The organism is Serratia sp. (in: enterobacteria), from assembly GCF_051654945.1.
GTDB lineage: Bacteria > Pseudomonadota > Gammaproteobacteria > Enterobacterales > Enterobacteriaceae > Chania.
In genome coordinates this window covers 57,398-171,143 of record NZ_JBOFZA010000067.1, presented here as the reverse complement: position 1 = coordinate 171,143, position 113,746 = coordinate 57,398, and the positions used below count along the sequence as shown (strand labels likewise).

The window sequence follows — 113,746 nt, the reverse complement described above, 5'->3', positions numbered from 1 at the left end:
CCAGAGCGCCCAGCAGCTGTACCTCTTCGCCACGCATCACATTCGCCCGATCCTTGCGGCGCAATGCCAGGCCAGGCCTTAGCCACAGCTGGATCGGCAATGAGGTAGGCACGGGAATACAGCCCTGGGCAATCGCACTCACCTCCAGCGGCAAGGCCTGATAGCCGCTGTCCAACCAACCGCTATCGCTGCCAATCATCCCCGCCATCAATACCGGCACCTGCTCGGCCACCATCCATTGCCACCAGGGCGCTAACAACGTTCTCAATACCGCTTCATGCTGCCCGGAACCCACAAATTTGATCCCTTGCGGAGCGCTCTGCTGTGCCGTGCACTCTCCGCTTGCTATCCGCCAGGCTCGAAGCTGGCTGGAGCCCCAATCGACGGCGATATAATCGGCCTTCATGTCTTACCTCTGATGCTGGAATTACGGGTAACAATTGGGCGCAGCATGCTACGCCCCCTACGTAGCAAATCAGCAGTCTCGTGTCGCCGTAACCCCCGCTTTTTTACCCAATGGCACCTTGATGATCGGGCGGTTTTCCCGCTCACGGGTGATCATATCCAGCGCTTCCTCACGGCTCATCTGGTTGGCCGGTGTCAGCAGCGTGACCACCACGGCCGCCAGCAGGCTGAACATCACGGATGGGAAGCAAGGGTTGCCCCAGAAGGCCAGCCAGCTGCTGTTCATCAGCACCGCCATCGAGGTGGCCGCCCCGCCAATCAGCGCTGCGATGGCCCCCTGCCAGTTAAAGCGATGCCAGAAACGCCCGAGGATCGAGCAGATAAACAGGCCGGACATGATCATCGAGATCATCTTGGTGATATAGCCAATGATGTCGTTGGAGGTCAGGGCAAAGACCAGCGCCAGGGCGATCACCAGCACCAGGAAGATGCGCGAAAGGCGGATGGCGTGCTGCTCTTCCGGCATACGCCCGGTAAATAGCGTATAGAGGTCGCGCAGGATAATAGAAACGCCGGCAATAGCGTCGGAACTACCGGACGACATATTCGCCGACATGCCCGCCACCAGGATCGCCATGGCAATCACGTGAGGCAGTACCTGGGTACCAAACAGGAAGGCAAAGCCGCTGTTTTCCAGATTCGGGTTCATCGTCCAGACCGCCATACCAATGATGGCCGGCAGGAAGGAGAAGAACAGATACAGGATGCCGGTAATGGTAAATGACTGACGCACCGACGAAACGGTCTTGGCCGAGTAGATACGCTGACGATAGGAAGGCGTTGCTAACACGCCCACGCCGATCACCAGGGCCAGGGAGAATGCCGGCAGTATGCCCAGCTTATCGATGGCAAACAGGCTTTGTGCCGCCGGATCCACCGCTTGCTTGATATTTTCCCAACCGCCGACGTGCTGTACCGCCAACACGGCCATTAAAATAAAGCCGAGGAATAACACAATCGACTGTATGGTATCGATCCACACCACGGCAGAATAGCCACCAATCCCGACGTAAACCACAAAGGCCAGAGCAATAATCACTTTAGCGACGTTAATATCAATCCCGCTCGCCCAAGCCAAATATAACCCGCCCCCTAAAATATGTGCCCCGAGCCAACCGATGGAGGCAACAAATATCAGCAAAGCCACGACATTTTTAACGATCTTACTGCCGCCGGTATAATAAGAGATCTCTTCGCTCATGGTCATGAAACGCATTTTTCTGACCGGTGCAAACAGCCAGGCCACCAATAAAATGCCAATCGCACCACCAATGCCGTAGAGCATGCCGGCCCAACCATTCAGATAGCCAAAGCCTACCGCACCCACGCTTGAGCCGGTGCCAACCATGGTCCCGACCGTTGAGCCCAGCGTCAGGAACATCGGCAAAGAGCGGCCACCCAGCAGGAAATCATCACCATTCTTTTGATGACGTGAAACATACCAACCAAGAATTATCATGGCGAGGGCATATACGGCAAACCAGATAAGGAAAGATAAATTATTCATCGCTCACATCCTGTCAGTGTAGGATACTGGTGAAATAAAAGATAAAGAAATAGCGTGCCTCATCTGAAATAAATCAGATGATTATTTTTAAGGGTGGTAAAAACCACCCCTATATTTATATTTTAGAAATGTGCTTATTTATTAATGCGTGCAGCGTTATAACAGGTAATATCGACTTCAACTTTGCAATCCACTACCAAATCGGCGACGGCACAAATGCGTGCCGGTGGATGCTCGGTAAAGAATTCGCTGAAGACTTTATTAAACGACTGGAAATAACGTGCGTCGGTCAGGATCACTTTGACGTGCACCACGTCTTTCAGCTCGTAACCGGCTTCGCTCATAATATCCAGGCAGTTTTGGATCGCTAACCGCGACTGCTCGACAATGCCACCTTCAACCACTTCGCCGTTGGTCATCGGCGTCTGGCCGGAAATATACAGCCAACCACCGGCTTCTACCGCGCGGGAAAAGGGCAGATGTTGCCCGCCAGTGCCGGTAGCGCCTGCTGCGCCGTAGCGTTTAATCGTCATGTGTTCTCCTTATCCATTATTATGATAGAGCTAATCACTGGCGGCAGATAAACCGCCCGGCGCGCTGGCCCGTTACGGCCTGCTGCTGATAGCTTTTCACGCCGTTCACCCACACCGCCTCAATCCCCTCGGCGGGCTGCTGCGGTTGGCTGAACGTCGCGCTGTCTTTCACTGTCTCCGCATCAAACAACACCAGATCGGCGTAATACCCTTCCTTGATCAAGCCGCGTTGCGGCAATTGGTAACGCGCCGCCGACATGCCGCTCATCTTGTGCACCGCGACCGTTAACGGGAACAGCCCCTGCTCACGGCAGTAATACCCTAATACTCGTGGAAAAGCGCCCCACAGACGGGGATGCGGCATCGGATCGTTGGGTAAACCATCAGAGCCTACCATGGTCACCGGGTAGCTCAGTACCCGCCGCACGTCCTGCTCGTCCATGTTGTAGTAAATCGCTCCGGCTGGCATCAGGCGTTTACCCGCGCTGTGGATATCCGTCTGCCACAGTTGGGCGATCTCTTGTAACAACTTACCAGCCATTTCCGGATGCGGTTCTGACCAGGTGATATTGATCGCGAACTCATCGGTGATCTGTTTCATATCCAGAGTCGATGAGCTGGCCGAATAGGGATAGCAGTCGCAGGAAACATCCTGGCTCTGGCGCACCTGGTCAAACAGCTTCAGCGTTTCCTTGGTGCGGCCCCAGTTCTTGGCACCGGCACATTTGTGGTGCGAAATCACCACCGGCACTTTTCCGTGGCGGCCAATGCGGAAGGCTTCATCCATCGCCTCCAGAATAGGCTCAAACTCGGAACGTAGATGGGTGGTGTAAATCCCCTGCTCCGCGGCCAGTTCTTCCGCCAGCGCCATCACCTCTTCGGTCGGCGCGGCAAAGGCGGTGGCATAGGCCAAGCCGGTACTTAATCCCAACGCCCCCTGCTGCAATGCCGCACGCAGTTGAACACGCATGCCCTCGATCTCCTGCGGGCTGGCCGCTTGATACAGATCGCTCATCTGGTTATTACGCAGCATAGTGTGGCCCACCAGCGTCGCTACGTTCACCGCCGGGCATACCTCGGCCACTTTCTGCCGGTAGGCTTCCACGGTAGGGTAGACAAAGTGCTCTTTTTCACCCAGCAGGTTCATCGGATCTGGCACCCGTTCGCCGATCATTGCTCCTGCCGCACTGATGCCACAGTTGCCAACAATCACCGTAGTGACCCCCTGCGAGATTTTTGGCAGCATCTCCGGCATGCGGATCACGTTGGTGTCATCGTGGGTGTGCACATCGATAAACCCCGGCGACAGCACGCGGCCAGTGCCGTCGATCACCACTTCGGCCTGAGCGTTAATCGCTGGCGCTATGGCCACAATACGATCGCCCTGCACCGCCACGTCTGCCCGGTATTCTGGGCCGCCGCTGCCGTCTACCACGGTGACATTCTTGAACAAATACTGATACTGCATGCGTCTTAGCCCTTCTGGTTGTCGCAGGGGTGACCCGATCTAGTCACCTAATGGTTGCCGATTAGCCCCCCCGCGATGGCTGTCTAGCGCCAGTTTGATGCGCCGCAGCCGATCCCTGGATTGGCGTTTATTCGCCATTGCCAACTCTGTTGCCAGCACGTCCACCATCGCCAACATGGCATAGCGCGAGGTGCTGGGTTTATAAATGTAATCATTCTCCCGAACGACCAGGCCGAGCAGCACATCAGCTTGCTGGGCTAACGGTGTGTCCGGTGGGGCAATCGCCACCACTTTGGCACCGTATTGCCGGGCGATCGCCGCACTCTCCACGACCTCCTGGGTATACCCACCCAGCGAAAGCGCGATCACCACGTCATTCTTACTGACCGCAGCAGCCATCATGCGCACCAACAACCCATCGCTCTGGGCAATCACCGGCAGCCCCAGGCGGAACAGACGATGTTGCACCTCCGCAGCACAGATGGTGGAACCACCGCCCATGCCAATCGCCAGGATTTGGCGTGCGCCGCTTAGCCAGTCGACGGCTTTGGCCAACGCGGATTCATCGATGGCCCGGCGGTTGATGTTCAGCACATTGATGATGGTTTCATAAATGCCCTGAATGCCTTCCAGATCCGGCTCTTCGTGAATAAAACGCTGCCCCACCGCCAGCGACTGCGCCAGCTTCACCTTCAGGTCACGCACGTCTTTGCAGCCTACGGCCTTGGCAAAGCGGGTGATTGAAGCCTGGCTCACCCCGGCTTGCCGGGCAAACTCGGCAATCGGCAGGGCCGTTACCGCCGCTACGTCATCTAGGATGAACTGGGCAATGCGTTTTTCCGTGCCGCTCAGTTCGATAAATCGTTCGGTAATGCGCGAGATGATGTCGATCTCAATACTCATGACCCAACCTCATAGTGGTTAAATTCTGCCATTTACAAGCTGCCAAAACAGTGGAAGACTACACAAAAAGCAGATCTAAAACTGATACTTTGTACCCAAATACGCAATATTAATTTTTATAAAACATTTAAATCATATAGTTAAACATAGATACCTGTATCTAAAACAAGATAGAACAACCAAGGATAATGTTATGAAATACCAAAACGACGATTTAATCAGCCACAAAGCGGCCGTGATGTTCCAGGCCGCAGACGGTAGCGCCAACCTGCTGCATGAAGACGTCTGCCTACCGGCCGTAGCCATCAAACGTTCCAGCCTGGAAAACAACATTGCCTGGATGCAAAGCTATGCCGATGCGCGTGGCGTTTCCCTGGCCCCCCACGGTAAAACCACCATGACCCCCTGGATTTTCCAGCGTCAGCTGGCGCACGGTGCCTGGGCGATTGGTGTCGGGTCGGCCTGGCAGGCCAAAGTGGCGATGGAAGCCGGTTTGCCACGGGTGCTGATGGCCAACCAACTGGTGGGCAAAGCCAACATGCAGTTGATTAGCGAGCTCAAGGAACAGCACCCGTCCGCCACGTTTTATTGCTGCGTTGACAGCCTGAGCAATGCGCTGGCGCTGGACGAGTTCTTTAGTGGCCGTGGACAAACGCTGGATATCCTGCTGGAGCTGGGCGTACCCGGTGGCCGATGCGGTTGCCGCAGCGTGGCACAGGCACAACAGTTGGCACAGGAGATCGCTACGCTATCTGGCCTACGCCTGAGAGGGATTGAGCTGTATGAAGGCGTGATGCACGGCGATGATGCCCAACCGAAGATCGAGCAATTCCTGCGTGAGGCCGCCGGATTACTGCGTGAGTTACACCAACAGCAACGTTTCGCCGACCAAGAGATGATCCTGACCGGAGCCGGTTCTTCCTGGTATGACGTGGTATGCAACGTCTGGGGCAGCGAAAGCCTGCCGGACAACTGCCGGGTCGTGATCCGCCCAGGCTGCTATATCACCCACGACCAAGGCATCTACCAGGAAGCGCAGAACGCCATACTGGCTCGCGATAGCTATGCTTGCGATCTGGCAGGTGAATTAACCTCTGCGCTGGAACTGGTGGCGTTGGTGCAGTCCGTACCTGAACCGGGCCGTATCATCGTCAACTTTGGCAAGCGCGATGCCGCCTTTGACGCCGGTTTGCCGCAGCCGATCGCCCATTATCGTAACGGTTTGCCGCAAGAAGGCGACATTACGAGCCTCACCACCATCGGCATCATGGATCAGCACGCCATGCTGACTTGCCCACCAGATAGCGACGTACAGGTGGGCGATATTCTGGTGTTCGCCACCTCACATCCGTGCCTGACGTTTGATAAATGGAAGACGCTGTTTTTAATCGACGACGACTACAACGTGATCGAACAGTTGGACACCGCGTTCTAAGCATTGGCTAGCCCCTCACCCTAACCCTCTCCCACAGGGAGAGGGGACCGTATGTGCTACAAATTAGCCCCTGCGTCTGAGTACGACCCCGTGCCAGCCCCCCTCCTTTTTGGCAAAGATGAACCACTGGCACTGAACCAGCCAGCCAATCGATTGCTTAATCGCAAAAAGTGGTGTTTTTACGCTTGCAGAGAAAAAAAGCGCGAGTATAATGCGCGACAATTTGCCAGGAGAAAGCATGAAAATCGCGCATTGTTTTGTTTGCCACACTCGACAAAACCGCCAGCCAATCGGCGGGCAACTGCCGTTATTTCCCCTGTTGCAGCAATCATCATTTAAAGCCCCTCGTTGAGGGGCTTTTTTTTGTCCAAAGCATTGCTATTACATTGAAAAGCCCCGCGCCAAGGGCAAGTGTCGAGGAGAGTGAACATGGCCAATCCGCTGTATCGCAAGAACATCATCTCTATCAACGATCTCAGCCGTGAAGATCTGGAACTGGTGCTCAACACCGCTGCCAGCCTGAAAGCCCACCCGCAGCCGGAGCTGCTCAAGCACAAGGTGATCGCCAGTTGCTTCTTTGAAGCGTCCACGCGGACCCGTCTGTCGTTTGAGACCGCTATCCAGCGCCTGGGGGCATCGGTGGTCGGCTTTTCCGACAGCAGCAACACCTCCCTCGGCAAAAAAGGCGAAACGCTGGCCGATACCATCTCGGTGATCAGCACCTACGTCGATGCCATCGTGATGCGTCATCCGCAGGAAGGCGCCTCTCGTCTGGCCGCTGAATTCGCTGGCGGTATCCCGGTGTTGAACGCCGGTGACGGCTCGAACCAGCATCCAACCCAAACGCTGCTGGATCTGTTCACCATCCAGGAAACCCAGGGTCGCCTGAGCAATATCAATATCGCCATGGTCGGTGACCTGAAATATGGCCGTACCGTCCACTCGCTTACCCAGGCGCTGGCAAAATATGAAGGTAACCACTTCTTCTTCATCGCGCCGGAAGCGTTGGCAATGCCGGGCTATATCCTGAAGATGCTGGACGAGAAAGGTATCTCCTACAGCCGCCACAACAGCATCGAAGAAGTGGTGCCGGAGTTGGATATTCTGTACATGACCCGCGTGCAGAAAGAGCGCCTGGATCCGTCCGAATACGCCAACGTGAAGGCACAGTTCATCCTGCGTGCCTCGGATCTGGCCGGTGCCCGCGACAATATGAAAGTGCTGCACCCGCTGCCACGCATTGATGAGATCGCCATTGAAGTGGACAAGACGCCGTACGCCCACTATTTCCAGCAGGCGGGCAACGGTATTTACGCCCGCCAGGCGCTGTTGGCACTGGTTTTAAACGCAGAATTGGCTCTTTAAGGGGGAACCGTCATGACTCACGATAACAAACTCCAGGTTGAAGCGATCAAGTGCGGCACGGTGATCGACCATATCCCGGCGCAAATCGGCTTTAAGCTGCTTTCGCTGTTCAAACTGACCGCCACCGATCAGCGCATCACCATCGGCCTGAATCTGCCCTCCAAAGAGCTGGGCCGCAAGGATCTGATCAAGATCGAGAACACCTTCCTGACCGAACAGCAAGCCAACCAGTTGGCGATGTACGCCCCCAAGGCCACGGTCAACCGTATCGATAACTATGAAGTGGTGCGCAAGCTGACCCTCAGCCTGCCCGATCATATCGATGGCGTGCTGACCTGCCCGAACAGCAACTGCATCAGCCGCAGCGAACCGGTGGCTTCAAGTTTCAGCGTCAAATCCCATGCAGGGGAAGTGCATCTGAAGTGTCGTTACTGCGAGAAAGAGTTCGATCACCAAGTGGTGTTGCAAACCGACTAAAATCGTCCGTTTTGCCGGGAGTGGCGCTGTTAATCTGGCGGCCACTCCTTATAATGGAGTTTCTGAAAATAACTCTACTCCAAGGGTTTCAAACTCCCGTTTGAAATGCCAACGGAATATCAGGAGATTAAATGTCACGTAATATCAGCACTGAACTCGCGCCAGCCGCCATTGGTCCTTACGTGCAGGGCGTTGACCTGGGCAGCATGATCATCACCTCCGGCCAGATCCCGGTCGATCCAAAAACCGGTACCGTACCCGATGACGTAGCCGCTCAGGCGCGCCAGTCACTGGACAACGTGAAGGCGATCGTGGAAGCCGCAGGCCTGAAAGTGGGCGACATCGTGAAAACCACCGTGTTCGTCAAAGACCTGAACGACTTCGCTACCGTTAACGCGGCCTATGAAGCCTTCTTCACCGAGCACAACGCCTCCTTCCCAGCGCGTTCTTGCGTGGAAGTGGCGCGTTTGCCAAAAGACGTGAAAATCGAGATCGAAGCCATCGCCGTTCGCCGTTAATCGGCCGTCAGGCAAGATCGAATACGGCCAGCCTTTGCTGGCCGTTTTTTTATTCCGGGATTACTGGCCAACCATAATATCCTTGCCAGCGCATTCAGCGTCAGGCTGGGTGCTGACAGACTCCATCATAAAACCGCCAACGATCGGTTTAATCATAAAATAAGTCTGCTGCTCCACAAGCGCAGGTTTTGCGTGGGATGCATCGCGGGCGCTGAATAGCATCTCGACTTGATATCGTTCCGGCCTTCCCTTGCAGAGCCGCACCGCGCCGTAGTTGCCATAACGGTTTTTCAACAACTGGTGCTGTTCTGCCAGCGCGCCGACGGCTGGTGGTTGACTCCAGCGGCTCGCCGTCTCGTCGTCAACCTGTAGCCATTCATCCACAAAATCACGCCCGTTCATGGCCGCAGGCTGAATGCGCTCTACCCGCTCACCGTTGATGCGATAGCGGAAAATCCCCTGGCGCGTCAACACGTCAGAGTCCAGCATGCCTACGACTGCCCGCACTTCAAACCCCAGCGGCGTAGTTTTAACACGCAGGGCTGACGTGTCGTCATCCGTAAAGCGGATATAACTTTCCTGGGTATGAAATAGCGAGCGCTGTTCCGCGTTCTGTGTTGCCAGTTCGATCAGGTTTAGCTGAAACACGCTCCACCGGGAAGTACACCAGGGTGTGCCCTGCGCCACCACCAATCGAGGCGGGGCGGCTTGCTGTGACGATGGGATCAGGTGGTAGGTAACGTTGTCGCCAAAGGCTCCAGAAATCGTCTTGTAGTCGTCGCTTTGCCAGCGCAGGATGCGATTCCATTTCCCCTCACGCCGCTGATAAGCCAGCAGCACGTTGTCATCACCACAGGGAATGGCGAAACCACTGTGGATCAACACGATATCGGGGAATTCGGGCTGGCGGGTGACTTCGATACCTGGCTCAGCGCCGTAGAAGCCCGATTCTGGTGCTTGCGCTGGCAGTGTGATCATTGGCAACAGAGTTTGCTGGAGTGAGGCGTCATCGCTGTCTGTGGGGCTGCAACTGAGATGGCCGTCGATCCCCTTCACCAGGGCATCCTTGTACTTATGGAGTTGTTCGCTGGCAGCGGGGGAGACTGCGGTATCACCGCCCTCCTCTCCTTCTTCCTTGACGGCCTGTAACTCTGTCAGTGCGCTTCTGGTGGCCTGATTGAGGCGTTCAAGCGATTGCGGGGTGCAATCTGCCTGCGCCATGGCGCTTGCGGCTAACCCGAGGCACAGCAGCACGATTTTCTGCAACATGACGTATCCTTGTCATTGAAGCCATATTGATGGCCGGTGACGCTAGCCTACACTTGGAGCTTGCCCCTCTCAATAGAAATTCCTGCGGTCTGTATCTCATGGTCAATCGGTGGCACGTACAGTCCCCTCTCCCTGTGGGAGAGGGCTAGGGTGAGGGGTCATTTCAGGCGTGCGAAACCGGCTTCCAGATCGGCGATCAGGTCGTCAATATTCTCAAAACCGATATGAACGCGCACTAACGTACCGGTAAAGTCCACCTTGGCCGCCGGACGGATTTCGTTCAGCTCCTCCGGCTGGTTGGCCAGGATCAGCGACTCAAAGCCGCCCCACGAGTAGGCCATGCTGAAATGCTCAAAATGGTCCAGATAGTGGGCGACCTGCTCATTGGTCAGCCGAGCCTTCAGCACAAAAGAGAACAACCCGCAGCTGCCGCTGAAATCACGCTGGAAGAACTCATGCCCCTTACAAGAAGGCAGCGCCGGATGATTGACCCGCTCCACCTCTGGCCGCGCCGCCAGCCATTCGGCAATGGCGATGCTGCTGACCTCATGCTGCTTGAGGCGTACACCCAGCGTTCTCAGCCCACGGCTGCCGTTATAGGCGGTATCTGCGTCGGCCATTTGCCCCATCAGGTAGGAGTTTTCACGCAGTTGGTCCCAGCAACGAGCATTCGATACCGCGGTGCCCAGCATGGCATCGGAATGGCCGATGATGTATTTGGTACCCGCCTGAATAGAAATATCCACGTCAAAATCCAGCGCCTTGAACAGAATGCCCGCCGCCCAGGTGTTATCGATCATGATGACGATCTCAGGATTTATCGCCCGGGCTGCCTTCACCATCGCCGGTACATCCTGAACTTCCATAGTGATGGAGCTTGGGGATTCAAGGAACAGCACTTTGGTGTTGGGCTTAATCAGCTCGGCAATCCCGGCACCGATCAGCGGATCGTAATAGGTGGTTGCTACGCCCAGCTTGCTCAGGATCTTGTTGCAGAAATCCTGCGTCGGCTCATATGCGGCGCCGGTCATCAGGATATGGTCACCGTTGGCAACAAACGCCAGAATGGCATTGGTCACGGCAGCGGCCCCGCAAGGGTAAAGCGAACAGCCTACTCCGCCCTCCAACTCGGCCATCGCGTCCTGGAATGAGAAATGCGTCAGGGTGCCGCGACGCCCGTAGAATAACTCGCCTTTGGCGCGGTTGGCGGTGGCAAATTTCTTGGCCTTTACCGTATCAAACGTTAAGGAAGAGGCGCGCTGGATCACCGGGTTAACCGATCCTTGGGTAAATCGAGGCTTACGGCCAGCGGTGACCAGGGCGGTTTCTATTTTTTTAGCTGTCATAATAAGTTGCCTGCTTTTCTCGTTTATCAATGGTGTAGGGTTATGCTGCGACCCTTATGCGATTTTTTCTGCCATATCCGTAAGGCTGGCGTTATCAGCTGCGGGTTGCGGCTTTTTGCCCGCAAAGCGCTCAACAATTTGTGCGGCATTGAGATCGTGTATCACGTTGATCAGCGTGGCCGGAGCATCGGTGATGGTGCCCAGCACCACCAGCATCGGAATGGTTTCCAATGGTAGACCCAGCGTGGTGACGATAAAGATCTCACCGAGGAAAGCTCCCCCTGGCACACCACCGACGATAATCGCCGAAAGCACGGAAATCAGCATCGTCAGGAAGAAGGTCTCCATCGTGAAATCCAGCCCCAGCACCGAGAAGATAAACACGATCTTGAGCGCGGCAATCATCGCCACACCGCCCTTATTCAGGTTTACCAGCAGCGGTAGGGAGATGTCTACGATTTCCGGATTGATCCCCATCGCTTTGGCAGCACGAATATTGGCTGGCAAGGTGCCCAGAGAGGAACAGGTGCCCAGCGCGGTGGCCGAAGGCTCGATGGCATTACGCCAGAAGGCACGTATCGCCGGCATGCCGCCGCCAATCCAGGAGTAGAAGATGGAGCCAAAAACGTAGTACAGCAGCGTGGCGGCAAAGAACAGGCCGATGGCTCTGGCAAAGGTGACCAGCAGCTGCGAGTCCTGGCTGGCCATGGTAGAGGCAAAGTAGCAGCCCAGCCCGATAGGCGCGCCTTTCATGATGATCGACACAATCTTCATGATGATGACGTTGAGATCGTTGAGTGAGTTGGAAACCCGCTTGCCCTGCTCACCCGATTGGCCAATGGCGATGCCCGCAATCACGGACATGATAATCAGCGCCAGAATGTTGGATTTGGACAGCAGCCCGACAAAGTCGTTGGTGGTTACCATGCTGACAAAATCCATGCTCCCGCCACCGGCGTTAAACTTCTCCGCCAGTTCGATGGTGACGCCCTGCGCCGGGTTGAACAAGGTGGCCAGGCCGACGATACCGGCAGCGGGTATCAGCGCCATCACAATGGAAACGGCAAAGATCACCCCCATGATACGCCCGAGCTTTTTCAGGTCGGTCATGCTGGCGATGGAAGACATGACGCTAACGCTGACCAATGGCACGATAATCATAAACAGCAGGTTAAGGAATATCTTACCGATTGCCTGTAATTTCAACGCAATATCGGGCGCGTAAATACCCACAATCCCCCCGAGCGTTAAGGCAAATAGCAGAATGAATGATGACTTGTAGGGCTCTAAACGTTTCCACATATTCAATTCCTTATTTTTATTGTTCATGTGACTTAAGTCACTTTTTTATTTTCTCTACAATAGAATGTGACTTGTGTAAGACAGGCCACCCTGGGTGTTGGGTTGTGATCCAATCCGGTACAGCGTATTCTGTTATTAATAATGTCATTTTGTTCTAAGCGATGTAATAGCGCATTCGTACCGTTTAAAGAAATCACTCATGAACAAAAGGAAAAAATGAGCAGCCCAGCATCGTTAAAACAACTGGAAGTTTTGGTCAAAATTGTGGAATGTGGTGGGCTATCTGAGGCTGCCGCACATCTGAACGTCTCGCCTTCGGCGGTCAGCAAGAGCTTGGCACAGCTGGAAAGCCAACTGGGCACCACTTTACTGAAGAGAACCACACGCAGCTTTACGCTTACCGAACCCGGCCAATATTTATACAGCCGTGCAACTCAACTGTTGCTGGATTTTAATGAATCGCTCAACACTACCGCGGGTTACTATAATCATCCTAATGGGGAATTAAGGATAACCTGCTCAATGGCTTTTGGTTATTCCCATTTGGCAACGTTGGCAAGTCATTTTCGTGAGCGTTGTCCCGATGTTGATTTATATATTAACCTTAGCGACAATTTTGTTAATCTTAATGAAACCAATTTTGATATCGCATTGCGCGTTTCTTCAGAACCGCCGGTTAATTATGCCATGCGTAAATTGGCTACGATCAATTGGGCCTATTGCGCCAGCCCCAAATATCTCGAAAAATATGGTACGCCGCATTCCATTCAGGATTTAGCCCATCATCAATGCCTGATTTATCCTGGACTAACCCCGGTCTGGAAGACGACCGATGAGCATGGCGTCGCACACCACTTAAAGACCAGCACCCCGATCCAAGCCAACAGCAGCCTGGTGTTGCTGAAATCCGTTTTGGAAAATCAAGGCATTGCCTATCTCCCTACCTATCTTTTGGGCGATTTGATTGAGCAAAGTGCCCTGGTTCCGTTGGCACTGGACGGCAAACTGACCCATCCGACCCACGGCCTGTATGCCCTGTATTTCCCCAGCCGCTACAGCAACCCCAAGGTACGCGCCTTTATCGATTTTCTGCTGGAACAGCTACAACCAGTGCCCATCTGGGACAGCTGGCTGACGCAGTCTTAAACCAGGGGACAGCAACCGCGCCATCCCCTGCCACAATTACTGCACCGCGACTGCACGCAACAGCGTTTCCAGCGGATATACCGCGGCAATCACCACTTCATCCCGGATCTGTGCCGCCGCATCCAGCTGTTGCCGAGCCTGTTCCGCCTCGGCTTTGCTCAAGGGTTTACCCTGCTGATAGCGTTCCAGCAGCATCAATCCCAGATCGGCCAATGTACCGACATCTTGCGCCACCGGTGCCAAATCCTTCATCACCACGTTGCAGGCGTTCACGGATCGCCTCTGCCGCTGCGCGATGGTTCTTGTCTTTAAGCAGCAACGCCACCTGAGTATTAAGATCGCGTACCGCCGCACTTTCCGGTGGGATGGCATCGGCAAAGCGGTTCAGCGGCTCAAACTGGTGATAATTACCCGCTTTGAACTTCAGATGCTGACGCGTGTAATACTGCCCCGGCTCGACCGCTTCGGCCAGGATCTGCAATGGCGTAATATCCACGCTGTTAGCCAACCGGGTAAATTCGCGTGCCGTTTCAGCATGCTGTTGCAAGCCGACAGACACCACCGACCAGGCGTCTATTGCCGCCAGGCGTTGATACATATTATCCTCATTGGTCACATCCTTGGCCGACCACAGACGCTCCGCCACGGCAAAGGTTCTCGGCCACAGTTTGACGTCCAGGACCGGCGCACGAATGTTTTCCGCCCAGAAGGCGGCCTCGCCCCCCAGAATATTGGCCTGATGCTGCTCATCTGGCACCACCGGCATAATGCCAGCCGGGATCGCCGCCAGCTTATTGCCGTCGGTTGGGTAACGCACGTTGCCCACCAGGGTGTAACCGCTCAGTTGATCCTGCTGTAGGGTAAATACCGGGCGGGTGTCGCCCATCCAGGTATCAATGCGGAAGGTCACCTGCTCTGGCGTTCGCCATTCGATCTCCCGCAGCGCACGGCGCGATTTACCTTTGAAATCGACAAAGCCTCGCCACCCCTGCTTGCCTTCGATCAGCGTGAAGGTGCCTTCCACCGGGCTGCCTTTCAAACGCGGCATGCTGAACTGCCAGCTCTGCGCCTGCTCGCCAGCCTGTACTTCGGTATCAACTCCCAGCGGCTGAGGCAAGATTTCATTGCGATAGTGATAGGCGGTGCTGTGCGGCTGATCGAGATAGAAGCCGGTAGAGAGAATGCCTTGATAACCATCCTGAGCGCTGGCCCCCAGAGAGTCTGGCCCCTGCCAGGATTGGATCACAATGGTACGCGGTAAGGTCGGATGGTAGATCTCATCCCAACCCACCATGCGCCGCTGATGCTGTTCGAGGAACTTTTCCAGCTTCTGGTTGAAGAAGGCCTGTAACGCATGGGCATCCGCCAACTGGTTTTGCTGCATAAACGCCTGGATGGTTTTGGACTCTTTCCACTGGGTGGCATCCACCTCATCCCCACCGATATGCAAGTAGGGATCTGGGAAGATCGCCACCAACTCGCCGATGATACTGTCGACAAACTGATAAACTTTGTCGTTCGAAGGATCGAGCGTGGGCTTGTGAACGCCCCAATGGCGTTCCATTTGATACGGCCCCGGCGCACTGAGCAGTTCTGGGTAGGCAACCGCAATGGTAGAGGCGTGGCCCGGCAAATCGATTTCTGGCACCACACGGATGCCCCGTGCCGTGGCATAAGCGACCACTTGCTGCATCTGCTCACGGGTGTAGAAATGACCGTCGCTGGCCAGTTGCTGGAGCTTGGGATAGTGCTCGGACGCGAAGCGCCAGCCCTGATCGTCGGTGAGATGCCAATGGAAAACGTTGAGCTTGGCCGCCGCCATGCCATCGAGCTGGCGCAGGATATCCTCAACCGGCAGGAAATGACGTGCCGAATCCAACAGTACGCCACGCCAAGGGAAACGTGGAACGTCGGTAATATTGACCAACGGCATAAAGGTGTTTTCGCCATCGGTCTGCACCAGTTGCAGCAGCGTCTCCATACCGCGTAGCGCCCCGAAGCGGGTGTTGGCCGTCAGCGTCGCTCCCTGCGGCGTTACCTTGAGTTGGTAGCTTTCATCGCTGTCTGGCAGCGGCTGGGCCGCAACCTGATGTTTGATCATGATGTTGATCGTTGCGGCCTGGTTTTTCTCACCCTGTGGGGCCAGCGTCCAACCAGTTTGCCGTTCCAGGCGGTCGCGCCAACGTGCCTGCGCCTCCCCTAAATCGTCCCCCTGAACGTCGAACGATAAGCGGTAATCCAGCACCAGCTTGCCTTGCGGCTGCGCCAGTTCGACCTGCTGTGGCCAAGGCATCAGCGGCAAATCACCCGCCGGTTGGGCCAGCGCATTAAGGGAAAATAACAGCGAAGAAGCCAGTAGCGTATAACTGAAGGGTTTGTGCATCGGAAATTCCTCAGAGGAAAAAAATCAAGCTTGCCAATGAGGTAGATAAAGACTGAGCCGAAGAGAGATGTCCAACCGCGAAGGCAAAACAGTGCGATGGATCACAGATTGGTTTGGAGGTCCCCCTCACCCACAGGGAGAGGGAGCTAGCTCAGTGCCATAGTTGAGCTCAGTGATCGAATTAGAGAGCGCTGTTTTAATGCGGTGATCGGATAGATTTCTGCAACCAAATACGAACTCGATCGGTCCCCTCTCCCTGTGGGAGAGGGTTAGGGTGAGGGGCACGCAGCAAAGCTACTGCCAGCCATACCGGCGGACAAACCAGCCTTTCACACACTGGGTCAGCACCATGTAACCGACCAGGATCAGCACCAGCCACGGGAAGTAGCCCAGCGGCAACGCCTGTAGTTGCAGGAAGCCCGCCAGCGGTGAGAAGGTCAGGCCGATACCGATGGCAATCACCGCCAACGTCATCACACACAGCGGCCAGGAAGGGCGGCTCTGGATAAACGGAATTTTGCGCGTACGGATCATATGGACGATCAACGTCTGCGACAGCAGCCCTTCCACAAACCAGCCAGACTGGAACAGCGTCTGCATTTCCGGCGTATTGGCCTGGAACACGTACCACATCAGGGCGAAGGTCAGCACGTCAAAGATAGAACTGATCGGCCCAAAGAACACCATAAAGCGCCCCAGATCGCCAGAGTTCCACCGCTGTGGCTTGGTGATCTGATCGTCATCAACATTATCGAACGGGATGGCAATCTGTGAAATATCGTACAGCAGGTTCTGGATCAACAGATGCAGCGGCAGCATCGGCAGGAAAGGTAAAAAGGCGCTGGCAATCAGCACGCTGAAGACGTTACCAAAGTTGGAGCTGGCGGTCATCTTGATGTATTTCAGCATGTTGGCAAACGTACGGCGGCCTTCGAGCACTCCCTGCTCCAGCACCATCAGGCTTTTTTCCAGCAGGATGATATCCGCCGCTTCCTTGGCAATATCTACCGCCGAGTCTACCGAAATGCCGATATCCGCCGCACGCAGCGCCGGAGCATCGTTGATACCATCGCCCATAAAGCCCACCACATGCCCCTGCTTACGCAACAGTTGGACAATGCGTTCTTTGTGCAATGGCGTCAGCTTGGCAAACACCGTGGTACGCGCCGCGGCCGCTACCAGCGTGGCGTCGTCCATCAGTTCGATCTCGCTGCCACGCAGGATGTGGTCTGCATCCAGCCCGACGTCCTTACACACTTTGGTGGCGACCAGCTCATTGTCACCGGTGAGGATTTTGACGGTCACACCATTCTTTTTCAGCGCGGCCAAGGCCGGTGCGGTGCTCTCTTTCGGTGGATCGAGGAAGGCGATATAACCTTCGAGGATCAGATCCGATTCATCTGCCACGCCATACTCATGATCCGTCGCAGGCAGGATCTTGTTGGCCACCGCTACGACGCGCAGCCCTTGCTGGTTGAGATCGTCGGTCACACGGCGGATGCGCGCCAGCAGCGCTTCGCTCAACGGGATCACCTCTCCGTCCTGGCGCACGTGGCTACAGATAGCCAGCATCTCTTCCAGTGCGCCCTTGCAGATCAGCTCGTGGTATTGCGCCTCTTTCGCCACCACCACCGACATGCGGCGGCGTTCAAAATCGAACGGGATCTCGTCGACTTTGCGGTAATGCTGCAAGGCATCCGGCTGTTTACTTTCTTCGGCACAGTTCAACACCGCCACGTCCAGCAGGTTTTTCAGCCCGGTCTGGTAGAAGCTGTTCAGCCAGGCATAGCGCAGCACCCGCTCGCTGCTGGCACCAAACACATCGGTATGGCGTTCCAGCACGATTTTATCCTGGGTCAGCGTGCCGGTTTTATCGGTGCACAGAATATCCATCGCACCAAAGTTCTGGATCGCATCCAGGCGTTTGACGATCACCTTCTGGCGCGACAGCTTGACCGCCCCTTTCGCCAGAGTGGAGGTGACGATCATCGGCAACATTTCCGGCGTCAGCCCCACAGCGACCGAAAGCGCAAACAATGCCGCTTCCCACCAGTCACCTTTGGTGAAGCCGTTAATCAGCAGCACAATCGGCGTCATTACCAACATAAAGCGGATCAGCAGCCAGCTCACCTTGCTGATGCCGGCCTGGAAGGCGTTAGGTTGCTCATCCTGACTGGTGACGCGCTGTGCCAACTGGCCGAAGTAGGTTTCGCTACCGGTGCCAATCACCATGGCCAGCGCAGTGCCGCTCACAACGTTGGTGCCCATAAAACACAGGTTCTGACACTCCAGCGGATCGCTCACCTGACCACGGGGATCGGCCACTTTTTCTACCGGCAGTGATTCACCGGTCAGCGCCGCCTGGCTGATAAACAAGTCCTTGGCGGAAAGCAGGCGCAAATCAGCCGGGATCATATCCCCTGCGGCCAGCTTGATAATGTCGCCCGGCACCAGCTGCGAAATCGGCAGCTCGCTATGTTCGCTTTTACCGGTATGCGCATCGCTGCGGTAAACCGTTGCGGTGTTGCTGACCATTGCCTTCAGAGCATCCGCCGCCTTGTTGGAGCGGGCTTCCTGAATAAAATGCAGCAACGTGGAAATCAGCACCATCAGGCCAATCACCAGCGCCGCGATCAGATCCTCAGTGGCGTAGGAAATCAGCCCCAGCACGGTCAGCAGCAGGTTGAACGGGTTGCTGTAGCAATGCCACAGATGCCGCCACCAGCTTTCGGCCTGCTGATTTTCGATGGTGTTGCTGCCAAACCGGGCGCGGGCGGTTTCTGCCTCATGCTCGGTGATACCTTCCGGATGGCTGTTGAAGCGCTCGTACAGCTGCATCGCGCTGGCGGCAGCGCATTCCAGACGTTGTTGTGTCAGGCTTGCGGGCAATTCATGTGCCGTACCACTGACGCTTTCCAACAGTGCATCACGCCGTACCAGGCGGCGTGGCAAATTGCGGCTGAGCATACCCAGCAGCCGACGGGGAAGTTGTTTAATTTTCATCGTTCGCACCTTATCGCCCAACGCCTCACGGCAGTGGGGGGACGGCGGATCGGCCCGCTGGCTCGGTTTTCGGACACGCCAAAAAACCTCCGCCAGAGCAGATCGCTGATTTTCAATCACAACAGAGGCGAACTATCGAACAAGTGCCGCTGCTTACCTAAACCGGTAAAACAGCAACGCAGAGCGGAGAGGTTTTACCGGGGAACCGAATGAGTGGTGTTGGGGCTCGGATCGGGATCCATGCAGGAATTAACCTCAGATCAAAGAAAAGAAAAAGAACGGCAATCGCGGCCATTCCATTTTTGCGTCACTACGGCTATCTACCAAGATCCGCACGCTAAAATGCGCTATGGTAGCGAGCATAAGTGGGATGTTGTAAGTTTAAGCCTCATAACCTAAACGATAAGTAAACCATGCAAAACCGGCTGACAATCAAGGATATCGCCCGCCTGAGCGGGGTAGGCAAGTCTACCGTCTCACGCGTGATGAATAACGAAGGCAGCGTAAGCCCGCAAACCCGTGAACGGGTGGAGGCGGTGATCCGCAGCCAGGGTTTTACCCCATCAAAATCCGCGCGAGCCATGCGCGGCCAGAGCGACAAAGTCGTGGCGATCATCGTTTCCCGCCTGGATTCACCTTCGGAAAATCAGGCCGTGCGCACCATGCTGCCGCTGCTGTATCAGCAGGGCTTTGATCCGATCGTCATGGAAAGTCAGTTTGAAACCCGGCTGGTGGAGGAGCATCTCAACGTGCTGCGCCAGCGCCACGTCGACGGCGTGATCCTGTTCGGCTTCACCGGCCTGACTGCGGACATGCTCAAACCATGGCAGGAAAAGATGGTGGTAGTCGCCCGCGAATATCCAGGGATCTCCTCCGTCTGTTATGACGATGAAGGTGCCGTGAAACTGTTGATGCAGCGCTTACGCAAACAGGGCCACAACCATATCAGCTACCTGGGCGTGCAGGAGTCCGATGCCACCACCGGGATGCGCCGCCATCAGGCCTATCTGGATACCTGCCGCGCGCAGAAAATCCCGCCGGTGGTCGCACTGGGCGAGTTGAACTATCAGAGCGGTTTCCAACTGGCTGCCAACGTGATCGAACCGCAAACCACCGCGCTGGTGTGCGCCTCCGATACCATCGCTCTCGGTGCGATGAAATACCTGCAACAGCAACAGATAGCATCGCTCCAAGTGTGCGCTATCGGTAATACGCCGATGCTCAACTTCCTGTTCCCAGAGACGTTTTCGGTCGAATTGGGCTATGGCACCGCCGGGCAGCAGGCGGCACTTCAGCTGCTAGGCCAATTGAGCGGTGAACTCGACATCCGCCAAATCATTATCCCCTGCAAACTGGCCTGATAAATAAGGCCACGTCTCACCGGGCGCTGCATGCAGCGCCCCTACGTATTGAGCCGGCGTTCATTTTGACGCTATCTGAAGCTTTATTGTTCGTTTTGTGATCCTCACCGCAAGTTGGGAACGTTCCCATTTAATAAAAACGACTGAGTGACTAAGCTTAAAAACATCCATACCTCTGTGCCTCACTGATAATCAAGGTGCCATAATGAGCAAAGTTCAGCAGCAGGACATCGATCGCCTGATCGTGCTGGTAGGTGGCCGCGAGAATATCGCCACCGTCAGCCACTGCATTACCCGCCTGCGTTTCGTTCTTAACGATCCCGCCAAGGCCAAACCGAAAGAGATTGAACAGCTGCGGATGGTCAAAGGCTGCTTCACCAACGCCGGGCAGTTCCAGGTAGTGATCGGTCCCGAAGTGGGTGATTACTATCAGGCATTGATTGCCACCACTGGCATCAATGAAGCCGATAAAGAACAGGCCAAGCTGGCCGCCCGCCAGAATATGACCTGGTTCGAACGCGGTATCTCACACTTTGCCGAGATCTTCTTCCCGCTGCTGCCCGCGCTGATTAGCGGTGGTTTGATCCTGGGCTTCCGCAACGTGATCGGCGATATCCCGATGTCCGGCGGCCAAACGCTGGCCCAGATGCACCCGGCCTGGAAAACCATTTACGACTTCCTGTGGTTGCTGGGTGAAGCCATCTTTATGTTCCTGCCGGTGGCCATCTGCTGGTCAACGGTGAAAAAAATGGGCGGTACCCCGGTGCTCGGCATCGTCATGGGCATCACCCTGGTCTCTCCGCAGTTGATGAACTCCTACCTGCTCGGCCAGCAAATACCGGAAGTGTGGAACTTTGGCTGGTTCACCATTGAGAAAGTCGGCTATCAGGCACAGGTGATCCCCTCGATCCTCGCCGGTATGGCGCTAGGCTGGATCGAAACCCGCCTGAAAAAGATCGTGCCGGATTATCTGTATCTGGTGGTGGTGCCGGTGGTTTCCCTGCTGTTGGCGGTATTCCTGGCGCACACGCTGATCGGTCCGTTTGGCCGCATGATTGGTGATGGTGTAGCTTGGGCAGTGAAATGGGTGATGACCGGTAGCTTCGCCCCAATCGGTGCCGCGCTGTTTGGTTTCCTGTATGCGCCGTTGGTGATCACCGGGGTGCATCAGACCACGCTGGCGATCGATATGCAGATGATCCAAAGCATGGGTGGTACGCCAGTCTGGCCGCTGATTGCCCTGTCAAATATCGCACAGGCCTCGGCGGTGCTGGGCATCATCATCGTCAGCCGCAAGGCTAATGAACGTGAGATTTCCGTACCGGCCGCCATCTCCGCCTACCTCGGCGTTACCGAACCGGCCATGTATGGTATCAACCTGAAATACCGCTTCCCGATGCTGTGCGCGATGATCGGTTCCGCCTTCGCGGGCCTGATCTGCGGCCTGACCGGCGTGATGGCCAACGGCATCGGCGTAGGTGGCCTGCCCGGCATCCTGTCAATCCAACCGCAGTTCTGGCTGATTTACTCCTTCGCCATTCTGGTAGCCGTGGTGATCCCGCTGCTGTTGACCATGATGGTGTACAAACGCAAAGCCAGCCGCGGCGAATTACCGGTATAAACAACGAGAGTGATTATGAGCAATCCAATCCCCTGGTGGCAGAACGGCGTTATTTATCAAATCTATCCGAAGAGTTTCCAGGACAGCACCGGCAACGGCTATGGCGATCTGGCCGGGGTGACTCAACGGCTAGACTATTTGCAGGAACTGGGCGTCGATGCCATCTGGCTGACGCCAGTGTATGTCTCGCCTCAGGTCGATAATGGCTATGACGTGGCCGATTACTGCGCCATCGATCCGGCCTACGGCACCCTGGCCGACTTCGAGCACCTGGTGGCACAAGCCCACCAGCGCAGCATCCGCATCGTGATGGATATGGTGTTTAACCACACCTCCACCGAGCACCCGTGGTTCAAGGCCGCGCAGGATCCCACCAGCCCGCTGCGTCAGTTCTATATCTGGCGCGACGGCGAAGGCGATGCTCTGCCCAACAACTGGCGCTCCAAATTTGGCGGCAATGCCTGGCAATGGCACGCCGACAGCGGCCAATACTACCTGCACCTGTTTGCCACCGAGCAGGCCGATCTGAACTGGGAACATCCGCCAGTGCGCGAAGAGCTGAAGAAAGTGTGTCAGTTCTGGGCGGATAAAGGTGTCGATGGGTTGCGTCTTGACGTGATTAACCTGGTTTCCAAACAGCAGGACTTCCCGAACGATAGTCAGGGCGATGGCCGCCGTTTTTACACCGACGGCCCACGCATTCATGAGTTCTTGCAGGAGATGAGCCGCGAGGTGTTCCAGCCGCGTGGCTTGATGACCGTGGGCGAGATGTCCTCAACTTCCCTAGAACACTGCCAGCAGTATGCCGCACAAAGCGGTGCCGAGCTGTCGATGACCTTCAACTTCCACCACCTGAAAGTGGACTATGCCGATGGGCAAAAGTGGACATTGGCCGCACCGGATTATGTCGAGCTGAAGCAGATTTTCCACCACTGGCAGCAAGGCATGCATAACCGCGCCTGGAACGCGCTGTTCTGGTGTAACCACGACCAGCCGCGCATCGTTTCACGTTTTGGCGACGAAGACGAGCTGCGGGTGACCGCCGCCAAGATGCTGGCGATGGTGCTTCACGGCATGCAGGGCACACCGTACATCTATCAGGGCGAAGAGCTCGGCATGACCAACCCAGGTTTCCAGCAAATCGAGAGTTATCGCGACGTGGAAAGCCTGAATATGTACGCCGAGCTGCATGCTCGGGGAAGAAGCGATGAGGAGCTGTTGGCGATACTGGCAAGCAAATCACGGGACAATGGCCGCACGCCAATGCAATGGGATGCTACCGCCAATGCGGGCTTCACCGCCGGTACGCCGTGGATTGCCTGTGCGGAGAATTACCCGCAGATTAACGCCTCTGCGGCTTTGGCCGATTCGGATTCGGTGTTTTACGCCTATCGCCATCTGATCGCCCTGCGCAAGCAGTATCCCCTACTGACCCACGGTGATTATCAGGATCTGGCCCCGGCTCATCCGGCCTTGTGGTGCTACCAACGTAGCTGGAATGGGCAACGGTTGCTGGTAGTCGCCAACCTGAGCCGTGAGCTACTGGCGTGGGATGCCGCTGGCGTGGAGTCCTCAGAGCTGTGGCGACCGCTGATAAGCAACTATGCCGATGCAGCGGAACAGCCAAGGGCCAAGGTCTTGCGCCCGTTCGAGGCAAACTGGTGGCTGTTGGAGTCCTGATTGGCCAAAGCGGATTCGAGCACTCATACCGGGCGGCTATGTCCTGAGGTAGCCGCCCACCGAACTTAAAAACTTTGCATCAACTTCACCACGCCCGCCGCTTCCTGCGCCAGCGCCTCATCGCTCATATCAAACACGCCCTGCACCAGATGCGGCGGCAGATAATCCATGCCGGTCAGGTTAGCGACGGCGTTAAATGGCTTCAGCAGATCGGTAACCGGGTAACGGTTATAGCCTGCCGGTGAATAGGCCTGCGCATTACCGCCGGTGGTGACCACCAGCTGCAACGGCTTACCTTGGAGTTTGTTACCTTCGCTGCCATAGGCGAAACCATGGGTTAATACCGCATCCTGCCATTCGCTGAGGATCGCCGGAGAGCTGTACCAATAGAACGGGAACAGCATCACGACCACATCATGCGCCTGTAGCAGTTCCTGCTCGCGAGCGACGTCAATCTGGTAGTCCGGATATACGCGCATCAGTTCATGTACGGTGACGTTAGGTAACGGGCGCAGCGCCTCAATCAGCACCTTATTGACGCGGGAGTCGTCGGGGAAACGGTGGGCGGTCAGGACTAAAATACGCGACATGGGGAATTCCTCGTTTATCGTTGATGGCACATTTTTTCATTTCCCCGCGTTCCGGTGTAGTCTGTAAACAGTCACATTAACTTCAACCTAAAGTATCAACCACCATGCCGCTGCCGATGGATGTACATCGCCTGTTACCGGCGTTTCTCAGCGCCGCTCAGACACAGAACTTCTCCGCCGCTGCACGCCAACTGGGCGTCACTCCGGCGGCGATCAGCAAAAATATCCGCGTGCTGGAAGAGAAGCTGGCGCTGCGGCTGTTCCAACGCAACACCCACAGCGTGGTACTGACCGACGAGGGCAAAGCCTTGCTGGAGCAGGTGGCACCGCTGTGGCAAGCGCTGACCGCCACGTTGGAACTGGCCGGGGGAGCGCAACTTCCTCCTGCCGGCAGCGTGCGCGTCAGCATGATCCCCGGCTTTGGTCGTCAGGTGCTGATGCCGCTGATCCCTGAGTTTTTACAGCGCTACCCGATGATCGATCTGGATCTGTCGCTGGATGCTCGGGTGGTCAATCTGGTGGGTGAAGGTTTTGATGTGGGCATTGGTAGCCAGGTCGATCCCGACAGCCGATTGGTGGCACGCCCGCTCTACCCAATGCAGATGGTCTTGGTCGCCTCCCCCGCCTATCTTGCCCAATATGGCACACCACAGCTGCCGGAAGATCTGCTGCAACACAGTTGCCTGCTGCACCGCAACCCGGCTACCGGGCGCAATGTCAAATGGCCACTGCCGTATAAAACGTTGGATCTGCATGGCCGTCTGACCGCCAGCAGCCCGGAAATGTTATTAGACTCCGCGTTGGGCGGGCTAGGTATCGCTTGCCTATCGCGTTGGTATGTCGAACAGCATTTTGGCCAGGGAACGTTGCTGCCGGTGCTGCAAGATTACTGGCCAAAACCTACGCAAATCTGGCTCTATTATGCCTCGTCTGATCTGCCGCCACGGGTGCGCGTCTGGGTGGATTTTTTACTGGCGCATTTTCGCCTCGATTCGGCGTGATGCGATCGTAATCACGCTTTAACGATCTTTCGGATAATCGGCATTCTTCATTCAAGCCGCTGATAGCAAGGGTTACAAATATTTCTGAAACTGCTGGCTGTACAGCGTTCAAACTGCTCCCCAGATTCTTTGACCTGTGTCATAAAAACCGACACCACACCCATATATAGTGCCCATAGAAATTCAATCACCTATATATAGTAGTTATCCACAAAATAATCCACACCCTCCGCAGCCCTTGTGCCCTGCGGTTTTGCCCTGTGGATAAGCCGACGCTCCCCGATGGGGACAGGAGTAACAACGTGAAACCAGTAGTGATTAAACGGGACGGTTGCCAGGTATCTTTTAACGAAGAGCTGATCAGGCAGGCCATCGAGCGGGCCGCTTTAGCCGCTGAAGTTGTCGATGCCGACTACTGCGCTACCGTCGCCCGGGTGGTCGCTCAACAGATGGAAAACCAGCCGCGGGTGGACATCCATGAAATCCAGCAGGCGGTAGAAAACCAACTGATGGCTGGCCCGTATAAGCAGCTGGCACGTACCTACATCGAATATCGCCACGATCGTGATGTCTCACGCGAACTGCGCGGGCGTCTGAACCAGGAAATCCGTGGCCTGGTAGAGCAGAGCAACGTCGCGCTGCTCAATGAGAACGCCAATAAAGACAGCAAGGTGATCCCTACCCAGCGCGACCTGCTGGCCGGTATCGTCGCCAAACACTACGCCAAACAACATATCCTGCCGCGCGATGTGGTGCTGGCCCATGAGCGTGGCGAGATCCACTATCACGATCTCGACTATTCACCGTTCTTCCCGATGTTCAACTGTATGCTGATCGATCTTAAAGGCATGCTGACCAACGGCTTCAAGATGGGCAACGCCGAGATCGAACCACCGAAGTCGATCTCTACCGCCACCGCAGTGACTGCACAGATCATCGCTCAGGTTGCCAGCCATATTTATGGCGGCACCACCATTAACCGCATCGACGAGATCCTGGCCCCGTTCGTGACCGAGAGCTTCAACAAGCACCAGCAGGTAGCAGAGCAGTGGCAGATCCCGGACGTGGCAGGCTATGCGATGACCCGCACCGAGAAAGAGTGCTACGACGCCTTCCAGTCGCTGGAATACGAAGTGAACACCCTGCACACCGCCAACGGTCAGACGCCGTTTGTGACCTTCGGTTTCGGTTTGGGTACCAGCTGGGAATCGCGCATGATCCAGCAGTCGATCCTGAAAAATCGTATTGCCGGGCTGGGCAAAAACCGTAAAACCGCGGTGTTCCCGAAACTGGTGTTCGCGATCCGCGACGGCCTGAACCATAAATTTGGCGACGCCAACTACGACATCAAACAGTTGGCGCTGGAATGTGCCAGCAAACGCATGTATCCGGACATCCTCAATTACGATCAGGTGGTCAAGGTTACCGGTTCGTTTAAAACGCCGATGGGCTGCCGCAGCTTCCTCGGCACCTATGAAGAGAACGGCGAGCTGATCCACGATGGCCGTAACAATATCGGCGTCATCAGCCTGAACCTGCCGCGCATCGCCCTGGAAGCCCAAGGTGATGAAAACTGCTTCTGGGAACTGCTGGATGAGCGTCTGCTGCTGGCCAAGAAAGCCCTGATGACCCGCATTGCACGCCTGGAAGGCATCAAGGCCCGCGTGGCACCGATCCTGTATATGGAAGGCGCCTGCGGCGTACGGTTGAAGGCCGACGATAATATCGCGGAAATCTTTAAAAACGGCCGTGCCTCGATTTCGCTGGGCTACATCGGCGTGCATGAAACCATCAACGCGCTGTTTGGCGCGGAACAACACGTTTACGACGACGAGCAGCTGCGTGCCAAGGCCATCGCGATTGTGCAACGCCTGAAAGACGCCACCGAAAGCTGGAAGGAAGAAACCGGCTACGGCTTCAGCCTGTACAGTACGCCAAGTGAGAACCTGTGCGATCGCTTCTGCCGCCTGGATACCAACGAGTTTGGCGTCGTCGATGGGGTGACGGATAAAGGGTATTACACCAACAGTTTCCACCTCGATGTGGAGAAAAAGGTCAATCCCTACGACAAACTGGACTTCGAAGCGCCATACCCACCGTTGGCTAACGGCGGCTTCATCTGTTACGGCGAATACCCGAACCTGCAGCACAATCTGAAGGCGCTGGAAGACGTGTGGGATTACAGCTACACCCGCGTGCCTTATTACGGCACCAACACGCCGATCGATGAATGCTACGAGTGCGGCTATACCGGCGAGTTTTCCTGTACCAGCAAAGGCTTTACCTGCCCGAAATGTGGCAACCATGATTCGGCAAAAGTCTCGGTGACCCGCCGCGTGTGTGGCTATCTGGGCAGCCCGGATGCTCGTCCGTTCAACGCCGGCAAGCAGGAAGAAGTGAAGCGCCGGGTGAAACATCTGGGCAATGGGGAAATTGGTTAACTGATCCCTAACCCTCTCCCACAGGGAGAGGGGAACCATTGAGTTCGCTGATTTTTCTGCGTAATACCTTTACCCCACTTCCCAAAGCAGCACGGACCAACCAAGTGCTCCAGACAGTCCCTCTCCCGCTGGGAGAGGGTTGGGGTGAGGGCAACATAAAAGAAAATAATATTATGAATTTCCACCAGTATTATCCCATCGACGTGGTCAACGGCCCCGGCACCCGCTGCACGCTGTTTGTGGCCGGTTGTGTACACGAATGCCCGGGCTGCTATAACAAAAGCACCTGGCGGGTCAATTCCGGCCTGCCGTTTACCCAGCAGATGGAAGACCAGATCGTGGCCGATCTCAACGACACGCGCATTCCACGCCAAGGGCTATCGCTGTCCGGCGGCGATCCGCTGCATCCGGCCAACGTTGCCGCCGTGTTGCAGTTGATCAAGCGAGTCCATGCCGAATGCCCAGGCAAAGATATCTGGCTGTGGACCGGCTATAAGCTGGATGAACTGAATAGCGAACAGATGCAGATCGTCGATCGGATTAACGTATTGATAGACGGCAAGTTTGTGCAGGATTTAAAAGACCCGGCGCTGATTTGGCGCGGCAGCGCTAATCAAGTGGTGCATAAGCTGCGCTAGTTTTATCCCCGTTTGGTGCAGCGTAGGCTGCGCCCGCCTTGCATCGCAAAAAATCCATTTTCTCCACCATCCGCTATCCCGCACGGCATCATCTCCCTGTCCCAAATTGTTCATCAGTTCGCCACCTGCGCGTCACGTGATTGTCATCTGCCCTCGGCACCATGATGCCAACGTGACTACCGAGTGCCGAACATGGATCTCATCGCCGTTTTGCCGCTTTCTTCCCTAACCGAAGTGCCGAGGGTTTAGCTATGACGCACTTATCTAGACATCCGACCAGTTTTCCAACCCGCTATCAGCAGATTGCCGCCCAGCTGGAGCAAGAGCTGGGCAGCCAATACCGCTGTGGGGATTATCTTCCTTCAGAACAACAGCTTGCCGAACGCTATCAGGTCAATCGCCATACGCTGCGCCGTGCCGTCGATGAGCTGGTAGAGCGCGGCTGGCTGCAACGCCGCCACGGCATCGGCATTCTGGTATTGCTGCGCCCCTATAACTATCCGCTGCACGCCAATACCCGTTTCAGCCAGAACCTGCTCGAACAGGGAAGCCATCCCACCAGTGAGCGCTTACTTGCAGTATTACGCCCGTGTAATGGGCATATCGCCAGCGCCCTCAGCCGTGAAGAGGGAGAAACCATTATCCACCTGCGCACTCTGCGCCGGGTGAACGGCGTACCCCTGAGCGTGATCGACCACTATCTGCCCGATTTAGACTGGTGGCCCGCGCTGCAACAGTTCCACAGCGGTTCACTGCACGAGTTTATCCAACAGCAGATCCACCAGCCGCTGACCCGCCGCCAGACCCGCATCAGCGCCCGGCGTTCCCAGGCGAAAGAGAGCCGCCTGCTGGAGATCGCCACCCATGCGCCGTTGCTATGCGTGCGCACCCTGAACACCTGTAGCGGCAGCGATACGGTGGCGGAATACTCCGTCAGCCTGGCGCGTGCCGACATGATCGAACTGACGATGGAGCACTGAATGCAAGCCTTACAGCAGAGACAACGCTGGATGTCGGTACTGGCGCATAGCCAGCCCGCCCAGTTGCGCAGCCACTGGCAGGCGCTGAACCTCAACCCGAGCTACCAACGCCTGCGCGCCCCGGAGATTGGCTTGACGCAGCTGCTAGGGCGCATGGGGGCGACTGGCCGCCGCTTTGTGCTGGGCGACATGACCGTAACCCGCGCGGTGGTGCAGCTGGCAAACGGCGGCCAGGGCTACAGCTACATCAGCGGGCGTGACAAGGATCATGCCGAGCTATGTGCGCTGATCGACGCCCTGCTACAGCAACCCGCCAACCATGAATTGCTACAGCTTCAGTTGATCGAACCCTTGGCCGCACTGCAACAGGAGCAGCGCCAGCTGCGCGCCCGCGCCGTCGCCTCCAGCCGGGTGGATTTCTTTACGCTGGTGCGAGGGGATTAAGCCATGACGTTATTAGCCGGTTTTGACCAGCCGATTGAACAATCGCAGCAGGCTTTTCGTTTGATTTTAAAGGCGTTAAGTGAGCCTGGGGTGATTGTTGAGCTCCCAGATGTTCCGACATGGGGTGCGCTGAACACCGCCAGCACCGCCGTGTTGCTGACGCTGGCCGATCAGGAAACGCCGCTTCAGCTCTGTGCTGAGCTAAAAAGTGAGCAAGTGCTAACTAACATCCGTTTTCATACCGGGGCAGCGCTGGCTAACCGCCCGGAAGATATCCACCTGGCGGTATGGGATGACCAGTTACAACCTGCCGAATTAAGCGCTCTACCGCATGGTAGTGAAGTCTCGCCGGAGTTCGGTGCCACATTGGTGGTGCAGGTAGCGACATTGGAAGGCAGTGACGGGCTACAGCTCTCCGGCCCCGGCATTGAAAAACAACGGGAAATATCTCCGTCGTTGCCAACTGCATTACGGAATTATCTACTCGGACGACCTCAGCGCTTCCCGCTGGGTCTGGACATTATCTTGACCAGCGGCGGGCGTCTGATGGCACTGCCAAGAACCACCCGCGTGGAGGAGTACTGATGTACGTTGCGGTGAAAGGGGGCGAAAAGGCCATCGAGGCTGCCCATCAACTACAGGAAAATCTGCGTCGGGGCGACGAAACTGTCCCAGCGCTCAGCGCAGAGCAAATCGGCGAACAGCTGGGTTTGGCCGTTGACCGGGTGATGACGGAAGGCGGTATTTACGATCGTCAGCTAGCGGCGTTGGCCATCAAGCAGGCCAGCGGCGATCTGGTGGAGGCCATTTTCCTGCTGCGCGCCTATCGTACCACCTTGCCACGTCTGGCCGTCAGCGAACCGTTGGTGAGTGAGAACATGCGGTTAGAGCGGCGGATCTCGGCGGTTTACAAAGACTTGCCCGGTGGCCAGGTGCTTGGCCCCACTTATGACTATACCCATCGCCTGCTGGATTTTGCACTGCTGGCCAACGGTGAAACGCCTGCCGCCCCGCAGGCCGATGAGCCGCTGCCAGAGAGCTGTGCCCACGTGTTCGACCTGCTGAATCAGCAGCACCTGGCACTGGCGGAACAAGATGATGGCAGTATTCCAGACGATATAACCCGCAACCCGCCGGTTTATCCGTGCTCCCGCTCGGCGCGCTTACAACAGCTGGTGCGTGGCGATGAAGGCTTTCTGCTGGCATTAAGCTACTCCACCCAGCGCGGCTATGGCCGTAACCATCCGTTCGCCGGGGAGATCCGCAGCGGTTACGTTAGCGTGGAGATCGTGCCGGAAGAACTCGGTTTCGCCGTCGATATCGGCGAGATCCTGCTGACCGAATGCGAGATGGTGAACGGCTTTGTCGACCCGCAAGATCGTCCGCCGCACTTCACCCGTGGCTACGGGCTGGTGTTTGGCCGCTCGGAACGCAAAGCCATGGCGATGGCGCTGGTGGATCGCGCCTTGCAAACCGCCGAATACGGTGAGGACGTGGCAGGCCCGGCGCAGGACGAAGAGTTTGTCTTGGCCCACGCCGATAACGTGGAGGCCGCCGGTTTTGTTTCCCACCTCAAGCTACCGCACTACGTCGATTTCCAGGCCGAGCTGGAGCTGCTCAAACGCCTGCAACTGGAATTCGCCGCCCTTCAGGAGACTCGCCATGAGTGAAGTATTGACCGGCTATAACCTCGGTTACCTGGATGAACAAACCAAGCGCATGATCCGCCGCGCGATCCTCAAGGCGGTGGCGATCCCCGGTTATCAGGTGCCGTTCGGTGGCCGCGAGATGCCAATGCCTTATGGCTGGGGCACTGGCGGCATCCAGATCACCGCCAGCATCATTGGCCGCGCCGACGTGCTGAAAGTCATCGACCAAGGTGCCGACGACACCACCAACGCGGTCTCCATCCGTCGCTTCTTCCAACGCGTGGCCGGAGTCGCTACCACCGAGCGCACGCCAGAAGCGACGCTGATCCAGACCCGTCACCGCATACCGGAAACGCCATTGCAGGCTGACCAAGTCCTGATTTATCAGGTACCTATCCCGGAGCCACTGCGTTTTATCGAACCGCGCGAGACCGAAACGCGCAAGATGCACGCGCTGGAAGAATACGGCGTGATGCAGGTGAAGCTGTATGAGGATATCGCCCGCTACGGCCATATCGCTACGACCTATGCCTATCCGGTGAAGGTTAACGATCGCTATGTGATGGACCCGTCTCCAATCCCTAAATTTGATAACCCGAAGATGCACATGATGCCTGCATTGCAGCTGTTCGGTGCCGGCCGGGAAAAGCGCATCTACGCCCTGCCGCCGTTTACCAAGGTGGAAAGCCTGGACTTTGACGATCACCCGTTCAGCGTACAGCAGTGGGAAGAGCCTTGCGCCCTATGCGGCTCACGCCACAGCTATCTGGATGAGGTGGTGCTCGACGACCAGGGCAGCCGGATGTTCGTCTGCTCAGACACCGACTTCTGCCAGCAACAACTCAATCAAGAGGTACCGCACTGATGACTTCCGTTCCGTTGAGTGCCACGCCGTTGCTGACGGTCAATCAACTCACCCACCTTTACGCGCCGGGCAAAGGTTTCAGCAACGTGTCATTCGATATCTATCCCGGTGAAGTGCTGGGCATCGTCGGCGAATCCGGCTCGGGTAAAACCACGCTGCTCAAGTCGATCTCTGCCCGACTGGCACCGCAACAGGGCCAAATCCTCTACCGCCCGCAGCCAGGACAGCTGCAGGATCTGTATGCCATGGCGGAAAGCGATCGCCGCCGCCTGCTGCGCACCGACTGGGGCGTGGTGCATCAGCATCCACTCGACGGCCTGCGGCCACAGGTTTCTGCCGGCGGCAACATCGGTGAGCGCCTGATGGCCATCGGTCAGCGCCATTACGGTGATATTCGTCAGCAGGCCAAACAGTGGCTGGAGGACGTGGAGATCCCGGTCTCTCGCCTGGACGATCTGCCCACCACCTTCTCCGGCGGTATGCAGCAGCGCTTGCAGATCGCCCGCAATCTGGTGACCCATCCGAAGCTGGTGTTTATGGATGAGCCAACCGGCGGGCTGGACGTTTCCGTGCAGGCGCGGCTGCTGGATCTGCTGCGCAATCTGGTGGTGGAAATGCAGCTGGCAGCGGTGATTGTCACCCACGATCTGGGCGTGGCACGCCTGCTGGCCCACCGCTTGCTGGTGATGAAAGAAGGTGAGGTGGTGGAAAGCGGTCTGACCGACCGGGTGCTGGACGATCCGCACCACCCTTACACCCAGTTGCTGGTCTCTTCGGTACTGTCGTAAACAGGTGACATATGACGATTAAAATCCGGGTTGAACACCTGAGTAAAACCTTTGTGCTGCACCAACAGCACGGTACCCGCCTGCCGGTGCTGCACGATGCCAACCTGACCGTCAGCAGCGGCGAATGCGTGGTGCTGCACGGTCATTCCGGCAGTGGTAAATCCACCCTGCTGCGCTCGCTGTACGCCAACTATCTGCCAGACAGCGGCCATATCTGGATCCATCATCAGCATGACTGGCTGGAACTGGTACAGGCCGAGGCCCGACAAATCCTGGCGGTACGCCGCCACACCATCGGCTGGGTCAGTCAGTTTCTGCGCGTGATACCGCGCATCAGCGCGCTGGAAGTGGTGATGCAGCCGTTGCTGGAATCCGGCGTTGAACGTAGCGAATGCCGTGAGCGGGCCGCAACCCTGCTCAACCAGCTCAACGTACCGCAGCGCCTGTGGCCGTTGGCTCCTTCGACCTTCTCCGGCGGTGAGCAGCAGCGGGTGAATATCGCCCGTGGCTTTATCAAGGATTACCCCATTCTGCTGCTGGATGAGCCGACTGCCTCGCTCGACAGCCGCAACAGCGCAGCGGTGGTCAACCTGATCGAACAGGCCAAACAGCGCGGCGCGGCCATCGTCGGTATCTTCCATGATGCAGTCACCCGCGAGCAAGTGGCTGACCGTTTACATGCCATGCAGGCCCCACAGGTTCTGGAGACGCCATGATTATCAATAACGTCAAGCTGGTGCTGGAAGACCAGATGGTTGCGGGTTCACTGGAAATGACCGACGGCGTGATCCGTAACTTTGCCGAGACGCCGAGCCAGCTACCGCAAGCGCTGGATGGTGAAGGCGGCTGGCTGTTGCCGGGGTTGATTGAGCTGCATACCGACAATCTGGACAAGTTTTTCACCCCGCGTCCCAACGTGGACTGGCCCGCACATTCGGCCATGAGCAGCCACGACGCGCTGATGGTGGCCAACGGCATCACCACGGTGCTGGATGCGGTCGCGATTGGTGACGTACGCGACGGCGGGCATCGGCTGGAAAATCTGCAAAAAATGATCGACGCGGTGATCCACAGCCAGCGCGCCGGGGTGAACCGGGCCGAACATCGGCTGCACCTGCGCTGCGAGCTGCCCCATAGCAGCACCTTGCCCCTGTTCGAGCAGTTGATGGATAAGCCGGGCGTGTCTTTGGTATCGCTGATGGACCATTCGCCAGGCCAGCGCCAGTTCGCCTCACGGGAAAAATACCGTGAATACTATCAGGGCAAATATCACCTCAATGACCAGCAGATGAGCGAGTATGAGGTGGAGCAGATTGACCTGTCCGAACGTTGGGCCACGCCTAACCGCGAGGCGATCGCCGCCCACTGCCGGGCGCGGAATATCGCGCTGGCCAGCCACGACGACGCCACCGCCGATCACGTCAGCGAATCCAGCACGCTGGGCAGCGTGATTGCCGAATTCCCGACCACCGAAGCGGCAGCCCGGGCTTCACATCAACAAGGCTTGCAGGTGCTGATGGGCGCGCCCAATATCGTGCGCGGGGGTTCGCACTCCGGCAACGTGGCGGCGCACCATCTGGCGGCCCTGGGCGTGCTGGATATCCTCTCTTCCGATTATTACCCAGCCAGCCTGTTGGACGCCGCGTTTCGCCTGGCGGCCGACGATCGCAACGCTTTCAGCCTGCCGCAGGCCGTACAGTTGATCACCCGCAATCCGGCACGGGCCTTGGGCTTGCAGGATCGTGGTCTGATTGCCGAAGGGTTACGCGCGGATCTGGTGTTGGCAAAACCACACGGTGAGCATATCTACGTGCAAAACGTCTGGCGACAAGGCAAGCAGGTGTTCTGATGGCCCATCTCATCTATCTGATGGGCCCATCCGGGGCAGGCAAGGACAGCCTGCTCGAACGGCTGCGGGCAGCAACCCGCGCCGGACCGCTGGTGGCGCACCGCTACATCACCCGCCCGGCCAATGCTGGTTGCGAGAACCATATCGCCCTGAGCGAGCAGGAGTTTCTACGCCGCCGGGCCAAAGGGTTGTTTGCCTTGGACTGGCAAGCCCATGAACATCGTTATGCCTTCGGCATCGAGGTCGATCTGTGGTTATTACAAGGGATCGACGTGGTGGTCAACGGATCCCGCGCTCATCTGCCGCAGGCACTGCAACGCTACGGTACCCAACTGCTGCCGGTCTGTTTGCAGGTTTCCCCCTCCGTATTGCGCCAGAGGCTGGAACAGCGCGGACGGGAAACGGCGGTACAGATCGAGCAACGGCTGGCGCGGGCGGCCGACTACCAGCAAACCCTGCCGGCGGGTTGCCGCCTGCTGGATAACAACGGCGATCTCGCGCATACCCTCGACGCACTGCTGGCCTTAACCGAAAAACAACCACAGGACACCCTGCCATGAGCTTGCTGGCCCAACCCAAAATCGGCAACGATGTGACCCTCAACCGCTGCCAACTCGGCCAATACGTGCATCTGGCCGATGATGCGATCCTGGAAGAGGTCGAAATGGGGGATTACTCCTATACCGCCGGGCATAACCAGATCTTTTACGCCACCATCGGCAAGTTTGTCTCCATCGCTTCCTATGTGCGTATCAACCCCGGCAATCACCCCAGCTATCAGCGTATTGCTCAGCACCACTTCACCTATCGTGCTTCCGACTACGGCCTGGGGGAGGACGATGAGGCATTCTTTGACTGGCGGCGCGAGCAGCACGTGACCATCGGCCACGACGTGTGGATCGGCCACAATGCGATCGTGATGCCGGGCGTGACCATTGGCAATGGCGCGGTGATAGGCAGCGCGGCGGTAGTGACTAAAGACGTGGAGCCGTATTCGCTGGTTGCCGGAGTGGCGGCCAGGAAAATCGGTATGCGCTTTGACGATGCGTTGATCGAGCGTATTGAGCGCAGCCAGTGGTGGCACTGGGATCGCGAGGTGTTACAGGCTCGGCTGGCCGATTTTCGTGATATCGACAGCTTTGTGACCAAGTATTTGTGATTTTACCCCTCACCATCGGGCGCAGCATGCAGCGCACCTACGTGCTGGTCTGCAGCCACGTATGAGTGGGGTTAGCAGCGAGAAACCAAGCTTGTCACAGATTGACTCCTACCCCTTATTATTGCGCCGAGCTGGCTCCCTCTCCCTGTGGGAGAGGGTAGGGGTGAGGGGGAGGCCAAGTATAAAAATGAGGAAACCAGCATGCAACTGACCTTTCTTGGCACCGGCGGAGCACAACAGGTGCCCGCTTTTGGCTGCGACTGTCTGGTGTGCCAGCGGGCGCGACGTGAGCCGGCGTTCCGGCGGCGGCCGTGCAGTGCGATGATCACATTTCAGGGGGAAACGACGTTACTGGATGCGGGATTAAGCTCGTTGGAAAGGCGTTTTGCGGCGGGGGAAATTCAGCGTTTTTTACTGACACATTACCACATGGATCACGTTCAGGGGTTATTTCCTTTGCGTTGGGGGTGCGGAAAATCCATCCCGGTCTATGGCCCGGCAGATGAACAGGGCTGTGACGATCTGTTTAAACACCCTGGCATTCTGGCGTTCCAGCCTCCACTGCTCCCCTTCGAAACGGTGGAGTTGGGTGGGCTGCTCGTCACGCCGTTACCGTTAATTCATTCCAAGCTCACCCACGGCTATCTGATCCAGACGCAAGGCAAGGCCCTGGCCTATCTGACCGATACCGTCGGCCTGCCGCCGGAAACCACACGCTATCTGCAACAGATCACCCTCGATTTGCTGGTGCTGGATTGCAGCCTGCCGCCGCAGCCCCAGGCACCACGCAACCACAACGACCTGCCCCGCGCACAGGAGATCCAGCAACGCTTGCAGGCACGGCGTACGCTGCTGACGCACATCAGCCATCATCTCGATTTATGGTTAATGGCCAACGAGCTGCCGCCCGGCCTTGAGCTGGCGTTCGATAATCTCAGCATTGCGTTATAAGCGATGCGAGCAATGCAGTTGGTTGGATTCTAAAATCTTGACCCCGTTGCCAGGGCTAAAAGCCTGCGTCAGTAAGGTTTGCGCGACGTCCTTGGCGGCAACGCCCTTCCATTTGCCTGGTAGCAGGCTGAATAGCGGTTGACTGAGCCGTTCCAGCAAACGCGGCTCAGCACGGGAGCCGAACAGCATTGAAGGGCGCACCAACGTCAGGCGCAGCCAATGCTGGTCACGCAGCGTCTGCTCCATCTCCCCTTTGGTACGGTTATACAAAAATGGGGATTTGGCATTGGCCCCAATGGCGCTGACCACCAGACAATGCTGCGCGCCAAGACGCTGCCCAGCCTGGGCCGTTTCAACCACCAGCTGGTAGTCAACATGGCGGAATGCTTCCGCACTGCCAGCCTGCTTGCGCGTAGTGCCTAAACAGCAGAACACTACGTCGACCGGCTGAGCCAGTTGCGCTAACAGCTCGTGCAGCTCTCCCCCGACCGGATTATCTAATTTGGCCTGTGCCGGTAACGCCTTACGCGTTGGAGCAACCACCGAGGTGACCTGGATATCGGCCAACAGCAAACGTATCAGTTCGCCCCCTACCAGCCCGCTAGCGCCTGTGATCAGTACCCGTGCCATCGATTCCCCTTCCTGCTGCGCCATTTGCCCAAAGTATAACCATACTCAAAAGCTATACCCCGATATTTTTAAAGTCATTTCCCCCACGCGGCTTGCGCCAGACAATGGTGAAAATTTCATCTTTAACGCCAGGAGATCGCCATGCCCTATCCCGATTTACGCAGCTATCTGGCTGCGCTGGAGGAACAGCAGCAACTGTTGCACATTAAGGAGCAGGTCAAGCCCGAGCCGGATATCTCGGCGGCGGCCTGCGCTGCCAGCAAGCTTGGCGAAAACTCTCCGGCACTGCTGTTTGAGAACATTCATGGCTACCACGATGCCCGCATCGCCATGAACGTCCACGGCTCCTGGCCCAATCTGGCGATCGCCATGGATATGCCAAAGCATACGCCGTTGAAGAGCCAGTTTTTTGAGTTTGTTCGCCGCTATCAAAACTACCCCGGTGAAGTAGAGTATCGCGATAGTGCGCCTTGGCAGGAAGTGGTGATTGATAAAGATATCAACCTGTTCGACATTTTGCCGCTGTTTCGCCTCAACCACGGTGACGGCGGTTTCTATATCGATAAAGCCAGCGTGGTATCCCGCGATCCCTCCATTGAAGACAATCAGAAAAGCCAGAACGTGGGCATTTACCGTATCGAGGTAAAAGGCCGCAACCGTCTTGGCCTACAGCCGGTGCCTGCCCACGACATTGCCATTCATCTGCAACGCGCGGAAGAACTGGGGATGGATCTGCCGATCGCCATCACCATCGGTAACGATCCGATGATCAGTACGGTGGGCGCGATGCCGATCCTCTACGATCAATCGGAATATGCCATGGCCGCCGCGCTTAACGGCCAGCCTTACCCGGTGGTTTACAGTGAGTACAGCGATTTGGATCTGCCGTGGGGATCCGAGTTCGTGCTGGAAGGCAAGATCCTTTCCAGAGTGCGTGAAGCAGAAGGGCCGTTTGGGGAATTTACCGGCCACTATTCTGGCGGACGACGCATGCCGGTGGTGGAAATCAGCAAAGTCTCTCACCGCCGTAAGCCGATCTTTGAACATCTCTACCTGGGGATGCCGTGGACCGAGATCGACTACATGATGGGCATTAACACCTGCGCACCGCTGTATGTTCAGCTCAAACAGGCGTTCCCAGAAGTGGTGGCAGTGAATGCGCTTTATACCCACGGGCTGATCGTGATTGTCTCTACCAAGACCCGCTTTGGCGGCTTTGCCAAAGGGGTGGGCATGCGCGTATTAACCACGCCGCACGGGCTGGGTTACGCCAAGATGGTGATCGTGGTGGATGAGACGGTCGATCCCTTCAATCTGCCGCAGGTGATGTGGGCGATCTCCACCAAGTTCAACCCGGATTACGATCTGCTCAAGGTGCCAGGGCTATCGATCCTGCCGTTGGATCCGGCTTCGCAGCCTGCGGGCATGACCAGCAAAGTGATCATCGATGCCACCACGCCGAAAGCACCGGAAGAGCACGGCCACTTCTCACAGGAACTGCGCGATCCCATCAGCACCAACGATTGGGTAGAGAAATTACAGACGCTGATTGAAGCGGCGAAAGCGGGCCATTAACAGGAGAGAGTTATGCATCAGCACCCAGAACAATGCCCACGCTGTGAGTCTGACGGGCCTGAAGTCCTCAGCCATTCACCGGTAGCGGGAGCCTGGACGGTATTTCACTGCCCGACCTGCTTTTTCACCTGGCGCAGCACCGAGCCGGATTTCATCACCGATCCGGCCAAGTACAATGCCAACTTTAAATTCGCCCCGCAGGATATGGCGCATTTTGGCGTGATGCCGGCAATTCCGGAACTGAAACGCCGCTAGCGGTCTGCTTTAAGTAATCTACCACCGCACGCAGCGCGGAACGGGTTTCCTGCTGTGTGCGGTATAACATCACCAAATCGTCCGCCACCGCATCCAATTCCGGAACCGGAATGGCTACCAGCCCTTCCCAGATCTGATCCTGCGGTAACATCGGCAGCAGCGCGATCGCCATGTTCTGCTGCGCCAGATAGCGCATCATCGGGACATCGCTGGCATCGGCAAACACCTGCGGTTGCAGCCCTTGTTTGGCAAAGCTCTGTAGCACCTGTTCATACACCCCAAAACCCGATTTGCGCCGTAGCAGCGTCAATGGGTAAGCCTCCAGTTGCTTCAGACTCAACTGGGCATGCTGTGCCAGAGGGGATTCGGGATGGCACAGCGCGCGGAAGCTGGAATGCGCCAACGGCGTAATGGCGATATGGGCCTCACCGCTGGTGAGGGGCAAATGCACCAACGCCAGATCGATACGCTGCTTATCCAGCAGTTCCTCCAGGTGTTGGGTATCCCCTTGATACAGGGAAAAACTCAGCTCTGGCCGCTGCTGGCGCAGGGCCTGCATCATCTGTGCGACGCGCGGAATGCCCATTGATACGGTGCCGATCCGCACCACGCCACGTTGCCCTCCCCCGAACGCGTGCATCTCCTCTTCCACTTCTGCCGCCATTTGCAGCAGATCGCAGGCGCGCTGATACAGATAGCGCCCGGCTTCGGTGGGAGCCATTCCCCGGCTGGAGCGCTCAAACAGCTGCACGCCCCACTCCTCCTCCAACTGTGATAAGGCTTTGCTAAGCGGTGGTTGGGCGATATACAGCACCGCCGCCGCAGCGGAAACCGATCCTTGTTCGACCACCGCTTTAAAATAGCTTAGGGGTTTTAACTTGAGCATGCGGCTTTACCTTGCGGGTTTGACATCGGCCACGAAGGTCGGTAAATCCCAGGTGCCACCCGCATGGATTAAACGGCACATACCGGTGGTGGCCTCGTTGCTTTGACGAAACGCCGTGCCGTCCCACACCCAACTGGCGGTGGCCCAGCAATCGCCCAACCCACGCCCTTTTTGCCCCATTGAGATCGTCCCTTCATCATAGCCAGAACCGGAATTGGTCACCAATACCGGGGCCTGTTGCAGGGCGCTGTCGATCACCCAATAGCCGTAGCCTTCGTTATAGGCAGCCCGCCAGCACACGGCGGCAATCAGAGCATGGCCATTGCCTAGCGGGGTTAGCGTGATGCCCTCCTCGCTTGCACCTTCATTATCCTGTGGGGACTGCATGCGGTCACAATCATCCGGTTGCAGCGTCGCTAACAGTTTGGGCGTGAGCACTGCGATCTCGGGTGCCGTCAGTGGGCGTTCCTGCGCCTTATCCACCTTCACCGCCTGGATCACCGGGGCAGGAATGGCTGCTGGTACGCTGCTTTCCGGCTTGTCGCCTTTTTTGCTCAAGGCGCCTGGTGTGCCGATACGTCCCTGCACATCATCCATCTTCAATAAGGTCGCCGTTGCCCCATCGCCTGACAGTACGAAAGGCGCCGGGCCGCCTTTAAATTCGACTTTGCCACTCCCTTTGATAGCACCGATCAGGGCCAGAGTCTGGCTTGTGGACAGGTGCCAGAACCCTTCCCCGGCGGGCTTGAGCACGCCTGCCGCCTTGCCGTTGATCCACAGCGTCAGCTTGGTGACCGGGGCTGAGTCACTCGATTCGTAATCCGCCAGGGTCACCTCCCCCACTGGGGCGGTGCCTGGGCCTGCAATGCGCGTAACCAGTACCGAGCCGTTCGAAACACTTGGCTCATCTTCATTGGCGTAGCCCGCAGCGCGACAGGTATTGGTATTGTCGCACGCCAGCTCCCAATTCTTGTGGCTAAAGGAAACGCCGCTATCTTGCGCCAGCGCCGGGGAAATAAAGGCGGCCATCAGCGCCAATGCGGCTATCTCTGTGTTTTGCATCCCACCCATCCTTAAGTTATCAACGTGCCCAATGCAGCTTTTTGCCAAAGCCCAGGGTATTGTCGGTCATCTTCACTTCCTGTAACGCGATCTGCCAGATAGGGGCTTTCATCACCCGGGCCACCGGAAAGCGTTTGCAGTAGCGTACACGAGCCAGTTCAGCCTTGTCCCCCACCAACTGTGTGATTTCTCCTGCGTACTGCACGCCTTTGATCAGCGCAATAGTCTTGGGCTGCGGCGCAATAGTACCCACCACCCGATTGTTCCGTTGCATCAGTTCACCGTGGCGGGTGTGCGGTTCGGTCATCAGCCATAGCGCCATGCTTTCGGCATCGAAAACGTAAAAGCAGTTGGCGCACCACATCTCCAGACCATCCCCGGCACAGAGCGTGAGCACATGTTGCTTGCCGAGAAAACGGATTATGTGCAGCCGGTCTTCAGTCTGGTTCAACGTAAGTTCTCCTTTTCACCCTCCGCTATCTTACCCTCAGATTTGCAGGCAGTCACAATTGGCGACAAATTATGCTCAACATAGCATCAGTATATAAATCAGCCATTCCTGCAATAGTCCTGCTGTACTGACCCAATGCCCACCACTTCGATTAAAAGGCTATATTAGTGATGAGAACGTTTAGTCAGGCCTGGAATTCAGGATGCTCCAACTTGGATCCGACATTAAATAAAGCCATCGCTCCCGAGCCAATTGATAACGAATTGCTAAAAACATACAAAAAACAAATAACTTATAATGAGTAAATAGAATAAAAAATATGATACAACACGGACGCCCTTATTTGATATGCACGAAAAACACCTATATATCATAGTGTTAAATAGTTTTTGATGTAATTAATTAAAAAACCATTGTTTCAAGTTAATACGATGTGTAACAATGTATTTAGGATTACATCACTATAAATAAGGGAAGAGTAAAATTGAATAAATTAGCTAAGTTAGTACTTGTCGCCGCAGCACTGTCTACATTAACTGCTTGTACTGGTCGTATTGAGAACAAAACCAAAGATTGTAGCTACGATTATCTGCTGCACCCTGCTATTTCAATCTCAAAAGTCATTGGTGGCTGCGGCCCAACTGACAAGTAAAGGTTAGCATCGTACACGGTTTATAGGTGACGATAATAAGCTTTACCACTCCCCATGTTTACAAAGTCATAAAAAGCCTCTGCTTTATTGGCAATGTATCTGCATGGGGAGACGATGACTACCGGCGCAGAGCGTGAGCACATGCAGCTGGCCGATAACGAAAAATGTGCTGCCGATCTTCGATCTGGTTCAACGTAGGTTCTCCTTCTCCCCCCCGCTTTCTTACCTTCAGATTTGAAGGCAGTCACAATTAGCGACAAATTATAGCCAACAGACAACCAGCATATAAATTAGTAATTTCTGCATTACTATGCAAGATAAGACCGGCTACTGTAATAACAAATAACAAACATCCTATCTTTATTTTTGCTATGACTTCCTTATATTAGGGACGATCTAGCGGGGCATCGTTAGCCTAAGTCAAATTTACCCGCTCCGATCGCCACTTTTGTAGCAATTGCTTCACATATACCATTGCTGAATAGTTCATAGCTATTCACTACAATGCATAGAAAATGAATAGTTAAGTATAAATCCCGCAAATAACGTGATCTGCATCACTTTATTTCCGACTTTTAGGGATAAAATAGCGCCATGTCCGTAACCCATAGGTAAATGGAAAATGGAAAACAACAACAGAAAGATGGCTCATATCCGACGAACTACACACCTTATGATGATGGCTCACCGCAGCTGCTTTAGCTTTGCCTTTTTTAACTTCAGATAAACTCCCTCCTCTGCGTTCTTATTGCGTCTTGCAGTACGAGCTATGCCAATGATCAATTCTTGCGCCTGATGGCGACGGTATCGCTTTGTTTTTATTCAAAACAGAGTTAATTAGGCATACTTGCAACTTCGTATAAGAAGCAAAAAAACCATTTCGTAAAAATGAACTCGCATCCTGGTTATGTTCTATGAACATGATTGCGATAACGCGTACTTTTATTTTAACGAAAATATTTATCGACAAAGAAGTTATTTGCCGACGGGATATTTTTGTCTGAAGAATGATAAAATGAACAAATTAAAAATAGCAGCGAATCAAAAAACACTTTCTTGCTTTGAAACCGCACGTGAAATTACCGATGTACACCACAGCGACTTTAATGACGTGGCCGCCATCGTACTTTCCGTCGAAGACGTACAGCACGGTTTGGTGGCTCAGTTGGAAGAAACTGGCCTGAACATCCCAATCTTTGTCGCCGTCTGCTGTGAGGAAGAATTGGATAACGCCGTATTACCGGCGCTGAACGGCGTCTTCGAACTTTGTGGCAAAAACACGCAGTTCTACGGCAAGCAGCTGGAAGCCGCAGCGGTAAAATATGAAAGCGAGCTGTTACCCCCGTTCTTTAATACCCTGACCAAGTATGTCGAAATGGGTAATGCCACCTTCGCCTGCCCAGGGCACCAGGGCGGCGAGTTCTTCCGCAAGCACCCTGCAGGCCGTCAGTTCTTTGATTTTTATGGTGAAACGCTGTTCCGCTCCGATATGTGCAACGCCGACGTCAAACTGGGCGATCTGCTGATCCACGAAGGCGCCCCTTGTGATGCGCAAAAGCACGCCGCCAAGGTGTTCAACGCAGATAAAACCTACTTCGTGCTCAACGGCACCTCGGCTTCCAATAAAGTGGTCACCAACGCCTTGCTAAGCCGTGGCGATCTGGTGCTGTTTGACCGTAACAACCATAAATCCAACCACCATGGCGCGCTGATCCAGGCCGGGGCAACGCCGGTCTATCTGGAAACGGCACGTAACCCGTTCGGCTTTATCGGCGGCATTGACGCCCACTGCTTTGAAGAAGGCTACCTGCGCCAGCAAATCCGTGAAACTGCCCCGGAACGCGCCAACGAGGCACGCCCGTTCCGTCTGGCCATTATCCAGTTGGGCACCTACGACGGCACGATTTATAACGCCCGCCAGGTTGTCGACAAGATTGGCCACCTGTGTGATTACATCCTGTTTGACTCCGCCTGGGTCGGCTATGAGCAGTTCATCCCAATGATGAAAGACTGCTCACCACTGTTGTTGGAACTGAACGAAAACGATCCGGGGATTATCGTTACCCAATCGGTACATAAACAGCAGGCCGGTTTCTCCCAGACCTCGCAGATCCATAAAAAAGACAAGCACATCAAAGGGCAAGATCGTTACTGTAACCATAAGCGCTTCAACAACGCCTTTATGCTGCATGCCTCCACCAGCCCGTTCTACCCGCTGTTTGCCGCGCTGGATGTGAACGCCAAAATGCACGAAGGCAAGAGTGGCCAGCGCCTGTGGAAAGAGTGTGTGCGCATCGGCATTGAATCACGCAAAATGCTGTTGGACACCTGCACCATGATCAAACCTTTCGTGCCGGAGCAAATCGACGGCAAACCTTGGCAGTCTTACAGCACCGAGGCCATGGCCAACGATCTGCGCTTCTTCAACTTTGTCCCTGGCGAGAAATGGCATGCCTTTGACGGCTATGCGGAATCACAATACTTCGTGGATCCCTGCAAACTGTTGCTGACCACTCCGGGCATCGACACCGCCAGCGGCGAGTACAGCAGCTTTGGTATCCCGGCCACCATTCTGGCTAACTACCTGCGCGAAAACGGTATTGTGCCGGAGAAATGTGACCTGAACTCGATCCTGTTCCTGCTCACCCCAGCGGAAGATATCGCCAAAATGCAGCACCTGGTGGCGCTGATTGCTCGTTTCGAAAAACACGTCGAACAGGACTCTCTGCTGAGTGAAGTCTTGCCAACCGTATATAAGAACTACGAAAAACGTTACCAGAATTACACCCTGCGCCAGCTTTGCCAGGAAATGCACGATCTGTACGTCAGCTATAATGTGAAAGAGTTGCAGAAGGAAATGTTCCGTAAAAGCCATTTCCCTCGCATCGCCATGGATCCGCAAACTGCCAATACCGAATTCGTACGTGGCAAAGCGGAACTGGTTTCTCTCGCTAAAGCCGAAGGCCGCATTGCCGCTGAAGGTGCGTTACCTTACCCACCAGGAGTGCTATGTGTCGTCCCTGGTGAAATCTGGGGTGGCTCAGCCCAACGCTATTTCCTGGCGCTGGAAGAGGGTATCAATTTATTACCTGGTTTCGCCCCAGAATTACAAGGTGTTTATATCCAGCAGGATGAAGATGGCTGGAACCGGGCTTACGGTTATGTCATGAAAGCGTAATTAACTTCAGGGAGGCGGCATATTCTTGCCGCCAGACATATTTAAATATTCCTCGAATTTCAAGCGGAACCTATACGGCCGCGCAAAATTCGAGGGATATAATAGCGAGAATCATCATGAGCAAATCCAATAATAAAATGGGGGTTGTGCAATTAACGATCCTGACGGCCGTCAATATGATGGGTTCCGGCATAATTATGCTGCCAACCAAGCTGGCCGAAGTCGGAACCATCTCTATTGTTTCCTGGTTAGTGACCGCCGTGGGCTCGATGGCCCTGGCCTACGCGTTTGCCAAATGTGGCATGTTCAGCCGTAAATCCGGCGGGATGGGCGGCTATGCCGAGTATGCCTTCGGTAAATCCGGCAACTTTATGGCCAACTACACCTACGGCGTTTCACTGCTGATTGCCAACATCGCCATCGCCATTTCCGCCGTGGGTTATGGCACCGAGCTGTTCGGGGTGGCTCTGACACCGTTAGGCATCTGTATTGCCACTATTGCCGTACTGTGGCTGGCTACGGTCGCCAACTTCGGGGGCGCACGTATCACCGGGCAGATCAGCGGGATCACCGTCTGGGGAGTTATTATCCCGGTCGTGGGTATCTCCCTCATCGGTTGGTATTGGTTCAGCGGCACAGCCTGGATGGCCGCATGGAACCCGCATGCTGTGCCAACCTTTGAAGCCGTCGGGTCTTCTATTTCAATGACTCTGTGGGCCTTCCTGGGCCTGGAATCAGCCTGTGCCAATACCGACGTGGTAGAAAACCCGGAACGTAACGTGCCTATCGCCGTACTTGGGGGCACATTGGGTGCCGCAGTGATCTACATTGTTTCCACCAACGTGATCGCGGGTATTGTGCCAAACATGGAACTGGCTAACTCCACAGCACCATTCGGTCTGGCGTTCTCGCATATGTTCAACCCAACCGTGGGTAAAATCATCATGGCGTTGATGATTATGTCCTGCGTCGGTTCGCTGTTAGGCTGGCAGTTCACTATCGCCCAGGTGTTCAAATCCTCTGCCGACAGCGGCTTCTTCCCGAAAATCTTCTCCAAGGTCAGTAAATCAGATGCGCCAGTTAAAGGCATGCTGACCATCGTGATTATTCAGAGCGTGATGTCGCTGATGACCATCAGTCCGTCGCTGAACAAGCAGTTCAACGTGCTGGTAAACCTGGCGGTAGTGACCAATATCATTCCGTACATCCTGTCGATGGCCGCGCTGATCATTATCCAGAAAGTAGCGAAAGTGCCTGAGAACAAGGCGCGTATAGCCAACGTGATTGCCGTGATTGGTGCGCTGTATAGCTTCTATGCGCTTTACAGCTCCGGTGAAGAGGCGATGATGTGGGGCGCTATCGCCACCTTCTTCGGCTGGACCTTGTACGGGCTGGTTTCTCCGCGCTTTGAGATGACTGAAAAGCACAGCTGAGTTTGTTGAGCGGATAACAGAAATGGGCGCTTCGGCGCCCATTTTGCTGAGAAGAGAGGTGATTAACTCAGATCCGCACCGTTGCTGGCGATCACCTGCTGATACCAGTAGAACGATTTCTTTCTGGTTCTGGCTAAAGTGCCGTTCCCTTGGTCATCACGGTCCACATAGACAAAACCATAGCGTTTACTCATTTCACCGGTAGAAGCAGAAACCAGATCGATGCAGCCCCATGAGGTATAACCCATCACCGGGATACCGTCTTCGATGGCATCCGCCATGGCTTTGATATGCTCGCGCAAATAGCTGATGCGGTATTCGTCGTTGATCTCACCCTGCGGGTTGATTTCGTCCTTCGCGCCCAGGCCGTTCTCCACCAGGAACAGCGGTTTCTGGTAACGGTCATACATCATGTTCATGGTGATGCGCAGGCCCAATGGATCGATGCCCCAGCCCCATTCACTGGCCTGAATATGTGGATTTTTCAGCGATTTGACGATATTGGCGGCGCTGCTATTGTGCTCATTCATATCCGCCGAGGCGCAGCGGGAAGCGTAATAGCTGAAGGAGACAAAATCGACGCTGTTTTTAAGGATTTCATCATCGCCCGGCGCCATCTCGATGGTGATACCTTTTTCCCGGAACAGGCGTTGGGTGTAGGAGGGATAGGCACCGCGAGCCTGTACGTCGATAAAGAACAGGTTCTCACGATCTTTCTCCAGCGCCGCCCAAACGTCTTCTGGTTTACAGGACCACGGGTAGAAATTACCCCCAGCCAGCATGCAGCCAACCTGATTGTCCGGGTTCACCTCATGCGCAATTTTGGTAGCTAACGCACTCGCCAGCAGTTCGTGGTGCGCGGCCTGATACTTCACCTGCTCCTGATTATCGTTGGGCTCGAACACCAGCCCCGCTCCGGAGAATGGGCTGTGCAGCAGGATATTGATTTCATTAAACGTCAGCCAGTATTTCACCAGCCCGTCAAAAGCTTCAAAGCAGGTGCGGGCGTAATGGGTGAAGAACTCCACCATTTTCCTGCTACGCCATGAACCGTACTCCCGCACCAGGTGCATCGGCACGTCAAAGTGGCACAGCGTTACCAGCGGTTCAATGCCGTGCTTTTTGCACTCATTGAAGACATCGCGGTAAAAGGCGACCCCTTCTGCGTTAGGTAGCGTTTCATCCCCGTTCGGGAAAATGCGGCTCCAGGCGATCGAAGTACGGAATACGCTGAACCCCATCTCCGCCATCAGGGCGATGTCGTCTTTATAACGATGATAAAAATCGATGCCAACATGGCTGGGGTAGAACTCATCTTCCCGCAGTTCAAAGCGCTTTTGCTGGCCCAACTTTACCGCCAGCCGATCTTTACCATGAGGGATCATATCAACCGTGGTCAGCCCTTTGCCGCCTTCCAGATAAGCGCCCTCGGCCTGGTTAGCCGCTAGTGCACCACCCCATAAAAAGTCTGCGGGGAAAACAGATGCTGGCATAAGATACCTCTTCTCAACTATACGTTTTTACAACAGATTATACGGATACCGCGGGAGCCGGTTTGGCTTGTTCACTTGCCGCATCTTCAGCGACCGGGATATCTTCAAAGCCCAGTAACAGCGTGAGGATGAAGGACAGCACCACCGCCAGGATCATCACGCCAAATACCCAGACAATGGTCATCGGGTTGGCCGGGTCAAAGAACTGTACGCTGGTAAACAGGCCCGGTGAGGCCATCGAATGGCTTGCCAACCCGGCAATTCCAGCAACGCCACCGCAGACAAAACCGCTGATCAGCGCAGCAATAAGCGGGCGCTTCAAGCGGATTGCTACGCCGTACAGTGCGGGTTCAGAAATCCCGGCAACAATCGCCGATGCCGCAGCGGCCAACGCCGTCTGACGCAACTCCGGGTTTTTGGTACGCCAGGCAACCGCCAACGATGAACCACCCAACGAGAGGTTGGCACCAATTTCCGATGGCATCACCATGCCTTCTTTGCCGGTTTCCGCGATGGTTTGAATGATGGTTGGCGTAAATACGCGGTGCATCCCGGTCATGACCAGCAGCGGCCAAAGCCCGCCCATAATCGCCACGGATAACCAGCCCAGATAGCTGTGAATGGTGTACACCAACGCGGAAATACCGCTACCGATCCAGATGCCCAACGGACCAATCAGCAAGATGGCAATCGGCGCCGAGATCAGCACGATCAACATCGGTTTGAGGAAGTTTTTCGTCACGGCTGGCGTGATGCGATCGACCCATCTTTCAATGTAGGAAAGCAGCCAGGTCATGAACAACGCCGGGATCACCGTGTAAGTGTATTTCACCGCCGTGACCGGTATGCCCATAAATTCAACCTGTTGCCCCTGTGCGGCTTTCGCCATCAGATCGATAAATGCAGGATGAACCAGCACCCCGGCGATCGCAATCGCCAACGACATGTTGGTTTTGAATTTTACCGCCGCAGAGGCAGCAACCATCACCGGCAGGAAGAAGAATGCCCCATCACCAATGACGTTAAGGATAATCAGCGTCGAGGAGCCTTTGCCGAACACGCCGGTCATATCCAGGATCATCGCAAGCAGTTTCACCATCGAACCGCCGATGATGGCGGGGATCAACGGTGACATGGTGCCTATCAGCGCATCCAGGATCCCTGCCCCAATACGTTTCAGGGTGATCTTGTTTTTTTCAGGTGTCGGTTGTTGGGCGACCGCCCCTTCGGGCAACAGTTTCAACACTTCGGCATAGGCCTGTGAAACGGTGTTGCCAATGATCACCTGGCACTGGTTTTCGCTTCTTACCACGCCCAGCACACCGCCGATCGCCTTCAGTCTGGCGGCATCGACGAGGGTGTCGTCGTTGAGCACAAAGCGTAAACGCGTCATGCAATGAGTCACTGCCGCGACGTTACTCGCTCCCCCAACTGCATCCACTATCGATCTTGATACCGCCGCATAATTCTTAGACATGAGGACAACTCTCATAGATAGGTAACCGGTTTCACATAAGAGTGTTGATATTCAGATTTAAGATCAATCGATAAATTTATTTATTGTCTGTTCTGTGACTGAGATCGACATGAGGGGGTGCGCGGTTCTGCGAATGGCCTGCTCTAACGCCGCGGAATGTGTAGAATGGGGATAATTGTTACAAGCCGGGAAAACCCTATGTCTACCATGCAGGAAGTGGCCAAAAAAGCAGGCGTCTCAAAAGCCACTGTTTCACGTGTTCTGTCCGGCAAAGGGTATGTCAGCGAAGCAACCAAAGAGCAGGTATTTAAAGCCATTGAAGAGGCGGGCTACCGCCCTAATCTGCTGGCGAGAAATCTGGCCACCAATAAATCCCAATGTATTGGCCTGGTGGTGACCAATACCCTCTATAACGGCAATTATTTCAGCGAGATACTTTCCCAAGCGGCGCAAAAGCTGGAAGACAACGGTCGCCAGCTGATCCTGGTGGATGGCAAACACAGCGCCGCAGAAGAGCAGGAGGCGATCCAATTCCTGCTCGATTTACGCTGTGACGCCATCATCATCTATCCGCGTTTCTTAACCATCGAAGCGATGGACGACATTATCGAGCAGCATAAGCAGCCGATCATGGTGGTTAACCGCCGGTTGCGAAAACACCAAAGCCACTGCATCTGCTGCGACCACAAAGGGGCCAGCTTTAACGCGACAAAGTATCTGATTGAGCAAGGTCACCGGGATATCGCCTTTATTACCGGCTCACTGGATTCTCCAACTGCCATCGAGCGGCTCTCCGGCTATAAAGACGCGTTAAATCAATATGATATTTCGCTGAATGACGGGCTGATTATCAAAGGGAAGTGGACACCGGCCAGCGGTGCGGCAGCGGTTGAGTCCCTGCTTGGCGGTAACATCTCTTTTAGTGCGGTGCTTGCCAGCAACGACGATATGGCCGTGGGTGCCATCAAAACATTGAGCGAGGCGGGCATTGCCGTACCTGGTAACGTTTCCGTTATCGGCTTCGATAATATCCCTACCGCTCCGTATCTATCCCCGGCATTATCCAGCGTAAAAGATCCGGTGAGCAATATGATGAGTGAAGTGATCGACCGGCTGATCGCCATGCTCGACGGTGGTTACCTGTCGAAGGATAACGTTTTTGTTTCCGAGCTGCTGGTTAGGGATTCGGTTGGAAATGGGCCTTTTTTCGGTAAGTGATGCGAAGCAGTCAGTGGATTGGTTTTCAACTTTCGTTTATTTTGGGTTGTGATATCGCCAATGTCGAGGATTTTCCTTTTCAAAGTGAAAAGCGATCGGTTGCCTGTATTACCTCTCTCTCAGTGCGAATAAAACCTTTAAGCTCCAAAAAAAGCCTTTAAAAAATGGAGTAAGAAAAAAAATAATTACATTGAGCGATAAATATATAAATGAAAATAAAAAAATATTCTCATTACTCATGTAAAAAACAAAGAAAAAATACCCAAAAATAAGTATGGCAACACATCGATACGTTCCCATAAAACTATTTGCAAACGCTCTTTTAATACTAATATTCTGATATCTGGCTGTTTTTATTAATGACTTAGCATCAACTTCCTTAATGCCTAACCTGATCAGCTTGATTTTTAAGTCATTATCATCCATGCGTTATATCCCTTACACACTTTTGTTCATCACATACTAGTCTATCCAAGGTTCAGACTACCAAATCTGAGAGTACAGGCAAGAAAAATGATTATCATTTTTAATGTAAGCTTTCATAGCTTGCGTCAAAGTGAGAGCTTCAGCATTGGTTCTGGGTAAAGGAGGAACTGGAAACGCACCTCAAGTACGTTAGAGTATAGCTGTGAATTATTGGTTGAACTCTGGTGAACAGCATTGAAAAATAGCACCATCAATCCCCTGATCATATCAACCCTGTGCAGGCCGTTATGAATGAAACAATCTGGCACCTCTATATGCTGCGGATGCCCAGCGGGATGTTGTATACCGGCATAACGACAGATGTCGTCCGGCGTGTGGCGCAGCACCAAGCGGGCAAAGGGGCCAAAGCCTTGCGTGGCAAAGGGGAATTGCAGCTGGTTTTCCACAGCCAGGTGGGGGATCGCTCAATGGCGCTAAGGCTGGAGTATCGGGTGAAGCAGTTGAGCAAAACGCAAAAAGAGAGGCTGGTGACAAACCCGCCCCTCTCATTGGAATACCTGCTGCCGGTGGTTAGAACCGATTAAACGGCTCTGAAAACGCCACCAGCCCCTGCACGCCATCAAGCGCATCTTCCGCCAGCGGATAAACCTGGAATGCGGCTTCCGTTCCTGGCCAACGACAGTGCAGATCGAACTGGGCGGCATTTTTAAAGCCAAAACGGCCGTAGTAAGCAGGTTCACCCAGCACCACAACGGCGGCATAGCCGAACTCATTCAGCGCATCCAGCCCTTCGTAGACCAGCTTTTCGGCCAACCCTTGGCGACGCAGGCTTTCCTCTACCACCAACGGCGCAAGACCTACCCACTGACGATCCTCACCTGCAACATCCACCGGGCTGAAAGCAGCATAGCCAACTACGCCACCCTCATCGTCCGTGGCTACGATGCCCAGCGTCAGCAACCCGTCTTCACGCAGCTGTTGTACCAGATCGGCTTCATCATCACGGCCAAAGGCGTTACGCAACAGCGCATCAATGCCTGCGGCATCTACCGGAATTTCTACACGGATCAGCATGGCTGCGGCACACGGGAAGTTTGCTCCGTGCCCTCCTGCAACCCTGCCTCAACAAAGTCCGCCAGCTTCAGCAGCCCAACGCGCAACGGCGTAGGCATCGCATCCAGATCGATGGCGTCCATCAGATTTTTTACATACAGGCCCAATTCGGTATCTCCTTCAATCTGCAACCGACGCTGGAAAAACAGCGTATCGGGATCTTGCTTACGTGCCGCAATCAAGATCAGATCGTTGGCTTCGCCGCTGAAGCTGACGTCCGCCTCAGCCTGTTGGCTCACCACCAGCCTATCGTTTTCTACTGTCATAAACCATTGCAGCGCCAAATCGCGCACTTCGATTTTCAGCCAGCGTGATTCAAGAAACTCCAAATCACCCTCAGCCAGCGCCTGGCGGAACTGCCAGCTCAGCACCTGTTCCAACACCTGACGCTGCAGAGCAAACGGCGTGAATTTTAACGGTACGCGCAACAGCGACGGCCCTTGACGCACAATGCGTGCTCGTAGTTTTTCCAACACTGTCATTCACTCCTTTCTACTCAGTCTGAGGTTATTTTGCCACATTGCGGCTAGGCGTAACCGGTCTATATCAACAAATGGTGCAATTAACGTTCATCTTGTTCTGTGGCACTGGAATATCAATACGCCAGAAGCTGCCTCAAATCAAAGCTTGTTAACCTCGGGTTCACTAAAATTGCTTCCCCATTTACATCATTGCCGGACAGGTCAATCGCCCGGTACGCTTACCACAGCGTTGAATCAGGATAGAGTTATGGAGCTGCTTTGCCCCGCTGGCAACCTGCCGGCCTTGAAAGCCGCGGTAGATAATGGCGCAGATGCCGTTTACATCGGCCTGAAAGACGATACCAATGCGCGCCACTTTGCCGGATTGAATTTTACCGAGAAGAAGCTACAGGAAGCGGCCGATTACGTGCACCGCCATGGCCGCAAGTTGCACATCGCCATTAACACCTTTGCCCACCCCGATGGCTATGCCCGTTGGCAGCGCGCTGTGGATATGGCGGCACAGCTTGGAGCCGATGCGCTGATCCTGGCGGATTTGGCGATGCTGGAATATGCCGCAGAACGTTATCCGCAGGTGGAGCGCCATGTCTCGGTGCAAGCCTCTGCAACCAATGAAGAAGCGATCCGCTTTTATCAGCGCCATTTTGATGTTGCCCGCGTGGTACTGCCGCGAGTGCTGTCGATGCACCAAGTGAAGCAGCTATCGCGCACCAGTCCGGTTCCGCTGGAAGTGTTTGCCTTTGGCAGTCTGTGCATCATGGCCGAAGGGCGGTGTTACCTCTCCTCTTATCTAACCGGCGAGTCGCCAAACACCGTTGGTGCTTGCTCACCAGCCCGTTTTGTACGCTGGCAGCAAACGCCGCAGGGCATGGAGTCACGCCTCAATGATGTGCTGATCGACCGTTATCAGGACGGGGAAAACGCCGGTTACCCAACGCTGTGCAAAGGCCGCTATCTGGTGGATGACGTGCTCTATCATCCGTTGGAAGAACCCACCAGCCTGAATACGCTGGAACTGTTGCCAGAATTGCTGGCAGCCAATATCGCTTCCGTGAAGATCGAAGGCCGCCAACGCAGTCCTGCCTATGTCAGCCAGGTGGCTCGCGTCTGGCGCCAGGCGATCGATCGCTGCATGGCCAACCCGGCTGGCTATCAGGCCGACGCCGCATGGATGGAAACGCTGGGTGCCATGTCCGAAGGCACCCAGACCACGCTTGGCGCGTATCACCGCAAATGGCAGTAGCAGGAGGAACCATGAAATATGCATTAGGCCCGGTGCTCTACTACTGGCCAAACAGCGAGATAGAAGCCTTTTATCAACAGGCGATGAGCAGCAGTGCCGATATTATCTATCTTGGCGAGAGCGTGTGTACCAAACGGCGCGAAATGAAAGTCGGCGACTGGCTGGCGCTGGCGCAGGAGATCGCCAAATCTGGCAAGCAGGTGGTGATCTCCACTCTGGCTTTGCTACAGGCCCCTTCAGAGCTGAATGAACTGAAGCGTTATGTGGAGAACGGGGAATTTCTGATCGAAGCCAACGATCTGGGTACGGTAAACATGGCCGCCGATCGCGGCTTGCCGTTTGTCGCCGGGCATGCCCTCAATTGCTACAACGCCTACACCCTGCGCCTGCTGCATAAGCAAGGCATGACGCGCTGGTGTATGCCGGTGGAGCTGTCACGTGACTGGTTGGCCAATGTATTGCAGCAATGCGAAGAGCTGGGGTTCCGAAATCAGTTTGAAGTTGAAGTGTTGAGTTATGGCCATTTACCACTGGCCTACTCCGCGCGTTGCTTTACTGCACGCTCGGAAAACCGGGGCAAGGACGAATGCGAAACCTGCTGTATCAAATATCCGCAGGGGCGCGTCGTTAACTCGCAAGAGAACCAACAGGTGTTTGTGCTCAACGGTATTCAGACCATGAGCGGGTACTGCTACAACCTCGGTAATGAGCTGACCAGCATGCAGGGGTTGGTGGATATTGTGCGTCTGTCGCCACAGGGCGTAGCAACCATCGCACTGCTCGACAGCTTCCGTGCCAATGAGCAGGGGACTCAGCCGCTGACGTTAACCAATCACGCCGAGTGTAACGGCTACTGGCGGCGCGTGTCCGGGTTGGAACTGGTGCAGTAAACCCAGGCTCCTCTCTCACCCCAGCCCTCTCCCAAGGTATAGACCGAGTACCACGTGAATACATACCTAGGGAGAGGGAGCCAGTCCAGAGCCGCAGTCAGGTACAGGGGCCGATTGGTAGCAAGTTCAAATCGCTCCTACACCCGGCGTTTACGGAATAGATTGCGTAGGCCGACACGGTTACGTACTGCGCCCACGCCAATACCAATCAGCGTATAAACAGCCCCCAGCAGTAGCAGCATGGCCACGTCTCCGCCAACATCTCGCAGCGATAGCCCCATCTGATTCACACCGGCAATAGCCTTCGTCGCCCAGGTGGAGGGGATCATCGATGAAACCGCCCTGACCCACTGTGGCATGGCTTGCAGCGGCCAAATGGTGCCGGAAAGGTAAAACACCGGGGTGGTGATAAACGATAGCGTCAGGTAGATCATCTCTACGCTACGCAAGCATTCGGTTACCAGCTTGCCCAGCCCTAGCACCGCCAACAGGAACGGGAAAGTCAGCAGCAAGATCTCGGGGATCGTCGCCGTCTGGCGATAGCCCAAGACCCAAGGCCACAGCACAAATAGCACGATCGACAGGAACAACCAGATCGGCAGCAAAGCCGACAGACCTCCCAAATACACGGGGAGCGATGGCTTACCGCCGGGCGTACCTTTCAACACAATGCTGACACGCACACAGGCAATCAGCAGTGAGTGCTGTAGCAACATCACTAACAAACCAGGGAAGATAATTGCCGCAAAGCTGATGCCGGGATTGAACACGTCCAGCGTTTGGCTCTGGATCGGCATCATGATCACCTGAGCCTGCCGTTCACTGAAACCGCTGCGCATTAACAGCGAGGTGTTGTACTGGCCCAGCAACTGCTGGTAGGCCGCTACCACGTCCTGTTGGATCTGGCCGTTAGCCAGCCGGTTGGTCGCATCACCAAACACCGGGATCTCAATGTTCTTGCCGTTGAGGATCTTCTTCTCCAGATCCACCGGCATGATGATCACCGCAAACAGTTTGCGCCAACCCAGATCGCGTTTCGCCTCATCCAGGTTATCGTAGGTCTGAATAGCGATCTTCGGCGTCGCATCCAGTTGGCGGATAAGCTGGCGGCTGGCGGTGCTGTGATCCTGATCGATCACCCCCACCGGCAGATCCCATACCGTGCGGTTGGCATAAACCATGCTCATGATGCACAACGACAGGATCAGCATCAGCCACATGGGCCGCTCCAGCATGCTCATCAATACCTTGCTGAAGGTCTTCCAGTAACTACTCATCCTACCGTCTCCTCTTTCGCCAGGCGCTTCAGGAGTCGGTTACGAACCAGAAACGCGGTCACCAACGGGTAGACCACCAGCAGCGCGCACACGCTGAGGATGGCGCTGGCTGGCACCTGCCGCAGGAACACATCAAACATCGCGTACAGCGCGTGGGTAAGTGGCTCGATATTGGAGATAATACGCGCCGGCAGCGGCATGGAGAGTTCTGGCACCGCCATACCGGAGAAGGTCAACGCAATACTCACCAGCATGCCAATCAGGGTGTAGGCGGTAATGGCGCTGCCGGTAAAGGTATACAGCAGCAGACCGATGCTTTGTGCCGCCATCACGTAGAAAAAGCCAATCATCAGCATAAACAGCGGATTGCCGCTGACGCGAGCGTCAAAAATGCCCACCAGCGCGGCAATCTCAACCATCAGCAAAGTGGTAAAGCACAGGGTATAAGGGGCCAGTTTCCCCAGCAGGGCCAGGCTGAAGGGTTTGGCCTTCAACAAGGATTTGCTGCGCGCCATAACGTAAATCATGCAGGTGACGACAAACAGTTGCAGCATATGAATGGTGGCGGCGAACTGTTGATAGTAGATATAGCTACCGCTGGCGTTGAACAGGCTGCCGTAGTTGAGGGTGACATCCGCCAGTGGCGGCAGCGACTTGCCCATGGCTCCGGCAATAATCGAACGGTAATTGGCGTTGGCCTCGGTCATCAGACCGCTGAAATCCTGGGTGGAATACAGCCCGGCACCGTAGAACAGCGCGTTGTAATACAGCACCACGCTAGGCTGATTGCCCGCCAGCGCATCCGCCTCAAAATCGGCCGGGATAGACAGCAAAGCGTAATCCTGTGCGCTACGCAGACGGCGCAGCGACTCGTCAAGACCACCGTCGTAAGCTTGCACATGGGCATGGGAACCCGCGTCCAGCTTACGGATCAGGGATTTGGACAACGGGCTGTGATCGTTATCCACCACCGAAACCGGCAGATCGAGCAAGGTGCCTTCGGAGAAGTTGCTGCTGATCAGGCCGAACAGGAGCAACGGGAAGATCCAGCCCAGCCAGTGAACTACCGGGCGGCGAAATGCGATGCGACATTCGTTGCTGAACGCATGGCTGAAGCAGCGCCAGCCCGCCCTTACTCTTTCCATTGCCATACGGTACTCATCCCTGGACGCAGGCCATCTACCGGTTGCGACGGATACAGACGAACTTCAAAGGTTTTCAGATCAAAATCACCAGTGGCACGCGTGGCACGTTTGGTGGCGTAATCCCCCAGCGGCGCGATGTAGCGCACTTCGGCTTCGATCATCTGATCTTTCAGCGCCGGTACGCGTAGCTGGACCTTATCACCCTTACGAACATGCGCCAGGATATCTTCCCGCAGGTTAAACACGAAGTAAGCGTCCGGTACGCGGATCAGCGTCATCAAGGGGCTGGACGCGTTAAGCAGTTCCCCCACTTCTGCCGGTATCGGCCCCACCTCACCGTCGACCGGTGCCTTAACCAGCAGATCGTCGGTCTGAGCCTGAATTTCTAACAGGTCCTGTTCGCTGGCTCGCAGGGCGGCCTCATATTTCTGCCGCAGCTCGATGCGATCGCCATTAACGCCTTCATCCAAATTGGCTTTGGCGGCCTGCACTTGTTGATAGGCGGTATCGCGCGCACGGCGTGAACTGTCCAATTCGGATTTGGATACGTAGCCTTTGCTGGCGACGCTCAGGTTACGGTCGTAATCGTGTTGGGCGTTCTGGTATTGCGCTTCGGCCTGAGCCAGATTGGCGCGCAGGTTGCGGATACTTTCTTCACGAGTACCATGCAGCGACTGATCCAACTGCGCCTGGGCCTCATCCCGCGAAGCCTGTGCCGAACGCAGCTGGGCCATTAATTCCGGGCTTTCCAACCGTAGCAACAGTTGCCCGGTTTTCACATCATCCCCCCGTTCCACCAGGCGCTCAATCACCCGCCCCTTGGCTTTGGAAGCGACAATCACTTCGGGGGCGTCCACTTCTCCCTGCAACAACAAATCCTGATTATGCGCGCGAAATAGCACCGCCATGGCGATAGCTATCCCCATCAGCAGCAGGGTAAACAGCGTCTTCTTCTTCATTACTAAAGCCCCTTGAACATCAGCGTGCCAACATAAGCCATCATAGGCCTAAAAAACCATTATTCTCATAAGGATATTGCGAGCACATATATCCCCTTTTATAACCGCATTTTCGATTATGCTTTTAACACAAAAAGCATAATTGCTTTTTTAGTTGCAGATCCCTGCAATCGCCCTTTAAGCGATCAACCCGATAAGCACGATGGACGATGAAATGACAGCAAACACACAGGTGCCACTTTCGGTACTGGATTTATCCCCGATCCCACAGGGAGCCAAGCCGCGCGATGCGTTTCACAGCTCGCTGGAGTTGGCGCAGCATGCCGAAAAGTGGGGCTATCAGCGCTACTGGCTAGCGGAACACCACAATATGACCGGCATCGGCAGTGCGGCGACGTCGGTATTACTGGGCTATTTGGCGTCCGGCACCCAGAGCATTCGCCTCGGTTCCGGCGGCGTGATGCTGCCAAACCATGCGCCACTGGTGATTGCCGAGCAGTTCGGCACCTTGGAGTCCCTCTATCCTGGGCGTATCGATTTGGGGCTTGGCCGCGCGCCGGGCACCGACCAACGCACCATGATGGCACTACGCCGCCACCTCTCCGGTGAGGTAGACAACTTCCCGCGTGACGTGCAAGAACTGCAACATTACTTTGGCGAAGTGCAGCCAGGGCAAGCGGTTCAAGCAGTGCCGGGCCAAGGGTTACATGTGCCAATCTGGCTGTTGGGTTCCAGCTTGTATAGCGCACAGTTGGCGGCACAACTCGGCCTGCCGTTTGCCTTTGCGTCGCACTTTGCGCCAGATATGCTGTTCCAGGCACTGAATTTGTACCGTGAGAACTTTAAACCGTCTGAGCAATGCCAGCAGCCACACGCGATGGTGTGCGTCAACGTGGTAGCCGCAGACAGCGATCAAAATGCCCGCTTCCTGTTTACCTCCATGCAGCAGCAGTTCATCAACCTGCGCCGTGGCTCACCTGGCCCACTGCCGCCGCCGGTAGATAATATCCACGCGCTGTGGACCGCAGGTGAGCAGTACGGTGTTGATCAGGCGCTACGTATGTCGATCGTCGGTAGCGAAAGCACCGTCCGCCACGGCCTGCAAAGCCTGCTGCGCGAAACGGGGGCGGATGAGATCATGGTTAACGGCCAGATTTTCGATCATCAGGCACGTTTGCGGTCGTTTGAGATTGTTGCCGGGGTGCAAGCTGACCTGGTGAAGAAGTAGCCCCTCACCCTAACCCTCTCCCACAGGGAGAGGTGACCGCTCGAGTGTGTTTGAAATTGCGGTGATTCACCTTGGGTGAGGAGACGATCGAGTTTGCTGAGATTAGCGCTTCACTACCAAACGAGCTGGGACTATTAGCTCCCTCTCCCTGTGGGAGAGGGTTGTTGGGGTGAGGGGGATCAGCGCTGGATCAGGTAACGAATGGTTGGCCCATCCTGCTGGATATCCAGTACCTTGTAACCGTGGTTACGGGCATCGAGCGGGATATTATTGATCGACTGCGGGCAGTCGCTGATCACTTCCAGTATTTCGCCCGGCTTAAGCTGCGGCATCGCTTCTAACGTCGCTACCGCCGGGTATGGGCAAGGCTCCCCCACCATGTCCAACCGGTAATCCGGCACTATTTCTGCCTGTTTCATACTTCACTCCTCAAGTTCACCACCTGCGCATCCGGTTTAGCACGGAAGAATCGCTTTTCCCACCACAGCATTGCGCCAAAGGCGATGGCCAGCAGCAGGTAGGTTACCAGCAGTCCGCCGATCGGCCCGAAGGTGTCCAGCAGGTTAATCTTGTCGTAGTTGGTCGCCAGGGCGGGTGCCAGATCGTCCCAGTAGTAGGCTAGCAGCGTGGCACCGATGATGTTGCCCAACCCCACCCACCAGTAATGGACCTGCCCTTCCACCGCACGATACATCCAGCCGGTTTCACAGCCGCCAGCCAGCACAATACCGAAGCCAAACAGCAAGCCACCCAACACCGCGTTTGGCCCGGCCCACATGATCTTCGGCGCAACGCCCAACTGCACATAGCTGAAGATACCGATGGCGCTGACCGCCATGCCGATAATAATCGCTTTGGCCATATGCGTACGGCCAGTGATCCACAGATCGCGGAACGCTGAGGTAAAGCAGATCTGCGCCCGCTCGATCAGCAGACCAAAACCGATGCCAAACAGCATGGCAATGCCAAGCTTCGGTGCATCAAACAGCGTCCATAATGACCAGGCCACCGCGAGACAAAAAATCACCATCCCCAAGCGGAAACGGCGGCGTGCCTGCTCAGGCTTTTGCGTCAGTGGTGAAGCCGCCTTCACTCTTTGCAGCCTGACCGGGATGCGGAACATCGGCAGCAAGGTAAACTTGGCACCGAAATAAGACCCCGCCGCAGTCGCCAGCGCAAAGAACCAGGCATGCAGCGAGAACTGTGGGATGCCGGTGAAGAAGGCCGCCAGGTTACAGCCCATCGCCAGACGTGCGCCAAAGCCGGCAATGATTCCGCCCAGCAGCGCCTGCGCAATACGAATACGATGCTGTGGCATCCGCAACTTGATGTTATTGGCCCACAGCGCGGCGGCGATACAGCCCGCAAACATGCCGATAATCATCCGCCCATCGATACGCTCCAACGGCGTGCCCTGTAGGCCGATCACCTTGAAGTAGCCCCACTGCTCGGGATGGAAACCAAACCACTGCAAGATATGGCCGCCCCAGCGGGTGAACTCGCCGGTTACCGCCCAGAAGGTGCCGGTCATGCCGAAATAGTAGGTTGAGAGGATCCCGGCGGCGATCACTGCCGGTAGGGGTGCCCAAAAGCGCACCAGGTATTGAGATTTAAATTGTTGCCAGGTCATGGCAGCTCCTGAAGATCCGAAAGATAAACCTTGCGAATGATACGCCATTTACCCGCATTAACCGTGCGGTCAGGCAAAAAAAAACCAGCCCGAAGGCTGGTTTCTAAGCGGATTAACCGTAAACGGTCAACTCAACGATTATGCATCACCGAAACGGCGACGTGGTGCCGCAGGAGCCGCTGCCGCATCGTCACGACGTGGTGCTGGCTTGTCACGGTTGAAGTTACCGCCACGACGTTCGCCACCGGCAGCATTACCGCCTTCACGACGATCGCTGAAAGTACGGCGTGTTGCACCAGCGCCAGCGCCTTCACGACGTTCGCCGTTGAATGGACGAGCACCGCCACGGCGCTCACCACCGTTACCACCGGCAGGACGCTCACGACGTTCATGCGGCTGTGCATCGCCCAGCAGTTGCATGTTCATCGGCTTGTTCAGAATGCGGGTGCGAGTGAAGTGATTCAGGATCTCGCCCGGCATGCCTTTTGGCAGCTCGATGGTGGAGTGGGAAGCAAACAGCTTGATGTTACCGATGTAACGGCTGCTGATGTCACCTTCGTTAGCGATCGCGCCAACGATATGACGAACTTCCACGCCGTCATCACGGCCCACTTCAATGCGGTACAGCTGCATTTCGCCAACGTCACGACGTTCGCGACGTGGACGCTCAGCGCCACCATCACGGCTGTCTGGACGTGCGTCACGACGACGGTCGTTGCTACGCTCGCCACCACGGTCATCACGATCGTTGAACTCACGACGTTGACGTGGTTTGAACACAGGATCCGGTGGCAGGATCAGAGGACGTTCGCCCTGTGCCATTTTCAGCAGTGCAGCGGCCAACGTTTCCATATCCAGATCTTCGCCCGGTTGCAGCTTAGCCAGCAGCGCACGGTACATATCCAGATCGCTGCTTTCCAGCTGCTGCTGAACTTTAGCAGCGAACTTGGCCAAGCGACGCTCACCCAGCAGATCTGCGTTTGGCAGCTCTACTTCAGGGATGGTCAGCTTCATGGTGCGTTCGATGTTGCGCAGCAGGCGGCGTTCGCGGTTTTCTACGAACAGCAGCGCGCGGCCAGCACGGCCAGCACGGCCGGTACGGCCGATACGGTGAACGTAAGACTCTGAATCCATAGGGATGTCATAGTTTACTACCAGGCTGATACGCTCAACGTCCAGACCACGGGCGGCAACGTCGGTAGCGATCAGAATGTCCAGACGGCCACTCTTCAGACGCTCCAGGGTCTGCTCACGCAGTGCCTGGTTCATGTCACCGTTCAGTGCGGCGCTGTTGTAACCGCTGCGCTCCAGCGCTTCAGCCACTTCCAGGGTCGCATTTTTGGTACGCACGAAGATGATCGCCGCGTCAAAATCTTCCGCTTCCAGGAAACGCACCAGCGCTTCGTTTTTACGCATACCCTGCACGGTCCAGTAGCTCTGGCTGATATCCGGGCGAGTGGTGATGCTGGACTGAATGCGCACTTCCTGTGGATCTTTCATGAAGCGACGGGTAATACGACGGATCGCTTCCGGCATGGTTGCAGAGAACAGCGCGGTCTGATGTTCAGCCGGGATCTCTGCCATGATGGTTTCTACGTCTTCGATAAAGCCCATGCGCAGCATTTCGTCGGCTTCGTCCAGAACCAGGCCTTTCAGGCCAGACAGGTTCAGGGTGCCACGTTTCAGGTGATCCAGCAGACGGCCTGGAGTCCCTACTACGATTTGCGGCCCTTGACGCAGAGCGCGCAGCTGCACGTCATAACGCTGGCCGCCGTACAGGGCAACTACGTTCACGCCATGCATGTGCTTGGAGAAATCGGTCATGGCTTCAGCTACCTGAACCGCCAGTTCGCGGGTAGGAGCCAGTACCAGGATTTGTGGTGCTTTCAGGGCTGCATCGAGGTTGTGCAGCAGGGGCAGCGAGAACGCCGCAGTTTTACCACTACCGGTCTGCGCCATGCCCAGCACGTCGCGGCCGTTCAACAGGTGAGGAATACACTCAGCCTGGATCGGAGATGGTTTTTCGTAGCCCAGATCGGTCAGGGCAGCAATGATCGGAGCAGACAGCCCCAGGTCAGCAAAAGAGGTTTCAAGCTCAGTAGTCATGTACACGTGCCTCATTAATAATGGCAGCCAGTCTACATAACTCGTCGAGAAAATTTTCAGTCATTTTCATTGAAAAGTGTGAACCGGCTCAAATTAGATTATAAAACAGACAAAAAAGCCCTCGCCCGTTAAGACGATTACTTTGGTCAAAAAACCAATGTATATCAGGCTGATAGTTGTCCGTCAGCTATTGCTGGTCCGATTCCGATAGGTCGTCTTGTTCTTGGCCCAACAGCGCCAATTCCAACAATGCATAGCGGTGCTCAACAAAGTTATGAACATTGTTAGCCACCGTCAGTTTGAACAGCGCCGAAGCGGTGTCCTTGTCCCCCAGACTTAGGTAGTGCTTACCTAAATAGAAGTCAGTTTCACTGAGATGCTCAGCGAGCGAAGTGTTATCCGTTGCATCTGCCTTGAGGCGTTCCATCAGCGTTTTTTCGCTGATCTTGCCCAGGTAGAATTCGACAATATTCCATCCCCATTGCCCTCTGTCCGATTTGTCGTAACGCTGCTGGAGCGATACGGTAGCCATCTTGGGATCGATTTCTCTTTCCACCAGATAAAGCCACAGCGAACGGAAGGGATCGTTTGGGTCGTCTTGATAAAACGCCTGCAGATCATCCTGCGCCAACGGGAAGCGGCCGCCATAATACAGTGCGATGCCCCGGTTTAAACGCGCGTAATTGTAAGTTGGATCAAGCTCTAGTACAGAATCAAACGCTTCATAGGCAGCATCAAAATTGCCTGCCTGCGTTAAGTAAATGCCCAGGTAGTTGAAAACCTCTGGCATATCAGGACGTATCGCTAGCGCTTGTGAAAAGTCATTACGCGCTAGCGCACGCAAACCAAGACTATCATACAGCACACCGCGCTCATATAAAAGCTGCGCGCGCTCATCATCCGTTAATGCCCGGCTGGCAAGTATTTGTTCCATGCGCGCCAGGATCACTTCCTGCTGCAGCGTGGGCTGCAAAGGAATAGCCAGAACTTCGTCTTTACGCCAATCATGGTTGCTGCATCCTGCCAGCAATAGTGCTGTCGCAACGTAACACCAGCGCAAGAAAGGCTTCATTTCCCACTCCCGAAGACAAACATTGGATGAACGTCCTGTCCTCCGCTTGCTAATACGCGAGTATCCTACCCACGCGATAAGAACAGCCCCTGCCCTACGGCAGGGAGCTGTAAAACTGTTGATACAGTTATTCTGCTTCTGGTGCAGGAGCCGCAGCCGATTCTGGCGCTGTAGCTTCTTTGATGCTCAGGCGCACACGGCCCTGGCGATCAACTTCCAGTACCTTAACCGGTACTTCCTGACCCATCTGCAGATAGTCGGTCACTTTCTCAACGCGCTTGTCAGCGATTTGAGAGATGTGCACCAGGCCTTCTTTGCCGCCGCCGATGGCCACGAAGGCACCAAAATCAACGATACGGGTCACTTTACCCTGATACACACGGCCAACTTCGATCTCGGCAGTGATTTCTTCGATGCGGCGGATAGCGAATTTCGCTTTATCGCCATCGGTTGCAGCAATTTTCACTGTACCGTCATCTTCGATTTCGATCGTGGTGCCAGTCTCTTCGGTCAACGCACGGATGACTGAGCCGCCTTTACCGATCACATCTTTGATCTTGTCTGGATTGATCTTGATGGTGTGAATACGTGGTGCGAACTCAGAGATATCGCCACGTGGCGTGCTGATAGCCTGTTCCATGACGCCCAGAATGTGCAGACGCGCACCCTTGGCCTGGTTCAGAGCCACCTGCATGATTTCGCGGGTGATACCTTCAATTTTAATGTCCATCTGCAGCGCGGTGATACCGTCGCGGCTACCGGCCACTTTGAAGTCCATGTCGCCCAGGTGATCTTCATCGCCCAGAATATCAGACAGCACCACAAAGTTTTCGTCTTCTTTTACCAGGCCCATCGCGATACCCGCAACGGCAGCCTTGATTGGCACACCTGCATCCATCAGTGCCAGAGAAGCGCCACAGACGGAAGCCATTGAAGAAGAACCGTTGGATTCGGTGATTTCAGACACCACACGTACGGTGTACGGGAAATCTTCTGGTTTAGGCATCATAGCTAAAACGCCACGTTTTGCCAGGCGCCCATGACCGATTTCACGACGCTTCGGTGAACCCACCATGCCGGTTTCACCAACAGAGTACGGAGGGAAGTTGTAGTGGAACAGGAAGCTGTCGGTTTTTTCGCCCATCAGCTCATCAATGTTCTGTGCGTCACGCGCAGTACCCAGGGTGGCAGTAACCAGCGCCTGAGTCTCACCACGGGTGAACAGTGCGGAACCGTGGGTACGTGGCAGAACGCCAGTGCGCACGTCCAGACCACGGATCATGTCTTTTTCACGGCCATCGATACGCGGCTCGCCACGCAGTACGCGGCTACGTACCACGTTTTTCTCAACGGTGCCCAGGATGTCCTGAATTTCAGACGCGTCCAGAGTTTCGTCTTGCGCCAGCAGAGCTTCGACTACGCTGTCTTTGATCGCATCAACCTGAGCATAACGCTCTTGTTTTTCGGTGATGTGGTAAGCATCGCCCAAACGGCTTTCGGCCAGTTCGGCTACGCGCGCATGCAGCGCTTCGTTAACTGCCGGTGCCTGCCAATCCCACTTCGGTTTGCCAGCTTCAGCAACCAGAGCGTTGATGTTTTCGATGACGATTTGCTGTTGGTCATGGCCAAAGACGACCGCGCCCAGCATTTGATCTTCGCTCAGCACGTCCGCTTCGGATTCAACCATCAATACCGCGCCTGCGGTACCGGCAACAACCAGATCCAGGCTGCTTTGCTTCAGTTCGTCGACAGTTGGGTTCAGAACGTATTGATTGTTGATGTAACCTACACGTGCAGAACCGATTGGGCCATTGAACGGAATACCGGACAGGCTCAGGGCAGCAGAGGCACCAATCATCGCTACGATGTCTGGGTTGACCTGTGGGTTCACGGACACCACGGTCGCGATCACTTGCACTTCGTTCAGGAAGCTATCTGGGAACAGTGGGCGGATCGGACGGTCGATCAGACGGGAAGTCAGGGTTTCGCCTTCGCTCGGACGGCCTTCACGACGGAAGAAGCTACCCGGGATACGGCCAGCAGCGTAGGTACGCTCCTGATAGTTCACGGTCAGAGGGAAGAAGCTCTGGCCTGGTTTGGCTTTCTTCTGGCCTACCACGGTGACGAATACTGCGGTGTCATCCATGCTCACCATTACGGCGGCAGTGGCTTGACGTGCCATCATACCGGTCTCGAGAGTCACGGTGTGTTGGCCATACTGGAATTTGCGAATAATCGGAGTCAGCAAAATATAATCCTTAATTAGTGGCGCGCAATCGTTCTTCGACTCGACACGCCAGTGGTTCTTTGACCTTCTCACTACATCCTCGCGACTAATGACAATCCTTATCTCCCTTGAGATAAAGCCTCTCATTAGCCGCGCGAACCTCTGTACCGGAAGATCCTCAGTAATACATTAACCTGATTTGCTTATGCTTCCTAGAAGAAAGGGGCCAAATTTGGCCCCTTTCTGCTGAAACTTGCTTGATTAGCGACGCAGACCCAGACGCTCGATCAGGCTGGTGTAACGTGCTACATCTTTACGCTTCAGGTAGTCCAGCAGCTTACGACGCTGAGAAACCATACGCAGCAGACCACGACGGCTGTGGTGATCTTTTTTGTGCTCTGAGAAGTGGCCTTGCAGATGGTTGATCTGCGCAGTCAACAGGGCAACCTGAACTTCGGTAGAACCGCTGTCGTTAGTACCACGACCGAAGTCAGCTACGATTTTAGCTTTAGCTTCAACACTTAGAGACATTGTCATACTCCAAAATTATAGATAATAAATACAGGCGCCGATCTCTAATTCAGCAACCCAATGCATAAGCTGCGCCATTCTACTCTTAGCGCAGGGCGATCGCAAGGCGGGCAGGTCAGTCGAAATATTCGACAACCAGCCGGCGCGGCGCGACTCGGCCATCATCGGCAATCTCGCCAATGCCGATAAATTTACGTTCTTCGCCTTCGGTAATGCGTACCAGACCTGAGGCCGGAGCCCCTGCGGCCTGTACCGGCTGCCCCTGTTTGACGTAACCCGCTACCACTGGCAGCAGATTCACTTCAGGGAAGTCTTCGGCCGGGCTGTCCATTGGCATCAGCAACGGATCGAGCAGCTCGCTTGGTGCAATGGCCTGCTGCTGTGCCTGTTCCAATAACGCATTCAGCTGTTCCAGCGTAACCATGCGGGCGATCGGATACTTCGCCACCTGCAAACGACGTAGATAAATCACGTGTGCGCCACAGCCCAACAGTTCACCAAGGTCATCCGTGATAGTACGAATGTAGGTGCCTTTCGAGCAGTGAATTTCCAGCTCAAGCTCATCCCCTTCCCAGCGGATAAACTGCAACTCATACACGGTGATGCTACGTGCTTCACGCGGTACTTCGATACCCTGGCGAGCATATTCATACAGCTTTTTGCCCTGGTATTTCAGTGCGGAAAACATCGAAGGCACCTGCTGGATATCACCCCGGAAGGTGTCCAACGCGGCATCGAGCTGCGCCTGGGTGAAGTTCACCGGCCGCTCCTGCACGATCTGACCGTCGGCATCCGAGGTATCCGTACGCTGGCCCAAGCGGGCAATCACGCGGTAACGTTTGTCGGAATCAAGCAGGTACTGGGAGAACTTGGTGGCTTCACCCAGACAGATTGGCAGCATACCGGTCGCCAGGGGATCGAGCGCGCCGGTGTGGCCCGCACGGTTGGCATTGTAGATACGCTTTACTTTTTGCAGGGCGTCGTTGGACGACAGGCCCTGCGGTTTGTCCAGCAGCAGTACGCCGTGGATATCACGGCCGCGACGGCGAGGGCGACTCATTAAGCCTCCTCTTCATCGCCTGATGCATTGCGACGTTCGGCATCGTTCTTCACTACGTTGGTCACCAGGTTGGACATGCGCATGCCTTCAACCAGTGAGTTGTCGTAGGCAAAGGTCAGCTCCGGCACGACGCGCAGGCGCATCGCTTTACCCAGCAGCGTACGGATATAGCCAGAAGCATCCTGCAACGCCTTGATGCCGTTAGGCACCAGATCCGGATCGGGGTTTTCGGTCAGGACGTTCAGGAAGGTCACGTAAACCTTGGCGTAGGCCAGATCGCGCGATACTTCAACACCTGAAACGGTAGCCATGCCGACACGCGGATCTTTGACTTCACGCTGCAAGATGATCGCAATCTCTTTTTGCATTTCTTGTGCCACGCGTTGACCGCGGCTGAATTCTTTTGCCATTTGGAAATCCTCCAGACAAATCGGGGGGCACAAGGCCCCCCTAAAACAAATTTAAGCGTTTTTCGAGGCTTAAGCGATGGTGCGCTGGATCTCGATGATTTCGAACACTTCGATCATGTCGCCAACGCGCACGTCGTTGTAGTTCTTAACGCCGATACCACATTCCATACCGTTACGGACTTCGTTAACGTCATCTTTGAAGCGGCGCAGGGATTCCAGCTCGCCTTCGTAGATAACCACGTTGTCACGCAGCACGCGGATTGGGTTGTGACGCTTGATGTTGCCTTCGGTCACCATACAGCCGGCAACTGCACCGAACTTAGGTGATTTGAACACATCACGTACTTCAGCCAGACCAATGATCTGCTGTTTGTACTCAGGCGCCAACATACCGCTCATCGCCTGCTTCACTTCGTCGATCAGGTTATAGATGACGGAGTAGTAACGCAGATCCAGGCTTTCTGATTCAATCACGCGGCGGGCAGAAGCATCTGCACGGACGTTGAAGCCCAGGATGATGGCGTTGGATGCCGCAGCCAGGGTGGCGTCGGTTTCGGTGATACCACCTACGCCAGAACCTACAATCTTCACCTTCACTTCGTCGGTAGAGAGTTTCTGCAGTGAATCGGAGATCGCTTCACAGGTACCCTGTACGTCGGTTTTCAGCACGATGTTCAGTTCAGAAACTTCACCTTCGGTCATGTTCGCGAACATGTTCTCCAGTTTGGATTTCTGCTGGCGAGCCAGTTTGACTTCGCGGAACTTGCCTTGACGGTACAGCGCAACTTCACGCGCTTTCTTCTCGTCGCGGACTACGGTCGCTTCATCACCCGCAGCAGGAACGCTGGACAGGCCCAGGATCTCAACCGGGATAGAAGGACCTGCAGAGGTCACTTCACGGCCCAGTTCGTCACGCATCGCACGCACACGGCCATATTCGAAGCCACACAGGACGATATCGCCCTTGTTGAGCGTACCTTCCTGAACCAGGACGGTAGCCACTGGGCCACGGCCTTTATCCAGGAAGGATTCGATAACCACACCGCTCGCCATGCCGCTGCGAACCGCTTTCAGTTCGAGAACTTCGGCTTGCAGCAGGATAGCGTTCAACAGTTCGTCGATACCGGTACCGGCTTTCGCTGATACGTGAACGAACTGCGCTTCACCGCCCCACTCTTCTGGCATAACGCCATACTGGGACAGCTCTTGCTTGACGCGGTCTGGATCGGCTTCTGGTTTGTCAATTTTGTTAACCGCAACCACCAATGGCACTTTAGCAGCCTGGGCATGCTGAATGGCTTCGATGGTTTGCGGCATCACGCCGTCGTCTGCTGCTACCACCAGAACCACGATGTCGGTCGCCTGAGCACCACGAGCACGCATTGAAGTAAACGCTGCGTGTCCTGGGGTATCCAGGAAGGTGATCATGCCGTTTTCGGTTTCTACGTGGTAAGCACCGATGTGCTGAGTAATACCACCGGCTTCGCCTACTGCCACCTTGGTGGAGCGGATGTAGTCGAGCAGAGAGGTTTTACCGTGGTCAACGTGACCCATGATGGTCACGACTGGCGCACGAGACTCGGCGGCTGCGCCGGTGTCACGGTCGCTCATCAGCGCTTCTTCCAGCTCGTTCTCACGACGCAGGATAACCTTGTGGCCCATCTCTTCGGCAACCAGCTGTGCGGTTTCCTGGTCGATGACCTGGTTGATGGTGGCCATTGCGCCCAGCTTCATCATCGCTTTGATGACCTGAGAGCCTTTCACCGCCATCTTGTTAGCCAGTTCGGCTACGGTGATGGTTTCGCCGATGATGACGTCACGGTTCACTACCTGAGCTGGCTTGTTAAAGCCCTGCTGCAGGGTGCTTGGCTTACGTTTGCCTTTACCGCCACGAGTCATGGTACGAGCTTCTTCGCGGTCTGCTTTAGACTCGGAGAGCTTGTTGCCTTTCTTCTGTTTGGTCGCTTTGCCACCGCGAGTACGGCTACGGCGCTCGCCTTCAACTTTGGCGTCGTTTTCGTCTTCGGCAGCACGGGCGTGTTCGGAGGTGGTCACGTGATAGTCGGCAGTTTCTACCGCAGCGCTTGCTGCTTCGGCTTCGGCCCACTTCTCACCGTTTTCTTCAGCCATACGGCGCGCTTCTTCCGCTACGCGTTTGGCGTCTTCTTCCACCTTGCGGCGCACTTCTTCTTCCGCTTTACGTTTCAGTTCGGCGGCTTCAGCTTCACGGCGTGCTTTTTCTGCCTGAGCTGGCTTGGTCATTTCGTCGGTATGTTGATTGGTCACTTTTTCTTTTTCCGCTGAATTACGCTTAGCAATCTCCGCGGCCTCACGTTTGGCTTGCTCTTCGGCTGCGCGCTTTGCTTCTGCTTCGCGTTTCGCTAGCTCTTCCGCTTCGCGCCTTGCCTGCTCTTCCGCTTCACGCTGTGCCTGCTCAGCCGCTTCAGCCTGTTGGGCTTCCTGCGGATCGCGATTTACATAAGTGCGTTTCTTGCGGACCTCAATTTGCACCGATTTACTCTTACCGCCGGTGCTCGGTATGTTCAAGGTGCTGCGCGTTTTGCGCTGCAACGTGAGTTTGCCTGGCGCACTACCGTGTTCACGGTTCAGGTGCGCCAGTAAGGTTTCTTTCTCGTGCTGTGTCACAGAGTCGGTTTCAGACTTGTTGATCCCTGCATCAGCAAACTGCTGTACCAGGCGATCAACCGGGGTCTGTATCTCTGCTGCCAGCGATTTTACGGTTACATCTGTCGTCATGCTGTTCCTTCCTGCTACAGTTATTACGCGTTGTCGCCAAACCAACAGATATTACGTGCGGCCATAATCAGCTCGCCGGCTTGCTCATCGCTAAGCCCTTCAATATCAGCCAGATCGTCAACACCCTGCTCGGCAAGATCTTCCAGCGTACAAACCCCACGCGCGGCCAGTTTAAAGGCCATGCTGCGCTCAAGACCCGGAAGGTTGAGCAAATCATCAGCAGGTTTTTGGTCGCCCAGGCTTTCTTCCTGTGCCAGGGCCAGCGTGGTCAATGCAGCTTTGGCGCGATCGCGCAACGCTTCAACCATATCTTCATCCAGACCGTCGATTTCCAGCAGCTCTTTGATTGGCACGTAGGCCAGTTCTTCCAGCGTAGAGAAGCCTTCTTCGACCAGAACGGTGGCGAAATCTTCGTCGATATCAAGATACTTGGTGAAGGTATCAATGGCGGCATGAGCCTCGGCCTGATGCTTGGCCTGCAGATCGTCCGCCGTCATCACGTTCAGTTCCCAGCGATCATCATCACGATGCTGTTTCAACAGTTGGGAAGCTAAACGCACGTTTTGGCCATTACGGCCGATCGCCTGTGCCAGGTTGCTGGCTTCAACGGCGATGTCCATCGTGCACCGGTCTTCATCCACTACGATCGAGGCAACATCTGCCGGGGCCATGGCGTTGATGACGAACTGTGCAGGGTTATCATCCCACAGGATGATATCAATACGTTCCCCGCCAAGCTCGCTCGAAACGGCCTGGACACGGGCACCGCGCATACCGACACAAGCACCGACCGGGTCGATACGCTTGTCGTTGGTTTTTACGGCAATTTTTGCACGGGAGCCTGGATCGCGGGCTGCCGCTTTAATCTCAATCACTTCTTCGCCAATTTCCGGCACTTCGATGCGGAACAGTTCTTTGAGCATATCCGGGCTGGAACGGCTGACGAACAGTTGCGCACCGCGCGCTTCTGGACGTACGGCGTACAGTACACCGCGGATACGGTCACCCGGGCGGAAGTTTTCGCGCGGCAGCATGTCTTCACGGCCAATGACCGCTTCGGCGTTGCTACCCAGATCCAGCGCAATGCTGTCACGGTTAACTTTTTTCACCACGCCGGTGACGATTTCACCTTCGTGTTGACGGAAGGCATCCACCACCATCGCACGCTCGGCTTCACGTACTTTCTGTACGATAACCTGCTTGGCGGTCTGGGTGGTGATACGGTCGAAGGTCACAGATTCGATCTGATCTTCGATATAACCGCCCAGTTCCATGGACGGGTCTTCGTACTGGGCAGCTTCCAGCGTGATTTCACGCGTTGGCTGGGTCACTTCATCAACGGCAACCCAACGGCGGAAGGTATCGAAATCGCCAGTCTTGCGGTCAATGCTGACACGGACTTCGATTTCCTGCTCATATTTTTTCTTGGTGGCAGTGGCTAAAGCGGTTTCCAGGGCTTCGAAAATCTTCTCACGTGGTAGGGATTTTTCATTGGAAACTGCTTCAACAACAGCCAGAATCTCTTTGTTCATCCTAGTTGCCTCATCCAAACTTTAAAAGTGGGGTACCAGGTTCGCTTTCTGAATATTGCTCAGCGCGAACACTTCATCTTTCCCTTCCACAGTAACCGTGATCATCTCGCCTTCTACAGACTTGATGATGCCCTGCCATTTGCGGCGGTTTTGTATCGCCATACGCAGAACAACGCTGACTTCTTCACCGATAAAACGCTGATAGTGTTCTGCGGTGAACATAGGACGATCAAGTCCAGGAGAGGAGACTTCCAGGTTGTAAGCAACCGTAATAGGATCTTCGACGTCCATCACAGCGCTGACCTGGTGGCTGACATCAGCACAATCATCAACATTGATTCCGTTCTCACTATCAATATAGATGCGTAGTGTCGATTGACGTGCCCGAATAAATTCGATGCCTACGAGCTCAAAGCCCAACGCCTCTACCGGTGCGGAAAGCATCTCTGTTAATTTTTGCTCTAATGTGGACAAGCCCACCCCCAAGACATAAAAAAAGGGCCTAATAGCCCAGTGATTCTGTTGCCAAATAACAAAAAACCCCGAAAATTCGGGGCTTTATGCAACTGGACCCTGTTTGCCGCAAAGCGGCTTCGGTGCAACTTTCTAGCAAGTGTCATTTTCAAATGTTGATCGAGAAAAGCGGAATTCAATCGAAAAGTGTATTTGAAAATAAACACTTAAAGGAAAGTGGTTGCGGGGGCCGGATTTGAACCGACGACCTTCGGGTTATGAGCCCGACGAGCTACCAGGCTGCTCCACCCCGCGTCCGAAAACGTGGCAAATATTACGCCGATAATTGCAAAAACGCAAGTTATCTCTGGGATTTGGTACCGAGGATGGGACTCGAACCCACAAGCCCGTTAGGGCACTACCACCTCAAGGTAGCGTGTCTACCAATTCCACCACCTCGGTACTGATTCTTACTGCTATCGGCTGTTTCTATTGAGGTCGAAAACAACCGATTTCAAACTTTTTACGGCTTACTGCGGGATATCACTGACCGGTTTGGCTGGTGCCGCCGGAGTGCTGGTCTGCTCAGTTTGCGCTGGCTGACCCAGGTTTTCCCACTCGCTGCCTTTCTTGCCCTGATTGGTGCTCAGGTTGCCCAGGATCAGACTGATGACGAAGAACAGCGTCGCCAGCACAGCCGTCATGCGGGTCATAAAGTTGCCTGAACCGGTCGATCCGAAGAATGTGCCAGAAGCACCTGCTCCGAATGAGGCTCCCATATCAGCGCCTTTACCTTGCTGTAGCATGATCAGCGCAACCAGCCCGATCGATATCAGCAAGAAAATTACCAGAAGAGCTTCGTACATAGTGGTACCTGTATCCTTGCGGGTTCACCGCGTGCCAAATGCTTCTCACCCCAGATGCTTCCAAACTAAGAAGTCGTGGCGTGTCATTAAAACAGCCCACTGAAGCGGGTGTGAATACTAACCAAAGCCGCCAATAGGCGCAAGGGCAATTTGCAACCACCGATGCGTTTGCAGAAAAAAACAGCAAAAACAGGGGTGATCGGCCCCTCCCCCCAACCCTCTCCCATAGGGAGAGGGAGCTAAAAGTGCCTGCCCTGTTGGGAGAAAGAAGATAATCTCAGCAAAACTTGAGCGTCACTTGAGCCAAGGTGAGTCACTACAATCTCAGCAAACTCGATCGCTTTCTCACCCAAGGGAATCTCTATAATTTCAAACACACTCAATCGGTCCCCTCTCCTGGGGGAGAGGGTTAGGGTGAGGGCGTCTGTTTATCAGCTTATCAGCCTGCCAGCTTGACAGCATCGGCGATGCGGTGCGCCAGAGCGATAACCTGCTGTTCGTCTTCGCCTTCCACCATCACGCGGATCAGCGGTTCGGTGCCTGACTTGCGCAGCAGCACACGGCCACGGCCGGCCAACTCGGCTTCGACCTGCTCAGCGACCTTCAACACCGCTTCCGATTCCAGCGGGTTATGTTCACCTACAAAGCGCACGTTGACCAGGATCTGCGGCAGTAACTTCATGCCACTGCACAGATCGTGCAGGCTCATGTTATTACGCACGATCGCCGTCAACACTTGCAGGCCAGCAACGATGCCGTCCCCGGTGGTGGTTTTGTCCAGCAGGATCACGTGGCCGGAGTTTTCCGCCCCAATGCGCCAGCCCAGCTCTTGCAGTTTCTCCAGTACGTAGCGGTCACCCACTTTGGCACGGGCAAACGGGATGCCCAGTTGCTTCAGTGCCAGCTCCAGGCCCATATTGCTCATCAGGGTACCCACAGCACCGCCGCGCAGTTGCCCCTGACGCAGGCCTTCACGAGCGATGATATAGAGGATCTGATCGCCATCGACCTTGTTGCCCAGGTGATCCACCATCATCACGCGGTCACCATCACCATCAAAGGCCAAGCCGACGTGAGCCTGTTCTTCCAATACGCGAGCCTGTAGCTGACGCACGTCGGTAGCACCACACTCTTCGTTGATGTTCATACCATCCGGCTCACAGCCGATGGCAATCACCGTGGCACCCAGCTCACGCAATACGCTTGGGGCGATGTGGTAGGTAGCACCGTTGGCACAGTCCACCACGATCTTCAGCCCATTCAGGCTCAGTTCGCTTGGGAAAGTCCCCTTACAGAATTCGATATAGCGACCGGCAGCATCGACAATGCGGCTGGCTTTGCCCAGCTCGGAAGATTCGACACAGGTCAGTGGCTTTTCCATTTCCGCTTCGATGGCCTCTTCCACATCGTCTGGCAGTTTGGCGCCGTCGATGGAGAAGAACTTGATGCCATTATCGTAGAACGGGTTATGTGAGGCGGAAATCACGATCCCGGCTTCCGCGCGGAAAGTTCGGGTCAGGTATGCCACCGCCGGGGTAGGCATCGGGCCGGTGAACGAAGCGGAAAGCCCCGCTGCTGCCAGCCCGGCTTCCAACGCCGACTCCAGCATGTAGCCAGAGATACGGGTATCTTTGCCGATAATGATTTTGCGGGAGCCATGGCGCGCCAATACCTTGCCAGCAGCCCAACCCAGCTTGAGGACGAACTCTGGGGTTATCGGGCTGTCACCCACCTTGCCACGAATGCCGTCGGTACCAAAGTATTTGCGTTCGCTCATGTCTCTACTATCCCTTAGCTGAAAGTGTTGCCTCGACGACACGCATCGCCTCGACGGTTTCTTTGACATCATGCACTCTGACTATCTGCGCCCCCTGCATCGCGGCAATCACCGCACAGGCAACGCTGCCGATAACCCGCTGTTCGGGTGGGACATTCAATAGCTGCCCAATCATCGACTTACGCGACATCCCCACCAACAGTGGCAAGCCAAAATGATGGAATTCCGCCAATCGGGCCAGAAGCTGATAATTATGCGCTAAATTCTTACCGAAACCGAAGCCTGGGTCGAGTAACAATTTCTGTTTTGCTATACCGCCTGCAATACAGCGGTCGATATGCTGCTGGAAAAACGCATTCACGTCCGCCATCAGGTCGTCGTAAACCGGCGCTTGTTGCATGGTACGCGGCTCGCCTTGCATATGCATCAGGCAGACCGGCAGCCCGCTTTCCGCGGCTGCCTGTAGCGCGCCAGGCTCTTGCAACGAGCGAACGTCGTTGATCAGATGCGCACCGACTTTGGCAGATTCACGGATCACACCCGCTTTGGAAGTATCCACCGAGATAAAGATTTCAAACCGCTGCGCCAAAGCTTCGACTACCGGCACCACGCGCTCGATTTCTTCCTCTTCACTGACCTCAGCAGCCCCCGGACGCGTAGATTCGCCCCCCACGTCGATCATTGTCGCGCCCGCTGAAATCAGCGCATGCGCATGCAGCAGGGCATCATTCAGCGAGTTATGCCGCCCGCCGTCTGAGAAAGAATCCGGGGTAACGTTGAGGATCCCCATCACCCGCGGATGGTTGAGATCGAGGATTTGGTCGCGCACGGTTAACTGCATGATTAATCTACCTTGGAGTTGATACTAATCGGTTCTCTGGAGTAAGGATGCCTCACCCCCGCCCCTCTCACCCAGGGAGAGGCAGCCATTTGCGGCCAGCAATAAAAAACCCCGGCTGGCCGGGGTTTTATTTTACGCTACAGCCGATGTTATTTGTCGAGCTGTTCAGACATGGTGTTGCCTGGGTTTGGCGTACGCGGCTCATCTACCGGCGTTGGGGCTTGTGGTTTGCCACCGTTGTCGGAATTGTTGCTTTTTGCCACGTCGTCCCAACCTGCTGGCGGACGCACGTCTTTACGGTTCATCAGATCGTCGATCTGTGGTGCATCGATGGTTTCATATTTCATCAGTGCATCTTTCATCGAATGCAGGATGTCCATGTTTTCCATCAGCAACGCACGTGCACGCACATAGTTGCGCTCAATCAGGGATTTGACTTCCTGGTCGATGATACGTGCGGTTTCGTCCGACATGTGTTTCGCCTTGGCCACAGAGCGGCCCAGGAACACTTCGCCCTCTTCTTCCGCATACAGCAATGGCCCCAGCTTCTCAGAGAAGCCCCATTGGGTCACCATGTTGCGGGCGATCGAAGTCGCGACTTTAATGTCGTTCGATGCACCGGTAGACACTTTTTCCGGCCCGTAAATAATTTCTTCTGCCAGACGGCCACCGTACAGGGTGGAGATTTGGCTTTCCAGCTTCTGACGGCTGGCGCTGATCGCATCCCCTTCCGGCAGGAAGAAGGTCACGCCGAGCGCACGGCCACGAGGAATGATCGTGACTTTATGCACCGGGTCATGCTCAGGAACCAGGCGGCCGATGATGGCGTGGCCCGCTTCGTGATAGGCGGTCGATTCTTTCTGGGCTTCCGTCATCACCATGGAGCGACGTTCCGCACCCATCATGATCTTGTCTTTGGCTTTTTCGAACTCCACCATCGACACCACACGCTTGTTGCCACGTGCCGCAAACAGTGCAGCTTCGTTGACCAGGTTGGCCAGGTCCGCACCGGAGAAGCCCGGGGTACCACGAGCCAGCACAGATGCATCAACATCTGGCGCCAACGGAACGCGACGTGAGTGCACCTTCAGGATTTGCTCACGGCCACGTACGTCTGGCAGGCCAACGACCACCTGACGGTCAAAACGGCCTGGACGCAGCAGCGCCGGGTCCAGCACGTCAGGACGGTTGGTTGCCGCGATGACGATAATGCCTTCGTTGCCTTCAAAACCGTCCATCTCAACCAGCATCTGGTTGAGCGTTTGCTCACGTTCATCGTGACCACCGCCCAGACCTGCGCCACGCTGACGGCCCACGGCGTCGATTTCATCGATAAAGATGATGCACGGTGCCGCTTTCTTGGCCTGCTCGAACATGTCACGGACACGGGATGCACCCACACCGACAAACATTTCAACGAAGTCAGAACCGGAAATGGTGAAGAACGGCACTTTGGCCTCGCCGGCAATCGCTTTCGCCAGCAGGGTTTTACCGGTACCCGGAGGGCCAACCATCAGCACGCCTTTCGGGATCTTGCCGCCCAGCTTCTGGAAACGGCTCGGTTCGCGCAGGTAGTCTACCAGTTCACTCACTTCTTCTTTTGCTTCGTCACAGCCTGCAACGTCGGCAAAAGTGGTTTTTATCTGGTCTTCCGTCAGCATACGAGCCTTGCTCTTGCCGAAGGACATCGCGCCCTTGCCGCCGCCGCCCTGCATCTGCCGCATAAAGAAGATCCAGACGCCAATCAGCAACAGCATCGGGAACCAGGAAATGAAGATTGAAGCCAACAGGCTTGGCTCTTCCGGCGGCTCACCGACAACTTTAACGTTCTTGGTTAACAACGTATCCAGCAACTTCGGATCGTTGACCGGGATGTAAGTGGTGTACTTGTTGCTGTCTTTACGGACAACGTTGATTTCACGCCCATTGATGCGCGCTTCACGGATCTGATCTTGGGTCAGTTCGGTCATGAAGGTAGAGTAATCTACCCTACGGCCATTAGACTCGCTGGGCCCAAAGCTCTGGAATACCGACATCAACACGACCGCGATGACTAGCCAGAGAATTAGGTTTTTCGCCATGTCACTCAAGGGATTAACCTCATATTACAACTGTGTTAACAAACAGCGTTAGGGTACTACAGTTTCCGCCCTGTCGCTACAATGTACACTTCACGCGAACGTGCGCGAGAAGCGTCTGGCTTACGAATCTTAACCTTCGTAAACAGGGAGCGAATTTCCCGTAGGTACTCGTCAAAACCATCTCCCTGGAACACCTTCACCAGGAAACTACCGCCTGGTGCCAGCACATCACGACACATTTCCAGTGCTAATTCCACCAGATACATCGATTTTGGGATATCGACCGCCGGAGTGCCACTCATATTCGGGGCCATGTCAGACATGACTACCTGAACCTTACTATCACCTACACGTTCCAACAGTGCTTTGAGGACCAGTTCATCACGAAAATCGCCTTGAAGGAAATCGACGCCAACGATGGGATCCATCGGTAAAATATCACAGGCAATGATACGCCCGTTACCACCAATCTGGGTTACCACATATTGCGACCAGCCGCCCGGTGCAGCCCCCAAATCAACGACCGTCATACCCGGCTTGAACAGTTTGTCGCCTTGCTGTATTTCATCAAGTTTAAACCAGGCGCGCGAGCGCAGCCCTTTTTTCTGCGCCTGGAGCACATATTTATCGCTAAAGTGTTCTTGTAGCCAGCGACTGGAACTGGCCGAACGCTTTTTATTTGCCATCGAGTATTCCAACTATCCTAAAAAGAGTCTCATGCCAGGTTCGCTTCTCACGTAAACTCAATTCGGTGCAGACCGATTTGGTGATACACATGAGATGGCGGTAGAATGTACCGTTTTCAATCCCAACTTAAGCAAAAAAGACAATGAATCTGAATAATAAACAAAAACAACACCTGAAAGGCCTGGCACATCCGTTAAAACCGGTAGTCATGCTGGGTAATAACGGTCTCACCGAAGGGGTGCTGGCTGAAATTGAGCAGGCTCTGGAGCATCACGAGCTGATCAAAGTAAAAATTGCTGCCGAAGATCGCGAAACCAAAACCCTGATCGCCGACGCTATTGTGCGTGAAACGGGTGCCTGCAATGTGCAAGTGATCGGCGGTACGCTTATTCTTTACCGCCCGTCGAAAGAGCGCAAGATCACTTTGCCGCGCTAATCCGTTATCTGTTTGCTGAGACGGTGCCATGCGCCGCGTTCAGATAAAAGGCCGCTTGCGGCCTTTTTCCTTTCTTTACAAAACCCTGCTGAACTTTTAACCAACTCGGGCGAAATTAAAGATATTCCACTTTCAGAATTTCGTATTCTACATCACCACCCGGGGTTTTGATGACAACAACATCATCCTGCTCTTTGCCAATCAGGCCACGGGCCATCGGTGAGTTGACAGAGATGAGATTCTTCTTAAAGTCGGCTTCATCATCACCCACGATGCGGTAAGTCACCTGATCTTCGCTATCAAGGTTCATTACCGAGACGGTAGCACCAAAAATAACGCGGCCAGTCTGCGGCATTTTGGTGATGTCGATCACCTGCGCATTGGACAGCTTGGCCTCGATTTCCTGGATACGCCCTTCACAGAAACCCTGCTGTTCACGGGCAGCATGGTACTCGGCGTTTTCTTTCAGGTCACCGTGTTCGCGTGCGGTGGCAATGTCGGCAATGATTTTCGGGCGACGCACACCTTTCAAATATTCCAGTTCTTCACGCAGCTGTTCTGCGCCGTACAAGGTCATCGGGATCTGTTTCATCGTTAAATACCTCTAAATCTATCCTGTTCAAATATACCCGTGGTGTTGCAAGCCAACTGCGGCTCGACATCCTTAGGGCATCACCGTCATCCTGACGTGTTCGTATGAAATTACGGCAGGCGTTGCGCCTTCCGTCTCCAGGCGATAAACAAAAGAAACCGAGCTCGGAGATTTGCTCCAAGTCAGCGTCGATTTTGCATTTTGATACGCATTTTAGCCTAGAGTTCCTTAAGGGTCATCGTTTACTTTAACCCTTGATGCACCGTAGTATGACAGCACGTTATCCAGCTGTTACCCCGAGATTATGCGTTTTTCACGAATTGTCAGTGTATTGGCCTGCGCATTGGCTGTTAATGCCCACGCGGCCCCGGTTGAAGATTACACACAATATTTGCCTGATGGGGCGAACCTGGCCCTGATAGTTCAGAAGATTGGCGCAACCACGCCAATCATCGATTATCACTCACAGCAAATGGCACTCCCGGCCAGCACCCAGAAGGTGCTTACCGCGCTGGCGGCTTTATTGCAGCTCGGACCGGATTATCGCTTCACCACGACACTGGAAAGTCAGGGCAACATCACGGATGGCGTGTTGCGTGGCAATCTTATCGCCCGCTTCAGCGGAGATCCCACCTTTAAGCGACAAAATCTGCGCAACATGGTGGCAGAACTGAAAAAACAGGGAGTGCGTGAAATCAGCGGCGACGTGCTGGTCGATACCTCGGTATTTGCCAGCCATGACAAAGCGCCCGGCTGGCCCTGGAACGATATGACCCAATGTTTCAGTGCCCCACCGGCGGCGGCGATTGTCGATCGCAACTGTTTCTCGGTTTCCTTATACAGCGCGCCGAACCCCGGTGAGATGGCGTTTATTCGCGTGGCGTCATTTTACCCGGTGAATATGTTCAGCCAGGTAAGAACGCTGGCGAAGGGCTCGCCGGATGCCCAATATTGTGAACTGGATGTGGTGCCGGGCGAATTGAACCGCTTTACCCTGACCGGCTGTCTGACCCAGCGCAGTGAACCGCTGCCGTTGGCGTTTGCCATTCAGGACGGAGCCAGCTATGCCGGCGCTATCCTGAAAGATGAGCTGGTCAAGTCCGGGATCCAGATTGGCGGCCATTTGAAACGCCAAACCCAGCCGGGCATGACGGGAACGGTGATTGCCCAAACGCAGTCTGCGCCGTTGCATGACCTGCTGAAAATCATGCTGAAGAAGTCGGACAACATGATTGCTGACACCGTCTTTCGCACCATCGGCCACGAACGCTTCGGCGTACCAGGCACCTGGCGCGCCGGGGCAGATGCGGTGCGTCAGGTCCTGCGCCAGAAGGCCGGGGTCGACCTGGGTAACAGTATCGTCGTGGATGGCTCCGGCCTGTCGCGCCACAATCTGCTGACACCCGCAACCATGATGCAGGCGTTGCAATACATTGCCCAGCACGACAGCGAGCTCAACTTTATCTCGATGCTGCCGTTGGCTGGCTATGATGGCACGCTGCGCTATCGCGGTGGGCTGCACGAAGCCGGCGTTGACGGTAAGGTTTCCGCCAAAACCGGTGCGTTGCAGGGCGTCTATAACCTGGCTGGTTTTATCACCACCGCCAGCGGTCAACGCCTTGCCTTTGTCCAATATCTGTCGGGTTACGCGGTACCACCAGAAGATCAGAAACAGCGCCGCGTGCCGTTGGTGCGTTTCGAAAGCCGGTTGTATCGGGATATCTATCAGAACAATTAAGGCCCAAGGACATGAAGCTACTGATTGTTGAGGACGATGAACTGTTGCAGCAAGGCGTGGCATTGGCAATGTCCAACGAAGGCTACGCCTGCGATTGTGCGGCCAACGCTGCACAGGCCAATAGTCTGATCGTCACCAGTCAGTACAGCATGGTGATCCTCGACCTTGGTTTGCCCGATCTTGACGGTGCCAGCCTGCTGCGGCAGTGGCGTCGTCAACATATCAGCATACCGGTGTTGATCCTCACCGCTCGCGATGCGTTGCAAGACCGTGTCGACGGCCTGGACGCCGGTGCCGATGACTATCTGGTCAAACCCTTTGCGCTGATTGAGCTGCAAGCCCGGGTGCGGGCATTGATCCGCCGCTATCAGGGCCACAGCGACAACCTGCTGCAACAGGACGACCTGACGCTCAACCTGTCCAGCCAGCAGGTGTATCTGCAACAGCAGGCAATAGACGTCACGCCGAAAGAGTTTGCCATTTTGTCGCGTCTGATGATGCGGGCCGGGCAAACCGTCAACCGTGAGCTGTTGCAACAGGATCTCTATACCTGGAACGACGATCTGGGATCAAACACCCTGGAAGTCCATATGCACAATCTGCGCCGTAAACTGGGCAAAGATCGCATCCGTACCATCCGTGGCATCGGCTACCGTCTGGAGTCCGCATCTTGATCAGCATGCGCCGTCGCTTATTGCTGATGTTGGCGCTGATCCTGCTGGTCACCCAGCTTATCAGCGCATTTTGGCTATGGCACGAAAGCCAGGAGCAGATCCGTTTCCTGGTGGATGAGACCCTGTCGGCCAAGGTCCGTAACGAGCGGGTCGATACCGAAATTGCCGAAGCGATCGCCTCTCTGCTTGCCCCTTCGCTGATTATGATGGTGGTGACGTTGCTGGCCTCTTTCTGGGCAATCAGCTGGATTATCCGCCCGCTTAATCAACTACAGAAAAAACTGGAAAAGCGCTCGGCAGATAATCTCACGCCTTTGCCGGTCCCCAACGACAGTCTGGAGATGGTGGCGGTCACCAAGGCATTGAATCAGCTCTTGTCACGCCTTGACCATACCATCCAGCAGGAACGCCTGTTTACTGCCGATGCAGCCCATGAGCTACGCACGCCGTTGGCGGGGATCCGCCTGCATCTGGAGTTGATGGAACAACAGGGGGTTCAGGGCAGTAAACTGCTGATCGCCCGCATTGACCAACTGATGCACGTAGTTGAGCAATTGCTGATGCTGTCACGTGCCGGGCAGGACTTCGCCAGCGGCCATTACCAGCAGTTTGACTGGGTGAGCAACGTGCTCGAGCCATTGCGGGAAGAGTTGGAAGAGTTGTCTGCCCTGCGTGGGCAAAAGATTATCTGGCAACTGCCGGCCAGTGCCCCAACCCATGGCGATCCAGTATTACTGCGCCTGATGTTGCGTAATCTGGTGGAGAATGCACATCGTTATGGGCCTGAAAATAGCGCTATTTATATTCAGCTCAGCGCCGAAAATAATGGGCATCTATTGCAGGTGCTCGATGAGGGACCGGGCATCAAACCAGAGCTGGCGGGAGAGTTGACCCAGGCATTTCGCCGGATGGATCAGCGCTACGGCGGCAGCGGGCTGGGATTGAATATCGTGATCCGTATAGTGCAACTGCACCGCGGCTCTCTGCGGCTGGAAAACCGCAACGATGCCAGCGGCCTGAATGCGCAATGCTGGTTACCCGATACTATTTTGGATCAATAGCCCGGGTGCCGCGCCTCTACGTAACCAGAGACACAGGTGTTCAATTCAACCGTCTCAATCAACAACAAGGGCCCAGTTGTTAACTGAGCCCTTGATGGTCATGCCGCAGAATTACTTCTGGTAGACGATTTCGACGCCTTCGTCGTCATCTTCATCCCAGTCATCATCCCAATCGTCGTCCGCTTCGGCTTCCACTTCAGCGATTTGCTCACGGTGGTAATCGTCCCACATGAACTCGACTTTTTCCGGGGCGCTTTCTTCGATCGCCATGGCTTTCGGTTGAGTATTGATGAAGTTCATCACGTCCCAGCACAGCGCGTTAACGCCTTCGCGGTTCGCAGCGGAGATCATGTAGTACTTACCTTCCCAACCCATGCCTTCTACAATCGCCTTGGCGCGCTCGGCGGCCTCTTCCTCGTCCAGCAGGTCAACTTTGTTGAACACCAGCCAGCGTGGCTTGTGCGACAGATTCTCGCTGTACTGGTTGAGCTCGTTGATGATGACCTTGGCATTCTCTACCGGATCGGATTCGTCGATCGGTGCGATATCCACCAGGTGCAGCAACACGCGGCAACGCTCGAGGTGTTTCAGGAAACGGATCCCCAGGCCAGCACCTTCATGCGCCCCTTCGATCAGGCCAGGAATGTCCGCCACCACGAAGCTTTGTTCATGGTCCATACGCACCACGCCCAGGCTCGGTACCAGCGTGGTGAACGGATAGTCCGCCACTTTTGGCTTGGCGGCAGAAACCGCACGAATGAAGGTCGACTTACCGGCATTCGGCAGGCCCAGCATGCCCACATCCGCCAGCAGCAACAGCTCCAGTTGGATATCGCGCATCTCGCCCTTGGTACCCAGCGTTTTTTGGCGCGGAGCACGGTTTACCGAGGATTTGAAACGGGTGTTGCCCAGGCCGTGCCAACCGCCCTTCGCCACCATCAGACGCTGCTGATGACGGGTCATATCACCCAGGATCTCACCGGTGCCCTGATCCTGCACACGAGTACCGACCGGCACTTTGATTTCGACGTCTTTACCGCGTTTACCGGTACAATCACGGCTTTGACCATTCTGGCCACGTTCGGCACGGAAGGATTTTACAAAGCGGTAATCGATCAGGGTATTCAGGTTTTCGTCTGCGATCAGGTAGACGTCACCGCCGTCACCGCCGTCGCCGCCATCTGGCCCACCGTTCGGGATGTATTTTTCGCGGCGGAAGCTGACGCAACCATTACCGCCATCACCTGCCACGACCAGGATCGTCGCTTCATCTACAAACTTCATTTACCGTCTCCGTAACTCATTCACCGGGCGGCTTCAAAGAAGCAACCAGGTTGGTTTCTGCCCGTCGCGGCCACCAACGGTGACCAATTGCGGAAAACATGGCGCCAGCAACCACCACAAAAGCACCTACATAGCCGACGACATTCAATGCCGGGGCGGTAAATACCTGTGGCCAGGCCAGCGCCAATAAATCTGAAAACAGCAGGGTAAACAAGGGAGTCAGCGTGATTAACGCACTCACCTGCGCCGCCTGCCAGCGCGCCATCGCTTCCGCCAGCGCACCATAACCAATCAGCGTGTTAGCACCACAGAACAGCAGACAGGCCAATTGCCAACCGCTGAGCTGGAAAATCACCGCCAGCTTGGCCAGCGGGAACAACGCGATCGCACATAAAGTGTACAACAATACCAGGATCTGCGGTGAGGCCAATCGACGCAGTAATACTTTCTGCGCCACGCCATAGGTCACCCAAACCATGGCCGCACACACGCCCAACAACACTCCGAGCGTGTAGTCTGTGAACTGAGTGAAGATCTCGATCAGGCTGACGTTGAAAAACAGCATCAGCCCGCAGATCAGCATCAGGGCGCCAATCACCTGAGTGATACGCATCCTTTCTTTCAGGATCAATACGCTGGCGAACATCATGCCCACCGGCGAGAGTTGGCCGATAACCTGCGAGGCCGTCGGACTCAAATATTGCAGCGAAGAGCTGAAGAAGACAAAGTTGCCCAACAACCCGGCGGTGGCGATTGCCAGCAACAGCAGCCAGCGGGGTTGACGGAACATTTTCACCGGGGGTAAACGACCGCGTACCGCCAGGATCAACCCCAAGCCGATAGCGGCAATCGTAAAGCGGTACCAGACGACGGTAAACGGCTCCATCACGACCAGCACTTCTTTCATCGCAATAGGCAATGCGCCCCAGCAAACCGCTGTGGTGATCGCCAGAAAAATACCAACGCCAGCCTGCTGTTTTGTGTCCATCTTCTCACTGTCTGTGCGTTGTGCCGCTAAGCACAAGCAATCTATAAATGTAAAAAGCCCCGCAACGAATTGCGGGGCTTAACATCTATTTCGTAAGGCTCGAAAAATTATTCAGCTTCGATGCTGATAAATTTACGATTGCTCGGGCCTTTAACTTCGAATTTGACTTTACCGTCTTTCAAAGCAAACAGAGTGTGGTCTTTGCCGCAACCCACGTTGGTACCAGCGTGGAATTTGGTGCCGCGCTGACGAACGATGATGCTGCCTGCCAGTACTGCTTCGCCGCCAAAGCGTTTTACGCCCAGACGTTTAGCTTCTGAATCGCGACCGTTACGAGTCGAGCCGCCAGCCTTTTTGTGTGCCATTAATCCGCTCTCCTAACTTAAGCGCTGATGCCGGTGATTTTAACATCAGTGAACCACTGACGGTGACCCTGCTGCTTACGGTAGTGCTTACGACGACGAAACTTAACAATCTTGATCTTTTCGCCACGACCGTGAGCAACCACTTCAGCTTTGATCTTACCGCCATCGACGAAAGGAACGCCGATTTTGATATCTTCGCCATTAGCGATCATCAGAATCTGGTCAAACTCAACCGCTTCACCAGTTGCGATGTCCAGCTTTTCCAAGCGAACGGTCTGACCTTCGCTTACTCGGTGTTGTTTACCACCACTTTGGAAAACCGCGTACATATAAAACTCCGCTTTCCGCGTGCCCAACTGTTCAGTACAGAGCGCGCTATAAATATTCACAATAGGGCGCGAATTCTACGCAATAACTCCGCATATGACAAGAGCAGATTAGGGTCAGAAGGTGAAAAAAGAAGAAAAAAAACACAGTTTCTCTCTCAACGTTTATCTGGGCCGATTTTCAAGTACAATCAAGGCGACAGTTACCGCCATGTACCGATGTGAGCAGCGTTCTCATCGCGGTCAACAGAAACACAGCTGAAAAAAATACAATGAACCTAGAACAAATTACTGAGTTAACCGCGCAAGATATGGCGGCCGTGAACGCAACAATTCTCGAACAGTTGAATTCCGATGTCACGCTCATCAATCAACTTGGCTATTACATTATCAGCGGTGGCGGTAAGCGCATTCGCCCGATGATCGCCGTTCTGGCGGCGCGAGCCCTGCACTATCAAGGTGAGAAACACATTGCCGTGGCTGCCCTGATAGAGTTCATCCATACCGCTACCCTGCTGCATGATGACGTGGTGGACGAGTCCGACATGCGCCGTGGCAAGGCAACCGCCAACGCGGCGTTTGGCAATGCCGCCAGCGTGTTGGTGGGTGACTTCATTTATACGCGTGCTTTCCAGATGATGACCAGTCTGGAATCGCTGCGCGTGCTGGCAGTGATGTCCGAAGCGGTCAACGTGATCGCCGAAGGTGAAGTCCTGCAGTTGATGAACGTCAACGACCCGAATATCACTGAAGAAAACTATATGCGGGTCATTTACAGTAAAACCGCTCGCCTGTTTGAGGCAGCAGCCCAGTCCTCAGCCATCCTCTCCGAAGCCAGCGCGGCCGAAGAGCAGGCGCTGCAAGACTATGGCCGCTATCTTGGCACGGCATTCCAGTTGATCGACGATCTGCTGGACTACAGTGCAGACGGCGTCACGCTGGGTAAAAATACCGGCGATGATCTGAACGAGGGGAAGCCGACGCTGCCCTTGCTGCATGCGATGCATAACGGTAATGCCGAGCAGTCTGCGATGATCCGTGGCGCGATTGAACAGGGGAATGGCCGCCATCTGTTGGAGCCGGTACTGGCGACCATGCAGGAGTGTGGTTCACTCACCTATACACGCCAGCGCGCAGAAGAGGAAGCGGACAAGGCGATCGCCGCCTTGCAGATTTTGCCCGCTTCAGCTTATCGGACCGCACTGGAAGGATTAGCGCACCTGGCGGTTCAACGAGAGTTTTAAGAAACTTAAGTTTCCTAATATTCAAATAGGCCTGCGATGCGGGCCTATTTATTTGCCTTGCTAATCAGATCCAGTAGCCCCGCCGCCCCATTCTCCGCCAGAAAATCCAGCAGAACCGCGTATTCATCTGGCGTCATAGCCATCAGATAACCCTGCAAATGTGCTGCAGGTTCGCCATCATCGGACGGGGTATAAGCCGCCGGTTCCTCTGCGGCAAGAGGATAGCGCTGTGGATACAATGCGTTTTGGGTCGAGAGCGGCAGGCTGCCAATATGATATTCCTTTGTCACCCCCTGCTTGCCATAACGCCGCTGCCATCGCCAGTTGTTCTCACGTGCCCGCTTATTGATCCCCTGCGGGGATTTGCCCAATTCGCCCTTTCCTTTCAGCTCTTCGGCGGTAAACCACTCCTTGTCCATTCCCCCGCTCCTTGATCTTGGCGTTGCCCTGACAGACTTATCGGCTGTTTTAGTTGCTCAAACCACTAATGCTAATACGTTAGTTATACCACTAACTCAGCCATTGCCGATCACAAAAAAACCGGCGTAATACTCAAGATCTTCTTATCCAATTGATGAGGAAGGAGGGAGAGCAGGAACAATACAATTAGGCGGGCGCTGCGTGCAGCGTCCCTAAGTATCGTGGACGGTGAGGTGGGTTGGCAGTTTAAAAATGGTTTACTGTTTGTTCTTTTCAGCAATCCAGGTCAGCAGGCTATCCACCCCTTCTCGCATCAAGAACGCCATCACTTTGCTGCGTTCACTGTCTGAAAGGTGATAGTAGTATTCGATCCACAGCGCCAGTGGCTCCTGGCGTTCGGCCTCATAGACCGCAGGCTCTTCCCGCAATGCCAGCAGGTTTTTAACGCCACCAGGCAAGCTGTCGATATGGTATTCCAGCGCCTTGCCTTGTACGCCTTTACGGCGGCGGCTGAGCCAATTCTCGCGCCGGGCCATCAGGTTGATTCCCTGTGTAGAGGAAGGTAATCCTGCTATGCCTATCAGCTCCTTGGCGGCAAACCACTCGTTTTTCATAGCCATTATCTCGGGACAATAGTGTGGCAATACAAATTTTTCAGAAACCATAAGGTATTTTTGGGAAACTTGGTGGTATCCTAGTTTCTGAATAAACGTGTCGCGTTGTTCAAACGATTAATTCTGACCTGTTAGTTATACCACTAACAGAACTTTCTCTAATCAAAAAAAGGAATGTAGCTATGAATTCACGGGACCCAGATTGGCATCCAGCAGACGTCATCGCGGCTTTGAAGAAGAGAGGGACCACTCTGGCAGCGGTTTCACGAGAGGCAGGGTTGAGTTCATCGACGTTGGCCAACGCACTGTCACGCCCCTGGCCAAAGGGTGAGTGGTTGATTGCCGATGCGCTGAACGTGCACCCGGCAGAGATCTGGCCGAGCAGGTACTTTGATCCGCGCACCCATCACCTACTGGATCGGAAAAGCCGAATCAAATCATGAAAAAACGAAAAAAGCCGCCGGATATGACCCGGCGGCTTATTTAATGCTCATCGAACAGAAGGATCAGTTGTTGATAAACTTCTCACCCAGCTCGATATCTTTGTGCAGTACGTCCAGCATTTCGCTCAACGCTTTTTGCTCGAAGGCGCTCAGGGTACCGATGTCTTTACGCTCTTCGATACCGTTTTTACCCAGCAGCAGTGGTTGTGCAAAGAAGCGGGCATATTTGCCGTCCCCTTCCACATAGGCACATTCTACTACGCCTTGCTCACCGCTCAGCGCGCGCACCAGAGACAGGCCGAAACGTGCCGCAGCCTGGCCCATGGACAGCGTTGCAGAACCGCCACCGGCTTTGGCTTCAACCACTTCGGTACCCGCGTTCTGGATACGTTTGGTCAAATCAGCCACTTCCTGATCGCTAAAGCTTACGCCAGGGATCTGCGACAGCAGAGGCAGGATGGTCACGCCTGAGTGGCCACCAATCACCGGAACGTTCAGCTCTTCCGGTTGTTTGCCTTTCAGTTCTGCCACGAAGGTGTTGGAACGGATGATATCCAGCGATGTGATACCGAACAGTTTGTTTTTGTCGTACACACCCGCTTTCTTCAACACTTCTGCCGCAATTGCCACCGTGGTATTCACCGGGTTGGTGATAATACCGATGCACGCTTTCGGGCAGGTTTTAGCCACTTGCTCGATCAGGTTGCGAACGATGCCAGCGTTAACGTTGAACAGATCGGAACGATCCATCCCTGGTTTACGCGCAACGCCAGCAGAAATCAGCACCACGTCCGCACCGTGCAGCGCAGGGGTCGCATCTTCGCCGCTGAAGCCTTTGATTTTAACTGCGGTTGGGATGTGGCTTAAGTCAACGGCAACGCCTGGGGTAACAGGGGCAATGTCGTAGAGGGAGAGTTCAGAACCTGAAGGAAGCTGGGTCTTGAGTAGAAGGGCGAGGGCCTGGCCAATACCGCCAGCAGCACCGAGAACTGCAACTTTCATCCTATACTCCTTTATTGTCTTAAATATAAAAGCGCCGTGAATTCTTTGGTCACGGACCTTAATTTATCACGCCTTTAAAAACAACCTCTTAACAGTCGGTTTTAGATCTGGCGCAATAAAATGGCCGATGTTGCGAGCATTTTAAAGTAAAAAGCTTATGCATTAAGGGCATAGCGCACACTAATAGAAAATAGTGCCTGGCTTTTCACGAATGCGTTAACCGGCGGTTACATTACACCCTTACGTAACATCAGAACAACATCATTTTAATAACATTTTCGTTACCGGAGAGCTGGCTCGCTTCCCGCACCGAAAGGGCATATTCATGAGCTTCGGATTTTGTTAAAATCGCCCCCTTGCCTTTCTGTCTGGGCATTATTACTTTTCCAGGCAGCCTCCATATTGCATAAAAATGCATTTATATGCATAATAATCAGCTCTATTACCAACATTCTACGGTGCAAAATGCGTAATCCCGCAAAGCAGGAAGATCTGATCAAGGCGTTTAAGGCGTTATTGAAAGAAGAAAAATTCAGTTCTCAAGGCGAGATCGTTTTGGCGCTGCAAGAAGAAGGCTTCGAGAACATTAACCAATCCAAGGTTTCTCGCATGCTGACCAAGTTCGGGGCGGTACGCACGCGTAATGCCAAGATGGAGATGGTGTACTGCCTTCCGGCCGAACTCGGTGTCCCTACCACCACCAGCCCACTGAAGAATCTGGTGCTGGACGTGGATCATAATGACGCGGTGGTGGTAATCCATACCAGCCCTGGCGCTGCGCAGCTGATTGCCCGCCTGTTGGACTCACTGGGCAAATCCGAAGGGATCCTGGGCACCATTGCCGGTGACGACACGATTTTTGTCACCCCGGCCAGCTCCTTCACCGCGCGCCAACTGTTTGAAGCCATCCTCTCGCTGTTCGAACAGGAGCTTTGATGCCTTCGGTACAGCCTGCGGCTTTCCGTCGCGGGCTGTTCATCCTTTATTAACCATTCCGTTACTTCTTCCGCCGTGCCTACCACGTTTAAAACTGCCAATAAGCCGACCTACAGCACATATCAATGACATTTTTGCGTAGCTAGTGATAGTGACTGGAAGTTTCCGCACTTTTAGTCAAAAGCACTTAGCTCATTGAAATTACATAAATTTAACATCAAAAGTGCATTTTATCGCCGTTTTTTATTCCATTAGGTTATTAAAAGTGACACTTACCCTAATAAAGTTTCACTAGAAACTGTTAGCTAGCTATTAATTTTTAGCGTTACTAGATGTATACTCATTTTCGTGACGTAAATCACAGTTCATTGGAACTGATAAAAGAATACGAAGAGGATAAATCATGAAAATTAAAACTACCGTAGCAACCATTAGCCTGCTGTCCATGCTGTCTTTCGGTGCATTCGCAGCACAATCCATTGACGCAACGCAGGCTGAAAAACTGCAATCTGCCGGCACAATCACCGTCAGCGGCGTGGGTGCAGCACCTTCAGATATCCGTCAGGCACTGTCTGCCAAAGCCGATGCCCAAGGCGCGACCGCTTACCGTGTCATCGAAGCTCGTAGCGAAGGTAACTACCACGCTACCGCAGAAATTTATAAATAAGTACAAGATGTTATGTGCTTAGCGCACAGCAACTCTCTGGTAAAAAACTAAACAGATAACTGCCTTCAAGTATAAAAAACGCGATCAAGCCCTTCCAGGCCGTTATCTCTGAACGATTAAGGATCCAAGTATCATGAACATGAAAACTACTCTCGTTGCACTTAGCCTGCTGTCTGCCGTTTCTTTCGGTGCTTCTGCAGCTAACCTGGTGACTGATGCCCAAGCAAGCAACCTGCAATCTGTCGGCACTATCACCGCTAGCGGCGTGGGTGGCGCACCTTCTGATATCCGTCAGGCGCTGTCTGATAAAGCGGACCAGCAAGGGGCCAAAGCCTACCGGGTGATCGAAGCCTATGAAAATGGCAACTGGCACGCAACGGCTGAAATCTACAAGTAATAAACCGAGGTCGCATTTACTGAACTGATTACCCTCGTCACTGCCACTGCCGAGTTCTCAGGTAAACGCTATTATCCTCGGAAATTGTCGTCGTCCTATCCGACGAACCCCATTGCCCTCGCTCGCGAGGGCTTTTTTATGGGTGCAAAAAAGGCCTCATAAGCGATCTGGCTTATTCCCAATGTACGACCGGGGAACATCATTGGCGCTTGTTTAGGGAGAGGGGGGTCCAGAGCTGCTATTAGGTACAGGAGGTTATCTATAGCACGGTCAGTCCCCTCTCCTTTTGGAAGAGGGGCATTAGAGAGGATTAATAGGTTTCTTTCGGTTCGGCCTTGTTCGCCAGCCCTGCCAACAGTTTGTCATGAATACCGCCAAACCCGCCGTTGCTCATCACCAGAATATGGTCGCCAGGCTGCGCGGTTTTGACGATCATCTCCACCAGCGTATCGAGATCGGCGCTCCAGTGTGCGGGCTGGACGCAAGCTTCGGCAACTTCCGCTACCTGCCACGGAATATGGTGGGGCTGGTACAGGAACACTTCGTCGGCACGGCCAAGTGAAGGAGCCAGATCGTTTTTGCTGATCCCCATTTTCATGGTATTCGAGCGCGGCTCCAGCACGGCCAGAATGCGCGCCGTGCCGCCCACTTTGCCACGCAGTGCCGCCAGCGTGGCCAGAATAGCGGTTGGGTGATGGGCAAAATCGTCATAAACGGTGACGCCATTGGCTTCGCCGCGCAATTCCAGACGGCGACGGGCATTGATAAAGTCACCCAGCGCACGGCAGGCATCGGCTGGCTGGACGCCAACATGGCGGGTGGCGGCGATCGCCATCAGGCCGTTATGCATGTTGTGTTCACCCACCAGCGACCAGTTAACCTCACCCACTTTCTCGCCGTTGAGGAACACTTCGTAATGGCTGGCATCCGTGGTCAGTTTGTGCGCGCGCCATGCGCCCCCTTCCCCGACCCACTCCTGTTCGCTCCAACAGCCCATCGCCATCACCTGTTTCAGATGAGTGTCGTTTTCCGGCAGGATAATCTTGCCTTGGCCTGGCACCAGACGCACCAGGTGATGGAACTGCTTCTGGATCGCTTTCAGATCGTCAAAGATATCGGCATGATCGAATTCAAGGTTGTTCATGATCAGCGTACGCGGGCAGTAATGAACGAACTTGGAACGTTTATCGAAGAAGGCACAGTCATACTCATCGGCTTCGATGACAAAGAACGGGCTGCCGCCAAGACGGGCCGAGACATCAAAGTTACCCGGAACGCCGCCGATCACAAAGCCCGGCTGGTAACCGCAGGCTTCCAGGATCCAGGTCGCCATGCCGGCAGTGGTGGTTTTACCGTGCGTTCCCGCTACCGCCAGCACCCAGCGATCGCGCAGCACATAGTCATGCAGCCACTGAGGGCCGGAAACGTAAGGAATACTCCGTTCCAACACCGCTTCTACGCAAGGATTACCACGGCTCATGGCATTGCCGATAATCACCAGATCCGGAGCCGGATCCAACTGGGCAGGATCGTAACCCTGGATCAGATCGATCCCCTGTTTTTCCAGCAAGGTGCTCATCGGAGGATAGACGTTGGCATCTGAACCGGTCACCTCGTGCCCCAGTGAACGAGCCAACATGGCCAGCCCACCCATAAAGGTGCCGCAGATCCCAAGAATATGTATGCGCATTAGGTTTCTCATTTTAGTGCATCGATTTACTGCCTATTCTAGCGCTCTGAATCGCTCAGAAGAAATGGATTTGCCTATGAATCGCAACTTGCTTTGGGCTACACTGCAGTCGAAAACGTTGGCGGTATGTTAACAAGCCGCTATCCATCCGTAGATTCAGGGATTGTGTCATGAAAACGTTAGGCGAATTTATCGTCGAGAAACAACACGACTTCTCTCACGCCACCGGTGAGCTGACCTCATTACTTTCTGCCATTAAACTGGGTGCCAAAATCATTCACCGTGATATCAACAAGGCAGGTTTGGTTGATATCCTGGGGACTAACGGCATTTCGAACGTTCAGGGTGAAGTTCAGATGAAACTGGACCTGTTCGCGAACGAGAAGCTGAAGGCAGCGTTGAAGGCGCGTGGTGAAGTTGCGGGCATCGCTTCGGAAGAAGAAGACGAGATCGTGATTTTCGACGGCGAGCGAGCTGAGAATGGCAAGTATGTAGTGCTGATGGATCCGTTGGACGGTTCGTCCAACATTGATGTGAACGTCTCTGTCGGGACGATCTTCTCTATCTATCGCCGCATCACCCCGATTGGCACGCCAGTCACCGAAGAAGATTTCCTGCAGCCTGGCCATGCCCAGGTCGCGGCCGGCTATGTGGTTTATGGCTCCTCCACCATGCTGGTGTATACCACCGGTTATGGCGTACATGCCTTTACCTACGATCCGTCTCTGGGGGTATTCTGCCTCTCCCACGAGAAAGTGCGCTTCCCGGAAAAAGCCAATATGTATTCCATCAACGAAGGTAACTACATCAAGTTCCCGCTCGGGGTGAAGAAATACATCAAATACTGCCAAGAGCAGGATGAAGCAACGCAGCGCCCTTATACCTCACGCTATATCGGTTCACTGGTTGCCGACTTCCACCGTAACCTGCTCAAAGGCGGCATCTATATCTACCCAAGCACCGCCAGCCATCCTCAGGGGAAGCTGCGTCTGCTGTATGAATGCAACCCGATGGCATTCCTGGCCGAACAGGCCGGCGGTAAAGCCAGCGATGGTAAAAACCGTATTCTGGATATCGTGCCGCAACAGCTGCACCAGCGTGCGCCATTCTTCGTCGGCACTCAGTCGATGGTAGAAGATGCAGAGCGCTTTATTGCCGATTTCCCAGACGAATAAGCAATATAAATCAGGGGCGGTAACTCTACCGCCCCTTCGTATCACAGTTTGAATACCGCCATGCTTTGTGCCAACGCCTGAGCCTGTTCTTCCAGGGAGCGCGTTGCCGCCGCCGACTCTTCCACCAACGCCGCATTCTGCTGCGCCACCTGGTCCATCTGCACCACCGCCAGATTCACCTGCTCGATACCGCTACTTTGTTCGCGGGTTGCCGCCGAGATTTCACGCATCAGCGCCGTAACGCGCCCGACTTCCCCCGTAATGCCGTTCATGGTCTTCGCCGCAGTCGCCGCCATCTGTTCACCTTCCCGCACGCGGTGTTGTGAAACCTCGATCAGCCCTTTGATCTCTTTGGCCGATTGCGCACTGCGCTGGGCCAGGCTGCGCACCTCACCGGCAACCACCGCGAAGCCACGGCCTTGCTCCCCTGCTCGTGCCGCCTCTACCGCTGCGTTGAGCGCCAGGATATTGGTCTGGAAGGAGATACCGTCCATCACGCTGATAATGTCGGCAATGCGTCGGGAGCTGTCGGTGATGGCCTGCATCTTGCTCATCACCTGACTGACCACGTCACTGCCCTGCTCGGCAATATCGGAGACGCTCAGCGCTAACTGATTGGCCTGTTCGCAATTTTCGGCATTCATTTTCACCGTAGAGGTCAACTGCTCCATGCTGGCGGCGGTTTCCTCCAGTGAAGCGGCCGACTCCTCCGTGCGCTGCGCCAGATGAACGTTACCCGCGGCCAACTCGCGTGAGCCGGTATCGATCTGGCTGCTGGCATCGCGGACTTTGCCGACCGACATCACCAGCGACTGCTGCATACGCTGCATGGCACGCACCAAGCGCCCCATTTCGGTATCACCTGCACCGGTAATGTCGTGGGTCAGATCCCCGGCGGCGATATGTTCCAATTGGACGATCGATTCATCCAGCGGGCGCAGCAGGATCAAACGCAGCGCAAACCAGGCCAGCACCGCCAGTAACACGCTAAGCAGTCCGGCGGTGACGATCAGGATAATCTTGGTGCTGGCATTACTTTCCGCTTCATGAACATGCTGTTGGCCAATCTCCATCGCAAATGCACGAAACTCACTGAGATCGGCTTCAAAAGCAATGCTCAGTTTAGAGATGTGGTTCTCCTGAATGGCGTAATAGTCATCCAGTTTGCCCGCTTTTATCGCCGCAGCCATCGGCGCAATGCCTTGTTCAAGATAGGCGCGATAGCTGGTCTGCATACGCAAAGAGAATTGGCGGCCCTTCTCGGTCACGGTTCCCACGTCGACAAAGCGCGCCATCTCCTTTTTCGACTGTTCCAGATAACCATAAATACGCCCAACCGAGGCGTCAGCAACCTCAATCTGACCAATCTCGCGTTGGCGTACCGCCAGCGAGGCGGCCGTCCTGGCCCGTAGCGCCAGGTTGGAGCTATTAGCTAACGAACCAAGCTCTTCCCCAAGGATCTGGTTTAGCGTCTGTAGCGAACGCGAGCCTTCATTAATCGCTTTTACCCCGATAATGCTGACAACAATCAACAGCAACGTCATCAGGCTCAACAGGGCAATCAGCCCGGCCTTAACGGTGATCTTCTTTAACATGAGTGTTTCCCGGCTTTAGAAAAAAAGTAGCTTCAGATGTAGAGGAGGCAAAAGGCTGGATCGTTATTATTTGAGGAAGTTATCGGCAGAAGGGGAAGAAACTTCACTGCTAAGGGGATTATTCTGGAAATGTTCCTGTTATCGGCCAGGCTGCGGCTCAATGATGAAAAGGACGGGAAATCACAAAAGAGTCCGCTATAATAGCCGCCACTCCATTTCTGGTTTGATTAAAGGAAACCGACATGAGCTTGAACCTGGTCCCTGCTGGCAAAGACCTGCCAGAAGACATCTACGTAGTTATCGAAATCCCGGCTAACGCCGATCCAATCAAATACGAAATCGACAAAGAAACCGGCTCGCTGTTCGTTGACCGTTTCATGTCCACGGCGATGTTCTACCCGTGCAACTACGGCTACATCAACCACACCCTGTCACTGGATGGTGATCCGGTAGACGTGTTGGTGCCAACCCCGTATCCACTGCAACCAGGCTCAGTGATCCGCTGCCGCCCAGTTGGCGTGCTGAAAATGACCGACGAAGCCGGTGAAGATGCGAAGCTGGTTGCCGTACCGCACAGCAAACTGACCAAAGAGTACGATCACATTAAAGATGTGAACGACCTGCCAGAACTGCTGAAAGCGCAGATCACCCACTTCTTCGAGCACTACAAAGATCTGGAAAAAGGCAAATGGGTAAAAGTTGATGGTTGGGCAGACGCTGCTGCAGCCAAAGCTGAGATCGTCGCTTCTTTCGAACGCGCCAAGAAGTAATTCTCGCCCGTACTGATGAAAAAACACCGCCCAGATGAGCGGTGTTTTTTTTACTGCTTTTCGTCAAGTCGCTTTAGCCAGTCACCGCTTTCAATCTGCGGGAAACCGTCCACGCTGTGTCGATACAGGTAGATCCACGCACTGCCATAAGGCGTGCGGATCAGCTCGCGCTTATAGTCTTTGGTATTGCTTTTCAACTCATCCAGCTCGGCCAGAATCGATGAGTTAATACGATACACTTCGCAGTGTACCGTGCCCTCTCCAGGGATCGCAGCCGGGTAGTGGCCCAGATTATAAAGCTGGTAGCCTTCTAACTCATGTTCACCCAACCATTGGGCGTTGGTCATCCAATGGCTGTTTCCCTGTTTGCGTCGTAAACTGCCGTAGACAATTATTCGCATAGCTAAAACTCAAACTGATAGAGCACATCGAGTGCCTGGTCTAGACCAGACACCGCTTCCAGATACAACCTAGGCATCAGGCGGTATCGCAACGTCAGCGTGGCCAATGAGTCGAAAATCCCCACCCCATATTTTACTTGTAAGCCGGGGAGGACATAGCCGCTCACCACCACCTGAGAGCTGTCACCAACTCCCTCGGTATCAAGGGCCAGATTACTTACGCCAAACGCCTCGCCGATTTTACCCACAAGTTGACCACTTTGTGCAACCCCCATACCAATTAACATTGAGGTCATGGCATTACCATCGGCTCCGCTAGACCCCAAACCCTGGCCACGTAACAGGTAAGACAGGGCTTCTTGCTGAGACATGGCCGGATCGGAGAACACTTCCAGCCTTGGCGCATCGGCCATACCGGTCACGCGGACACCTGCGGTTACGTTGTTTTCCGTCGCATCAGGATTGCGGATCGCTTCGATATTCAGCAGCGGTTGATCCGGTGGCCCAGAGAAGAGCAGTTGGCCTTTGCGCACAATCAGATCCTGACCATAAGCATGGAAACGCCCCGATGGAATATTAATCTGTCCATGAATCCCAAGACCGTTCCGGTCTTGCGCTACGCGTAGATCGCCACGCAGGCTGGCTTTCAGGCCAAAAGCATCCAGACGCACGTCGTTGCCCACGCGGATCGTCAGATTACTGTTAATTGGGATCCCTGCCGTCGCCGGTTGGATCGGTTTGAGCTGGTTATCCAGCATCACTTCATCAGGCGAAACCCCAACCGCACTTTCTGGCAATTCCTGCACTTTGATACGCGCCCAAGGGATAGCCACGGACCCGTTGAGCGAGAACAGTTGTGGCGTAGCGTCAAACACCACATCCGGTGAAACATCGATACGTATCATTGGCGGTAGGGTCACCCGCAGCCGATTGCCCTTAGCCGCAATCCGCGCTCGCCACGCGTTGATATCCCGCCAATCTGCATCCCCTGACAGATTCAGTTGCCCATGTGTGGTTGCCAGCAATCCTTCCAGAGACGAGGTCATGCCGTTGAAGTTCAGCGTCAGGCGGCCATCGGTCATATCGAATGGCATCCAGTGGCCAACGATCGCCACCTTATCCAGCGCCAGACGGCCAAAGACCAACGGGTTCTGCGCATTGCCCCCTAATTGCAGGTTGGCATTCAGCATCCCCGCCGCCTTCTCACCCTGCGTCAGTATCGGGTTAAGCAGCGCCAGCGAAACATTGGTGATATTGACGTTGCCGCTGATGGCGCGGCGCACCTGTGGATCGGTGATCTGCACGTTGCCGTTAAACTGGCCGTTATTAGCCAGCTTGATCAGCCAGTCAGCCTGCGCCCGACCATTGTTCAGGCCCGCATTCAGATTCAGCGTGTCGAAAGCGATCGGCAGTGCATTGCCTTGCACTTGCTGCACCACTTTCACCCCTTTGCCCACCAATGAGACTCTCGCCTGTGGCAACGCGCCACCCGGCTGCCAACTGACGTCTGCCTGGCCGCTAAAGACACCGCTCATGGCGGTATCCGGCCCCAGGAAAGGTTTGATCATCGCCAGGTCGAAGCGGTTGAGTACCACGCTAGCCTGGCCGCTGGCACCCGCCTCGATGGTTCTTGGTACGCACAGCTCGGCATTCGGGTTCACCCAGCAATGCGGTCCTATGCTGACCTTCTGTTGCGTATTCAGATAATCCAACGCGATGGCACGGGTCAGCCGCCATTCACCCACCGGCGTATCAAAGCGGGTGTTGTTCAAGGTGCCGCGCCAGCGCTGTTGCTGGCGATCAAAGCTGCCCTCCAGGGCCAATTGCCCGGAAACCGGCTTGCCATCGATATTCACTTGCAGCCGATGTTGGCGCTCGCTTCCTCGGGCATCCAACGTCAATAGATTGATCTGTAATGCATCCTGCTTGAGCTGTTCTACCCGTATCGCCAGTTGCCCCTGGATCTGATCGCTGGAGCGGACATCGCCATCGATCTTCACCCGATTGACGTGCAACGCTTGCCATTGCAAGCCTGTCGCGGTCAGGTCTGCCAACAGTTGCGGCGCCTGCAAATTCCCGCGCAGCTTCAACTGCCCACGGACATTACCAGCCAGGCCCGGCAATGCGCCATCGAGATGTGCCGCATCTACGTTGGCATCCAACAGCCAATTTTTCTCATCCAACTGGCCTTTAACGCTGAGCGTATTACGCCCCAACGCCAGATCGATACCGGGGATCGTCCACTGACCAGCCGCATTACCACGTAGGGAACCGCGCGCCGATACTTTGTTTTGTTTCACGTTGCCGTCTAGCTGCAACACCGGCACCTGCAATTGCCAACTGCCGCCGTGCAGGCTGCCACGGGTGGTGATTTTACCTTCCAGCTGCGCAGGCCATTCCGGCCATTGCCTGGCGGTATTGATGCCCGACAGCGTCAGTTGTGAGGTCCAGCTGATCGCTTTGCTCCAGTCCACCAGCGCCGTCAGATCGGTATTGCCTTCCAACGCAACCAGGCGCAGGCGCTCGAGCCTGAACTGCTCGAGATTACCTTTACCATCCAGCTGTAGCACTGCCGGTGGCAGATCCTGGCCTTTGAAGTTGGCACGGGTGGATAATGCATAATCTTCGGCCTTGCCGTTAAAGCGCAGGCGGAAGTCATTAACCTGATACTGTGCCTCGCCGGTCAGCGGCCATCTCAGCTGTTTGCTTTGCAGCGTCAGCGCCAACGGCAAGCCAACCTCTGCCAGTTGGGTTTGTACATCCAACTGCGCCCCGACCGGGCCTGACAGGTTAAGCGCCACCTTCAGCTCTTCACGCAGGCCGCCGGTCACATTCAGCTTCACCTTCTCGCCTTTCAGCGGATCGATGTTCAGCGTACTGTTGGCCACCATCTCCACCGGCCAACTGCCGGTCAGCGTGGCCTGCCCTTTGGCGGAAAGCATGCCCTGCGGCGATCTCACGTCAAAGCGATCCAGCTGAATATGCTGATCTTTGGTGCTGGCCTGTAGCTGCAAACGGGTAATTGAGACTTCGGTATCCCCAGTCAGATGCAGCTGCTCGCCGTTGATTTCCTGAATAGTCACATCGAGCGGCAGGCGAATTTCTGGCAGATCCGGCAACAGCGGTTTGGCAAACAGCGCATGCAAGGTTTCAGCCAACGGCTTTTCTTCCGCTGGCGGTGGCACCAACGCAGGCGCAACCGTCACGTTCTCTGCCACCTTGTCCGCCACCTTCTCCGCTGCGGGCTGTAGTGCTTCCGGCAGAGGATTCACCGGCGTTTTTGGCAACGCAACCAGCACCGCACGGATCGTGGTTGGCATCAGCGTCAACGCGCGTTCTTGCCACTGTGCGCCGGTACTGAATTCCCCAAGCGAGATCGCGGTATCGTCCACGGTGACTTTGACGTTGTTCAAAGCCAGTTTGCGCAAGGTAATAGGGTATGGCGTGCTAAGCTCGGTAAGCGGCTCGCTGTTTTCCGCAGCCGGTGCGGAAGGCGCCATTTCGGCGGTTTTCACCACCACATCGACATCCTGCGCGGTCAGCGCATTCACGCACAGCGAACTGCGCTTAAAACAGGAAAGATCGAGCGAGAGATGGAACTGCCCGGCGTGAACCGCCACGCCAGGCATCTGATACTTCACGCCTTTCAAGGTCAGATCGCGCCAGCCGCCGCTGACCGCTGCAATTTCCAACCCAGGCACCCAGCGCGCAGCGCCGTTGATCACCATATGCAGCCCAGAAGTGGTTCCAAGCAAGAACGCCAGCGTGCCGATCAGCAGCAACAGCAGGATTAAAAATCCCAAACAACTCTTTTTTACCAGGCTCATAGTTCAGGCCCCAAACCGATATAAAACTGTAGGCCGTGGGTCTCTTGATCCCCAACCGGCGCGGCGATATCCAGTTTCACCGGCCCTACTGGCGATTCCCAACGCACACCGACACCTGCACCAGTCTTGAAATTGCTGTCTGAGAATTTATTGACCGCCTGCCCGGAATCCACAAACATCGCCCCCCACCAGCGGCCGGTGACGTTATATTGGTACTCCAGCGAGCCAGTCACCATTTTAGAGGCACCGGCCAGCTTGCCGTCATCGCCACGTGGGGAAATGCTCTGGAATTTATAACCCCGGATACTGCGATCGCCACCGGCGAAGAAGCGCAAATCCGGTGGGACTTTGTCAAAATCGTTAGTTTCGATCCAGCCAACCTGGCCACGCACCACAAAGCGGTTTTTCTCCCCCAAGGTGCGGATCCAGACGTTCTGCGCCTGCATCAACGCAAAATCGACCCCAGATCCCCAGGTGGTGTCTGACACGTCGATGGAATAGCGCTGACTGTCACCCCACACCGGCATCATACCGCCGCGTGAACGTGTACGGTTGATGGTCACACCTGGGTAAAGCAGCATGGTGGTATTGGTGACGGTACCTTGGGTAAAGTGGTCCAGACGCCAGCTGAGGTTAATCGCACGCTGCCAGCCGCTGGAGAGATCCCAGTTACGTGACGCCACGACCTTGGTACTGTCAGATTGGGTATCGTTCAGGTCCGTTCGTTTGAAACCGGCCTGCAACAGATAATACTGTTCAAGCGGATTGCGGAGCAATGGGATCCTATAGGTCAAATCCAGCTGCTGTACCGGCTGAGAGATACTGGCAGCGGTTATCAGGCTATGGCCGCGATCGTTTAGCCAAGGCTTTCGCCAGGTCCCCAGCACTCGCGGACCAATGTCGGTAGAAAAGCCGCCCCCCATTTCAACGATATTGCTGCTACGCGGAGTCACCACCGCATCTAACGGCAAGATCTTGCTCTCTTTAGAGTCGGTGAAATCTGGGGACACGACTACCGAGTTGAACCAGTTAGTCGCAGATAAACGGCGATTAAGCTCGGCCAGATCGTTGGAGTTGTAATAGTCCCCCTGATGGAAGGGAACCAGGTTCTGCAGATAATCCTCGCGTATCTGCGAGCCTTTAAACACCACTTTGCCAAAGTGATAGCGATCACCGCTGTCAAAATCGATATCCCAGAACGCTTCGTGTAACTCTTCCGCCACACCCAGTTGGCTCTTGAGCATTTGGGCATCAAAATAGCCTTTACGCAGCGCCAGATTGGTTAGCGAGCTTTTAAAGCTGTCGAACTGGCCATGGTTGAGGATTTCGCCAATGGTTGGCCGATCGGTTCTGACCAGATTCAGGTAGTCTTCGTCAGTTTTGGCGCCACCTTGCAGCTCAATATCCACACCCGCAATGCGCACTGGCTCACCAGGATTAACCTTGGCGATTAATAATGGCCGCGAAAGCTTTGGGTTATCGTCGAAGGTGAATTCAATCGTGGGTTGATAATAGCCCAATGGCCGCAACCCCAGACGGATAGCAGCATCCACGCGGGCGCGAAAACGCCCCTCGGCGTTGACCTCCTCAGGTGTAATCGCCGAAAGACGCACGCGAACATTACGTTCCAAATCCCCACTCAGGCCATCCACCTGAAGCCGCACATTCGCCGCGAATACTGACGGCGTTACGAATAGCGCACATAAAACGCAAAGGACACGATATCGTGGCACAGGTGCTCCTTAATTGATTTTTCTGTCCTGCCAGTACCTTTGCTCTGGTGCTGTAGCGGTGCTGCGCTATCAGACTGCCCACTTTACCTTTAGATCCCAGACGTTGCCCATACGGCGTCGCCCGTTACCGAAAACAAGACGCATTCTTAGCTTTTGGCGCTCAAAATACTGCGTTAAGCTGATACATAACGTTAGATAGGGCTTATTGTGAGCAAAGAAGCGACCAGTTACAACTGACACGCGTCTCTATTAGGCTAATTCTTATTATGGCAACAGGAGTCAAACGTGGTGCAATCTTTTGATAAGTCTCAAAACATCGACAAGGCGAGTGCGCTTCCTGGCCGTACAACGCCAATGCCCGTCGCTACGCTTAACGAAGTAACCGGCCATTCCATGACCTTCGTGCCCGAGGGGATGGCAACGGCCATCTTTGGCATGGGGTGCTTTTGGGGTGTCGAACGCCTGTATTGGCAACAACCGGGTATTTATAGCACTGCCGCGGGTTACAGCGGTGGCTATACGCCAAATCCCACCTATCGTGAGGTATGCAGCGGTCAGACTGGGCATGCCGAAGTGGTGCGCATAGTGTTTGACCCGCAGGTCATCAGCTATCGTCAACTGTTGCAGGTCTTTTGGGAAAACCACGATCCTGCGCAGGGTATGCGCCAGGGCGGAGATATCGGCACCCAATACCGCTCTGCTATCTACTACCTGGACGCAGAACAACAGGCCGAAGCGGAGCAAAGCCTGCAACGCTTCCAGCAGGCGATGGATAAGGCGGGCGACAAACGTACCATCACCACCGAAATCGCACCGGCATTACCTTTCTACTATGCAGAAGATGACCACCAGCAATACCTGCATAAGAATCCGGGTGGTTATTGTGGCCTGGGTGGCATTGGGGTTTGCCTACCTCCACAGGGTTAAGCTGCTAATTTTTAACCACTGGCGGCCCTCACGGGGCAACTGCTATACTGTGTTGGGTCGCGTTTGCGGCCCCGCTTTTGTGGGCGCGTCAGACAACGCCCTTTGACTCAATTTTTACACGGTATTACCCCTCCGAAAGAGCGCCGCCATCTCGTCGGCACCAATGGATAGACTATGTTAAACAGTATTTTACTGATTCTTTTTCTGATCGCAGTGAGTGCGTTTTTCTCGCTTTCAGAAATCTCTCTGGCTGCATCACGCAAGATCAAACTCAAACTGATGGCTGATGAAGGTAACATCAACGCCGCCAGAGTCCTCAAGCTGCAGGAAACGCCGGGTATCTTCTTTACCGTGGTGCAAATCGGCCTTAACGCCGTCGCCATCCTCGGCGGTATCGTCGGTGACGCAGCCTTCTCCCCCAGCTTCAAAGTGCTTTTCGACCGTTTCCTGTCCCCTGAACTCTCCGAGCAGATCAGCTTTATGTGCTCGTTTGTGATGGTGACCAGCCTGTTCATCCTGTTCGCGGATTTAACACCGAAGCGCATCGGTATGATTGCACCAGAGACGGTTGCCGTCCGGATCATCAACCCGATGCGTTTCTCGATCATGCTGTTCCGCCCGCTGGTCTGGTTCTTCAACGGCATGGCCAACCTGATCTTCCGCATGTTCAAGCTGCCGATGATGCGCAAAGACGACATCACCTCCGAAGACATTTACGCGGTGGTGGAAGCCGGCGCGCTGGCCGGGGTTCTGCGCAAGCAGGAACATGAGCTGATTGAAAACGTCTTCGAGTTGGAATCGCGTACCGTGCCCTCTTCGATGACTTCCCGAGAAAGCGTGATTTACTTCGATCTGCGCGAAAGCGAAGACAGCATTAAAGAAAAGATCTCCACCCATCCGCATTCCAAGTTCCTGGTCTGCGACGGCCATATCGATCAGGTGGTCGGCTATGTCGACTCCAAAGACCTGCTGAACCGCGTTTTGGGTAATCAGAGCCTGGTGCTGAGCAGCGGCGTACAGATCCGCTCGGCGCTGATCGTGCCGGATACCTTGACCCTGTCAGAGGCGCTGGAAAGCTTTAAAACCGCCGGTGAAGACTTTGCGGTGATCCTCAATGAATATGCTTTGGTAGTCGGTATTATCACGCTGAACGACGTGATGACCACGCTGATGGGCGACCTGGTCGGCCAGGGGCAGGAAGAGCAGATCGTGACACGTGATGAGAACTCGTGGCTGATTGAAGGCGGGACGCCAATCGAAGACGTGATGCGGGTACTGCATATCGATGAGTTCCCACAGGCTGGCAACTACGAAACCATCGGCGGCTTTATGATGTACATGCTGCGCAAGATCCCGAAACGCACCGATTTTGTGAAGTATGCCGGTTACAAGTTTGAAGTGGTCGATATCGACAGCTACAAGATTGACCAGCTATTGGTCACCAGGCTGGTCGATAAACCGATCACCGTGCTGCCGAAAGCCCCGGACGAAACGCCCCAGGAATAAAACAGTAGCGGCCCCTAAGGGGCCGCAGTTATTTTTTTGCAGGGTACTCCATAGATCGCGTTTTTAGCCCATCTCTGTCTGCAGCAACAGCACCTGCCGGTTGACCTCTGACATCACGTTGAAGTGGCGTTTGTCACGAATTTTCGGCAGCAGGATTTTCCCTTTGTCGAACTCGAACGCCCCCACATCTTTGATGTACAGCCGCCCCCGGAACAGGGTTTTTACATACGTCGCCACTTTCAGTGGGTTATAACGCTGGAAGATTCTCATAGTTGTTACTCTCCTCCCGTTGGATCCATGCGCTCAGCGAGCGGCCAAAGTGGCTGCCTCGACATTCGGAACGCAACTTGATTGCTTTCAAGTAGACTGAGTAAAGACCATTTCGTTCAACTTTGCCTGGATTTCTATCCTGGATTTACACTTATTGACAGAATTGTGTATACCTATTTATAACCTTTGCAGTATATCCATTCAAAAAGCACGTGATTGCCCTCCGAAGGAAAAAACTGCGATCCGGCTAACAGGACAGACCTCGGATGAGCACCTATGCTTTAACCACCCAGCGTCATATTGATACTTATTTCCCTCTGCAGGAGAATGCATGAAAAATAGCATGCTAATTATATCGCTGCTGTTGGCCCCAATGTTGGCCTCTGCTCACAACTTTCAGCTCCAACAGCGCGTTGCGCCGATCGGTGTCAGCGATAAAGGCGAGTTGGACTATGTTGATAACAAGTTTAGCTACAAAGGGTGGAATAGCGCGCAGCTAAGTGGAAAAGTGCGAGTGGTGCAGCATATTGCCGGCCGCACCTCGGCCAAAGAGCTCAACGATCCGCTGATCGAAGCCATCAAGGCCGCCAAGCTACCGCACGATCGTTACCAAACGACGACCATCGTCAATACCGACGACGCCATCATCGGTACCGCCGTCTTTGTGCGTAACAGCATTGAAGGTAATAAGAAGGAGTTCCCCTGGTCGCAGTTCATTGTCGACAGCAATGGCAACGTCAAAAAAGCCTGGGATCTGCAGCCGAAAGGCTCGGCGATTGTGGTGCTCGATAAGGCAGGCAAAATCCAGTTTGCCAAAGATGGCGCACTGACGCCGCAAGAGGTGCAGCAGGTGATGGAGATGCTGCACCAGTTGCTGAAATAGCGTTTAAACGGCGTCCCGCGCGGCGATCGGCGGGACACAAGCTAAAACAGTGAAACCCGGAATCCTGGGTTCAGGAAAGACTCACGCGGAGTGTACATCAGCGTTTTACCCTGCCAATCGTGGATCTGGGCTCCGGCCGCTACCGCCACCGCGTGCCCTGCCGCCGTATCCCAGATATTGGTTGGCCCAAACCTTGGGTAAAGTTGCGCCCGCCCTTCCGCCACCAGGCAAAACTTCAGCGATGAGCCTACCGAGATGGTTTGGTGCTCGCCCAGCTGTTGCAGATAATCCTGTAATTCATCATCGCTATGGGAGCGGCTGACCACCACCAACGGGGGTTGGGCATTGCTGACGCTAATCTCAAGGCGTCGGCCCCCTTCTTCCTTCCAGGCCTTGCCGCGTTCGGCCAGATACAGCACGTCCATCGCCGGGGCGTAGACCACGCCCATTACCGCCTCACCCTCTTCGATCAGCGCGATATTGACCGTGAACTCACCGTTGCGGTTTAAGAACTCTTTGGTACCGTCCAACGGATCGACCAGCCAGTAACGCGTCCAGTTGCGGCGGACTTCCCAGGCGGGTGGATCTTCCTCAGACAGTAACGGGATCTCTGGAGTCAGCGCCGCCAGACCCTGCTTGATAATATGATGCGCGGCAAGATCTGCGGCGGTCACCGGTGAATCGTCTTTTTTCTGTGCCACATCAAGCGGTTGTTCACCATGATATACCGCCATGATCGCCGTACCCGCTTCGCGGGACAGCTGGCAAATCTGTTCCAACATAGTGCACCTCAGACATTCAGCTCCGTGGGAAATTTCCCTCATCGATAACTTGCAGCCTAGTTATTTTTCCACAGAATATCCATCTCAACCCGCTAAGCTGCGGTATTTATTCAAGTCTTCTTCGTCACAACTTTGCATATCTCTGCGTTACATTCGGCCAGATTCTGCCAGACTTCACAGTTTATTGAGAGTGATAATGATAATTACATATCCGTTTGAGATATCCCTCGAAGAATAACCCAATGGAGATAACCATGATCAAGCGCCCTCTGGGGCTGTCTGCCCTGGCCCTGCTGGTTTGCGCCTCAACGCAGGCGGCGACGGTTGACCTGCGCGTGCTGGAAACTACCGACCTGCACGGCAATATGATGGACTTCGACTATTACAAGGATAAGCCCACCGACAAATTCGGCCTGGTGCGAACCGCCAGCCTGATCCAACACGCTCGCCAACAGGTGATCAACAGCGTATTGGTCGATAATGGCGACATCATCCAGGGCAGCCCAATGGCTGATTATGCGGCCGCCAATGGATTGAAGGCTGGCGATATCCATCCGGTTTACAAGGCGATGAATACGCTCAATTACGTGGTGGGCAATATCGGTAATCACGAGTTCAACTACGGGCTGGACTACCTGAAGAAGGCCCTGGCCGGAGCAAAATTCCCCTACGTCAACGCTAACGTCATCGATGCCAGCACGCAAAAACCGCTGTTCACTCCCTACATTATCGTTGATACCCCGGTAAAAGACCGTGAGGGCAAAGCACATACGCTACGTATCGGCTATATCGGCTTTGTGCCGCCGCAGATCCTGGTATGGGACAAGGCCAATCTGCAAGGGAAAGTGACCGTCAACGACATCACCGAAACCGCCAGACGCTACGTACCGGAAATGCGCAAACAAGGTGCCGATCTGGTTATCGCCATCCCCCATTCTGGCCTTTCCAGCGATCCCTATAAGGCGATGGCGGAAAACTCGGTGTACTACCTCAGCCAGGTGCCAGGCATCGATGCCATCATGTTCGGCCATGCTCATGCCGTGTTCCCCAGCAAGGACTTTGCCAATATCCAAGGGGCAGATATCGATAAAGGTTTGCTCAATGGCGTACCTGCGGTAATGCCGGGCCAATGGGGCGATCACCTCGGCGTGGTGGATCTGCAATTGAATAACAACACGGGCAGCTGGCAGGTTACCGCCGCGAAAGCGCAGGCCAGACCCATCTACGACAAAGAGAACAAACGATCGTTGGCAGCAGAAGATCCCACGCTGGTTACAGTGCTAGAGGAGGATCATAAGGGCACACGTGAGTTCGTCAGCAAGCCTATCGGTAAGTCCGACGGCAATATGTACAGCTATCTGGCCCTGATCCAGGACGATCCTACCGTGCAGATCGTCAATAATGCGCAAAGAGCCTACGTTGAGCACTACATTCAAGGCGACCCGGATCTGGCCGATCTGCCGGTATTGGCCGCCGCAGCACCGTTCAAAGTGGGGGGACGCAAGAACGATCCTGCCAGCTTTGTCGAAGTGGAAAAAGGTCAGCTCACCTTCCGTAATGCCGCCGATCTTTATCTCTACCCCAATACTCTGGTCGTCGTTAAAGCCAGCGGTAGGGAAGTGAAAGAGTGGTTGGAATGCTCAGCCGGGCAGTTCAATCAAATTGACGTCAACAGCAGCAAACCGCAGGGGCTGATCAATTGGGACGGTTTCCGTACCTATAATTTTGACGTGATCGACGGCGTCAATTATCAGATCGACGTCAGCCAACCGGCCCGTTACGACGGGGAGTGTACGCTGATTAATGGCCAGGCAGAGCGCATCAAGGATCTGACCTTCAAGGGCAAAGCGATCGATCCTGATGCCCAGTTCCTGGTGGCGACCAACAACTACCGCGCCTACGGCGGCAAGTTTGCCGGCACGGGTGACAAGCATATCGCCTTTGCTTCACCGGATGAGAACCGCGCAGTATTAGCAGCCTATATCAGCGCAGAAACCCAGAAGCACGGCGCAGTGCACCCGCAAGCGGACAACAACTGGCGTTTGGCCAGCTTCCAGAGCACCAAGCCGCTGGATATCCGTTTCGAGACTGCCCCAAGCGAGAAGGCTGCCGCGTTTATTAAAGATAACGCGCAGTACCCAATGAAGTCCGTGGGTAACGACAGCATCGGCTTTGAGCTGTATCGGGTCGATCTGCAAGCCAAGTAATTAACCGTCAGGCGCGCTACGGCGCGCCTTTTTTGGTTCTACCCCTTTTTATCCATGGCGCACCCTTTAAATTGCATTTAAAATACATGTTATAAATTTCTTCGTTTAAAGGGGCATCATCATGGATTATCGTAACCAATCCCTAGGCGCACTCGCCATCGCCATTCCACGTGCCAGCAAACTGTTCCGCGACTACGATTTGGACTTCTGCTGTGGGGGTAAACAAACCCTGGAACGCGCTGCCAGCCGCAAAGAACTGGATCTGGACAAGTTGGAAAGTGAACTGGCCGCATTGGCGGCAGAACCCGTAGATACGCGCGATTGGCGTCTGGCTCCGCTGGCTGAGATCATCGATTACATCCTGCCACGCTATCACCAACGCCACCGTGAGCAGTTGGCTGAGCTGGTATTGATGGCGGAAAAGGTGGAGCGTGTCCATGGCGATAAGCATACCTGCCCACGCGGGCTGGCCAAACAGCTAAACCTGATCCGTGTCGACCTGGAAAACCACATGATGAAGGAGGAACAGATCTTGTTCCCACTGATTAAACAAGGCATGGGACAACAGGCAGCGGGGCCGATTTCTGTGATGGAGCATGAACATGATGAGGCAGGCGAACAGTTGGAAGTGGTGAAATTCCTCACCAACAACGTGACGCCACCGGAAGGGGCATGCAATACCTGGCAAGCGCTGTACAACGGTATCAATACGTTTATCAGCGATCTGATGGAACATATCCATCTGGAGAATAATCTGCTGTTCCCTCGCGCTCTGAGCGGTAGATAACCCCCTCACCCTAGCCCTCTCCCAAAGGGAGAGGGGATATAACGTGCTACATATTAACTTCTACGTCTGGTTCTGCCCCTTTTCCTTTTGGAGAAGGGGACAGACCGTGGATTACAGAATTTCGATCAGCTCAACATCAAACACCAGCGCGCTGAATGGCGGGATGGATGCACCAGCACCACGCTCGCCATAGGCCAGGTTGTGAGGAATATACAGCTGCCATTTAGAGCCAACCGGCATCAGAGTCAGGGCTTCGATCCAACCTGGGATCACACCGCTAACCGGGAACTCAGCCGGTTGGCCACGTTCAACCGAGCTGTCGAACACATCACCGTTGATCAGGCGGCCGGTGTAATGCACACGCACGCGATCCTGACGAGATGGGATTGGGCCATTGCCCTGCTCCAGTACGGAGAACTGCAGGCCAGACTCGGTCAGCGTCACTTCATCACGCTTGGCGTTATCTTCCAGGAACTTCTGGCCTTCAACAGCCATCGCCTGCTGACGCTCAAGGCGCACAGCATCCGCACGTTCGTGGATTTCGCGCAGCGCACGATGTACCACATCTACCGGAACCGCCGGGGCATTCCCTTCCAGCGCGTCACGCAGGCCAGCCAGCAGAGCTTCTGGTTGTAAACCTTGCAGGCCGGACTCTTGCAGTTGCTGACCGACCTGTAAACCAATCCCGTAACTTGCTTGCGCTTCAACGCTATCAAAAGAAGGGGTTGTCATGGGGTTTTCCTTTAGTCTGTAAAAAGTCGAAAGCGCAGCATAACAGTGCCGCAAAGCTGGGTAAAATCTTGTGTGGAGAATGATGACTTTTGTCGTAGAAAAAGAAACAATAACCTGCTGTTAACGTTTGGTGTCATTATTGCCTCAGCCATCCATTGCTGCCAACAGTTAGCGGACTATGGCTCAATCAGACTATCTGCACGGCTTGAAGTCCGTAAGGTATACTGGGGTCAGCGGTACACTTTTTGTTAAGTGACAATTTTACGCAGTTGAAGAGAGGTCACCATGGGCAGAATCGCGCCCAGGAGAAGGAAAACCATCCGTGTCTACCAGCCATTGCTGCGCACCTGGCTGAACCTGAGCCAACGCCTGAGGCCTGGCCCGGCAGCGGAAACGCCAGCAACCACCGATGAGCCAGTCTCGCAGCCGCCACAACAGAGCGGCAAGGGGCAACGGCTTAAAGATCTGTTGCTGAAAATATGGCATTTGCCGGACAGCCTTCACTGGATGGAACCTCTGCCGTATTTTCACCGCCGTTGGGTGATCATTTTTGGTGCCATCCTGCTGCTTTCGCTGCTATGGCCGTACTCTGACGACAATGCACGCCCGTTCCCGGTCACCAACCAGGGGAACGAAATCCCGTTACAGGCCCACTTGCAAAACGATGGACAACAGACATCAACTGAAAGCGGTAACTGGCAGCGCTACCAGATCCAGGCGGGCCAAACTCTGGCCCAGTTGTTCCGTGACAACGACCTGCCGGTGAACGAGGTGTTTGCCATGGCGCGGGTGGAAGGGAACGATAAACCGCTCAGCAATCTGAAGGCCGGGCAGGAAGTGCGTGTCGAACGCAATGCCAACGGCGTGATCACCGCGCTCTCCGTCACCACCGTGGATAACAGCGAAGCCCTGTTCCGCCGCCAAAGTGACGGCAGCTACCAGCGCGTTCGTTAGTCTTTAATCTGATCCAGCAGAAAATCACGCAGTACAACTCCCTGGTTGTGCTGTGTGTCCTTGCTGCCATACAGCAGGGT

Annotated in this window: 107 protein-coding genes, 2 tRNA genes and 1 pseudogene (2 of these 110 cut by a window edge); 50 read left to right on the top strand and 60 right to left on the bottom strand. The window is 54.8% G+C overall.

Annotated features, from left to right (window positions below; genetic code table 11):
• The 5 genes from ACRDCA_RS09840 to ACRDCA_RS09820 form a co-directional block, all read right to left on the bottom strand.
• Positions 1 to 406, bottom strand: the beginning of a protein-coding gene (locus ACRDCA_RS09840) for a 2-dehydro-3-deoxygalactonokinase (RefSeq protein ID WP_438689341.1). It extends 509 nt beyond the left edge of the window; only the first 406 of its 915 coding nucleotides appear in the window; its start codon is at positions 404 to 406; the stop codon falls past the left edge of the window.
• Between the two features lie 69 nt (positions 407 to 475).
• Positions 476 to 1,972: a sodium:solute symporter family protein gene (locus tag ACRDCA_RS09835; protein WP_438689340.1), complete on the bottom strand. Its 1,497-nt coding sequence runs from the start codon at positions 1,970 to 1,972 to the stop codon at positions 476 to 478.
• A gap of 134 nt (positions 1,973 to 2,106) precedes the next feature.
• Positions 2,107 to 2,505 (bottom strand): RidA family protein, encoded by a 399-nt coding sequence (locus ACRDCA_RS09830; RefSeq protein ID WP_438689339.1) that lies wholly within the window; start codon positions 2,503 to 2,505, stop codon positions 2,107 to 2,109.
• Positions 2,506 to 2,539: 34 nt separating this feature from the next.
• Entirely contained in the window at positions 2,540 to 3,973 is a 1,434-nt protein-coding gene (locus tag ACRDCA_RS09825; protein ID WP_438689338.1) for an N-acyl-D-amino-acid deacylase family protein, read from the bottom strand.
• Between the two features lie 39 nt (positions 3,974 to 4,012).
• Entirely contained in the window at positions 4,013 to 4,876 is an 864-nt protein-coding gene (locus ACRDCA_RS09820) for a MurR/RpiR family transcriptional regulator (protein ID WP_025121688.1), read from the bottom strand.
• 193 nt (positions 4,877 to 5,069) lie between these two features.
• On the opposite strand from ACRDCA_RS09820, the gene ACRDCA_RS09815 reads away from it, so the two are divergent.
• From ACRDCA_RS09815 to ridA, 4 genes are all read left to right on the top strand, one after another.
• The gene (locus ACRDCA_RS09815; protein WP_438689337.1) at positions 5,070 to 6,311 is read left to right on the top strand and encodes an amino acid deaminase; all 1,242 of its coding nucleotides are present in this window, start codon (positions 5,070 to 5,072) and stop codon (positions 6,309 to 6,311) included.
• 429 nt (positions 6,312 to 6,740) lie between these two features.
• Positions 6,741 to 7,676 (top strand): aspartate carbamoyltransferase, encoded by a 936-nt coding sequence (gene pyrB / locus ACRDCA_RS09810; protein ID WP_438689336.1) that lies wholly within the window; start codon positions 6,741 to 6,743, stop codon positions 7,674 to 7,676.
• Between the two features lie 12 nt (positions 7,677 to 7,688).
• Complete coding sequence (gene pyrI, locus ACRDCA_RS09805; RefSeq protein ID WP_021807800.1) at positions 7,689 to 8,153, top strand: aspartate carbamoyltransferase regulatory subunit; 465 nt, start codon at positions 7,689 to 7,691, stop codon at positions 8,151 to 8,153.
• Between the two features lie 131 nt (positions 8,154 to 8,284).
• Positions 8,285 to 8,671, top strand: coding sequence for a 2-iminobutanoate/2-iminopropanoate deaminase (ridA, locus tag ACRDCA_RS09800; protein ID WP_025121685.1), 387 nt, complete (start codon positions 8,285 to 8,287; stop codon positions 8,669 to 8,671).
• 60 nt (positions 8,672 to 8,731) lie between these two features.
• Here the strand turns inward: ridA and ACRDCA_RS09795 are convergent, their stop codons facing one another.
• The 3 genes from ACRDCA_RS09795 to ACRDCA_RS09785 form a co-directional block, all read right to left on the bottom strand.
• On the bottom strand, positions 8,732 to 9,940 hold the full coding sequence (locus tag ACRDCA_RS09795) for a hypothetical protein (protein WP_438689335.1): 1,209 nt from the start codon (positions 9,938 to 9,940) through the stop codon (positions 8,732 to 8,734).
• Between the two features lie 158 nt (positions 9,941 to 10,098).
• Positions 10,099 to 11,286, bottom strand: a complete 1,188-nt coding sequence (gene metC, locus ACRDCA_RS09790) for a cystathionine beta-lyase (RefSeq protein ID WP_438689334.1) — start codon at positions 11,284 to 11,286, stop codon at positions 10,099 to 10,101.
• A 54-nt stretch (positions 11,287 to 11,340) separates the two neighbouring features.
• A complete protein-coding gene (locus ACRDCA_RS09785; RefSeq protein WP_438689333.1) occupies positions 11,341 to 12,588 on the bottom strand; it encodes a dicarboxylate/amino acid:cation symporter in 1,248 nt (415 codons plus the stop codon).
• A gap of 216 nt (positions 12,589 to 12,804) precedes the next feature.
• Here ACRDCA_RS09785 and ACRDCA_RS09780 point away from each other — a divergent pair, with 216 nt between their 5' ends.
• Positions 12,805 to 13,734 carry a LysR family transcriptional regulator gene (locus ACRDCA_RS09780; protein ID WP_438689332.1) on the top strand — a complete coding sequence of 310 codons (930 nt, stop codon included), beginning with the start codon at positions 12,805 to 12,807 and terminating at the stop codon, positions 13,732 to 13,734.
• A 36-nt stretch (positions 13,735 to 13,770) separates the two neighbouring features.
• Here the strand turns inward: ACRDCA_RS09780 and ACRDCA_RS09775 are convergent.
• Positions 13,771 to 16,117 (bottom strand): annotated as a pseudogene (locus tag ACRDCA_RS09775) (beta-N-acetylhexosaminidase).
• A 294-nt stretch (positions 16,118 to 16,411) separates the two neighbouring features.
• Complete coding sequence (gene mgtA / locus ACRDCA_RS09770) at positions 16,412 to 19,120, bottom strand: magnesium-translocating P-type ATPase (RefSeq protein WP_438689331.1); 2,709 nt, start codon at positions 19,118 to 19,120, stop codon at positions 16,412 to 16,414.
• Between the two features lie 413 nt (positions 19,121 to 19,533).
• Between mgtA and treR the strand changes: the two genes are divergently transcribed.
• The 3 genes from treR (at position 19,534) to treC (ending at position 23,782) form a co-directional block, all read left to right on the top strand.
• A complete protein-coding gene (gene treR / locus ACRDCA_RS09765) occupies positions 19,534 to 20,481 on the top strand; it encodes a trehalose operon repressor TreR (protein WP_438689330.1) in 948 nt (315 codons plus the stop codon).
• 205 nt (positions 20,482 to 20,686) lie between these two features.
• Positions 20,687 to 22,102, top strand: coding sequence for a PTS trehalose transporter subunit IIBC (gene treB / locus ACRDCA_RS09760; RefSeq protein WP_438689329.1), 1,416 nt, complete (start codon positions 20,687 to 20,689; stop codon positions 22,100 to 22,102).
• A gap of 15 nt (positions 22,103 to 22,117) precedes the next feature.
• Positions 22,118 to 23,782 (top strand): alpha,alpha-phosphotrehalase, encoded by a 1,665-nt coding sequence (treC, locus tag ACRDCA_RS09755; RefSeq protein WP_438689328.1) that lies wholly within the window; start codon positions 22,118 to 22,120, stop codon positions 23,780 to 23,782.
• A gap of 65 nt (positions 23,783 to 23,847) precedes the next feature.
• On the opposite strand, the gene ACRDCA_RS09750 is transcribed toward treC, so the two are convergent.
• Positions 23,848 to 24,372 carry an NAD(P)H-dependent oxidoreductase gene (locus tag ACRDCA_RS09750; RefSeq protein ID WP_438689327.1) on the bottom strand — a complete coding sequence of 175 codons (525 nt, stop codon included), beginning with the start codon at positions 24,370 to 24,372 and terminating at the stop codon, positions 23,848 to 23,850.
• Positions 24,373 to 24,476: 104 nt separating this feature from the next.
• On the opposite strand from ACRDCA_RS09750, the gene ACRDCA_RS09745 reads away from it, so the two are divergent.
• The 14 genes from ACRDCA_RS09745 (at position 24,477) to phnP (ending at position 37,137) form a co-directional block, all read left to right on the top strand.
• Positions 24,477 to 25,373 carry a LysR family transcriptional regulator gene (locus ACRDCA_RS09745; protein WP_438689326.1) on the top strand — a complete coding sequence of 299 codons (897 nt, stop codon included), beginning with the start codon at positions 24,477 to 24,479 and terminating at the stop codon, positions 25,371 to 25,373.
• Between the two features lie 302 nt (positions 25,374 to 25,675).
• Complete coding sequence (nrdD, locus tag ACRDCA_RS09740; RefSeq protein ID WP_438689325.1) at positions 25,676 to 27,814, top strand: anaerobic ribonucleoside-triphosphate reductase; 2,139 nt, start codon at positions 25,676 to 25,678, stop codon at positions 27,812 to 27,814.
• A 173-nt stretch (positions 27,815 to 27,987) separates the two neighbouring features.
• Positions 27,988 to 28,452: an anaerobic ribonucleoside-triphosphate reductase-activating protein gene (gene nrdG, locus ACRDCA_RS09735; RefSeq protein ID WP_438689324.1), complete on the top strand. Its 465-nt coding sequence runs from the start codon at positions 27,988 to 27,990 to the stop codon at positions 28,450 to 28,452.
• Positions 28,453 to 28,703: 251 nt separating this feature from the next.
• Positions 28,704 to 29,432 carry a phosphonate metabolism transcriptional regulator PhnF gene (gene phnF, locus ACRDCA_RS09730; protein WP_438689323.1) on the top strand — a complete coding sequence of 243 codons (729 nt, stop codon included), beginning with the start codon at positions 28,704 to 28,706 and terminating at the stop codon, positions 29,430 to 29,432.
• Positions 29,433 to 29,876, top strand: coding sequence for a phosphonate C-P lyase system protein PhnG (phnG, locus tag ACRDCA_RS09725; RefSeq protein WP_438689322.1), 444 nt, complete (start codon positions 29,433 to 29,435; stop codon positions 29,874 to 29,876). It begins immediately after the preceding gene.
• A 3-nt stretch (positions 29,877 to 29,879) separates the two neighbouring features.
• Positions 29,880 to 30,461 (top strand): phosphonate C-P lyase system protein PhnH, encoded by a 582-nt coding sequence (gene phnH / locus ACRDCA_RS09720; protein WP_438689321.1) that lies wholly within the window; start codon positions 29,880 to 29,882, stop codon positions 30,459 to 30,461.
• Positions 30,461 to 31,546 (top strand): carbon-phosphorus lyase complex subunit PhnI, encoded by a 1,086-nt coding sequence (locus ACRDCA_RS09715; RefSeq protein WP_438689320.1) that lies wholly within the window; start codon positions 30,461 to 30,463, stop codon positions 31,544 to 31,546. Before phnH ends, ACRDCA_RS09715 begins: the two co-directional genes overlap by 1 nt.
• Positions 31,539 to 32,390: an alpha-D-ribose 1-methylphosphonate 5-phosphate C-P-lyase PhnJ gene (locus tag ACRDCA_RS09710; protein ID WP_438689319.1), complete on the top strand. Its 852-nt coding sequence runs from the start codon at positions 31,539 to 31,541 to the stop codon at positions 32,388 to 32,390. The genes ACRDCA_RS09715 and ACRDCA_RS09710 overlap by 8 nt, the downstream gene beginning before the upstream one ends.
• Positions 32,390 to 33,178 carry a phosphonate C-P lyase system protein PhnK gene (phnK, locus tag ACRDCA_RS09705; protein ID WP_438689318.1) on the top strand — a complete coding sequence of 263 codons (789 nt, stop codon included), beginning with the start codon at positions 32,390 to 32,392 and terminating at the stop codon, positions 33,176 to 33,178. Before ACRDCA_RS09710 ends, phnK begins: the two co-directional genes overlap by 1 nt.
• An 11-nt stretch (positions 33,179 to 33,189) precedes the next feature.
• Positions 33,190 to 33,894, top strand: coding sequence for a phosphonate C-P lyase system protein PhnL (gene phnL / locus ACRDCA_RS09700; RefSeq protein WP_438689317.1), 705 nt, complete (start codon positions 33,190 to 33,192; stop codon positions 33,892 to 33,894).
• A complete protein-coding gene (gene phnM / locus ACRDCA_RS09695; protein WP_438689316.1) occupies positions 33,891 to 35,027 on the top strand; it encodes an alpha-D-ribose 1-methylphosphonate 5-triphosphate diphosphatase in 1,137 nt (378 codons plus the stop codon). The genes phnL and phnM overlap by 4 nt, the downstream gene beginning before the upstream one ends.
• Complete coding sequence (phnN, locus tag ACRDCA_RS09690; protein WP_438689315.1) at positions 35,027 to 35,587, top strand: ribose 1,5-bisphosphokinase; 561 nt, start codon at positions 35,027 to 35,029, stop codon at positions 35,585 to 35,587. Before phnM ends, phnN begins: the two co-directional genes overlap by 1 nt.
• Positions 35,584 to 36,186, top strand: coding sequence for a DapH/DapD/GlmU-related protein (locus ACRDCA_RS09685; RefSeq protein ID WP_438689314.1), 603 nt, complete (start codon positions 35,584 to 35,586; stop codon positions 36,184 to 36,186). Before phnN ends, ACRDCA_RS09685 begins: the two co-directional genes overlap by 4 nt.
• Positions 36,187 to 36,387: 201 nt before the next feature.
• On the top strand, positions 36,388 to 37,137 hold the full coding sequence (gene phnP / locus ACRDCA_RS09680) for a phosphonate metabolism protein PhnP (protein ID WP_438689313.1): 750 nt from the start codon (positions 36,388 to 36,390) through the stop codon (positions 37,135 to 37,137).
• Here phnP and ACRDCA_RS09675 read toward each other — a convergent pair.
• Complete coding sequence (locus tag ACRDCA_RS09675) at positions 37,132 to 37,767, bottom strand: NAD(P)H-binding protein (RefSeq protein WP_438689312.1); 636 nt, start codon at positions 37,765 to 37,767, stop codon at positions 37,132 to 37,134. The genes phnP and ACRDCA_RS09675 overlap by 6 nt on opposite strands.
• A gap of 141 nt (positions 37,768 to 37,908) precedes the next feature.
• On the opposite strand from ACRDCA_RS09675, the gene ACRDCA_RS09670 reads away from it, so the two are divergent.
• Together ACRDCA_RS09670 and ACRDCA_RS09665 are read left to right on the top strand one after the other, a co-directional pair.
• Positions 37,909 to 39,342: a non-oxidative hydroxyarylic acid decarboxylases subunit C gene (locus ACRDCA_RS09670; RefSeq protein ID WP_438689311.1), complete on the top strand. Its 1,434-nt coding sequence runs from the start codon at positions 37,909 to 37,911 to the stop codon at positions 39,340 to 39,342.
• 12 nt (positions 39,343 to 39,354) lie between these two features.
• Positions 39,355 to 39,597 (top strand): non-oxidative hydroxyarylic acid decarboxylases subunit D, encoded by a 243-nt coding sequence (locus tag ACRDCA_RS09665; protein ID WP_071998294.1) that lies wholly within the window; start codon positions 39,355 to 39,357, stop codon positions 39,595 to 39,597.
• On the opposite strand, the gene ACRDCA_RS09660 is transcribed toward ACRDCA_RS09665, so the two are convergent.
• From ACRDCA_RS09660 to ACRDCA_RS09650, 3 genes are read right to left on the bottom strand one after another with little or no spacing between them, the layout of a single operon-like run.
• The gene (locus ACRDCA_RS09660) at positions 39,527 to 40,483 is read right to left on the bottom strand and encodes a LysR family transcriptional regulator (protein WP_438689310.1); all 957 of its coding nucleotides are present in this window, start codon (positions 40,481 to 40,483) and stop codon (positions 39,527 to 39,529) included. The two genes, ACRDCA_RS09665 and ACRDCA_RS09660, sit on opposite strands and share 71 nt — an antisense overlap.
• Before the next feature lie 6 nt (positions 40,484 to 40,489).
• Complete coding sequence (locus tag ACRDCA_RS09655; RefSeq protein ID WP_438689309.1) at positions 40,490 to 41,545, bottom strand: DUF1176 domain-containing protein; 1,056 nt, start codon at positions 41,543 to 41,545, stop codon at positions 40,490 to 40,492.
• 19 nt (positions 41,546 to 41,564) lie between these two features.
• Positions 41,565 to 41,996 carry a YhbP family protein gene (locus ACRDCA_RS09650; RefSeq protein WP_438689308.1) on the bottom strand — a complete coding sequence of 144 codons (432 nt, stop codon included), beginning with the start codon at positions 41,994 to 41,996 and terminating at the stop codon, positions 41,565 to 41,567.
• 484 nt (positions 41,997 to 42,480) lie between these two features.
• Here ACRDCA_RS09650 and ACRDCA_RS09645 point away from each other — a divergent pair, with 484 nt between their 5' ends.
• From ACRDCA_RS09645 to potE, 4 genes are all read left to right on the top strand, one after another.
• A complete protein-coding gene (locus tag ACRDCA_RS09645) occupies positions 42,481 to 42,648 on the top strand; it encodes a YhfL family protein (protein WP_438689307.1) in 168 nt (55 codons plus the stop codon).
• 622 nt (positions 42,649 to 43,270) lie between these two features.
• Positions 43,271 to 43,375, top strand: a complete 105-nt coding sequence (gene speFL / locus ACRDCA_RS09640; protein WP_115650778.1) for a leader peptide SpeFL — start codon at positions 43,271 to 43,273, stop codon at positions 43,373 to 43,375.
• 288 nt (positions 43,376 to 43,663) lie between these two features.
• Positions 43,664 to 45,826, top strand: coding sequence for an ornithine decarboxylase SpeF (gene speF, locus ACRDCA_RS09635; RefSeq protein WP_438689306.1), 2,163 nt, complete (start codon positions 43,664 to 43,666; stop codon positions 45,824 to 45,826).
• A gap of 116 nt (positions 45,827 to 45,942) precedes the next feature.
• Positions 45,943 to 47,259: a putrescine-ornithine antiporter gene (gene potE / locus ACRDCA_RS09630; protein ID WP_438689305.1), complete on the top strand. Its 1,317-nt coding sequence runs from the start codon at positions 45,943 to 45,945 to the stop codon at positions 47,257 to 47,259.
• 62 nt (positions 47,260 to 47,321) lie between these two features.
• Here the strand turns inward: potE and ACRDCA_RS09625 are convergent, their stop codons facing one another.
• Both ACRDCA_RS09625 and ascF read right to left on the bottom strand, forming a co-directional pair.
• The gene (locus ACRDCA_RS09625; RefSeq protein ID WP_438689304.1) at positions 47,322 to 48,752 is read right to left on the bottom strand and encodes a 6-phospho-beta-glucosidase; all 1,431 of its coding nucleotides are present in this window, start codon (positions 48,750 to 48,752) and stop codon (positions 47,322 to 47,324) included.
• A gap of 37 nt (positions 48,753 to 48,789) precedes the next feature.
• Positions 48,790 to 50,229 (bottom strand): PTS cellobiose/arbutin/salicin transporter subunit IIBC, encoded by a 1,440-nt coding sequence (ascF, locus tag ACRDCA_RS09620; protein WP_438689303.1) that lies wholly within the window; start codon positions 50,227 to 50,229, stop codon positions 48,790 to 48,792.
• A 198-nt stretch (positions 50,230 to 50,427) separates the two neighbouring features.
• Here ascF and ACRDCA_RS09615 point away from each other — a divergent pair, with 198 nt between their 5' ends.
• Positions 50,428 to 51,447 (top strand): LacI family DNA-binding transcriptional regulator, encoded by a 1,020-nt coding sequence (locus ACRDCA_RS09615; protein WP_438689302.1) that lies wholly within the window; start codon positions 50,428 to 50,430, stop codon positions 51,445 to 51,447.
• 108 nt (positions 51,448 to 51,555) lie between these two features.
• Here ACRDCA_RS09615 and ACRDCA_RS09610 read toward each other — a convergent pair whose 3' ends face one another.
• Positions 51,556 to 51,873 (bottom strand): hypothetical protein, encoded by a 318-nt coding sequence (locus ACRDCA_RS09610; RefSeq protein WP_438689301.1) that lies wholly within the window; start codon positions 51,871 to 51,873, stop codon positions 51,556 to 51,558.
• Positions 51,874 to 52,160: 287 nt separating this feature from the next.
• On the opposite strand from ACRDCA_RS09610, the gene ACRDCA_RS09605 reads away from it, so the two are divergent.
• Complete coding sequence (locus ACRDCA_RS09605; protein WP_438689300.1) at positions 52,161 to 52,457, top strand: GIY-YIG nuclease family protein; 297 nt, start codon at positions 52,161 to 52,163, stop codon at positions 52,455 to 52,457.
• Here the strand turns inward: ACRDCA_RS09605 and ACRDCA_RS09600 are convergent.
• Both ACRDCA_RS09600 and ubiT read right to left on the bottom strand, forming a co-directional pair.
• A complete protein-coding gene (locus ACRDCA_RS09600) occupies positions 52,444 to 52,947 on the bottom strand; it encodes a GNAT family N-acetyltransferase (RefSeq protein ID WP_438689299.1) in 504 nt (167 codons plus the stop codon). The genes ACRDCA_RS09605 and ACRDCA_RS09600 overlap by 14 nt on opposite strands.
• Positions 52,941 to 53,462: a ubiquinone anaerobic biosynthesis accessory factor UbiT gene (gene ubiT / locus ACRDCA_RS09595; RefSeq protein WP_438689438.1), complete on the bottom strand. Its 522-nt coding sequence runs from the start codon at positions 53,460 to 53,462 to the stop codon at positions 52,941 to 52,943. The genes ACRDCA_RS09600 and ubiT overlap by 7 nt, the downstream gene beginning before the upstream one ends.
• A gap of 253 nt (positions 53,463 to 53,715) precedes the next feature.
• On the opposite strand from ubiT, the gene ubiU reads away from it, so the two are divergent.
• Together ubiU and ACRDCA_RS09585 are read left to right on the top strand one after the other, a co-directional pair.
• The gene (gene ubiU / locus ACRDCA_RS09590; protein WP_174334801.1) at positions 53,716 to 54,711 is read left to right on the top strand and encodes a ubiquinone anaerobic biosynthesis protein UbiU; all 996 of its coding nucleotides are present in this window, start codon (positions 53,716 to 53,718) and stop codon (positions 54,709 to 54,711) included.
• An 11-nt stretch (positions 54,712 to 54,722) separates the two neighbouring features.
• Positions 54,723 to 55,601 carry a U32 family peptidase gene (locus ACRDCA_RS09585; protein ID WP_438689298.1) on the top strand — a complete coding sequence of 293 codons (879 nt, stop codon included), beginning with the start codon at positions 54,723 to 54,725 and terminating at the stop codon, positions 55,599 to 55,601.
• Between the two features lie 137 nt (positions 55,602 to 55,738).
• On the opposite strand, the gene ACRDCA_RS09580 is transcribed toward ACRDCA_RS09585, so the two are convergent.
• From ACRDCA_RS09580 to ACRDCA_RS09570, 3 genes are read right to left on the bottom strand one after another with little or no spacing between them, the layout of a single operon-like run.
• On the bottom strand, positions 55,739 to 56,878 hold the full coding sequence (locus ACRDCA_RS09580) for an ABC transporter permease (protein WP_438689297.1): 1,140 nt from the start codon (positions 56,876 to 56,878) through the stop codon (positions 55,739 to 55,741).
• Complete coding sequence (locus ACRDCA_RS09575) at positions 56,875 to 58,029, bottom strand: ABC transporter permease (protein ID WP_438689296.1); 1,155 nt, start codon at positions 58,027 to 58,029, stop codon at positions 56,875 to 56,877. The genes ACRDCA_RS09580 and ACRDCA_RS09575 overlap by 4 nt, the downstream gene beginning before the upstream one ends.
• On the bottom strand, positions 58,011 to 58,982 hold the full coding sequence (locus ACRDCA_RS09570; RefSeq protein WP_438689295.1) for an HlyD family secretion protein: 972 nt from the start codon (positions 58,980 to 58,982) through the stop codon (positions 58,011 to 58,013). The genes ACRDCA_RS09575 and ACRDCA_RS09570 overlap by 19 nt, the downstream gene beginning before the upstream one ends.
• 214 nt (positions 58,983 to 59,196) lie before the next feature.
• Between ACRDCA_RS09570 and ACRDCA_RS09565 the strand changes: the two genes are divergently transcribed.
• Positions 59,197 to 60,210 carry a luciferase-like monooxygenase gene (locus tag ACRDCA_RS09565; protein ID WP_438689294.1) on the top strand — a complete coding sequence of 338 codons (1,014 nt, stop codon included), beginning with the start codon at positions 59,197 to 59,199 and terminating at the stop codon, positions 60,208 to 60,210.
• Between the two features lie 179 nt (positions 60,211 to 60,389).
• On the opposite strand, the gene yedF is transcribed toward ACRDCA_RS09565, so the two are convergent.
• The 19 genes from yedF to rlmE all read right to left on the bottom strand — a co-directional run bounded on the left by yedF (position 60,390) and on the right by rlmE (position 80,239).
• Positions 60,390 to 60,629, bottom strand: a complete 240-nt coding sequence (gene yedF / locus ACRDCA_RS09560) for a sulfurtransferase-like selenium metabolism protein YedF (RefSeq protein ID WP_025122890.1) — start codon at positions 60,627 to 60,629, stop codon at positions 60,390 to 60,392.
• Positions 60,626 to 61,840: a selenium metabolism membrane protein YedE/FdhT gene (gene yedE, locus ACRDCA_RS09555; protein ID WP_438689293.1), complete on the bottom strand. Its 1,215-nt coding sequence runs from the start codon at positions 61,838 to 61,840 to the stop codon at positions 60,626 to 60,628. Before yedE ends, yedF begins: the two co-directional genes overlap by 4 nt.
• A 138-nt stretch (positions 61,841 to 61,978) precedes the next feature.
• Positions 61,979 to 63,946, bottom strand: a complete 1,968-nt coding sequence (locus ACRDCA_RS09550; RefSeq protein ID WP_438689292.1) for a DEAD/DEAH family ATP-dependent RNA helicase — start codon at positions 63,944 to 63,946, stop codon at positions 61,979 to 61,981.
• Complete coding sequence (gene yrbN / locus ACRDCA_RS09545; RefSeq protein WP_223499600.1) at positions 63,936 to 64,010, bottom strand: protein YrbN; 75 nt, start codon at positions 64,008 to 64,010, stop codon at positions 63,936 to 63,938. Before yrbN ends, ACRDCA_RS09550 begins: the two co-directional genes overlap by 11 nt.
• Positions 64,011 to 64,133: 123 nt before the next feature.
• The gene (gene nlpI / locus ACRDCA_RS09540; RefSeq protein ID WP_021179056.1) at positions 64,134 to 65,018 is read right to left on the bottom strand and encodes a lipoprotein NlpI; all 885 of its coding nucleotides are present in this window, start codon (positions 65,016 to 65,018) and stop codon (positions 64,134 to 64,136) included.
• Positions 65,019 to 65,145: 127 nt separating this feature from the next.
• Entirely contained in the window at positions 65,146 to 67,266 is a 2,121-nt protein-coding gene (pnp, locus tag ACRDCA_RS09535; RefSeq protein ID WP_438689291.1) for a polyribonucleotide nucleotidyltransferase, read from the bottom strand.
• A 240-nt stretch (positions 67,267 to 67,506) separates the two neighbouring features.
• Complete coding sequence (rpsO, locus tag ACRDCA_RS09530; RefSeq protein ID WP_010279698.1) at positions 67,507 to 67,776, bottom strand: 30S ribosomal protein S15; 270 nt, start codon at positions 67,774 to 67,776, stop codon at positions 67,507 to 67,509.
• A gap of 115 nt (positions 67,777 to 67,891) precedes the next feature.
• Complete coding sequence (truB, locus tag ACRDCA_RS09525; RefSeq protein WP_438689290.1) at positions 67,892 to 68,836, bottom strand: tRNA pseudouridine(55) synthase TruB; 945 nt, start codon at positions 68,834 to 68,836, stop codon at positions 67,892 to 67,894.
• Positions 68,836 to 69,246, bottom strand: coding sequence for a 30S ribosome-binding factor RbfA (rbfA, locus tag ACRDCA_RS09520; RefSeq protein WP_025122895.1), 411 nt, complete (start codon positions 69,244 to 69,246; stop codon positions 68,836 to 68,838). Before rbfA ends, truB begins: the two co-directional genes overlap by 1 nt.
• A gap of 69 nt (positions 69,247 to 69,315) precedes the next feature.
• Positions 69,316 to 72,003, bottom strand: coding sequence for a translation initiation factor IF-2 (infB, locus tag ACRDCA_RS09515; protein ID WP_025122896.1), 2,688 nt, complete (start codon positions 72,001 to 72,003; stop codon positions 69,316 to 69,318).
• A 23-nt stretch (positions 72,004 to 72,026) separates the two neighbouring features.
• A complete protein-coding gene (gene nusA, locus ACRDCA_RS09510; RefSeq protein WP_024483371.1) occupies positions 72,027 to 73,535 on the bottom strand; it encodes a transcription termination factor NusA in 1,509 nt (502 codons plus the stop codon).
• A 21-nt stretch (positions 73,536 to 73,556) separates the two neighbouring features.
• A complete protein-coding gene (rimP, locus tag ACRDCA_RS09505) occupies positions 73,557 to 74,009 on the bottom strand; it encodes a ribosome maturation factor RimP (RefSeq protein ID WP_431224027.1) in 453 nt (150 codons plus the stop codon).
• 217 nt (positions 74,010 to 74,226) lie between these two features.
• A tRNA-Met gene (locus ACRDCA_RS09500) sits at positions 74,227 to 74,303 on the bottom strand.
• A 60-nt stretch (positions 74,304 to 74,363) separates the two neighbouring features.
• Positions 74,364 to 74,450 (bottom strand) — tRNA-Leu (locus ACRDCA_RS09495).
• Between the two features lie 68 nt (positions 74,451 to 74,518).
• Positions 74,519 to 74,854, bottom strand: coding sequence for a preprotein translocase subunit SecG (gene secG / locus ACRDCA_RS09490; protein ID WP_024483369.1), 336 nt, complete (start codon positions 74,852 to 74,854; stop codon positions 74,519 to 74,521).
• Between the two features lie 439 nt (positions 74,855 to 75,293).
• Positions 75,294 to 76,631 carry a phosphoglucosamine mutase gene (gene glmM / locus ACRDCA_RS09485; RefSeq protein ID WP_438689289.1) on the bottom strand — a complete coding sequence of 446 codons (1,338 nt, stop codon included), beginning with the start codon at positions 76,629 to 76,631 and terminating at the stop codon, positions 75,294 to 75,296.
• 7 nt (positions 76,632 to 76,638) lie between these two features.
• Positions 76,639 to 77,472, bottom strand: coding sequence for a dihydropteroate synthase (gene folP / locus ACRDCA_RS09480; protein ID WP_438689288.1), 834 nt, complete (start codon positions 77,470 to 77,472; stop codon positions 76,639 to 76,641).
• Positions 77,473 to 77,621: 149 nt separating this feature from the next.
• The gene (gene ftsH / locus ACRDCA_RS09475; protein ID WP_438689287.1) at positions 77,622 to 79,553 is read right to left on the bottom strand and encodes an ATP-dependent zinc metalloprotease FtsH; all 1,932 of its coding nucleotides are present in this window, start codon (positions 79,551 to 79,553) and stop codon (positions 77,622 to 77,624) included.
• Positions 79,554 to 79,609: 56 nt separating this feature from the next.
• Positions 79,610 to 80,239, bottom strand: coding sequence for a 23S rRNA (uridine(2552)-2'-O)-methyltransferase RlmE (rlmE, locus tag ACRDCA_RS09470; protein ID WP_025122902.1), 630 nt, complete (start codon positions 80,237 to 80,239; stop codon positions 79,610 to 79,612).
• A 143-nt stretch (positions 80,240 to 80,382) separates the two neighbouring features.
• Here rlmE and yhbY point away from each other — a divergent pair, with 143 nt between their 5' ends.
• A complete protein-coding gene (gene yhbY, locus ACRDCA_RS09465; RefSeq protein WP_025122903.1) occupies positions 80,383 to 80,676 on the top strand; it encodes a ribosome assembly RNA-binding protein YhbY in 294 nt (97 codons plus the stop codon).
• Positions 80,677 to 80,791: 115 nt separating this feature from the next.
• On the opposite strand, the gene greA is transcribed toward yhbY, so the two are convergent.
• The gene (greA, locus tag ACRDCA_RS09460) at positions 80,792 to 81,268 is read right to left on the bottom strand and encodes a transcription elongation factor GreA (protein ID WP_025122904.1); all 477 of its coding nucleotides are present in this window, start codon (positions 81,266 to 81,268) and stop codon (positions 80,792 to 80,794) included.
• A 304-nt stretch (positions 81,269 to 81,572) separates the two neighbouring features.
• Here greA and dacB point away from each other — a divergent pair, with 304 nt between their 5' ends.
• From dacB to pmrB, 3 genes are read left to right on the top strand one after another with little or no spacing between them, the layout of a single operon-like run.
• Positions 81,573 to 83,006, top strand: coding sequence for a serine-type D-Ala-D-Ala carboxypeptidase (gene dacB, locus ACRDCA_RS09455; RefSeq protein ID WP_438689286.1), 1,434 nt, complete (start codon positions 81,573 to 81,575; stop codon positions 83,004 to 83,006).
• 11 nt (positions 83,007 to 83,017) lie between these two features.
• Positions 83,018 to 83,680, top strand: a complete 663-nt coding sequence (gene pmrA / locus ACRDCA_RS09450; protein ID WP_438689285.1) for a two-component system response regulator PmrA — start codon at positions 83,018 to 83,020, stop codon at positions 83,678 to 83,680.
• Positions 83,677 to 84,741, top strand: coding sequence for a two-component system sensor histidine kinase PmrB (gene pmrB, locus ACRDCA_RS09445; RefSeq protein ID WP_438689284.1), 1,065 nt, complete (start codon positions 83,677 to 83,679; stop codon positions 84,739 to 84,741). Before pmrA ends, pmrB begins: the two co-directional genes overlap by 4 nt.
• Positions 84,742 to 84,852: 111 nt before the next feature.
• Here the strand turns inward: pmrB and cgtA are convergent, their stop codons facing one another.
• The 4 genes from cgtA to rplU all read right to left on the bottom strand — a co-directional run bounded on the left by cgtA (position 84,853) and on the right by rplU (position 87,707).
• The gene (gene cgtA, locus ACRDCA_RS09440) at positions 84,853 to 86,025 is read right to left on the bottom strand and encodes an Obg family GTPase CgtA (RefSeq protein WP_438689283.1); all 1,173 of its coding nucleotides are present in this window, start codon (positions 86,023 to 86,025) and stop codon (positions 84,853 to 84,855) included.
• 16 nt (positions 86,026 to 86,041) lie between these two features.
• The gene (locus tag ACRDCA_RS09435) at positions 86,042 to 87,013 is read right to left on the bottom strand and encodes a DMT family transporter (RefSeq protein WP_438689282.1); all 972 of its coding nucleotides are present in this window, start codon (positions 87,011 to 87,013) and stop codon (positions 86,042 to 86,044) included.
• Positions 87,014 to 87,120: 107 nt separating this feature from the next.
• Complete coding sequence (gene rpmA / locus ACRDCA_RS09430; protein WP_004933559.1) at positions 87,121 to 87,378, bottom strand: 50S ribosomal protein L27; 258 nt, start codon at positions 87,376 to 87,378, stop codon at positions 87,121 to 87,123.
• 17 nt (positions 87,379 to 87,395) lie between these two features.
• The gene (gene rplU / locus ACRDCA_RS09425) at positions 87,396 to 87,707 is read right to left on the bottom strand and encodes a 50S ribosomal protein L21 (RefSeq protein ID WP_004955927.1); all 312 of its coding nucleotides are present in this window, start codon (positions 87,705 to 87,707) and stop codon (positions 87,396 to 87,398) included.
• Between the two features lie 269 nt (positions 87,708 to 87,976).
• Between rplU and ispB the strand changes: the two genes are divergently transcribed.
• Complete coding sequence (ispB, locus tag ACRDCA_RS09420) at positions 87,977 to 88,948, top strand: octaprenyl diphosphate synthase (protein ID WP_438689281.1); 972 nt, start codon at positions 87,977 to 87,979, stop codon at positions 88,946 to 88,948.
• Positions 88,949 to 88,992: 44 nt separating this feature from the next.
• Here ispB and ACRDCA_RS09415 read toward each other — a convergent pair whose 3' ends face one another.
• Positions 88,993 to 89,367 carry a DNA-binding protein gene (locus ACRDCA_RS09415; RefSeq protein WP_438689280.1) on the bottom strand — a complete coding sequence of 125 codons (375 nt, stop codon included), beginning with the start codon at positions 89,365 to 89,367 and terminating at the stop codon, positions 88,993 to 88,995.
• Positions 89,368 to 89,625: 258 nt separating this feature from the next.
• Positions 89,626 to 89,982: a DNA-binding protein gene (locus ACRDCA_RS09410; RefSeq protein ID WP_438689279.1), complete on the bottom strand. Its 357-nt coding sequence runs from the start codon at positions 89,980 to 89,982 to the stop codon at positions 89,626 to 89,628.
• A 182-nt stretch (positions 89,983 to 90,164) separates the two neighbouring features.
• Between ACRDCA_RS09410 and ACRDCA_RS09405 the strand changes: the two genes are divergently transcribed.
• Positions 90,165 to 90,425: a helix-turn-helix domain-containing protein gene (locus tag ACRDCA_RS09405; RefSeq protein ID WP_438689278.1), complete on the top strand. Its 261-nt coding sequence runs from the start codon at positions 90,165 to 90,167 to the stop codon at positions 90,423 to 90,425.
• A 63-nt stretch (positions 90,426 to 90,488) separates the two neighbouring features.
• Here the strand turns inward: ACRDCA_RS09405 and mdh are convergent, their stop codons facing one another.
• Positions 90,489 to 91,427, bottom strand: a complete 939-nt coding sequence (gene mdh, locus ACRDCA_RS09400; RefSeq protein ID WP_438689277.1) for a malate dehydrogenase — start codon at positions 91,425 to 91,427, stop codon at positions 90,489 to 90,491.
• A 250-nt stretch (positions 91,428 to 91,677) separates the two neighbouring features.
• The gene (locus tag ACRDCA_RS09395) at positions 91,678 to 91,803 is read right to left on the bottom strand and encodes a hypothetical protein (protein WP_438689276.1); all 126 of its coding nucleotides are present in this window, start codon (positions 91,801 to 91,803) and stop codon (positions 91,678 to 91,680) included.
• A gap of 89 nt (positions 91,804 to 91,892) precedes the next feature.
• On the opposite strand from ACRDCA_RS09395, the gene argR reads away from it, so the two are divergent.
• From argR to yhcN (ACRDCA_RS09380), 3 genes are all read left to right on the top strand, one after another.
• On the top strand, positions 91,893 to 92,363 hold the full coding sequence (gene argR, locus ACRDCA_RS09390; protein ID WP_021179033.1) for a transcriptional regulator ArgR: 471 nt from the start codon (positions 91,893 to 91,895) through the stop codon (positions 92,361 to 92,363).
• 403 nt (positions 92,364 to 92,766) lie between these two features.
• Entirely contained in the window at positions 92,767 to 93,030 is a 264-nt protein-coding gene (yhcN, locus tag ACRDCA_RS09385) for a peroxide/acid stress response protein YhcN (protein ID WP_025122915.1), read from the top strand.
• 133 nt (positions 93,031 to 93,163) lie between these two features.
• Positions 93,164 to 93,427, top strand: a complete 264-nt coding sequence (gene yhcN / locus ACRDCA_RS09380; RefSeq protein WP_021179031.1) for a peroxide/acid stress response protein YhcN — start codon at positions 93,164 to 93,166, stop codon at positions 93,425 to 93,427.
• A gap of 310 nt (positions 93,428 to 93,737) precedes the next feature.
• On the opposite strand, the gene mpl is transcribed toward yhcN (ACRDCA_RS09380), so the two are convergent.
• Positions 93,738 to 95,117 carry a UDP-N-acetylmuramate:L-alanyl-gamma-D-glutamyl-meso-diaminopimelate ligase gene (mpl, locus tag ACRDCA_RS09375; RefSeq protein WP_438689275.1) on the bottom strand — a complete coding sequence of 460 codons (1,380 nt, stop codon included), beginning with the start codon at positions 95,115 to 95,117 and terminating at the stop codon, positions 93,738 to 93,740.
• A gap of 170 nt (positions 95,118 to 95,287) precedes the next feature.
• Here mpl and fbp point away from each other — a divergent pair, with 170 nt between their 5' ends.
• Complete coding sequence (gene fbp / locus ACRDCA_RS09370) at positions 95,288 to 96,292, top strand: class 1 fructose-bisphosphatase (protein WP_438689274.1); 1,005 nt, start codon at positions 95,288 to 95,290, stop codon at positions 96,290 to 96,292.
• A 41-nt stretch (positions 96,293 to 96,333) separates the two neighbouring features.
• On the opposite strand, the gene ACRDCA_RS09365 is transcribed toward fbp, so the two are convergent.
• Positions 96,334 to 97,887: a methyl-accepting chemotaxis protein gene (locus ACRDCA_RS09365; protein WP_438689273.1), complete on the bottom strand. Its 1,554-nt coding sequence runs from the start codon at positions 97,885 to 97,887 to the stop codon at positions 96,334 to 96,336.
• A gap of 242 nt (positions 97,888 to 98,129) precedes the next feature.
• On the opposite strand from ACRDCA_RS09365, the gene ppa reads away from it, so the two are divergent.
• Positions 98,130 to 98,657, top strand: a complete 528-nt coding sequence (gene ppa / locus ACRDCA_RS09360; RefSeq protein WP_024483356.1) for an inorganic diphosphatase — start codon at positions 98,130 to 98,132, stop codon at positions 98,655 to 98,657.
• 50 nt (positions 98,658 to 98,707) lie between these two features.
• Here ppa and ACRDCA_RS09355 read toward each other — a convergent pair whose 3' ends face one another.
• The 3 genes from ACRDCA_RS09355 to tamA are packed head-to-tail and all read right to left on the bottom strand — an operon-like array spanning position 98,708 to position 104,618.
• On the bottom strand, positions 98,708 to 99,058 hold the full coding sequence (locus tag ACRDCA_RS09355; RefSeq protein WP_438689272.1) for a gamma-glutamylcyclotransferase family protein: 351 nt from the start codon (positions 99,056 to 99,058) through the stop codon (positions 98,708 to 98,710).
• 2 nt (positions 99,059 to 99,060) lie between these two features.
• Positions 99,061 to 102,885, bottom strand: a complete 3,825-nt coding sequence (gene tamB / locus ACRDCA_RS09350) for an autotransporter assembly complex protein TamB (RefSeq protein ID WP_438689271.1) — start codon at positions 102,883 to 102,885, stop codon at positions 99,061 to 99,063.
• The gene (gene tamA / locus ACRDCA_RS09345; protein ID WP_438689270.1) at positions 102,882 to 104,618 is read right to left on the bottom strand and encodes an autotransporter assembly complex protein TamA; all 1,737 of its coding nucleotides are present in this window, start codon (positions 104,616 to 104,618) and stop codon (positions 102,882 to 102,884) included. The genes tamB and tamA overlap by 4 nt, the downstream gene beginning before the upstream one ends.
• Before the next feature lie 288 nt (positions 104,619 to 104,906).
• On the opposite strand from tamA, the gene msrA reads away from it, so the two are divergent.
• Positions 104,907 to 105,545 (top strand): peptide-methionine (S)-S-oxide reductase MsrA, encoded by a 639-nt coding sequence (gene msrA / locus ACRDCA_RS09340; RefSeq protein WP_438689437.1) that lies wholly within the window; start codon positions 104,907 to 104,909, stop codon positions 105,543 to 105,545.
• Between the two features lie 174 nt (positions 105,546 to 105,719).
• Positions 105,720 to 107,051 (top strand): hemolysin family protein, encoded by a 1,332-nt coding sequence (locus ACRDCA_RS09335; protein WP_025122287.1) that lies wholly within the window; start codon positions 105,720 to 105,722, stop codon positions 107,049 to 107,051.
• A 63-nt stretch (positions 107,052 to 107,114) separates the two neighbouring features.
• On the opposite strand, the gene ACRDCA_RS09330 is transcribed toward ACRDCA_RS09335, so the two are convergent.
• Complete coding sequence (locus ACRDCA_RS09330) at positions 107,115 to 107,321, bottom strand: DUF1107 domain-containing protein (RefSeq protein WP_025122288.1); 207 nt, start codon at positions 107,319 to 107,321, stop codon at positions 107,115 to 107,117.
• Between the two features lie 331 nt (positions 107,322 to 107,652).
• On the opposite strand from ACRDCA_RS09330, the gene ACRDCA_RS09325 reads away from it, so the two are divergent.
• A complete protein-coding gene (locus ACRDCA_RS09325; protein WP_438689269.1) occupies positions 107,653 to 108,204 on the top strand; it encodes a YtfJ family protein in 552 nt (183 codons plus the stop codon).
• A gap of 41 nt (positions 108,205 to 108,245) precedes the next feature.
• On the opposite strand, the gene cysQ is transcribed toward ACRDCA_RS09325, so the two are convergent.
• On the bottom strand, positions 108,246 to 108,986 hold the full coding sequence (gene cysQ / locus ACRDCA_RS09320; RefSeq protein ID WP_438689268.1) for a 3'(2'),5'-bisphosphate nucleotidase CysQ: 741 nt from the start codon (positions 108,984 to 108,986) through the stop codon (positions 108,246 to 108,248).
• 254 nt (positions 108,987 to 109,240) lie between these two features.
• Between cysQ and ACRDCA_RS09315 the strand changes: the two genes are divergently transcribed.
• Together ACRDCA_RS09315 and ytfE are read left to right on the top strand one after the other, a co-directional pair.
• Positions 109,241 to 111,193 carry a bifunctional 2',3'-cyclic-nucleotide 2'-phosphodiesterase/3'-nucleotidase gene (locus ACRDCA_RS09315; RefSeq protein ID WP_438689267.1) on the top strand — a complete coding sequence of 651 codons (1,953 nt, stop codon included), beginning with the start codon at positions 109,241 to 109,243 and terminating at the stop codon, positions 111,191 to 111,193.
• A gap of 121 nt (positions 111,194 to 111,314) precedes the next feature.
• Positions 111,315 to 111,980 carry an iron-sulfur cluster repair protein YtfE gene (gene ytfE / locus ACRDCA_RS09310; RefSeq protein WP_438689266.1) on the top strand — a complete coding sequence of 222 codons (666 nt, stop codon included), beginning with the start codon at positions 111,315 to 111,317 and terminating at the stop codon, positions 111,978 to 111,980.
• 111 nt (positions 111,981 to 112,091) lie between these two features.
• Here ytfE and ACRDCA_RS09305 read toward each other — a convergent pair whose 3' ends face one another.
• Positions 112,092 to 112,712: a peptidylprolyl isomerase gene (locus tag ACRDCA_RS09305; RefSeq protein ID WP_025122293.1), complete on the bottom strand. Its 621-nt coding sequence runs from the start codon at positions 112,710 to 112,712 to the stop codon at positions 112,092 to 112,094.
• Between the two features lie 285 nt (positions 112,713 to 112,997).
• Between ACRDCA_RS09305 and ACRDCA_RS09300 the strand changes: the two genes are divergently transcribed.
• Positions 112,998 to 113,666: an OapA family protein gene (locus ACRDCA_RS09300; protein ID WP_438689265.1), complete on the top strand. Its 669-nt coding sequence runs from the start codon at positions 112,998 to 113,000 to the stop codon at positions 113,664 to 113,666.
• Here the strand turns inward: ACRDCA_RS09300 and ACRDCA_RS09295 are convergent.
• On the bottom strand, positions 113,663 to 113,746 hold the 3' end of the coding sequence (locus ACRDCA_RS09295) for a DUF488 domain-containing protein (protein WP_438689264.1). The gene runs 276 nt beyond the window's last position; the window shows 84 of its 360 coding nt (coding positions 277–360); its start codon lies beyond the right edge, outside the window; it ends in the stop codon at positions 113,663 to 113,665. The two genes, ACRDCA_RS09300 and ACRDCA_RS09295, sit on opposite strands and share 4 nt — an antisense overlap.

What these genes read in the sequence shown, in the direction of transcription:
- ACRDCA_RS09335 (WP_025122287.1), top strand. Translation starts at nt 105,720, where the DNA reads ATGTTAAACAGTATTTTACTGATTCTTTTTCTGATCGCAGTGAGTGCG.
- phnG (WP_438689322.1), top strand. Translation starts at nt 29,433, where the DNA reads ATGCAAGCCTTACAGCAGAGACAACGCTGGATGTCGGTACTGGCGCAT.
- infB (WP_025122896.1), bottom strand. Translation starts at nt 72,003, where the DNA reads ATGACGACAGATGTAACCGTAAAATCGCTGGCAGCAGAGATACAGACC.
- mgtA (WP_438689331.1), bottom strand. Translation starts at nt 19,120, where the DNA reads ATGAAAATTAAACAACTTCCCCGTCGGCTGCTGGGTATGCTCAGCCGC.
- speF (WP_438689306.1), top strand. Translation starts at nt 43,664, where the DNA reads ATGAACAAATTAAAAATAGCAGCGAATCAAAAAACACTTTCTTGCTTT.
- yhcN (WP_021179031.1), top strand. Translation starts at nt 93,164, where the DNA reads ATGAACATGAAAACTACTCTCGTTGCACTTAGCCTGCTGTCTGCCGTT.
- phnP (WP_438689313.1), top strand. Translation starts at nt 36,388, where the DNA reads ATGCAACTGACCTTTCTTGGCACCGGCGGAGCACAACAGGTGCCCGCT.
- rplU (WP_004955927.1), bottom strand. Translation starts at nt 87,707, where the DNA reads ATGTACGCGGTTTTCCAAAGTGGTGGTAAACAACACCGAGTAAGCGAA.
- ACRDCA_RS09610 (WP_438689301.1), bottom strand. Translation starts at nt 51,873, where the DNA reads ATGGATGATAATGACTTAAAAATCAAGCTGATCAGGTTAGGCATTAAG.
- treB (WP_438689329.1), top strand. Translation starts at nt 20,687, where the DNA reads ATGAGCAAAGTTCAGCAGCAGGACATCGATCGCCTGATCGTGCTGGTA.
- folP (WP_438689288.1), bottom strand. Translation starts at nt 77,472, where the DNA reads ATGCAGTTAACCGTGCGCGACCAAATCCTCGATCTCAACCATCCGCGG.
- ispB (WP_438689281.1), top strand. Translation starts at nt 87,977, where the DNA reads ATGAACCTAGAACAAATTACTGAGTTAACCGCGCAAGATATGGCGGCC.
- phnM (WP_438689316.1), top strand. Translation starts at nt 33,891, where the DNA reads ATGATTATCAATAACGTCAAGCTGGTGCTGGAAGACCAGATGGTTGCG.
- ACRDCA_RS09600 (WP_438689299.1), bottom strand. Translation starts at nt 52,947, where the DNA reads ATGCTGATCCGTGTAGAAATTCCGGTAGATGCCGCAGGCATTGATGCG.
- ACRDCA_RS09835 (WP_438689340.1), bottom strand. Translation starts at nt 1,972, where the DNA reads ATGAATAATTTATCTTTCCTTATCTGGTTTGCCGTATATGCCCTCGCC.
- yhbY (WP_025122903.1), top strand. Translation starts at nt 80,383, where the DNA reads ATGAATCTGAATAATAAACAAAAACAACACCTGAAAGGCCTGGCACAT.
- phnL (WP_438689317.1), top strand. Translation starts at nt 33,190, where the DNA reads ATGACGATTAAAATCCGGGTTGAACACCTGAGTAAAACCTTTGTGCTG.
- cysQ (WP_438689268.1), bottom strand. Translation starts at nt 108,986, where the DNA reads ATGTTGGAACAGATTTGCCAGCTGTCCCGCGAAGCGGGTACGGCGATC.
- ACRDCA_RS09750 (WP_438689327.1), bottom strand. Translation starts at nt 24,372, where the DNA reads ATGTCGCGTATTTTAGTCCTGACCGCCCACCGTTTCCCCGACGACTCC.
- ACRDCA_RS09825 (WP_438689338.1), bottom strand. Translation starts at nt 3,973, where the DNA reads ATGCAGTATCAGTATTTGTTCAAGAATGTCACCGTGGTAGACGGCAGC.
- ACRDCA_RS09685 (WP_438689314.1), top strand. Translation starts at nt 35,584, where the DNA reads ATGAGCTTGCTGGCCCAACCCAAAATCGGCAACGATGTGACCCTCAAC.
- ACRDCA_RS09405 (WP_438689278.1), top strand. Translation starts at nt 90,165, where the DNA reads ATGAATTCACGGGACCCAGATTGGCATCCAGCAGACGTCATCGCGGCT.
- ACRDCA_RS09580 (WP_438689297.1), bottom strand. Translation starts at nt 56,878, where the DNA reads ATGAGTAGTTACTGGAAGACCTTCAGCAAGGTATTGATGAGCATGCTG.
- ACRDCA_RS09785 (WP_438689333.1), bottom strand. Translation starts at nt 12,588, where the DNA reads ATGTGGAAACGTTTAGAGCCCTACAAGTCATCATTCATTCTGCTATTT.
- mdh (WP_438689277.1), bottom strand. Translation starts at nt 91,427, where the DNA reads ATGAAAGTTGCAGTTCTCGGTGCTGCTGGCGGTATTGGCCAGGCCCTC.
- rpmA (WP_004933559.1), bottom strand. Translation starts at nt 87,378, where the DNA reads ATGGCACACAAAAAGGCTGGCGGCTCGACTCGTAACGGTCGCGATTCA.
- nlpI (WP_021179056.1), bottom strand. Translation starts at nt 65,018, where the DNA reads ATGAAGCCTTTCTTGCGCTGGTGTTACGTTGCGACAGCACTATTGCTG.
- secG (WP_024483369.1), bottom strand. Translation starts at nt 74,854, where the DNA reads ATGTACGAAGCTCTTCTGGTAATTTTCTTGCTGATATCGATCGGGCTG.
- potE (WP_438689305.1), top strand. Translation starts at nt 45,943, where the DNA reads ATGAGCAAATCCAATAATAAAATGGGGGTTGTGCAATTAACGATCCTG.
- dacB (WP_438689286.1), top strand. Translation starts at nt 81,573, where the DNA reads ATGCGTTTTTCACGAATTGTCAGTGTATTGGCCTGCGCATTGGCTGTT.
- ridA (WP_025121685.1), top strand. Translation starts at nt 8,285, where the DNA reads ATGTCACGTAATATCAGCACTGAACTCGCGCCAGCCGCCATTGGTCCT.
- yedF (WP_025122890.1), bottom strand. Translation starts at nt 60,629, where the DNA reads ATGAAACAGGCAGAAATAGTGCCGGATTACCGGTTGGACATGGTGGGG.
- ACRDCA_RS09355 (WP_438689272.1), bottom strand. Translation starts at nt 99,058, where the DNA reads ATGCGAATAATTGTCTACGGCAGTTTACGACGCAAACAGGGAAACAGC.
- pyrB (WP_438689336.1), top strand. Translation starts at nt 6,741, where the DNA reads ATGGCCAATCCGCTGTATCGCAAGAACATCATCTCTATCAACGATCTC.
- ftsH (WP_438689287.1), bottom strand. Translation starts at nt 79,553, where the DNA reads ATGGCGAAAAACCTAATTCTCTGGCTAGTCATCGCGGTCGTGTTGATG.
- ACRDCA_RS09325 (WP_438689269.1), top strand. Translation starts at nt 107,653, where the DNA reads ATGAAAAATAGCATGCTAATTATATCGCTGCTGTTGGCCCCAATGTTG.
- ACRDCA_RS09410 (WP_438689279.1), bottom strand. Translation starts at nt 89,982, where the DNA reads ATGAAAAACGAGTGGTTTGCCGCCAAGGAGCTGATAGGCATAGCAGGA.
- pyrI (WP_021807800.1), top strand. Translation starts at nt 7,689, where the DNA reads ATGACTCACGATAACAAACTCCAGGTTGAAGCGATCAAGTGCGGCACG.
- yhcN (WP_025122915.1), top strand. Translation starts at nt 92,767, where the DNA reads ATGAAAATTAAAACTACCGTAGCAACCATTAGCCTGCTGTCCATGCTG.
- glmM (WP_438689289.1), bottom strand. Translation starts at nt 76,631, where the DNA reads ATGAGCGAACGCAAATACTTTGGTACCGACGGCATTCGTGGCAAGGTG.
- ACRDCA_RS09625 (WP_438689304.1), bottom strand. Translation starts at nt 48,752, where the DNA reads ATGCCAGCATCTGTTTTCCCCGCAGACTTTTTATGGGGTGGTGCACTA.
- mpl (WP_438689275.1), bottom strand. Translation starts at nt 95,117, where the DNA reads ATGCGCATACATATTCTTGGGATCTGCGGCACCTTTATGGGTGGGCTG.
- ACRDCA_RS09330 (WP_025122288.1), bottom strand. Translation starts at nt 107,321, where the DNA reads ATGAGAATCTTCCAGCGTTATAACCCACTGAAAGTGGCGACGTATGTA.
- ACRDCA_RS09670 (WP_438689311.1), top strand. Translation starts at nt 37,909, where the DNA reads ATGCCCTATCCCGATTTACGCAGCTATCTGGCTGCGCTGGAGGAACAG.
- phnF (WP_438689323.1), top strand. Translation starts at nt 28,704, where the DNA reads ATGACGCACTTATCTAGACATCCGACCAGTTTTCCAACCCGCTATCAG.
- rbfA (WP_025122895.1), bottom strand. Translation starts at nt 69,246, where the DNA reads ATGGCAAAAGAATTCAGCCGCGGTCAACGCGTGGCACAAGAAATGCAA.
- ACRDCA_RS09550 (WP_438689292.1), bottom strand. Translation starts at nt 63,946, where the DNA reads ATGACTACTGAGCTTGAAACCTCTTTTGCTGACCTGGGGCTGTCTGCT.
- pmrA (WP_438689285.1), top strand. Translation starts at nt 83,018, where the DNA reads ATGAAGCTACTGATTGTTGAGGACGATGAACTGTTGCAGCAAGGCGTG.
- ppa (WP_024483356.1), top strand. Translation starts at nt 98,130, where the DNA reads ATGAGCTTGAACCTGGTCCCTGCTGGCAAAGACCTGCCAGAAGACATC.
- ACRDCA_RS09710 (WP_438689319.1), top strand. Translation starts at nt 31,539, where the DNA reads ATGAGTGAAGTATTGACCGGCTATAACCTCGGTTACCTGGATGAACAA.
- speFL (WP_115650778.1), top strand. Translation starts at nt 43,271, where the DNA reads ATGGAAAACAACAACAGAAAGATGGCTCATATCCGACGAACTACACAC.
- treC (WP_438689328.1), top strand. Translation starts at nt 22,118, where the DNA reads ATGAGCAATCCAATCCCCTGGTGGCAGAACGGCGTTATTTATCAAATC.
- rpsO (WP_010279698.1), bottom strand. Translation starts at nt 67,776, where the DNA reads ATGTCTCTAAGTGTTGAAGCTAAAGCTAAAATCGTAGCTGACTTCGGT.
- ACRDCA_RS09305 (WP_025122293.1), bottom strand. Translation starts at nt 112,712, where the DNA reads ATGACAACCCCTTCTTTTGATAGCGTTGAAGCGCAAGCAAGTTACGGG.
- treR (WP_438689330.1), top strand. Translation starts at nt 19,534, where the DNA reads ATGCAAAACCGGCTGACAATCAAGGATATCGCCCGCCTGAGCGGGGTA.
- ACRDCA_RS09575 (WP_438689296.1), bottom strand. Translation starts at nt 58,029, where the DNA reads ATGGCAATGGAAAGAGTAAGGGCGGGCTGGCGCTGCTTCAGCCATGCG.
- ACRDCA_RS09675 (WP_438689312.1), bottom strand. Translation starts at nt 37,767, where the DNA reads ATGGCACGGGTACTGATCACAGGCGCTAGCGGGCTGGTAGGGGGCGAA.
- ACRDCA_RS09830 (WP_438689339.1), bottom strand. Translation starts at nt 2,505, where the DNA reads ATGACGATTAAACGCTACGGCGCAGCAGGCGCTACCGGCACTGGCGGG.
- ACRDCA_RS09745 (WP_438689326.1), top strand. Translation starts at nt 24,477, where the DNA reads ATGCCGCTGCCGATGGATGTACATCGCCTGTTACCGGCGTTTCTCAGC.
- cgtA (WP_438689283.1), bottom strand. Translation starts at nt 86,025, where the DNA reads ATGAAGTTTGTAGATGAAGCGACGATCCTGGTCGTGGCAGGTGATGGC.
- yedE (WP_438689293.1), bottom strand. Translation starts at nt 61,840, where the DNA reads ATGACCTGGCAACAATTTAAATCTCAATACCTGGTGCGCTTTTGGGCA.
- ytfE (WP_438689266.1), top strand. Translation starts at nt 111,315, where the DNA reads ATGGATTATCGTAACCAATCCCTAGGCGCACTCGCCATCGCCATTCCA.
- argR (WP_021179033.1), top strand. Translation starts at nt 91,893, where the DNA reads ATGCGTAATCCCGCAAAGCAGGAAGATCTGATCAAGGCGTTTAAGGCG.
- phnH (WP_438689321.1), top strand. Translation starts at nt 29,880, where the DNA reads ATGACGTTATTAGCCGGTTTTGACCAGCCGATTGAACAATCGCAGCAG.
- rlmE (WP_025122902.1), bottom strand. Translation starts at nt 80,239, where the DNA reads ATGGCAAATAAAAAGCGTTCGGCCAGTTCCAGTCGCTGGCTACAAGAA.
- ACRDCA_RS09615 (WP_438689302.1), top strand. Translation starts at nt 50,428, where the DNA reads ATGTCTACCATGCAGGAAGTGGCCAAAAAAGCAGGCGTCTCAAAAGCC.
- nusA (WP_024483371.1), bottom strand. Translation starts at nt 73,535, where the DNA reads ATGAACAAAGAGATTCTGGCTGTTGTTGAAGCAGTTTCCAATGAAAAA.
- ACRDCA_RS09585 (WP_438689298.1), top strand. Translation starts at nt 54,723, where the DNA reads ATGAAATATGCATTAGGCCCGGTGCTCTACTACTGGCCAAACAGCGAG.
- ascF (WP_438689303.1), bottom strand. Translation starts at nt 50,229, where the DNA reads ATGTCTAAGAATTATGCGGCGGTATCAAGATCGATAGTGGATGCAGTT.
- tamB (WP_438689271.1), bottom strand. Translation starts at nt 102,885, where the DNA reads ATGAGCCTGGTAAAAAAGAGTTGTTTGGGATTTTTAATCCTGCTGTTG.
- ACRDCA_RS09300 (WP_438689265.1), top strand. Translation starts at nt 112,998, where the DNA reads ATGGGCAGAATCGCGCCCAGGAGAAGGAAAACCATCCGTGTCTACCAG.
- nrdG (WP_438689324.1), top strand. Translation starts at nt 27,988, where the DNA reads ATGAATTTCCACCAGTATTATCCCATCGACGTGGTCAACGGCCCCGGC.
- ACRDCA_RS09395 (WP_438689276.1), bottom strand. Translation starts at nt 91,803, where the DNA reads ATGCCCAGACAGAAAGGCAAGGGGGCGATTTTAACAAAATCCGAAGCT.
- ACRDCA_RS09435 (WP_438689282.1), bottom strand. Translation starts at nt 87,013, where the DNA reads ATGGACACAAAACAGCAGGCTGGCGTTGGTATTTTTCTGGCGATCACC.
- ACRDCA_RS09715 (WP_438689320.1), top strand. Translation starts at nt 30,461, where the DNA reads ATGTACGTTGCGGTGAAAGGGGGCGAAAAGGCCATCGAGGCTGCCCAT.
- ACRDCA_RS09570 (WP_438689295.1), bottom strand. Translation starts at nt 58,982, where the DNA reads ATGAAGAAGAAGACGCTGTTTACCCTGCTGCTGATGGGGATAGCTATC.
- ubiU (WP_174334801.1), top strand. Translation starts at nt 53,716, where the DNA reads ATGGAGCTGCTTTGCCCCGCTGGCAACCTGCCGGCCTTGAAAGCCGCG.
- truB (WP_438689290.1), bottom strand. Translation starts at nt 68,836, where the DNA reads ATGAGTCGCCCTCGCCGTCGCGGCCGTGATATCCACGGCGTACTGCTG.
- phnN (WP_438689315.1), top strand. Translation starts at nt 35,027, where the DNA reads ATGGCCCATCTCATCTATCTGATGGGCCCATCCGGGGCAGGCAAGGAC.
- phnK (WP_438689318.1), top strand. Translation starts at nt 32,390, where the DNA reads ATGACTTCCGTTCCGTTGAGTGCCACGCCGTTGCTGACGGTCAATCAA.
- ACRDCA_RS09665 (WP_071998294.1), top strand. Translation starts at nt 39,355, where the DNA reads ATGCATCAGCACCCAGAACAATGCCCACGCTGTGAGTCTGACGGGCCT.
- ACRDCA_RS09655 (WP_438689309.1), bottom strand. Translation starts at nt 41,545, where the DNA reads ATGCAAAACACAGAGATAGCCGCATTGGCGCTGATGGCCGCCTTTATT.
- ACRDCA_RS09565 (WP_438689294.1), top strand. Translation starts at nt 59,197, where the DNA reads ATGACAGCAAACACACAGGTGCCACTTTCGGTACTGGATTTATCCCCG.
- ACRDCA_RS09780 (WP_438689332.1), top strand. Translation starts at nt 12,805, where the DNA reads ATGAGCAGCCCAGCATCGTTAAAACAACTGGAAGTTTTGGTCAAAATT.
- ACRDCA_RS09415 (WP_438689280.1), bottom strand. Translation starts at nt 89,367, where the DNA reads ATGGACAAGGAGTGGTTTACCGCCGAAGAGCTGAAAGGAAAGGGCGAA.
- ACRDCA_RS09605 (WP_438689300.1), top strand. Translation starts at nt 52,161, where the DNA reads ATGAATGAAACAATCTGGCACCTCTATATGCTGCGGATGCCCAGCGGG.
- ACRDCA_RS09315 (WP_438689267.1), top strand. Translation starts at nt 109,241, where the DNA reads ATGATCAAGCGCCCTCTGGGGCTGTCTGCCCTGGCCCTGCTGGTTTGC.
- ACRDCA_RS09795 (WP_438689335.1), bottom strand. Translation starts at nt 9,940, where the DNA reads ATGTTGCAGAAAATCGTGCTGCTGTGCCTCGGGTTAGCCGCAAGCGCC.
- ACRDCA_RS09365 (WP_438689273.1), bottom strand. Translation starts at nt 97,887, where the DNA reads ATGTTAAAGAAGATCACCGTTAAGGCCGGGCTGATTGCCCTGTTGAGC.
- ACRDCA_RS09815 (WP_438689337.1), top strand. Translation starts at nt 5,070, where the DNA reads ATGAAATACCAAAACGACGATTTAATCAGCCACAAAGCGGCCGTGATG.
- greA (WP_025122904.1), bottom strand. Translation starts at nt 81,268, where the DNA reads ATGAAACAGATCCCGATGACCTTGTACGGCGCAGAACAGCTGCGTGAA.
- ACRDCA_RS09820 (WP_025121688.1), bottom strand. Translation starts at nt 4,876, where the DNA reads ATGAGTATTGAGATCGACATCATCTCGCGCATTACCGAACGATTTATC.
- ACRDCA_RS09660 (WP_438689310.1), bottom strand. Translation starts at nt 40,483, where the DNA reads ATGCTCAAGTTAAAACCCCTAAGCTATTTTAAAGCGGTGGTCGAACAA.
- metC (WP_438689334.1), bottom strand. Translation starts at nt 11,286, where the DNA reads ATGACAGCTAAAAAAATAGAAACCGCCCTGGTCACCGCTGGCCGTAAG.
- fbp (WP_438689274.1), top strand. Translation starts at nt 95,288, where the DNA reads ATGAAAACGTTAGGCGAATTTATCGTCGAGAAACAACACGACTTCTCT.